Origin of the sequence: Paraburkholderia tropica (assembly GCF_900109265.1) — a bacterium.
Lineage (GTDB): Bacteria > Pseudomonadota > Gammaproteobacteria > Burkholderiales > Burkholderiaceae > Paraburkholderia > Paraburkholderia tropica.
Window position 1 is genome coordinate 286,855 of the sequence record NZ_FNZM01000006.1, and the last position, 100,958, is coordinate 387,812.

General features: G+C 66.8%; 86 protein-coding genes, 1 rRNA gene and 1 pseudogene. 47 read left to right on the forward strand and 41 right to left on the reverse strand.

Annotated features, from left to right (window positions below):
* Window positions 1-202 precede the first annotated feature (202 nt).
* The 7 genes from BMY06_RS11970 (at window position 203) to BMY06_RS12000 (ending at window position 8,089) form a co-directional block, all read left to right on the forward strand.
* A complete protein-coding gene (locus BMY06_RS11970; protein ID WP_074983282.1) occupies window positions 203-1,729 on the forward strand; it encodes a sugar ABC transporter ATP-binding protein in 1,527 nt (508 codons plus the stop codon).
* Window positions 1,726-2,787 carry an ABC transporter permease gene (locus tag BMY06_RS11975; RefSeq protein WP_074983283.1) on the forward strand — a complete coding sequence of 354 codons (1,062 nt, stop codon included), beginning with the start codon at window positions 1,726-1,728 and terminating at the stop codon, window positions 2,785-2,787. Before BMY06_RS11970 ends, BMY06_RS11975 begins: the two co-directional genes overlap by 4 nt.
* A gap of 55 nt (window positions 2,788-2,842) precedes the next feature.
* Window positions 2,843-3,979: a galactofuranose ABC transporter, permease protein YjfF gene (gene yjfF, locus BMY06_RS11980; protein ID WP_065063804.1), complete on the forward strand. Its 1,137-nt coding sequence runs from the start codon at window positions 2,843-2,845 to the stop codon at window positions 3,977-3,979.
* 338 nt (window positions 3,980-4,317) lie between these two features.
* Window positions 4,318-5,472, forward strand: a complete 1,155-nt coding sequence (locus tag BMY06_RS11985) for a sugar ABC transporter substrate-binding protein (RefSeq protein ID WP_074983285.1) — start codon at window positions 4,318-4,320, stop codon at window positions 5,470-5,472.
* Entirely contained in the window at window positions 5,472-6,482 is a 1,011-nt protein-coding gene (locus BMY06_RS11990; RefSeq protein ID WP_074983287.1) for an ABC transporter permease, read from the forward strand. Before BMY06_RS11985 ends, BMY06_RS11990 begins: the two co-directional genes overlap by 1 nt.
* A complete protein-coding gene (locus tag BMY06_RS11995) occupies window positions 6,482-7,303 on the forward strand; it encodes an ATP-binding cassette domain-containing protein (protein WP_074983288.1) in 822 nt (273 codons plus the stop codon). The genes BMY06_RS11990 and BMY06_RS11995 overlap by 1 nt, the downstream gene beginning before the upstream one ends.
* A gap of 60 nt (window positions 7,304-7,363) precedes the next feature.
* Window positions 7,364-8,089: a FadR/GntR family transcriptional regulator gene (locus BMY06_RS12000; RefSeq protein ID WP_074983290.1), complete on the forward strand. Its 726-nt coding sequence runs from the start codon at window positions 7,364-7,366 to the stop codon at window positions 8,087-8,089.
* A 71-nt stretch (window positions 8,090-8,160) separates the two neighbouring features.
* Here BMY06_RS12000 and araH read toward each other — a convergent pair whose 3' ends face one another.
* The 8 genes from araH to BMY06_RS12040 form a co-directional block, all read right to left on the reverse strand.
* Complete coding sequence (gene araH / locus BMY06_RS12005) at window positions 8,161-9,171, reverse strand: L-arabinose ABC transporter permease AraH (RefSeq protein WP_074983291.1); 1,011 nt, start codon at window positions 9,169-9,171, stop codon at window positions 8,161-8,163.
* A gap of 108 nt (window positions 9,172-9,279) precedes the next feature.
* A complete protein-coding gene (araG, locus tag BMY06_RS12010; protein WP_074983293.1) occupies window positions 9,280-10,839 on the reverse strand; it encodes an L-arabinose ABC transporter ATP-binding protein AraG in 1,560 nt (519 codons plus the stop codon).
* A gap of 44 nt (window positions 10,840-10,883) precedes the next feature.
* Window positions 10,884-11,888, reverse strand: a complete 1,005-nt coding sequence (locus BMY06_RS12015) for an arabinose ABC transporter substrate-binding protein (RefSeq protein WP_065064754.1) — start codon at window positions 11,886-11,888, stop codon at window positions 10,884-10,886.
* A 68-nt stretch (window positions 11,889-11,956) separates the two neighbouring features.
* A complete protein-coding gene (locus BMY06_RS12020; protein WP_065064756.1) occupies window positions 11,957-12,886 on the reverse strand; it encodes a Gfo/Idh/MocA family protein in 930 nt (309 codons plus the stop codon).
* Between the two features lie 45 nt (window positions 12,887-12,931).
* Window positions 12,932-13,861, reverse strand: coding sequence for a dihydrodipicolinate synthase family protein (locus BMY06_RS12025; protein ID WP_074983294.1), 930 nt, complete (start codon window positions 13,859-13,861; stop codon window positions 12,932-12,934).
* A 72-nt stretch (window positions 13,862-13,933) separates the two neighbouring features.
* On the reverse strand, window positions 13,934-15,292 hold the full coding sequence (locus BMY06_RS12030; RefSeq protein ID WP_065064761.1) for an MFS transporter: 1,359 nt from the start codon (window positions 15,290-15,292) through the stop codon (window positions 13,934-13,936).
* 56 nt (window positions 15,293-15,348) lie between these two features.
* Window positions 15,349-16,929 (reverse strand): aldehyde dehydrogenase (NADP(+)), encoded by a 1,581-nt coding sequence (locus BMY06_RS12035; protein ID WP_065064763.1) that lies wholly within the window; start codon window positions 16,927-16,929, stop codon window positions 15,349-15,351.
* 32 nt (window positions 16,930-16,961) lie between these two features.
* Entirely contained in the window at window positions 16,962-18,713 is a 1,752-nt protein-coding gene (locus BMY06_RS12040; RefSeq protein ID WP_074983296.1) for an IlvD/Edd family dehydratase, read from the reverse strand.
* A gap of 143 nt (window positions 18,714-18,856) precedes the next feature.
* Here BMY06_RS12040 and BMY06_RS12045 point away from each other — a divergent pair, with 143 nt between their 5' ends.
* From BMY06_RS12045 to BMY06_RS12060, 4 genes are all read left to right on the forward strand, one after another.
* On the forward strand, window positions 18,857-19,840 hold the full coding sequence (locus BMY06_RS12045) for a LysR substrate-binding domain-containing protein (protein WP_065064767.1): 984 nt from the start codon (window positions 18,857-18,859) through the stop codon (window positions 19,838-19,840).
* 71 nt (window positions 19,841-19,911) lie between these two features.
* Window positions 19,912-20,763: a class I SAM-dependent methyltransferase gene (locus tag BMY06_RS12050; RefSeq protein WP_074983297.1), complete on the forward strand. Its 852-nt coding sequence runs from the start codon at window positions 19,912-19,914 to the stop codon at window positions 20,761-20,763.
* 307 nt (window positions 20,764-21,070) lie between these two features.
* Window positions 21,071-21,724 carry an OB-fold-containig protein gene (locus BMY06_RS12055; RefSeq protein ID WP_074983299.1) on the forward strand — a complete coding sequence of 218 codons (654 nt, stop codon included), beginning with the start codon at window positions 21,071-21,073 and terminating at the stop codon, window positions 21,722-21,724.
* Between the two features lie 84 nt (window positions 21,725-21,808).
* On the forward strand, window positions 21,809-23,536 hold the full coding sequence (locus tag BMY06_RS12060; RefSeq protein ID WP_080180245.1) for a flotillin family protein: 1,728 nt from the start codon (window positions 21,809-21,811) through the stop codon (window positions 23,534-23,536).
* 46 nt (window positions 23,537-23,582) lie between these two features.
* Here BMY06_RS12060 and BMY06_RS12065 read toward each other — a convergent pair whose 3' ends face one another.
* Complete coding sequence (locus BMY06_RS12065; protein WP_074983301.1) at window positions 23,583-23,942, reverse strand: glyoxalase superfamily protein; 360 nt, start codon at window positions 23,940-23,942, stop codon at window positions 23,583-23,585.
* Window positions 23,943-24,115: 173 nt separating this feature from the next.
* Here BMY06_RS12065 and BMY06_RS12070 point away from each other — a divergent pair, with 173 nt between their 5' ends.
* Complete coding sequence (locus tag BMY06_RS12070; RefSeq protein WP_074983302.1) at window positions 24,116-25,318, forward strand: tyrosine-type recombinase/integrase; 1,203 nt, start codon at window positions 24,116-24,118, stop codon at window positions 25,316-25,318.
* 12 nt (window positions 25,319-25,330) lie between these two features.
* Here the strand turns inward: BMY06_RS12070 and BMY06_RS12075 are convergent, their stop codons facing one another.
* A complete protein-coding gene (locus BMY06_RS12075) occupies window positions 25,331-26,656 on the reverse strand; it encodes an MFS transporter (RefSeq protein WP_074983304.1) in 1,326 nt (441 codons plus the stop codon).
* 51 nt (window positions 26,657-26,707) lie between these two features.
* Window positions 26,708-27,580, reverse strand: coding sequence for a LysR family transcriptional regulator (locus BMY06_RS12080; RefSeq protein WP_065064776.1), 873 nt, complete (start codon window positions 27,578-27,580; stop codon window positions 26,708-26,710).
* A gap of 155 nt (window positions 27,581-27,735) precedes the next feature.
* Between BMY06_RS12080 and BMY06_RS12085 the strand changes: the two genes are divergently transcribed.
* The gene (locus BMY06_RS12085; protein WP_074983305.1) at window positions 27,736-29,202 is read left to right on the forward strand and encodes an MFS transporter; all 1,467 of its coding nucleotides are present in this window, start codon (window positions 27,736-27,738) and stop codon (window positions 29,200-29,202) included.
* A 27-nt stretch (window positions 29,203-29,229) separates the two neighbouring features.
* Here BMY06_RS12085 and cysS read toward each other — a convergent pair whose 3' ends face one another.
* Together cysS and BMY06_RS12095 are read right to left on the reverse strand one after the other, a co-directional pair.
* Window positions 29,230-30,633, reverse strand: a complete 1,404-nt coding sequence (gene cysS, locus BMY06_RS12090; protein ID WP_074983307.1) for a cysteine--tRNA ligase — start codon at window positions 30,631-30,633, stop codon at window positions 29,230-29,232.
* A 343-nt stretch (window positions 30,634-30,976) separates the two neighbouring features.
* A complete protein-coding gene (locus BMY06_RS12095) occupies window positions 30,977-31,138 on the reverse strand; it encodes a DUF1328 domain-containing protein (RefSeq protein WP_065064883.1) in 162 nt (53 codons plus the stop codon).
* Between the two features lie 387 nt (window positions 31,139-31,525).
* Here BMY06_RS12095 and BMY06_RS12100 point away from each other — a divergent pair, with 387 nt between their 5' ends.
* Window positions 31,526-33,463, forward strand: coding sequence for an AAA family ATPase (locus BMY06_RS12100; RefSeq protein ID WP_074983392.1), 1,938 nt, complete (start codon window positions 31,526-31,528; stop codon window positions 33,461-33,463).
* Between the two features lie 95 nt (window positions 33,464-33,558).
* On the opposite strand, the gene BMY06_RS12105 is transcribed toward BMY06_RS12100, so the two are convergent.
* Genes BMY06_RS12105 through BMY06_RS12115 form a run of 3 tightly spaced genes read right to left on the reverse strand, consistent with a single transcriptional unit; the run spans window position 33,559 to window position 34,942 of the window.
* Entirely contained in the window at window positions 33,559-33,888 is a 330-nt protein-coding gene (locus tag BMY06_RS12105; RefSeq protein ID WP_065064782.1) for a hypothetical protein, read from the reverse strand.
* A gap of 1 nt (window position 33,889) precedes the next feature.
* Window positions 33,890-34,453, reverse strand: coding sequence for an isochorismatase family protein (locus BMY06_RS12110; protein WP_074983309.1), 564 nt, complete (start codon window positions 34,451-34,453; stop codon window positions 33,890-33,892).
* Between the two features lie 27 nt (window positions 34,454-34,480).
* Window positions 34,481-34,942 carry a MarR family winged helix-turn-helix transcriptional regulator gene (locus BMY06_RS12115; RefSeq protein ID WP_074983310.1) on the reverse strand — a complete coding sequence of 154 codons (462 nt, stop codon included), beginning with the start codon at window positions 34,940-34,942 and terminating at the stop codon, window positions 34,481-34,483.
* A 170-nt stretch (window positions 34,943-35,112) separates the two neighbouring features.
* Here BMY06_RS12115 and BMY06_RS12120 point away from each other — a divergent pair, with 170 nt between their 5' ends.
* The 3 genes from BMY06_RS12120 (at window position 35,113) to infA (ending at window position 37,866) form a co-directional block, all read left to right on the forward strand.
* Entirely contained in the window at window positions 35,113-36,696 is a 1,584-nt protein-coding gene (locus tag BMY06_RS12120) for a methyl-accepting chemotaxis protein (protein ID WP_065064789.1), read from the forward strand.
* Window positions 36,697-36,951: 255 nt separating this feature from the next.
* Window positions 36,952-37,155, forward strand: a complete 204-nt coding sequence (locus tag BMY06_RS12125; protein WP_065064791.1) for a cold-shock protein — start codon at window positions 36,952-36,954, stop codon at window positions 37,153-37,155.
* 447 nt (window positions 37,156-37,602) lie between these two features.
* Complete coding sequence (gene infA, locus BMY06_RS12130; RefSeq protein WP_065064888.1) at window positions 37,603-37,866, forward strand: translation initiation factor IF-1; 264 nt, start codon at window positions 37,603-37,605, stop codon at window positions 37,864-37,866.
* A gap of 157 nt (window positions 37,867-38,023) precedes the next feature.
* On the opposite strand, the gene BMY06_RS12135 is transcribed toward infA, so the two are convergent.
* Together BMY06_RS12135 and ptrR are read right to left on the reverse strand one after the other, a co-directional pair.
* On the reverse strand, window positions 38,024-38,491 hold the full coding sequence (locus BMY06_RS12135; RefSeq protein WP_074983312.1) for a YaiI/YqxD family protein: 468 nt from the start codon (window positions 38,489-38,491) through the stop codon (window positions 38,024-38,026).
* A 378-nt stretch (window positions 38,492-38,869) separates the two neighbouring features.
* Window positions 38,870-39,958, reverse strand: a complete 1,089-nt coding sequence (gene ptrR / locus BMY06_RS12140) for a putrescine utilization regulator PtrR (protein ID WP_074983313.1) — start codon at window positions 39,956-39,958, stop codon at window positions 38,870-38,872.
* A 100-nt stretch (window positions 39,959-40,058) separates the two neighbouring features.
* On the opposite strand from ptrR, the gene BMY06_RS12145 reads away from it, so the two are divergent.
* The gene (locus tag BMY06_RS12145; protein WP_074983315.1) at window positions 40,059-41,450 is read left to right on the forward strand and encodes an aldehyde dehydrogenase family protein; all 1,392 of its coding nucleotides are present in this window, start codon (window positions 40,059-40,061) and stop codon (window positions 41,448-41,450) included.
* 361 nt (window positions 41,451-41,811) lie between these two features.
* On the opposite strand, the gene BMY06_RS12150 is transcribed toward BMY06_RS12145, so the two are convergent.
* The 4 genes from BMY06_RS12150 to BMY06_RS38605 form a co-directional block, all read right to left on the reverse strand.
* Window positions 41,812-42,054: a hypothetical protein gene (locus BMY06_RS12150; protein WP_074983317.1), complete on the reverse strand. Its 243-nt coding sequence runs from the start codon at window positions 42,052-42,054 to the stop codon at window positions 41,812-41,814.
* Window positions 42,055-42,241: 187 nt separating this feature from the next.
* Window positions 42,242-44,155 carry an AI-2E family transporter gene (locus BMY06_RS12155; RefSeq protein ID WP_074983394.1) on the reverse strand — a complete coding sequence of 638 codons (1,914 nt, stop codon included), beginning with the start codon at window positions 44,153-44,155 and terminating at the stop codon, window positions 42,242-42,244.
* Window positions 44,156-44,514: 359 nt separating this feature from the next.
* Entirely contained in the window at window positions 44,515-45,150 is a 636-nt protein-coding gene (locus BMY06_RS12160) for an MlaC/ttg2D family ABC transporter substrate-binding protein (protein ID WP_065064803.1), read from the reverse strand.
* A 484-nt stretch (window positions 45,151-45,634) separates the two neighbouring features.
* Window positions 45,635-45,913 carry a hypothetical protein gene (locus BMY06_RS38605; protein WP_124263152.1) on the reverse strand — a complete coding sequence of 93 codons (279 nt, stop codon included), beginning with the start codon at window positions 45,911-45,913 and terminating at the stop codon, window positions 45,635-45,637.
* Window positions 45,914-46,302: 389 nt separating this feature from the next.
* Between BMY06_RS38605 and BMY06_RS12165 the strand changes: the two genes are divergently transcribed.
* From BMY06_RS12165 to BMY06_RS12220, 12 genes are all read left to right on the forward strand, one after another.
* A complete protein-coding gene (locus BMY06_RS12165) occupies window positions 46,303-47,169 on the forward strand; it encodes an STAS domain-containing protein (RefSeq protein ID WP_074983318.1) in 867 nt (288 codons plus the stop codon).
* Between the two features lie 77 nt (window positions 47,170-47,246).
* A complete protein-coding gene (locus BMY06_RS12170) occupies window positions 47,247-47,603 on the forward strand; it encodes an STAS domain-containing protein (RefSeq protein WP_065064807.1) in 357 nt (118 codons plus the stop codon).
* A gap of 19 nt (window positions 47,604-47,622) precedes the next feature.
* On the forward strand, window positions 47,623-48,048 hold the full coding sequence (locus BMY06_RS12175) for an anti-sigma regulatory factor (protein WP_074983395.1): 426 nt from the start codon (window positions 47,623-47,625) through the stop codon (window positions 48,046-48,048).
* Window positions 48,033-49,235: an ATP-binding protein gene (locus tag BMY06_RS12180; protein WP_074983320.1), complete on the forward strand. Its 1,203-nt coding sequence runs from the start codon at window positions 48,033-48,035 to the stop codon at window positions 49,233-49,235. The genes BMY06_RS12175 and BMY06_RS12180 overlap by 16 nt, the downstream gene beginning before the upstream one ends.
* Window positions 49,204-50,664 carry an ATP-binding protein gene (locus BMY06_RS12185; RefSeq protein ID WP_074983322.1) on the forward strand — a complete coding sequence of 487 codons (1,461 nt, stop codon included), beginning with the start codon at window positions 49,204-49,206 and terminating at the stop codon, window positions 50,662-50,664. Before BMY06_RS12180 ends, BMY06_RS12185 begins: the two co-directional genes overlap by 32 nt.
* The gene (locus BMY06_RS12190; RefSeq protein WP_074983323.1) at window positions 50,661-52,184 is read left to right on the forward strand and encodes a response regulator; all 1,524 of its coding nucleotides are present in this window, start codon (window positions 50,661-50,663) and stop codon (window positions 52,182-52,184) included. The genes BMY06_RS12185 and BMY06_RS12190 overlap by 4 nt, the downstream gene beginning before the upstream one ends.
* 93 nt (window positions 52,185-52,277) lie before the next feature.
* Window positions 52,278-53,018, forward strand: coding sequence for a hypothetical protein (locus tag BMY06_RS12195; protein ID WP_065064814.1), 741 nt, complete (start codon window positions 52,278-52,280; stop codon window positions 53,016-53,018).
* 248 nt (window positions 53,019-53,266) lie between these two features.
* Entirely contained in the window at window positions 53,267-54,481 is a 1,215-nt protein-coding gene (locus BMY06_RS12200) for an HPP family protein (RefSeq protein WP_080180244.1), read from the forward strand.
* Window positions 54,482-54,587: 106 nt separating this feature from the next.
* Window positions 54,588-55,001 carry a MarR family winged helix-turn-helix transcriptional regulator gene (locus BMY06_RS12205; protein ID WP_065064818.1) on the forward strand — a complete coding sequence of 138 codons (414 nt, stop codon included), beginning with the start codon at window positions 54,588-54,590 and terminating at the stop codon, window positions 54,999-55,001.
* Window positions 55,002-55,006: 5 nt separating this feature from the next.
* Window positions 55,007-56,821, forward strand: coding sequence for a chloride channel protein (locus BMY06_RS12210; protein WP_074983327.1), 1,815 nt, complete (start codon window positions 55,007-55,009; stop codon window positions 56,819-56,821).
* 422 nt (window positions 56,822-57,243) lie between these two features.
* Window positions 57,244-57,819 (forward strand): ANTAR domain-containing response regulator, encoded by a 576-nt coding sequence (locus tag BMY06_RS12215; protein ID WP_065064822.1) that lies wholly within the window; start codon window positions 57,244-57,246, stop codon window positions 57,817-57,819.
* A 13-nt stretch (window positions 57,820-57,832) separates the two neighbouring features.
* Window positions 57,833-58,957, forward strand: a complete 1,125-nt coding sequence (locus BMY06_RS12220) for a CmpA/NrtA family ABC transporter substrate-binding protein (RefSeq protein ID WP_065064825.1) — start codon at window positions 57,833-57,835, stop codon at window positions 58,955-58,957.
* 73 nt (window positions 58,958-59,030) lie between these two features.
* Here the strand turns inward: BMY06_RS12220 and BMY06_RS12225 are convergent, their stop codons facing one another.
* The 8 genes from BMY06_RS12225 to BMY06_RS12260 form a co-directional block, all read right to left on the reverse strand.
* Window positions 59,031-59,324: an antibiotic biosynthesis monooxygenase family protein gene (locus tag BMY06_RS12225; protein WP_074983329.1), complete on the reverse strand. Its 294-nt coding sequence runs from the start codon at window positions 59,322-59,324 to the stop codon at window positions 59,031-59,033.
* Window positions 59,325-59,401: 77 nt separating this feature from the next.
* Window positions 59,402-60,514 carry an NAD(P)/FAD-dependent oxidoreductase gene (locus BMY06_RS12230; RefSeq protein ID WP_074983331.1) on the reverse strand — a complete coding sequence of 371 codons (1,113 nt, stop codon included), beginning with the start codon at window positions 60,512-60,514 and terminating at the stop codon, window positions 59,402-59,404.
* Window positions 60,515-60,623: 109 nt separating this feature from the next.
* Window positions 60,624-61,067: a Fur family transcriptional regulator gene (locus BMY06_RS12235; protein ID WP_161495538.1), complete on the reverse strand. Its 444-nt coding sequence runs from the start codon at window positions 61,065-61,067 to the stop codon at window positions 60,624-60,626.
* Between the two features lie 34 nt (window positions 61,068-61,101).
* Complete coding sequence (locus tag BMY06_RS12240) at window positions 61,102-61,962, reverse strand: siderophore-interacting protein (protein ID WP_080180242.1); 861 nt, start codon at window positions 61,960-61,962, stop codon at window positions 61,102-61,104.
* A gap of 613 nt (window positions 61,963-62,575) precedes the next feature.
* The gene (locus tag BMY06_RS12245) at window positions 62,576-63,679 is read right to left on the reverse strand and encodes a porin (protein WP_065064830.1); all 1,104 of its coding nucleotides are present in this window, start codon (window positions 63,677-63,679) and stop codon (window positions 62,576-62,578) included.
* A gap of 169 nt (window positions 63,680-63,848) precedes the next feature.
* Window positions 63,849-65,192: an aromatic acid/H+ symport family MFS transporter gene (locus BMY06_RS12250; protein ID WP_074983334.1), complete on the reverse strand. Its 1,344-nt coding sequence runs from the start codon at window positions 65,190-65,192 to the stop codon at window positions 63,849-63,851.
* A 111-nt stretch (window positions 65,193-65,303) separates the two neighbouring features.
* Window positions 65,304-65,663: a protocatechuate 3,4-dioxygenase gene (locus tag BMY06_RS12255; RefSeq protein ID WP_065064834.1), complete on the reverse strand. Its 360-nt coding sequence runs from the start codon at window positions 65,661-65,663 to the stop codon at window positions 65,304-65,306.
* Complete coding sequence (locus BMY06_RS12260) at window positions 65,660-66,529, reverse strand: gallate dioxygenase (protein WP_065064836.1); 870 nt, start codon at window positions 66,527-66,529, stop codon at window positions 65,660-65,662. The genes BMY06_RS12255 and BMY06_RS12260 overlap by 4 nt, the downstream gene beginning before the upstream one ends.
* Window positions 66,530-66,867: 338 nt before the next feature.
* Here BMY06_RS12260 and BMY06_RS12265 point away from each other — a divergent pair, with 338 nt between their 5' ends.
* Window positions 66,868-67,569, forward strand: a complete 702-nt coding sequence (locus BMY06_RS12265; RefSeq protein ID WP_065064838.1) for a GntR family transcriptional regulator — start codon at window positions 66,868-66,870, stop codon at window positions 67,567-67,569.
* A complete protein-coding gene (locus tag BMY06_RS12270) occupies window positions 67,566-68,834 on the forward strand; it encodes a LysR family transcriptional regulator (RefSeq protein WP_074983336.1) in 1,269 nt (422 codons plus the stop codon). The genes BMY06_RS12265 and BMY06_RS12270 overlap by 4 nt, the downstream gene beginning before the upstream one ends.
* Before the next feature lie 24 nt (window positions 68,835-68,858).
* On the opposite strand, the gene BMY06_RS12275 is transcribed toward BMY06_RS12270, so the two are convergent.
* Window positions 68,859-69,743 (reverse strand): NAD(P)-dependent oxidoreductase, encoded by an 885-nt coding sequence (locus BMY06_RS12275; protein ID WP_074983338.1) that lies wholly within the window; start codon window positions 69,741-69,743, stop codon window positions 68,859-68,861.
* A gap of 2 nt (window positions 69,744-69,745) precedes the next feature.
* The gene (locus tag BMY06_RS12280) at window positions 69,746-70,864 is read right to left on the reverse strand and encodes a 4-oxalomesaconate tautomerase (RefSeq protein WP_269453913.1); all 1,119 of its coding nucleotides are present in this window, start codon (window positions 70,862-70,864) and stop codon (window positions 69,746-69,748) included.
* A 645-nt stretch (window positions 70,865-71,509) separates the two neighbouring features.
* Here BMY06_RS12280 and BMY06_RS12285 point away from each other — a divergent pair.
* A complete protein-coding gene (locus BMY06_RS12285) occupies window positions 71,510-73,795 on the forward strand; it encodes a TonB-dependent receptor (protein WP_080180241.1) in 2,286 nt (761 codons plus the stop codon).
* Between the two features lie 115 nt (window positions 73,796-73,910).
* On the opposite strand, the gene BMY06_RS12290 is transcribed toward BMY06_RS12285, so the two are convergent.
* Complete coding sequence (locus BMY06_RS12290; protein WP_065064844.1) at window positions 73,911-74,579, reverse strand: O-methyltransferase; 669 nt, start codon at window positions 74,577-74,579, stop codon at window positions 73,911-73,913.
* Between the two features lie 369 nt (window positions 74,580-74,948).
* On the opposite strand from BMY06_RS12290, the gene BMY06_RS12295 reads away from it, so the two are divergent.
* A complete protein-coding gene (locus BMY06_RS12295; RefSeq protein ID WP_124263153.1) occupies window positions 74,949-75,686 on the forward strand; it encodes a TetR/AcrR family transcriptional regulator in 738 nt (245 codons plus the stop codon).
* 251 nt (window positions 75,687-75,937) lie between these two features.
* Here BMY06_RS12295 and BMY06_RS12300 read toward each other — a convergent pair whose 3' ends face one another.
* A complete protein-coding gene (locus BMY06_RS12300; RefSeq protein ID WP_124263154.1) occupies window positions 75,938-76,120 on the reverse strand; it encodes a hypothetical protein in 183 nt (60 codons plus the stop codon).
* On the opposite strand from BMY06_RS12300, the gene BMY06_RS38610 reads away from it, so the two are divergent.
* From BMY06_RS38610 to bcsR, 10 genes are all read left to right on the forward strand, one after another.
* Window positions 76,106-76,642: a hypothetical protein gene (locus BMY06_RS38610; protein ID WP_124263155.1), complete on the forward strand. Its 537-nt coding sequence runs from the start codon at window positions 76,106-76,108 to the stop codon at window positions 76,640-76,642. The two genes, BMY06_RS12300 and BMY06_RS38610, sit on opposite strands and share 15 nt — an antisense overlap.
* Before the next feature lie 195 nt (window positions 76,643-76,837).
* Window positions 76,838-79,282 (forward strand): cellulose biosynthesis cyclic di-GMP-binding regulatory protein BcsB, encoded by a 2,445-nt coding sequence (bcsB, locus tag BMY06_RS12310; RefSeq protein ID WP_244144348.1) that lies wholly within the window; start codon window positions 76,838-76,840, stop codon window positions 79,280-79,282.
* Window positions 79,283-79,284: 2 nt separating this feature from the next.
* On the forward strand, window positions 79,285-80,619 hold the full coding sequence (gene bcsZ / locus BMY06_RS12315) for a cellulose synthase complex periplasmic endoglucanase BcsZ (RefSeq protein ID WP_390971522.1): 1,335 nt from the start codon (window positions 79,285-79,287) through the stop codon (window positions 80,617-80,619).
* On the forward strand, window positions 80,601-84,635 hold the full coding sequence (locus BMY06_RS12320; RefSeq protein WP_244144347.1) for a cellulose synthase subunit BcsC-related outer membrane protein: 4,035 nt from the start codon (window positions 80,601-80,603) through the stop codon (window positions 84,633-84,635). Before bcsZ ends, BMY06_RS12320 begins: the two co-directional genes overlap by 19 nt.
* A gap of 58 nt (window positions 84,636-84,693) precedes the next feature.
* Window positions 84,694-86,568 carry a cellulose biosynthesis protein BcsE gene (bcsE, locus tag BMY06_RS12325; protein WP_074983343.1) on the forward strand — a complete coding sequence of 625 codons (1,875 nt, stop codon included), beginning with the start codon at window positions 84,694-84,696 and terminating at the stop codon, window positions 86,566-86,568.
* 4 nt (window positions 86,569-86,572) lie between these two features.
* Complete coding sequence (locus BMY06_RS12330) at window positions 86,573-86,875, forward strand: hypothetical protein (RefSeq protein ID WP_074983344.1); 303 nt, start codon at window positions 86,573-86,575, stop codon at window positions 86,873-86,875.
* Window positions 86,872-87,726, forward strand: a complete 855-nt coding sequence (gene bcsQ, locus BMY06_RS12335; RefSeq protein WP_065064856.1) for a cellulose biosynthesis protein BcsQ — start codon at window positions 86,872-86,874, stop codon at window positions 87,724-87,726. The genes BMY06_RS12330 and bcsQ overlap by 4 nt, the downstream gene beginning before the upstream one ends.
* Window positions 87,723-90,350 carry a UDP-forming cellulose synthase catalytic subunit gene (bcsA, locus tag BMY06_RS12340; protein ID WP_074983346.1) on the forward strand — a complete coding sequence of 876 codons (2,628 nt, stop codon included), beginning with the start codon at window positions 87,723-87,725 and terminating at the stop codon, window positions 90,348-90,350. Before bcsQ ends, bcsA begins: the two co-directional genes overlap by 4 nt.
* 90 nt (window positions 90,351-90,440) lie before the next feature.
* Window positions 90,441-92,033 carry a cellulose biosynthesis protein BcsG gene (gene bcsG, locus BMY06_RS12345; protein WP_065064860.1) on the forward strand — a complete coding sequence of 531 codons (1,593 nt, stop codon included), beginning with the start codon at window positions 90,441-90,443 and terminating at the stop codon, window positions 92,031-92,033.
* A complete protein-coding gene (bcsR, locus tag BMY06_RS12350) occupies window positions 92,034-92,279 on the forward strand; it encodes a BcsR/BcsP family cellulose biosynthesis protein (protein WP_074983347.1) in 246 nt (81 codons plus the stop codon).
* Between the two features lie 39 nt (window positions 92,280-92,318).
* Here the strand turns inward: bcsR and BMY06_RS12355 are convergent, their stop codons facing one another.
* The 3 genes and pseudogenes from BMY06_RS12355 to BMY06_RS12365 form a co-directional block, all read right to left on the reverse strand.
* Window positions 92,319-93,197: an SAM-dependent methyltransferase gene (locus BMY06_RS12355; protein WP_074983349.1), complete on the reverse strand. Its 879-nt coding sequence runs from the start codon at window positions 93,195-93,197 to the stop codon at window positions 92,319-92,321.
* Between the two features lie 33 nt (window positions 93,198-93,230).
* The gene (locus tag BMY06_RS12360) at window positions 93,231-93,482 is read right to left on the reverse strand and encodes a hypothetical protein (RefSeq protein ID WP_065064866.1); all 252 of its coding nucleotides are present in this window, start codon (window positions 93,480-93,482) and stop codon (window positions 93,231-93,233) included.
* Window positions 93,483-93,642: 160 nt separating this feature from the next.
* A pseudogene (locus BMY06_RS12365) lies at window positions 93,643-94,569 on the reverse strand (hypothetical protein); the annotation flags it as partial.
* A gap of 81 nt (window positions 94,570-94,650) precedes the next feature.
* Between BMY06_RS12365 and BMY06_RS12370 the strand changes: the two are divergent.
* The 3 genes from BMY06_RS12370 (at window position 94,651) to rpoD (ending at window position 98,260) form a co-directional block, all read left to right on the forward strand.
* On the forward strand, window positions 94,651-94,986 hold the full coding sequence (locus BMY06_RS12370) for a helix-turn-helix domain-containing protein (RefSeq protein WP_065064907.1): 336 nt from the start codon (window positions 94,651-94,653) through the stop codon (window positions 94,984-94,986).
* Between the two features lie 294 nt (window positions 94,987-95,280).
* A complete protein-coding gene (locus BMY06_RS12375) occupies window positions 95,281-95,709 on the forward strand; it encodes a GFA family protein (RefSeq protein ID WP_074983352.1) in 429 nt (142 codons plus the stop codon).
* Between the two features lie 697 nt (window positions 95,710-96,406).
* Window positions 96,407-98,260 (forward strand): RNA polymerase sigma factor RpoD, encoded by a 1,854-nt coding sequence (gene rpoD, locus BMY06_RS12380; RefSeq protein WP_234775142.1) that lies wholly within the window; start codon window positions 96,407-96,409, stop codon window positions 98,258-98,260.
* 126 nt (window positions 98,261-98,386) lie between these two features.
* On the opposite strand, the gene BMY06_RS12385 is transcribed toward rpoD, so the two are convergent.
* From BMY06_RS12385 to rrf, 4 genes are all read right to left on the reverse strand, one after another.
* Complete coding sequence (locus BMY06_RS12385; protein WP_065064875.1) at window positions 98,387-99,052, reverse strand: DUF799 domain-containing protein; 666 nt, start codon at window positions 99,050-99,052, stop codon at window positions 98,387-98,389.
* 14 nt (window positions 99,053-99,066) lie between these two features.
* Window positions 99,067-99,432 (reverse strand): DUF4810 domain-containing protein, encoded by a 366-nt coding sequence (locus BMY06_RS12390; RefSeq protein WP_065064877.1) that lies wholly within the window; start codon window positions 99,430-99,432, stop codon window positions 99,067-99,069.
* Window positions 99,433-99,479: 47 nt separating this feature from the next.
* Window positions 99,480-100,157, reverse strand: coding sequence for a CsgG/HfaB family protein (locus BMY06_RS12395; protein WP_065064879.1), 678 nt, complete (start codon window positions 100,155-100,157; stop codon window positions 99,480-99,482).
* Window positions 100,158-100,781: 624 nt separating this feature from the next.
* A 5S ribosomal RNA gene (gene rrf, locus BMY06_RS12400) occupies window positions 100,782-100,895 on the reverse strand.
* Between the last annotated feature and the right edge of the window lie 63 nt (window positions 100,896-100,958).

Below are 100,958 nucleotides of genomic sequence, written 5' to 3' on the forward strand. Positions count from 1 at the left end.
GAAGCGCAGCAGGCTGTGCCAGGTAGCAAGCGATCATTGAGCGCGGAAGTTACGCGCCCGGCGCGCGTCACGTGCATGGCGTGATGCGCGCCCGGATTTTTTCGGCGCTCGCTGAACACGCAATGCCGCTCGCCGCCCGATTTCAGCATCCGCAGAATTTAATTAGCACTTCGGATCATTCCGGATCATTCCGTTCCTGCCCATGAGCGCCCCGCCCCTACTCGAAACCCTCGGTTTGTCGCGAACTTTCCCCGGCGTGCGTGCGCTCGACCGGGTCGATTTTCGTTTGTTCCCCGGCGAGATTCACACGCTGATGGGCCAGAACGGCGCGGGCAAATCCACGCTGATCAACGTGCTCACCGGCGTGCACGAACCCGAGGCGGGCGAAATCCGTCTCGCGGGCCAGGCCGTGCGTTTCGCCACGCCGCAGGAGGCCGAGGCGGCGGGCATCCAGACGCTCTATCAGGAAGTCAATCTCTGCCCGAATCTCTCGGTCGCCGAGAATATTTTCGCGGGCCGCCAGCCGCGCAAACGCGGCCTGATCGACTGGAAGTCGATCCACCGTCGCGCCGCCGAGGCGCTCGCCGAACTCAATCTCTCGCTCGACGTCACGCAGTCGCTCGACACCTATCCGATCGCGATGCAGCAAATGGTGGCGATCGCGCGCGCGGTGTCGGTGGACGCGCGCATTCTGATTCTCGACGAACCGACGTCGAGCCTCGACGAAGGCGAAGTCGCGCGCCTGTTCGACGTGCTGCGCAAGCTCAAGGCGTCGGGCATCGCGATTCTGTTCGTCACGCATTTTCTGGAGCAGACCTACGCGATCTCCGACCGAATCACGGTGATGCGCAACGGCGAGCGCGAGGGCGAATATCTCGCAGCCGATCTGCCCGTGCAGACGCTCGTCGCGAAGATGGTGGGCCTGAAGGACGCGGGCGAGCGGCTCGTGCATCCCGAACCGCCGCGCGCCGACATGCCAAACGAAGCCGCGCAGGCGCAAGCGCCCTATCTCGCCGCGCAGGGCGTCGCGCGACGCGGCGTGCTCAATCCGCTCGATCTCGAAGTGCAGCCGGGGCAGATCCTGGGGCTCGCGGGCCTGCTCGGTTCGGGGCGCACGGAAACGGCGCGTCTGCTGTTTGGCGCCGACCGCGCCGATGCGGGCGACGTGCGTATCGACGGCAAGACCGTCAAGCTGTCTTCGCCGCGCGACGCGGTGCGCCACGGCATGGCCTATTGCCCGGAGGACCGCAAGAAGGAAGGCATCGTCGCCGATCTGTCGATCCGCGAAAACATCGTGCTCGCGCTACAGGCGCAGCGCGGCTGGTGGCGCATGATCAGCCGCGCGCGTCAGCGCGAACTCGCCAACGACTACATCGAGCAACTGGGCATCAAGGCGCGCGACGCCGAACAGCCCATCGGCCTGCTGTCGGGCGGCAATCAGCAGAAGGTGCTGCTCGCGCGCTGGCTCGCGACCAACCCGCGCCTGCTGATTCTCGACGAACCCACGCGCGGCATCGACGTGGCCGCGAAATTCGAAATCATGGACCGCGTGCGCGCGCTCTGCGCGAAAGGGCTGGGCATCCTGTTCATTTCGTCGGAGATCAGCGAAGTGGTGCGCGTGAGCGACCGCATCGCCGTGCTTCGCGACCGCCGCAAGGTGGCGGAACTCGCGGGCGCGAAGCGCTCGGAACACGAGGTCTACGACCTCATCGCCGGAGATCGCCGATGACCCTGCCGCCCATCGATCCGCCCAAACGCGGCGCGCTGCCCGCGTGGCTCTCGCTGCTGCTCAAGCATCCGCTCTTGTGGCCCGCGCTCACATTGATCGCGCTGTTCGCCGTGGACGTGATCCACCGCGCGAATTTTCTCTCCATCACGCTGCTCGGCGGCCATCTGTTCGGCGCACCCATCGACATTCTGATGCGCGCCGCGCCGCTCGTGGTGGTCTCGCTCGGCATGACGCTCGTGATCGCCACGCGCGGCATCGACATTTCGGTCGGCGCCGTGGTCGCCATCGCGGGCGCGGCGGCCGCCACGGTGCTGGCCGCCGACCCCTCGCGCGTGGGCGTGGCGTTCGGCGCGGCGCTGCTCGTGGGCCTCGCCGCGGGCATGTGGAACGGCCTGCTGGTCGCCTTCGTGGGCATGCAGCCGATCATCGCCACGCTGATCCTGATGGTTGCCGGACGCGGCGTCGCGCAGCTGCTCACGGGCGGCCAGATCATCCCCATCGGCGCGAAGGGCTATCTGTACGCGGGCGGCGGCTATTTCGCGCTCGTGCCCTGCGCCGTGTGGATCGCCATCGCCGTGACGCTGCTGACCGTGCTGATCGTCAACCGCACCGCGCTCGGCCTCTTCATCCGCTCGATCGGCGTGAATCCGGTCGCCGCGCGGCTCGCGGGTCTGTCCTCGCAAGCGGTGGTGTTCGGCGCATATGCGTTCTGCGGCTTGACGGCGTCCATCGCCGGCATCCTGATCAGCTCGAACGTGCGCAGCGCCGACGGCAACAACGCGGGCCTGCTGCTCGAACTCGACGCGATTCTCGCCGTAACGCTCGGCGGCACCTCGCTCGCGGGCGGGCGCTTCAGCCTCGCGGGCACGGTGCTCGGCGCGCTCATCATCCAGACGCTCACCTACACCACCTATTCGATCGGCGTGCCGCCCGAAGCGACGCTCGTCGTCAAGGCGATCGTCGTGCTCTGCGTCTGCGTGATCCAGTCGCCGGCCGCGCGCGGTTTCGCGGCGCTGCAACTCAAGCGTCTCGCCGTGAGCCGCCGGGCGCGCGCCTGACCGGCCTCCACATGAAATACCGCATCAAACAAGGACTATTTCGGGGATGTCAAGCATGAACCGCCCTCCGCAAGCCACCGATTCGAACCCGCTCGCCGCGCTCCGGCGCGGCGTCGCGCGCGTCGTCGATCCGCGCGTGCTGCCCATCGTCGTGACCGTGGTGCTGTTCGCCGCGCTGTTCGGTTTCGGCTCGGTGATGTACACCGGCTTTTTCTCGCTGCAAGTGCTGTTCGGCCTGCTCGTCGATAACGCCTTCCTGCTGATCGTCGCCATCGGCATGACGTTCGTGATCATCTCGGGCGGCATCGATCTGTCGGTGGGCGCGGTCGTCGCGCTCACGACCATTCTGTGCGCCGTCGGCACCGAGAAACTGCACTGGCCCGTCTACGTGGTCGTGCCGCTCGTGCTGCTGTGCGGCGCGCTCTACGGCGCGGCGATGGGCGCGCTGATTCACTTCTTTCGTTTGCAACCGTTCATCATCACGCTCGCGGGCATGTTCCTCGCGCGCGGCGCATGCTTCCTGATCACGACCGAATCCATCCAGATCAACGACCCCGGCTTTCACGCGCTCTCCGAATTCAACATTGCGGTCGGCAGCGGCTCGCTCACAACCGGTTCGCTCACGGCGCTGGCGATGCTGGCCGCGGCCATCGTGATCGCGCATTTCACGCGCTTCGGCCGCAACGTCTACGCGATCGGCGGCAACGAGCGCTCGGCGCTGCTGATGGGTCTGCCGGTCGCGCGCACCAAGATCGGCGTGTATGCGCTCTCCGGTTTCTGCTCGGCGCTCGGCGGCGTGGTGTTCACGCTCTATGTGCTCTCGGGTTACGGCTTGCAGGCGCAAGGGATGGAACTCGACGCCATCGCCGCGACGGTGATCGGCGGCACGCTGCTCACGGGCGGCGTGGGCTACGTGATCGGCTCCGTGTTCGGCGTGGGCATTCTCGGCACGATCCAGACGCTGATCACCTTCGACGGCACGCTCAGTTCGTGGTGGACGCGCATCGTGATCGGCGCCCTGCTCTGCGCGTTCTGTCTGATGCAGCGCGCCACCGAACGCCACGCGGCGCGGCGCAAATCGACCGGCGGCGGACGCAGCGCGCCGCGCACGCGCAACGCGCGCACGCAACCGGCCGCGCCGCTCGATCAGGCGAAGCTGGCCGCCGCGCCGCCGCCGCCGCATCGCGCTTGAAACACACTGGCTTGAACGTCGTGTTGTCCCAGCATGTGATCGCCCCGGCGCGCTGCAAGCCAATAGTCGGACTAGTTAGGGGTATACATGGATTAGGAGGCGCATCAGCGCTGCACTAAGATTTTTTGCGGTACCGCACGGCGCACGACGCATGTTGCCGAACATGCCTGAACGCGACACGCGCCGCTGTCCTGCTCACGATCCTTTCGGTGCTTTCGCCGCGCTTGCGCCGTGAAAGCCGACCGTCTGCGAGTTCCCGGTGCCGTCCAGCATCTGCACGCACGCGATCGACGCACAGTCGACCACATCGACCACGAAGAAGAGAGCCGGAGGAAGACATGGCGCAGCAACGGGATGACGAGCACAGCGGCAAACAAGGCAACAACGACAACGCAGACAATGCAAACAACAGCGCGCCAGGCGGCGTCTTCAGCAGCGCGCGGCGCGGCCTCATGCAAGGCGCGGGACTGGGCGCGGCGCTCTCGCTGCTCGGCGCAGCAAGCGGCGCGGGCGGACTGATTTCGTCGGCGCAAGCGGCGGAAGCGGCGTTTCCCTCGCACAAGAAATGGAAGATCGTGTTCGTGAATCACGTCACGACGAATCCGTTCTTCGTGCCCACGCAGTACGGTATTCAGGATGCCTGCTCATTGCTCGGCATGGATTATCAGTGGACCGGCTCGGCCACCTCCGACGCGGGCGAAATGGTGCGCGCCGTGAACTCGGCGATCGCCGCGAAGGCCGACGCCATCGCCGTGCCGATCGTCGATCCGAGCGCCTTCGACAAGCCCATTCAGGCGGCGCTCGATGCGGGCATTCCGGTGTTCGCCTATAACGCCGACGCACCGCGCGGCAAGACCAATCCGCGTCTCGCGTATATCGGCCAGGATCTGTATCTGTCGGGGTATCAGATGGGCGAGCGCATCGTCAGTCTGATCGACAGCGGCATGGTCGCGCTGTTCATCGCCACGCCGGGTCAGCTCAACATCCAGCCGCGTCTGGACGGCGCGAGCGACGCCATCAAGAAGTCCGGCAAGAAGATCGACATTCAGACCGTCGCCACCGGCGCGACCGTCAACGAAGAACTCTCGAAGATCAAGTCGTTCTATCTGGGCCACCAGGATCTGAAAGGCATGTTCGCCGTCGATGCGGGCAGCACGCAGGGCGTCGCGCAGGTGATGAAGGAATCGAATCTGCCTTCGAAGGGCGTGCACGGCGGCGGCTTCGATCTGCTGCCCACCACGATCCAGCTCATTCACGAAGGCTTCCTCGATTTCACCATCGACCAGCAGCCCTACGTGCAAGGCTTCTACACCGTGATGGAGGCGTTCGTGTTCCTCGCCTCGGGCGGCCTCGTCGGGCCGGCCAACATCAACACGGGTCTGAAGTTCGTGACGAAGGCGACCGTCGAGCCGTACCTGAACACCTCGACGCGTTATGAAGGCAAGACCACCAAGCCGCAAATCGTGCCGATGAGCGGCGCGATCAAGTCGTGATGGATACGGTGAACGAACCTCGCAAGCTGGATACCGCCCGCGCGCCGAAACGCGCGGGGGTTTCGTTCGCATCGCACTGGGCGCCCGAGCTGCGCATCCTGCTCGTGGCCGTGCTGCTGGCCGCCTGGTTCGAATTCGCGAACCACGACTTCCTGTTCACCAACGCGAGCCTCGTCAACCTCTCGCAGTTCATCGCGCCGGTGGCGATCATCGCGTTCGGCGAAATCATGCTGATGATCGGCGGCGACATCGATCTCTCGGCGGGTATGGTGTTCGCGTTCGCGCCGTTCATGATGGTGTTCGCGAACGACGCGGGTGCGCCCATGTGGCTCGCCGTGATCGCCGGGCTCGTGGCCGCCGCCGTGATCGGCTTCGTGAACGGCGCGGTGACGGTGTGGCTGCGCCTGCCCTCTTTCGTCACCACGCTCGGCACGCTGTTCCTCATCAACGGCATCACGCTGACCGTGTCGCGCGGCACGCCCGCCGCCACGCCGGGGTCGCCCGGGTTCGCGAACTTCATGGGCGCGTGGGGCTACAGCGAAATCCTCTGGACGATCGCGCTCGCCTTCGTCATGCACGTGCTGTTGCGGCACACGCGCTGGGGTCTGCATACGCAGGCGGCGGGCGCGAATCCGATCGGCGCGAGCGAGGCCGGCATCCGCGTGAACCGGCTGCGGCTCGGCAACTTCGTGCTGGCCGCCGTGCTCGCGGGCTTCACGGGCATCCTCGAAGGCTTTCGCATCACCTCGATCGATCCGCAGGCGGGCGGCAACCAGATCATGTTCCTCGCCGTGGCGGCGGCCGTGATCGGCGGCACACCGCTCACGGGCGGCTCGGGCACGATCGTGGGCGGCCTGATCGGCGCGGCGGTGCTCGGCATTCTGAACGACGGCTTCACGCTCATCGGCATCAACGCGTTCACGTTCAACATCATCCTCGGCGCCGCGATTCTGGCCGCGATGATCTTCAATATCCACGTGGGCCGCATTCGCCGCCGGGGAGCACGCTGATGGACGAATCGCAGGCATTCAAGGGCAGCGCGGACGTGGCCACGGATGTGGCCAACGCGCCGCTCGCGCTGCGCGGCGACAAGCTCGTGAAGCGCTTCGGCGCGGTGACCGCGCTCGACGGCGTGTCGCTCACGCTCGGCAAGGGCGAAATTCTCGGCGTGCTCGGCGACAACGGCGCGGGCAAATCCACGCTCGTGAAAATCCTCACGGGCTTTCATCAGCAGACCGGCGGCACGCTCTCTATCGACGGCCAGGAAACGCTGCTGCGTTCCGTCGATCACGCACGCTCGCTCGGCATCGAATGCGTTTATCAGGATCTCGCGCTCGCGAATTCGCTGAGCATCTATCACAACATGTTCCTGAATCGCGAGTTGGTGCGGCGCGGTCCGTTCAAGCTGCTCGATCACAAGCAGATGCGCGAGCGCGCGGCGCAATGTCTCGACGATATCGGCGTGCACGTGCCGTCGGTGGATCTGCCGGTGGAACGGCTCTCGGGCGGTCAGCGCCAGGCGATCGCGGTGGCGCGCGCCGTGCACTCGAATGCGAAAATCCTGCTGCTCGACGAACCGCTCGCCGCGATGGGCGCGCGCGAGGCGGGGCTCATCATCGACCTGATCCTTCGTCTGAAGGAAAAAGGCGGGCTATCCATTATCATGATCATGCACAACTATGCGCAGACCCTCGATATCGCGGATCGCGTGATGTTGATGCAGCGTGGCCGTGTAACTTATGAACAAAAGAGCGCGCTCACTTCGGTGGCGGAGCTCATGGACATCGTGCGGCGGGAATATCGGGCCATGCGCGCTACCAGCGCGCCGTAGGCTCTCACAACAGGGGGACGCCTGATCGGAACCCCTCGCCGGGCTTCCGGCAGGACGAATATGGATTACCGCAATCTAGAGAAACGCAAGAGCCAGCACGGGCGCATCGTGCAGGAACTCGGCATGCAGATCGTCGGCGGCACGCTGCTGCCGGGCCAGCGTCTGCCCGCCGAACCCAGCCTGTGCGAAACCTACGGCGTGAGCCGCCCGGTGCTGCGCGAAGCCACGCGCGTGCTCGTGGCCAAGGGTCTCGTGGTGTCGAAGCCGCGCGTGGGCAGCATCGTGCGTCCGCGCGACGAATGGCACATGCTCGATCCCGACGTGCTGTTCTGGACCGTCAACAGCATTCCCGAGGGCGAGTTCTTCCGCGCGCTGCTCACGGTGCGGCAGATCATCGAACCGGCGGCCGCCGCGCTCGCCGCCATCTCCGCGACCGACGAAGAACGCGTGCGCATCGCCAAGGCCTACGCGCGCATGGAGCAGGCCAAAACGGCCACCGATCTGCTCGAACCCGACCTCGAATTCCATCGCGCGATCATGGCCGCGACGCACAACGACATGCTCGCCTACATCGGCAACATGCTGTCGCTCGCACTGACCGAGTCGATCAAGTTCACGAGCCGGCATCCGAACACGCACGCGTTGTCGCTGCCGCGTCACAAGGCGATTCTCACGGCGATCGAGCATCGCGACGCGCTGGCCGCGCGCCAGGCGAGCGTGGTGCAGCTCGACAACGCGCGGCAGGACGCCAATTCCATACTCGGCGGCGCGGCGCTCGAAACCTGAGCGAGCTGAACGACCTGAGCAAGCTGCGCTGCTCAGGTTCGCGTTCATGCGTGCGCCGCCGTGCGTCATGTTCAGACTGCCCGCTTGCTGCGGCGGAACTGGTCGAACAGCACGGCGAGCAGCAGAATGCCGCCGCGAATCAGGTACTGATAGAACGTGGGGACGTTCATGAGGCTCATGGCGTCCTGCACCGCGCCCATGATCAGCACGCCCACCAGCACGCCCGAGATGGTCGCCACGCCGCCCGTGAGCGACACCCCGCCGAGCACGCACGCCGAGATCACGCCCAGTTCGAGGCCGACTGAAGTCTTCGGATCGCCGAGGCTCATGCGCGAGGCCAGCATCACGCCCGCGAAGCCCGTCACGAGACCTTGCAGCACGAACACGGTGATCTTGATGCGCGTGACCGGCAGGCCCGCAAGACGCGCGGCTTCGCCGTTGCCGCCCACCGCGAGCACGTTCTTGCCGAACACGGTTTTCTTCAGCAGAAAGCCGAACACCACGAAGCCGATGATATTGCTCCAGATCGGAAACGAGATGCCGAGGAAGGAGCCGCCGCCGAGGTCGAAGAAGCGCTCTTCCGAGATCATCACGGCGTCGCCGTTCGAGGTCAGGAAGGCGAGACCGCGCACGGCTTCCATCATCGCGAGCGTGGCGATCAGCGAATTGATCTTGAAGCGCGCGATCAGCACGCCGTTGACGAGACCCACGGCGCCGCCCGCGAGCACGCCCGCGACGATGCCGAGGATCACGCTATGCGACTGCGTGATGACGGTGGACGCGACCACGCCCGAGAACGCCACGATGGACGCGACCGAGAGGTCGACCTCGCCCAGCGCGAGCACGAACATCATGGTGACGGCGATCGAGCCGATCAGCGTCACGGAGAGCAAAAGGCCCTGAATATTGCGGGTCGTGAGGAAATCCGGCACCGTCGCGGAAAGCACCGCGAACAGCACCACGAACACCACGACGATGCCCGACTTGTTGATCATGTCCCACACGCGCGCACGCGACGGCGTGATCGGCGCGGCGGCTTCGTTGACGGTAGGCGTGCCCTGTGGCTGCATGGCTTCACTCATCTCTGGTTCATCGTTACGGATCGGACGCGCGCTTCGCCGCGTGTTGCGTAAGGCGGCGTGCGTCCGGAAAACAACGTCAATCAAGGGGTTAATGCGTGTTGGCGCGGTTTAGCGCGGCAACGCCAGCTTGATCAGTTCGTCCGGCGAGGCGTCGGCCTTCATGACGCTGCCCGCGATGCGCCCCTCGCGCATCACGATGATGCGATCGGCCACGCCGATCACTTCGGCCAGGTCGCTCGACACCATGATCACGCTGCGTCCCGCTTCCGCGAGTTCGTACAGCAGGTTGTAGATCTCGGCGCGCGCGCCCACGTCGATGCCGCGCGTGGGTTCGTCCATCAGGAACACTTCGATGCGCTCGGCGAGCCAGCGCGACAGAATCACCTTCTGCTGATTGCCGCCCGAGAGCGTGCCGATCGCGGTGTCGCCATTGCGCGTCTTGATCGCGAGCTTCTTGATGTAGTCGTCGGTCAGCGCGCGTTCGCGCTTCGCGTCGAGCAGGAAGCGCGCGGGGCTGAAATGGCGGCGCGCGCTGATGTTCAGGTTGTCGGCCACCGAGGCGATCGCCACGATGCCTTCCTGCTTGCGGTCCTCGGGACACAGCGCCATGCCCGCCCGCACCGCGTCGCGCGGACTGGCGAAATTCACGCGCTTGCCGTCGAGTTCGACGTGGCCCGCGCTCGGACGCTCGGCGCCGTAGAGCAGCTTCATCAGTTCGGAACGTCCCGCGCCGACGAGCCCGAAGAAGCCGACGATCTCGCCGCGCCGCGCCTGGAACGACACGGGTTCGGCGAGCCCCGGACCCATCAGCCCTTTCGCCTCGATCAGCACCGGACCGGCCTTGCGCGCGCGATAGCCGTAGACGTCCTCGATCGAGCGCCCCACCATCGCCGCGATCAGCCGATTGCGGTCGAGGTCGGCGACCGAATCGAAAGTCTCGATGCGCTTGCCGTCGCGGAACACCGTCACGCGGTCGCACAGCTCGTAGACTTCGTCCATGCGGTGCGTGACGTAGATGATCGCGCGGCCGTCCGCGCGCAGCGCGTTGATGATGCGAAAGAGGTTTTCGGTTTCGCGCGCCGAGAGCGAACTCGTCGGTTCGTCGAAGGCGATCACGCGCGCGTCGCGCATCAACGCCTTGCCGATCTCGATCATCTGGCGCTGGCCGATCGAGAGATTCTTCACCGGCGTGCGCGGATCGATGCGCTCGCCGAGCCGCTGCAGTTCCGCCATCGCGCGCTTGACGAGCGTCTGCTCGTCGAGCACGCCGAAGCGGTTGGGCAACTGCCCGAGCATCAGGTTGTCGGCCACGGTCAGCTCGGGCACGAGATGCAATTCCTGATAGATGATCGCGATGCCCGCGTCGAGCGCGGCGCGCGTGGTCGTGAAGCGCTGCTCCACGCCGTTCAGGCTCAACGTGCCCGCCTGCGGCTGGTTCACGCCCGAGAGCACCTTGAGCAGCGTGGACTTGCCCGCGCCGTTCTCGCCCATCAGGCCGTGCACCTCGCCCGCGCGCACGTCGAGCGCCACGCGGTCGAGCGCCTTCACGCCCGGAAAGCTCACGGTGATGCCGTCGAGCTCCAGATACGCGCGCTTCCCCTGTTGATTCCCCGCCTGGCGCGTACCGGCCGCGTTCGCGGCATCTGCCTGTGTCATGGTTTCAGTCATTGCATCTCTGCCCTTACCGTCGCCTCCGTATCGCTACGGATGCCTTAAATACCCAGTTCGCTGCGCACAGCCGTCCAGTTGTCGCGCGTCATCAGCTTGCCGGTGGTCTGCGTATCGGCGGGCGGCTGCTTGCCGGTGCGGATCCATTCGACGAGGTTCTGCGCGCTGTCCTTGCCGTGGTTCGTCGAGCTGACGGCGATCGTGCCGTAGAAGCCCGTGGGCGCCTTCTTCTGGAACTCGGCGAACGCTTCGCCCGCGCCGTTGATGCCCACGCCGATCACGTCCGACGCCGGCAGATGCAGCTGCTCGGTCGCACGCACGGCGCCCAGCACGCTTTCTTCGTTGAGCGCGAAGATCACCCACTTCTTGATGTTCGGATGTTGCGCGAGCACGGGCGACGCCGCGTTGAAGCCACCTTCGTCGTCGGTGGTCTTTTGCGGCGCGTCGAAGATGTTTTCCTTCTTGAAGCCGCCCGCGATCAGCGAAGCCGTCGCGCCGTCGGTGCGCAGCTTGGCGGTCGGCAGTTCGTAGTCGGTGATGCGCAGCGCGCCCACTTCTTCCGGCTTCCAGCCGCGCTTCTTCATTTCGTCGGCGATCGCCGTGCCGACCTGATTGCCGATCTTGAACGCCGACATGCCGAGGTGCGGCACGTTGCCGAGCGGCTTGCCCGACGAGTCGACGAGCTGATCGTCCACCGTCACGAACTTCATGTTGTAGCGCTTCGCGCGCGCCTGAATCGCCGGTCCGAGACGCACGTCGGGCGCGCAGATCACGAAGCCCTGCGCGCCTTGCGCGCCGAGGTTGTCGATCGCGGCCAGCACCTTCTCGCCGTCCGGCGTGCCGATGTTGACGACCGAGAAGTTCTCCTTCTGGCCGAGCGCCGTGGCGGCCTTCTGCTCGTTGATGAACCACGCCTGTTCGGGCATCTTCACGAGAAAGCCGATCTTGGTGGGCGAGTCGGCGTGCGCCGCCATGTTCATGCCGAGCGGCGCGACGCACAGGGCCGCGAGCACGGCGCGAAGGGTGAAGCGGCGGATGTTGCTGGTCATGCTGATGTCTCCTCTGATAGCGCTGTTGAGTGTGGTGAAGCGGTTTATAGGGCGATTGCGACGATGTCTCAGTGGCCGAAGGCCTCGACTTCGATATGGCGGCCGAGCAGGAACGCATCGGCCACGAGGCGCAGCGGGCGCACGTCCACGTCGTCGGTGCCGTGCGCGATCAACCAGTGAAAACGTTCATAGAGCGCCGAATATTCCCGTTCGGCGCCCAGCTCGACCGGCTCGCCCGCGATCGCGAGACGCTTGCCGCCTTCGGAGATCGAGAGCAGGCCCTCGGTGGTCTCCACGTCGATTTCCCATTGCTCGACCGGACCGTGACGCCAGTCGAATTCGGCGCGCACCGGCACGCCGTCGGTGTCGATGCAATCGAGTTCGGCCGCGATCGGCGTCGAGCAGTCGGACGGCACGTGCAGCGACGCGCTGCGCAGCAGCACCTCGCGCGGCAAGATGCGCGTGACGATCGAGAGCGCGTTGATACCCGGGTCGAACACGCCGAGGCCGCCCGGTTCCCAGATCCATTGCTGACCCGGATGCCAGCGGCGCACGTCTTCCTTCCAGCGCACATGCACGGCGCGGATCGTGCGCTCCGCGAGCCACGCGCGCGCCGGTTCGACCGCGCTCGCGCAGCGCGAATGCCACGTCGCGAACAGCGTGCGCTTGTGCTGCTTCGCGAGTTCGCGCAGCGCTTCCACTTCGCTCACGCTCGCGCCCGGCGGCTTTTCGAGCATCACGTGCTTGCCCGCTTCGAGCGCGGCGCGCGCCTGTTCGTAGCGCACCTGCGGCGGCGCGCACAGCGACACGGCGTCGAGGTCGCGCTCGGCAGCCAGCAGCGCGCCGATATCGGCGTAATTGCGCACGCCGTCCACCTGCGCGTTGCGGCTCGCGGCGGCCACGAGTTCGAAGCCCGCGTTACCCGCGATGGCGGGCAGATGCTGATCGCGCGCGATCTTGCCCACGCCGACGATGCCCAGCTTGTACGACGCATTCATACCGATCTCCCAACCTTGTTTTATTTCGGATCACGAACCGATTATTTACTTGCCCCAGCGCAGCACCAGCGGATCGAGGCGGCGCGCGATATCGACGAGTTCCTTGCGCGTCTCCGGATGCATCGCGGGCAGCGGATGGCGCGGCAGTTCGCAGTCGATCACGCCGCCTTCCTGCATCAGCGCCTTGCAGGCGAGCAACCCCGCCTGACGGTTCTCGTGATTGATGAGCGGCAGCCACTTCTGATAGAGCGTGAAGGCGTCGTCGAGGCGGCCTTCGCGGTGCGCCACGATAATCGGGCGAATGCCGTCCGGGAAACCGCCGCCCGTCATCGCGCCGGTCGCGCCCGCGTGCAGATCGGCCAGCAGCGTGATGCCTTCCTCGCCGTCCCACGGACCTTCGACCGCGTCGCCGCCGAGGCGGATCACTTCGCGCAGCTTGTTCGCCGCGCCCGGCGTTTCGATCTTGAAGTACGAGACCTGCTCGATCTCGCGCGCCATGCGCGCGAGGAACGGCGCGGACAGCACCGTGCCGCTCGCGGGCGCGTCCTGAATCATGATCGGAATGTCGATGGCGTCCGAGACGCGCGCGTAGAACTCGTAGATCTGCTGCTCGGGCACGCGGAAGGTCGCCCCGTGATACGGCGGCATCACCATCACCATCGCCGCGCCGAGGTCCTGCGCGCGCTTGCTGCGCGCCGCGCAGGCGATCGTGCCGTAATGCGTGGTCGTCACGATCACGGGCACGCGGCCGGCGACGTGTTCGAGCACGGTGCGCGTGATCAGCTCGCGCTCGTCGTCGGTGACCGAGAACTGCTCGGAGAAGTTCGCGAGAATGCACAGGCCGTCCGAACCCGCGTCGATCATGAAGTCGACGGCGCGCTTCTGGCTCGCCAGATCCAGTTCGCCGGTGGCGGTGAAGGTGGTCGGCACGACGGGGAAAATGCCCGTGTAACGGGGCGTACGGCTCGTAGTCATGATGTCTGTCCTGCTTTGAAAATGTCGGCGTGCCGCGCGGGCACGCCGGCTGTGTACGTTATCGGGCCACGCTTACGACTCGCGCGCGAGCGCACCCGATGCCGGCGGCTGCGGACGCAGCGCGGCGCGCACCGCGAAGGTCATGAGCACCGCGAACAGCAGCGTCGCCGCGAGAAAATACAGACCGGCGGCGAGACTGCCCGTCGCGTCCTTGATGATGCCGATGCCATACGGGCCGAGATAGCCGCCGAGATTCGCGAGCGAGTTGATCATCGCGATCCCCACGGCCGCGCTCGCGCCGGTCAGAAACTCGCCGGGCAGCGCCCACACCACGGCCTGGATCGAGTAGATCGAGAACGCGGTCAGGCAGATGAAAAAGAGTTGCAGCGCGGGCGTGCGGAACCAGGCGCTCGCGGCCATCGTCAGCGCGGCGAACGCCGAGACCACGACGATGTGGCCGTAACGCTCGCGGCGCTTGTCCGAATGACGCGGCACGATCAGCAGCCCCGCGACCGCGAACAGATAGGGCACCGCCGAAAGCAGCCCCGCCGTCGAATCCGTCACGCCGAACGCCTTGATGATGGTCGGCAGCCACAGCGACAAACCGTAGATGCTCAGCGGAAACGGCAGAAACAACAGCGCGAGCAGCAGCACGCGCCGGTCCTTGAGCGCCGCGAACGGATTGCGATGCGGATCGAGCGCGTAGCTGCGGCGATCGGCGGCCAGCGCGCGTTCGATCCACGCGCGTTCGTGGTCGTCGAGCCAGCGCGCGTGCGCGGGCGATTCGGGCAGCAGGCGCAGCGTCGGAATGCACAGCAGCACGGCGGGCAGGCCGCTCACGACGAACAGCGTCTGCCAGTTCGACAGACCGAAAAAGCCATGCGTTTCCAGCAGCGCGCCCGCGAGCGGACCGGTGACGATGCCCGCGATCGGCTGCGCGAGCACCAGCAGGCCGATCACGCGCGCGCGATGGCGCATCGGGAACCAGTGCGTGAGGAAATACAGAATGCCGGGATAGAGTCCGGCTTCGGCGGCGCCCAGCAGAAAACGCAGCGCATAGAAACTCTTCGGGCCGCTGACGAAGGCCATCGCCATCGTAATCGCGCCCCACGTGAAGAGAATGCGCGCGAACCACACGCGCGCGCCGAAGCGCGAGAGCGCGAGATTGCTCGGCACTTCGCAGAGGAAGTAGCCGACGAAAAACAGACCCGCGCCCATGCCGTACGCGGCATCGCTCAGGCCAATCGCCGCGTTCATGTGCAGCTTGGCGAAACCCACCACGGTGCGGTCGACGTAAGCGACCACGTAGATGAGCGCGAGAAAGGGCACGAGGCGGCGCGCGATATGGCCGACGATGTGCTTTTCTTCCTCGCTCGAGCCACTCGCGTGCGCCCCGGTGTTGCTGGCATTCAGCGCCTGCGAATTCGTCATCCTGTCTCCTTGATTCTTTTTGCGGCGGTGCGCTTCGTGTGACCTTCGGTTGCCGCTCAGGCGACCTCGGGCCTGCCTGCGAAACGCCGCTTCACGTGCAGCGGATTCGCGTCGCGCAACGCGTCGGGCAGCCAGCCGTCGGCGAGATTCTGGTAGCAGACCGGGCGCAGGAAACGCTCGATCGCCGCCGTGCCCACCGAGGTGCTGCGGCCATCCGAGGTGGACGGGAACGGGCCGCCGTGGACCATCGCATCGCACACCTCGACGCCGGTCGGGAAGCCGTTCGCCAGCAGACGGCCCGCCTTGCGCTCGATGAGCGGCAGGAGCGCGCGCACGAGATCGCCGTCGGCGGCGTCCGCGTGCAGCGTGATCGTCAACTGGCCTTCGATATGGCGCAGCACGGCGCGCAGTTCGGCTTCGTCCGCGCATTCGACCAACACGCTGCTCGGGCCGAACACTTCCTCGCCGAGCGAGGCGTCCGCCAGCAGATCGCTCGCGCTCACGCGCAGCAGCGCCGCCTGCGCGCGGCCGGGCGCCGCCGCGCCGCGCGCGAGCGTCGTGACCTTCGGATGCTCGACCAGGCGGCCGATGCCGTGCTCGTAGGCGCGCAGGATGCCCGGCGTGAGCATCACGCCCGCCGCCGCCGCGCTGAATTCGCGCGCGGCGTTCGTGGCGAAGGCGTCGAAGTCCGCGCCCGCGAGGCCGAGCATCAGGCCCGGGTTGGTGCAGAACTGGCCGCAGCCGAGCGTCGTCGATGCCGCGTAGTCGCGCGCCAGCGTCTCGCCGCGCGCGGCGAGCGCGCCCGGCAGCAGCAGGTTCGGATTCACGCTGCTCATTTCGGCGTAGACGGGAATCGGCTCGCTGCGCGCGGCCGCCAGCTTCACGAGCGCGAGACCGCCCGCGCGCGAGCCGGTGAAACCGACCGCACGAATCGCCGGATGCTGCACGAGCGCGCTGCCGACTTCGTGGCCCGCGTCGAACAGCAAAGAGAACACGCCTTCGGGCAGACCCGCCGCCGCAACCGCCTGCTGAATGGCGCGGCCGACGAGTTCCGAGGTGCCCGGATGCGCCGGATGCGCCTTCACGACCACGGGACAGCCCGCGGCCAGCGCCGACGCCGTGTCCCCTCCCGCCACCGAAAACGCCAGCGGGAAATTGCTCGCGCCGAACACCGCGACCGGGCCCACGCCGATGCGCCAGAAGCGCAAGTCGGTGCGCGGCGGCTGGCGTTCGGGCAGCGCGGGTTCGATGCGCACGTCGAGCGCGTCGCCGCTGCGCACGAGCGTGGCGAACATGCGCAGTTGGTTCGCGGTGCGCGCGCGTTCGCCTTCGAGGCGCGCGCGCGGCAGGCCGCTTTCGGCCATCGCGCGTTCGATCAGCGGCTCGCCGAGCGCTTCGATGCGCGCCGCGCAATCGTCGAGGAATTGCGCGCGTTGTTCGGCGGGCAGCGTGCGGTAGGCGTCGAACGCGTCGTCCGCGAGTTCGCAGGCCCGTTCGACATCGCCTTGCCGCGCGCCGTGGAAAACCGGTTGCGCGATGGGCGTGTTGCTCGCGGCGTCGATCGCCTGGAACGCCGCGCCTTCGCCGCGTTTCGCTTGCGCGCCGATCAGCAGCTCGCCGGTTAGAGTCGTCGTCATGATGGCAGTCCTTGCCTATGCGTCAGTGCGCGTCAGTGCGAGTGGCGCGGCACGGCCGAGCCGCGCTTGCCCACGAGGAAGTCGAGGTCGCAGCCTTCGTCGGCTTGCAGAACGTGATCGACATAGAGGCGCGCGTAGCCGCCCTTGCCCAGCTGCTCGGCGACGCCCGGCGCCGCCGCCGGATCGACGTCGCTCAGGCGGCGTTGCAGTTCCTCGTCGCTGATGTCCAGATGCAGACGGCCGATCTCGCAGTCGAGTTCGATCCAGTCGCCGTTGCGCACCGCCGCGAGCGGGCCGCCCGCCGCCGCTTCCGGCGCGACGTGCAGCACCACCGTGCCGTAAGCCGTGCCGCTCATGCGCGCGTCCGAGATGCGCACCATGTCCTTCACGCCCTGGCGCAGCAGCTTGGGCGGCAGGCCCATGTTGCCGACCTCGGCCATGCCCGGATAACCGCGCGGGCCGCAATTCCTCATGACGAGGATCGAGTCCTTGTCGACGTCGAGCGATTCGTCGGCGATGGTCGCCTTGTAGTGATCGAAATTCTCGAACACCACGGCGCGGCCGCGATGCTTGAGCAGCTCGGGCGTGGCCGCCGACGGCTTGAGCACCGCGCCGCGCGGCGCGAGATTGCCGCGCAGGATGCAGATGCCGCCGTCCGCGATCAGCGGATTGTCGATCTGGCGGATCACTTCGTCGTTGTAGTTCGGCGCTTCGCGCACGTTGTCCCAGATCGACTTGCCGTTCACGGTGAGCGCGTCCGGATGCGGCAGCAGGTTCGCTTCGCCCAGACGGCGCAGCACCGCCGGCAGACCGCCCGCGTAATAGAACTCCTCCATCAGGAAGCGGCCCGACGGTTGCAGATCGACGATGGTCGGCGTGTCGCGGCCAACGCGCTGCCAGTCTTCGAGTTCGAGCGGCACGCCGATGCGGCCCGCGATCGCCTTCAGATGGATCACCGCGTTGGTCGAGCCGCCGATCGCCGCATTGGTACGGATCGCGTTCTCGAACGCCTCGCGCGTGAGCACCTTCGAGAGCTTCAGGTCTTCGAGCGCCATCTGCACGATGCGAATGCCCGACATGTGCGCGAGCACGTAGCGGCGCGCGTCCACGGCCGGAATCGCGGCGTTGTGCGGCAGCGAGACGCCCAGCGACTCGGCCATGCAGGCCATCGTCGAGGCCGTGCCCATGGTGTTGCAGGTGCCCGCCGAGCGCGACATGCCCGCTTCGGCCGAGAGGAAATGATGCAGGTCGATCTCGCCCGCCTTGAGCGATTCGTGCAGACGCCACACGGCCGTGCCCGAACCGATGTCCTTGCCTTCGAGCTTGCCGTTGAGCATCGGGCCGCCCGTCACGACGATGGCGGGCACGTCCACGCTCGCCGCGCCCATCAGCAGCGCGGGCGTGGTCTTGTCGCAGCCGCACAGCAGCACGACGGCGTCGATCGGATTGCCGCGGATCGCTTCCTCGACGTCCATCGAGGCGAGATTGCGCGTGAGCATCGCCGAGGGACGCAGGTTCGATTCGCCGTTCGAGAACACCGGGAACTCGACCGGGAAACCGCCCGCCTCGTAGATGCCGCGCTTGACGTGTTCCGCGAGCTTGCGGAAGTGCGCGTTGCAGGGCGTGAGTTCCGACCAGGTATTGCAGATGCCGATGACCGGGCGACCATCGAATTCATGATCGGGAATACCCTGGTTTTTCATCCAGCTCCGATACATGAAGCCGTTTTTATCCGTGGTGCCGAACCACTCTTGGGAGCGAAGTTTGGGTTTCGTTGCCGACATTCTCAGGTTCTGTGAGGGCCAAATGTTCGAGATAGTCTAAGGAGATCTCTGATAACCTTCTAATGAAATAATTGCCTTTTCCGATATCGTTTTCGGCATTGGTATAAACACTTAAAACTATTTGGGAAACGAGGCGAAACACCATGCTGGAGACAAGCCCCTGGTACGTGCGCACGCGCCTGAAAACCCGTCAGTTGCTGCTGGTGGTGGCGCTCGCAGAGGAAGGCAATATTCATCGCGCGGCGGCGGCGTTGAACATGACGCAGCCGGCGGCCTCGAAGCTGCTGCGCGAGCTGGAGGACATGCTCGGCGCGCTGCTGTTCGAGCGCATGCCGCGCGGCATGAAGCCGACGCTTTACGGCGACGCGCTGATCCGCCACGCGCGCGCCGTGCTCGGCAGTCTCGATCAGGCGCAGGCGGAACTCACGGCGCTCAAGGCCGGCCGGCTCGGCCACGTGGCAGTCGGCGCGATCACCTCGCCGGGCGTGAGCGTGCTGCCCGCGGCCGTGGCCGCCGTCAAGCGCACGCACGCGAACATGCGCATCTCGGTGGAGATCGACGCGAGCAACGTGCTGCTCGAACATCTCGCGCAGGACCGGCTCGACATCGTGCTCGGGCGTCTGTCCGCCGAGCACGACAAGCTCGCGCTGCGCTACGAGCCGCTCACGGGCGAGCCGGTCTGCGCGGTCGTGCGGCCGGGGCATCCGCTGCTCGAAACGAACGCCAACGCGCCGGGCGCGCCGCTCACGTCACTCGCGCTCGCGGACGTCGCGCGCGCCACCTGGGTCGTGCCGCCGCTCGCGAGCGTGCTGCGCCATCGCTTCGAACTGATGTTCCAGCGCGCGAGCCTCGCGCCGCCCTCGAACGTGGTGGAAACGCCCGCGCTGCTGTTCATCACGCGCGTGCTGGAGCAGAGCGACATGATCGCCGTGCTCACCGAGGACGTCGCGCGCTACTACGCGGTGCACGGCATGGTCGCGATCCTGCCGCTGCCGATGGATTGCCAGATGGACGATTTCGGCATCATCACGCGCGCCGACAAACTGCTCTCGCCCGCAGCCGGTGTCATGATCGAGGCGTTGCGCGCGGTGAGCGCGGAGATCTACGGGCCGCGCGGCGCGGCGTGATGCACGCGTCGCGCGACGCTGCGACAGTCTCGCTACACTGACACAGCCAGCAGGACCATGAAGGAGACGCCATGCCTCACACCGCCGCCCCCGACAGCACCGCCGTGCGCGTCGCACTCTGGCGCGCGCTGCACGTGCAGGTCGACGCCGCGCCGCACGTGCTCGAAGACGAACTCGGCATGCAACTGGCCGCGCCCGACGTCCACTGGCGCAAGCGGGGCGACATGGATCCCGACGGCACGCGCGGCTATCGCGCGTCGATCGTCGGGCGCGCGCGTTTCATCGAGGATCTCGTGACCGCTCAGGCCAGCGCGGGCGTGACGCAGTACGTGATCCTCGGCGCGGGGCTCGACACCTTCGCGCAGCGCCGGCCCGAGATCGCGTCATGGCTGCACCTGTACGAAGTCGATCAACCGGGCACGCAGGCGTGGAAGCGCGCGCGGCTTATCGAACTCGGCTTTCGCGAGCAGGACTGGCTGCGTTTCGTGCCGGTGGATTTCGAGGCGGGCGAATCGTGGTGGACACAGCTCGTGCAAGCGGGCTTCGATGCGCGGCAGCCCGCCGTGATCGCCTCGACGGGCGTCTCGATGTATCTCACGCGCGAGGCCAATCTCGCCACGCTGCGACAGATTGCGCAACTCGCGCCGGGCTCCACGCTGGCGATGACCTTCACGCTGCCGCTCGATCTCATCGACGAACCCGAGCGCTCGCAGCACGCGGCCGTCTACGAGCGGGCGCGCGCGGCGGGCACGCCGTTCGTCAGCTTCTTTCGCCCCGACGAGATGCTTGCGCTCGCGCGCGAAGCCGGTTTCTCCGAAGTGAGCCACGTGGGCACCGCCGATCTGATCGAACAGTATTTCGCGAAACGCAGCGACGGTTTGAAACCGGCCAAGGGCGAGTCGTTTCTGGTGGCGAAGGTTTAAGCGCGATGATCGGGATGATTACGGCAATCGCCTTAATTGCGATAAGCCGCCACGGATTTTCCGCGCGATCATGCAATATGATCGCGCTCAGCGTTTGCATTTAAATCCACGCAAACGTCATTCGCGCTCACGTAATCTCCGCTAAATTGTCGAACCTTGACAATTCAATCCGCGCAAAGCGATAGACTCATGTACTGCGTCATGCATTGCGCATCACTGCGTTTATCCCTTTATTTAAGGGACATTCGATATGACGCGTGAATTCGATATAGACTCGCAGCGGAATAACACCGAATAGAACAATTTCATGACCTCATTGCTGCAACCGGGATATGCGCCATTCATCATGGCGATCGGCATCATGATCGTCATTGCCATACTCGAAAGCATTACGCTGCTGTTCGGATTTAGCGTCACCACGCATGCGGGTAATCTGCTCGCGCATCAATTCGATATCGACCACGCGGGCGCCAGTGCCGAACCGGGCGTCGTCGGGCAGTTTCTCGGCTGGCTGCACGTGGGCCGCGTGCCGTTTCTCATTCTGCTCGTGCTGTTCCTCACCGGATTCGCCGTTGCCGGCCTGCTGCTGCAAGCGCTTCTGCATGCGCTCGCTCATTTCATGCTGCCGCCCGCCATTGCCGCCTGCGCGGCGTTGCCGCTCGCGCTCGGATTCGTGCGCAAGACCGGCAAACCGATCGGCCGCCTCGTGCCGCAGGAAGAGTCGAGCGCGCTCTCGGAAATCGATTTCATCGGCCGCGCCGTGCGCATCGTGACCGGCGAGGCCACACAGGGCACGCCGGCCGAAGCGCGTTTCGTCGACGAATTCGGTCAGCCGCACTACGTCCGTATCGAGCCGGACGATGCGGATCACCGCTTCGTGCGCGGGCAAACCGTGCTGATCGTCGCGCGGGTGTCCGGCTCGCTCTATCGGGCCATCAAAAGCCCGCGTCACGACGCCTGAGGCCTGCGTTGCGTTTGCCGCGCGCGCGCCGGCTTCGCTGCTTTTTCACCTCGTTTTTCACACCGACAAGAGTCAACCATCGCTATGGATACGATCATTTTCTGGGGTGCCGCCGGTCTGGCGGTCATCGTGGGCCTGTGCCTGATCGGCCTGATTTTCGCGCGCCTGTATGTGCGCGCTTCGGCCGAACGCGCGTTCGTGCGTACGGGTCTCGGCGGCCAGCGCGTCATCATGAGCGGCGGCGCGGTCGTGCTGCCCGTGTTCCACGAGGTCATCCCGATCAACATGAACACGCTGAAGCTCGAAGTCAGCCGCGCCTCGCGCGACAGCCTGATCACGAAGGACCGCATGCGCGTGGACGTGGTGGTGGCGTTCTTCGTGCGCGTCGCGCCCACGGCGGAAGGCGTGTCAACAGCCGCGCAGACGCTCGGCCAGCGCACACTCGCGCCCGAGAATCTGCGCGCGCTCGTCGACGACAAGTTCGTCGACGCGCTGCGCTCAACCGCCGCGCAAATGACGATGCAGGATCTACAGGACGCGCGCGAGAAGTTCGTGCAGGGCGTGCAGAACACCGTCGCCGAAGATCTGACCAAAAACGGTCTCGAACTCGAAAGCGTCTCGCTGACCAACTTCAATCAGACCTCGAAGGAATACTTCGATCCGAATAACGCGTTCGACGCCGAAGGTCTCACGAAGCTCACGCAGGAAACCGAGCGCCGCCGCAAGGAGCGCAACGAGGTCGAGCAGGATACCGAAGTCTCCGTACGCGAGAAGAATCGCGACGCGCTGTCGAAGCGTCTCGAGATCGACCAGCAGGAAGCCTTCATGAAGCTCGAACAGGAGCAGCAGGTCAAGACGCGCACGGCCGAGCAGAACGCGCGCATCACGGCGTTCGAGGCGCAGCGCCATCAGGAGGCCGAGCAGAGCCGCATCGGCGCGGAGCGTCAGGTGCAGGAGTCGGAGATCGAGCGCGAGCAGGCCGTGCGTTCGCGCAAGGTGGAAGCCGACCGCGAAATTCGCGTGAAGGAAATCGAGCAGGCCAAGGTCACTCAGATCGCCGAGCAGGAGCGCGCGATCATCATCGCGCAGAAGTCCGAGGCGCAATCGCAGGCTCAGGCGCGCGCCAACGAATCGCTGGCCGAAGCCGTGAAGGCCGAGCAGCTCGTGGAAACCACGCGCCGCACCGCCGAGGCGGACCGCGCGAAGCAGGTTGCGCTGATCGAAGCCGCGCAGGAAGCCGAAACCAACGCCGTGCACGTCACGACCAAGGCGCGCGCGGAGCGCGAGGCCGCGCAGATGCAGGCCACGGCGATCGTCGAACTGGCCGAGGCCGAGCGCAAGAAGGGGCTCGCCGAAGCCGAGGCGCAGCGCGCGCTGAACGACGCCATCAACACTTTGTCATCGGATCAGACCAGCCTGAAGTTCCGGCTCGCGTTGCTGCAGGCGCTGCCGGCCATCATCGAGCAGACCGTCGAGCCGATGAAGTCGATCGAAGGCATCAAGATCATTCAGGTCGACGGCCTCAACCGCCAGGTCGGCGTGGCCGCCGACGGCGCGGCCACGAATGGCTCGGGACTGGGCGCGGGCGGCAATCTGGCCGAGCAGGCCATGTCGGCGGCGCTGACCTATCGCGCGCATGCGCCGCTCGTCGATTCGCTGCTCAAGGAAATCGGCCTGGCCGGCGGCTCGCTGCCGGCGATGGTGCCGGGGCTCGCGAATCTGGCGAATGGCACGAGCGGCGCGAATGGCGTCGATGCCACGCTGGCCGCGCCGCACGAACCGCGCCTCACCGACGGCCACGCCGCGGCTTAAACGCACTCGCCCGATCCGTTCAGCGCATTCCACACATTCGGCGCATTCAGCTCAACTCGCAGAACCGCAGAATATTGCCGAACGGATCGTGAATCTGCATCTGGCGGCCCCACGGCAGCGTCTCCACGCCGGGCCGCGCATAGGCGTAAGGCTTCGCGGCCAGCTCGCGATGGAACGCCTCGATGTCCTCCACGGGCAGAAACAGCACCGTGCCCGGCGTGCCGTCGCCGTGATGCTCGCTCAGATGCAGCACGAGCGCGTCGCGATGCAGTTGCACGTAGAGCGGCAAATCCGCTTCGAAGCGATGTTCCCAGTCGGGCTTGAAGCCCAGATAGTCGCAATAGAACGCGTAGGCTTTCTCGATCGAAAACATGCGCAGGATGGGAATCGGGGCGAGGAGTTTCATCGCTTGTTTTATCGCGGTTGGCGGCGGTTGGCGGCGGTCGGTAGCGGCTGATTGCCGGTGACGCAAAGTCGATCCGGCGGCCACGATTATGGCGCGACGCGCGTCGCCGTGCGCGATCCGCGTTATAGTCGGCAGCGTCTTTGCCTTTTGCCTCCCGCGCCACCGCTTCACCCATGCACACCGCCCTCCTCGCCCCGCGTCCGCTCGACGCGCTCGAACTGCCCGCCGATCTCGATGGCCGCGACGGCGTGAACCGCGCCAACGGCCGCATGCAGATCGCGGCGGCCAACGATCTCGACGCGATCCGCGCCTGGCTCGCGCGCGTCGCCGACTCGAAGGCGACCTTCGAAACCTATCGCAAGGAAGCCGAGCGTCTGCTGCTGTGGGCCATCGTGCAGCTCGGCAAACCGCTCTCCTCGCTCACGCACGAAGATCTGCTCGCCTATCAGCGTTTTCTCGCCGATCCGCAACCGGCGGCGCGCTGGTGCGCGGGCGGCGGCCGCAAGCACGCGCGCGACGATCCGCGCTGGCGTCCGTTCTACGGCCCGCTGTCCGCCGCCAGCCAGCGTCAGGCGATGGTCATTCTCAACGCGCTGTTTTCGTGGCTCGTGAGCGCCGGTTATCTCGCGGGCAATCCGCTTTCGCTGTCACGCCAGCGCGCGCGCCGCGCGCAGCCGCGCATCACGCGTTATCTCGAACGCGGTCTCTGGGACGAAGTGAAGGCCTATGTCGACGCCCTGCCGCGCGCAAGCGCCCGCGAACGCGAACGCCACAGCCGCGCGCGCTGGCTGCTCACGCTGCTCTATCTCGGCGGCCTGCGCATCTCCGAAGTCGGCATCAACACGATGGGCGATTTCTTCGCGCGCCGCGACGCGTCGGGCGAGGAACGCTGGTGGCTCGACGTGCTCGGCAAGGGCGAGCGTCGCCGTCTCGTGCCCGCGACCGCCGAACTGATGACCGAACTCGCGCGCTATCGCGAGCAGCGCGGCCTGAGCGCCTTGCCCGCGCCGCACGAAGCGACGCCGCTCGTGCTGCCGATCGGCCAGTCGACCAAACCGCTCACGCGCGCGGCGCTGCACACCATCGTCAAGGGGATTTTCGCGGGCGCGGCGCAACGTCTGCGCGACGCGGCGGCGCAGGAAACCGACCCCGCGCGCGCGGCCGGCGGCACGGCGCGCGCGGCGCTGCTGGAGAGCGCGTCGGCGCACTGGCTGCGTCACAGCGCGGGCTCGCATATGGCCGATGGCGACGTCGATCTGCGCATGGTGCGCGACAACCTCGGCCACGCGTCGATCAGCACGACGAGCCTGTATCTGCATAGCGACGACGACCGGCGCCATCGCGAAACCGAAGCGAAACACCGCATCGACTGGTAGCAGCGAAACCGTCTATCGTGGCGCGCGGCGTTCCTTGAAGAGCGCCACCGCGCACAGGCTCACGCAGCACGCGGGCGTCACGTACCAGGCGGCCGCGAGCGGATTGCCGCTCCACTTCACCAGCGCCGTGACGATGAATTGCGCCGTGCCGCCGAACAGCGCCACGCTCAAGGCGTGCGCGAGCGCGAGGCCGCTGGCGCGCACGCGCGCGGGCAGCGCTTCGAGCACGAGCAGCGCGACCGTGCCCGCGCTGAACGCCATCGACACGCTGATCAGGCCCACGCCGGCCAGCATCGCGGGCAGGCTGCGGGCGCTGTCGATCAGCACGAACACGGGCGTGCTCAACAACGTGGTGGCCGCGGCGCCCGCGAGCGCCACCGGCTTGCGGCGCGGCAGGCGGTCAAGCAGACGGCCCACGAACGGCGGCAGCGCGAACAGCAGCAACGCCGACGACGCCGACACCGCGAAGCCCGTGCTCGCGGGCAGATGCATCACGCGAATCACATAGCTGGGCATGAAATAGACGATGGCGTAGACCGGAATCGACTGGCCCATGATCATCAGCATCGCGAGGCCGAGCGTGCGGGCGTGCTCGCGCCGGAGTTCGACGAAGGGCGGCGCGGCGGATGCGCGCGCGGTGTCGTCCCCGTCATGCAGACGGCTGCGCAGATACACGCCGACCGGCAGCACGAGGAGGCCGAACCAGAACGGCACGCGCCAGCCCCACGCGTCGAGCGCCTGCGGCGAAAGCAGATGCGTGAGCACGAGGCCGAACGTGGCGCCGAGCAACGCCGCCGCGCCCTGGCTCGCGACCTGCCAGCTCACGCGCGCGCCGCGCCGCGCGGCGGGTCCCGCCTCCATCAGATACGCCGCCGCCACGCCGATATCGCCGCCGAGCGCGAAGCCTTGCAGCGCGCGCGCCAGCACCACGACGACGGGCGCGGCCACGCCGATCGCCGCATAACCCGGACACACCGCAATGACCGCCGTGCCGAGTCCCGCGAGCCAGACGGTGCGCGTGAGCGCGGCGCGGCGGCCCACGCGGTCCGCATACGCGCCCAGCACGAGCGCGCCCAGCGGCCGCATGAAAGCGCCCACGCCGAAGCTGCCGACGGCGAGCAGCAGCGAGGTCATCGGGTCGCCCGCTGGGAAGAATTTCGCGCCGATCATCGCCGCGAAATAGCCGAACACGGTGAAGTCGAACATCTCGAACGCCGTCACGAGCGAGGCGCTCGCGACGCGTCGGCGGACTTCGCGCGCGGAGGTTTGCGGTGCGTTGGCGCGTGCTTCGGCGTGCGCTTCAGCCGGTTGTTCCAGTGCGTCCTGGCTCGGGAGCATGGTTTCGAAGTTCAGTCGTCAGGGTGCGCGGCGCGTATTTCAGCGCGCTGTTCAGACCAGCAATTGCCGCGATAACACCTCGCGCGCCTGCGCGACCGTCTCGCGTTCGCCGGGCAGCGGCGGCGTGAGCGAAAACACGGCCTCGGGCAGCGCGGGCAAACGGTGACGCGTGCCGAGCTTCATCAGCCCGTCGGTGATCGCCGACGCGCACAGGCAGCCCACGCCCAGCCCCGCCGCGAGCATCGACTGCAGGCCCGCCACGCCGGACGCGCTATGCACCATCACGAAGGGACGGCGGTGTTCTTCGAGCAGGCTCACGGCGATCTGATGCAGCATGCAGTCGCCGGGCAGCAGCACGAGCGGCAGCGGCTCGGGCAGCGCTTCGGCGAGCGTCGGCGACGCCACCCAGTGCAGCGGCTCGCGGCGCAGCACCCAGCGCGGATCGCCCTGCGCGGGCCGCACCGGGCCGATCGACATGTTCATCACCACGCCCAGATCGATCTGTCCGCGCGCGTGCGCGAGTTCGATCTCGGTGCTCTTCATCGTGCTCACGTGCAGGCTCAATTGCGGATAGCACTCGCGCAGCCGCGCGAGCATGCCCGCGACTTCGTGCGTGCGGAAATAGTCGGTGATCGCCACGCGCAGTTCGCCCTTGATCGCCTGGCCGCGCACTTCGTCGAAGGCGGCTTCGTTGAGCGCCACGATGCGCCGCGCGTGCGCGAGCAGGCGCGAACCCGCGGGCGTGGGCTCGACGCCGCGTTTGCTGCGCACGAACAGCGGCACGCCCGCGCGCGCTTCCAGCTTGCGCATCTGGTCGCTGACGGTGGACTGCGAAAGATTCAGCGACGGCGCGGCCGCCGTCAGGCTGCCCGCTTCCGCCACCACGGTGAAGGTGCGCAACTGGTCGAGTTCGAAGCCTCGCATGGCTTGCTCCTATCCATCGAATTACTCGATGAATACTACCGCAAATTCCGGCTTTTCTGGAGGATGCGCCGCGCCTAAGATACCGGTTCGTTCCGGCGTCATCGGCGGCGATCCCGTCGCCATCGATCCGCCCCCGCTTTCGATACAGGTTCATCATGACTGACGACTCGCTCGCCGCCGCGCCGCCGCTCGCGGCCCCGACTTCAGCCGCCGCCGCGCGCAGCCATCACGGCTGGGCGCTGGTCGTGCTGCTGGTCGGCGCCATCCTGCCGCCCATCGATTACTTCATCGTGAATCTCGCGCTGCCCGCCATCCACTCGGGACTGAGCGCCAGCGCCGCGCAATTGCAGATGGTGGTGTCCGCCTACGCCTGCGCCAACGCGGTCGCGCAGATCACGGGCGGGCGTCTCGGCGATCTCTACGGCCGCAAGCGCATGTTCATGATCGGCATGGCGGGCTTCGTGCTCGCCTCGACGCTGTGCGGGCTCGCGACTTCCGGCGCCATGCTGGTGGCCGGGCGGATTCTCCAGGGGCTGTTCGCGGCGGTGCTCGCGCCGCAGGTGCTCGCGACCATCCGCAGCGTGTTCACGCCGCACGAACAGGTGCGCGTGATGGGCTTCTACGGTTTCGTGTTCGGCGTGGCGGCGGTGATCGGCCAGCTCGGCGGCGGCGCGCTGATCAGCCTGCATCCGTTCGGGCTGGGCTGGCGCGCGATCTTTCTCGTCAACCTGCCGATCGGCGTGCTCGCGCTGCTGGGCAGCTGGCGCTTCATTCCAGAGAGCCGTCCGCCGCGCGGCGCACGTATCGACATGCCGGGCACCGTGCTGCTGTCGCTGTTTCTGCTGATGCTGGTCTATCCGCTCACGCGCGGACGCGAGGAAGGCTGGCCCACGTGGATGCTGATCTGCCTCGCCGCCTCGGTGCCGATGCTCGGCGCACTGCTGCGCGTGGAAGCGCGCAGTCTCGCGCGCGGCCACGATCCGCTGCTCGACGTGCGGCTGTTCCGCAATCCCGTGATCGCGCTCGGCCTCGTGCTGGCGTTTCTGTTCTACACGCTCAGCGCGTTCTTCCTGAGCTACGGCATCTATCTGCAAGGCGCGCTGCACTGGACGCCGCTCGCCTCGGGCGTGGCGATCCTGCCGTTCGGGCTGGGCTTTCTGTCGAGTCCGCTGCTGATGCCGCGCCTCGTGTTCCGCCTCGGCAGCTATCGCGTGCTGACGCTCGGCTTCGTGCTGATCGCGCTCGGCCTCGCGGCGGCGGCCTCGCTCGCGAGCGTGAGCGCGCCCGGCGCGGGCTTCTACCTCGGCCTCGGCGCGATGGGCATGGGCCAGGGCCTCGTGCTGCCGTCGGTCGTGCGCATCGTGCTCGCGGAAGTCGACCCGGCGCGCGCGGGTGTGGCCTCGGGCATGGTCACGGCGACCTTGCAGATCGGCGCGGCCGTGGGCGCGGCGACGCTCGGCGGCGTGTTCTTCTCGCACCTCGGCGCGCATCCCGTCGCGCTCGATTACGTGCAGGGCTTTCGCGTTTCGATGTTCGCGCTGGTCGGCATTCTGTGCGTCTGCGTGCTGAGTTCGCTCGCGCTCGGGCCGATGCATCGACGCCTGCATCCGCAGCCGGCGTGATGCACGGCACTCGCGTTCACTGACCGTTCACGGATCGATCGCCGCCGCCTGAGGCGCACGACGCACCGGTTGCGGCCCATGCGCGCCGTCCTCGATACGCCAGCCCTGCGCGTCGAGCGCCGCGCGCAAGGCATCGGCCCGCGCCCAGTCTTTCGATGCGCGCGCCGCCTCGCGCTCGTTCACCAGCGCCTGAACCTCGGCGGGAACCTTGGCTTCGACCAGCCGCCAGTCGCGCAGCCGAAAACCCAGCACCGCATCGAACTGATCGACCGTCGCGCGCAAGGTCGCGCCCGGCAAGCCGCTCCTGACGCAATCCCAAAGCACGGCCAGCGCTTTCGGCAGGTTCAGGTCGTCGTTCGCTTCGGCGTCGAAACGCGCGACGTACGCGGCGTCGGCGACACCGCCTTCGGGCCAGCCCGCATACAGCCGACGCAAGCGATTCAACGCGGTTTGCGCGGCGCGCAGCGCGTCCCAGTTGAACTGCAAGGTACTCCGGTAATGCGCGCTCAGGCACAGATAGCGATACGCAAGCGGCTCCGCCTGCCGATCGCGCAGCGTTTGCAGACGCAGAAAATCGCCGGCCGACTTCGACATCTTCGCGTCGCCCTGCTGCGTCAGAAAGTGGCCGTGCAACCAGAAGTTCGCGAGGCGCGTGCCGTGCGCGGCCTGCGTCTGCGCGATCTCGTTGCTGTGATGCACGGCGATGTGATCCTCGCCGCCGCAATGAATATCGAACCACGTGCCCAGATATTTCGCCGACATCGCCGAGCACTCGATATGCCAGCCCGGAAAGCCGCGCCCCCACGGACTGTCCCATTCCATCTGACGCTGCACGCCGGGCGGGCTGAACTTCCATAGCGCGAAGTCGGTGATGTTGCGCTTCGCCCCGATCGCCACGCGTTTGCCCGCCTGCAAACCGGCGCGGTCGAGACGCGCGAGAAAGCCGTAATCGTCCTGTTTGTCGGTGGCGAAATAGAGACCGTCGTCCGTGCGATAGACGTAGCCCGCGCGCTCGATCTCCGCAATGAAGGCGATCTGCTCGGCGATGTGATCGGTCGCGCGGCACCAGACATCCGGCTCCAGCAGATTCAGCGCGCGCCAGTCGTCGACAAAAGCTTCCGTATAGCGCCGCGCGATGGCCCACGCCGACTCGCCCGTGCGGCGGCTGCCTTTCTCCATCTTGTCCTCGCCTTCGTCGGCATCGGAAGTCAAATGGCCGACGTCGGTGATATTCACGACGTGCCGCACCGTGTAGCCGTTACGCGCGAGCACGCGCCGCAGCACGTCCTCGAACACATAGGTCCGCAGATTGCCGATATGCGCGTGATCGTAGACCGTCGGCCCGCAGCAATACATCCCCACGCGCTCGCTTCGAATGGGCGTAAAAGGACGCAAGGCGCGCGACCAGGTGTCGTAGAGCGCGAGGGGCATCGGGTTTCTCCGGTTAAACGGTGTCGATAAACAGGAAAGAAAAACAAAAAGGCCGCCGGTTTTTCAACGGGCGGCCAGTTGGCATGAATCGACGTGAAGCGCGACGTGTACCGACGCTAGACGCAGCCTGCCCCCGGCATGTGCTGACAACATGCGCGCTGGATGAAAGCGAGGGAGGAAGTGGTGAGATTCATGTAGCCGATGCTAACGTCGAACGGACTAAATGGTCAAGAGCGCGACGTGCACAGGCGAACGGGCGACGCCAGACGACATCAATCGTCTGGCGTCGCCCGCACGATCATGACAAATTACTTCGAACTACTACTAAATCGATGATACACCCTCACCGCCGCACGACACCCATAACGAGCGTGACGAGGAAAATAACGAGGAAGATGAAGAACAGCACCTTCGCGATACTCGCGGCGCCTGCCGCAATGCCGCCGAAGCCCAGGGCCGCCGCAATGATCGCGACGATGAAAAAGACCAGCGCGTAATACAGCATGATGTGACCTCCGTCCGGTGTGGGTTGTGCCGTGCGCCCGACTATGTGCGGGCGGTCCGGAAGCATGCGCAAACGCTGTGCCCGCCATTCGAGATCATTCGACAACGAGCCGCCGCCAATCAAAAGCGCGGATTGAACCCGCTTATTGCGTCATTCCCGGTTTTTGATTACGCGGTAACGCGGGCATAATGCCAATGGAGAAATGCGATTAAAAAGGGTCGTGTTCGCATTGCTAACGATTTATTCATCGGAATTGATTGAATTCCGATTTTTCAATCGGCCTCCTCCCGCCCGATCGCTTGCACGCAAGACGCTCGCGCCACCCGTCCCTCCCGTACGATGTTTTTCGGGCGCCGCGCCAGCGGGCCCGCGCAGGAAGAGTGTTCGATGAAACCGGCAAGGAATTCGCTCTGGTCACGCGTTGGCCGTTATGTGGCGTGCGCAGCGGCCGTGGCCGCGCTCGCGGCAACCGTGGGTTTTCTGCACTGGCGGCATGAGCAGCCGGCCATGCAGTCTCAATCCGAAGCACAGCCGGAAGCGCTCAGCGGCGTGGCGAGCGACATGCGTCACAACGCGTCCGCGTGGACGCATCGCGAGAAAGACGTGTCGGCGATGCTCGGCGATATCCGCGCGCATGACGTGCGTGCGATCGGCGTGAGCCGCGACGCGATTCTCGTTTCGACCCTGCAAGGCGACAAGTATTACGTGGCCGATCACAACGGCGCGTTCTCCAACGCGCTGCTGCTCGGCGACCTGAAGCCGGACGGCGCCGCGCCCTATCAGCTCGTCTGGCTACCCGACGCCAACCTGCGCACTGGTCTCGCGCGCTGGGGCGACACCTTCGACCACATACGCGACGCGCTGAGCCTGCTGCTCTCCGTGCTCATGCTCGGCGGCCTCGCGTGGTTCGTGCGCCGCGAAATGGCGGGCGGCGCGCAACTGCTCGGCAAGCCGCCCGTGCTGCGCTTCGACGACGTGATCGGCGCGGGCGAAGCCAAATCGGCGCTCGCCGACGTGCGCGCCTGGCTCACCGAGCCCGCGCAATTCACCGGCATGGGCGTGCGCGCGCCGTGCGGCATCCTGATGACGGGCGGCCCCGGCGTCGGCAAGACGCGTCTCGCGCAGGCGCTCGCGGGCGAATGCGGCGCGAGCTTCATCGCCATTACCGGCAGCTATTTCAGCGCGAAGTATTACGGCGTCGGCATCCAGAAAGTGAAGCGCCTGTTCGAACTCGCGCGCAAGAACGCGCCCACGGTCATCTTCATCGACGAAGCCGACGGCCTCGGCAAGCGCACCGACACGGGCGGCGGCCCGGTCGAAGCGGAGAGCAACCGCATCATCAATCAGTTGCTCGCGGAAATGGACGGTTTTGCGTCGAACGAAGGCATCATCATCGTGGCCGCGACCAATCATCCGGACAATCTCGACGAAGCGCTGCGCCGTCCCGGCCGCTTCGACCGCACCGTCGCAGTGCGCCTGCCCGACCTCGAAGACCGCGCGGAAATCCTGCGTTTTTACGCGGCCAATCTGAAGACGAAAACCAACGACATCGACTTCGAACAACTCGCGCGGCTCACGACCGGCCTCTCGCCCGCCACGCTGTCGATGATCGTGAATCAGGCGGGCCTCGTCGCGCGCAAGGCCGGCGATCGCCACGTGGGCGCCGCGCATTTTCTCGAAGCGATCAAGATCGCGCGTATCGGCGATATCAACGGCGCGGAGCGCGCGCTGTCCGACGACGAACGCACGCGCATCGCCATTCACGAAGCCGGCCACGGACTCGTGGCCGCGCTGCTCGGCACCGGCGTGCTCGAAGAAGTGACGATCCTGCCGCGCGGCGGCGCGCTCGGCGTGGCGCTCATCACGAAGATGCAGGACAAGTATCTGTATCGCGAAACCGAAATGCGCAACGAGATTCAGGTGCTGCTCGGCGGCCGCAACGCGGAACTGCTGATGTTCGACGAAGCCTCGAGCGGCGCGGCGCAGGATTTGCAGGAAGCGTCGCGCATCGGGCTCGACATGGTGTCGAAGCACGGCTTTAACGCCGACGGCAATCTGTTCAGTCTCGCCGCGTTGCCGCAACAGGTGGCCGGGCTGCAATTGAAAAGCGCGATCGAACACGCGAACGCGCTGCTGCACGAACTCAACGACGCCTGCTTCGCGCTGCTGCGTGCGAACGAACCGGTATTGCGCGCGATCGCCGACCGGCTGCTCGAAGAAGAAACCGTGCCGGGCGAAACGGTGTATCGCCTGATTCGCGAACACGCGGCAAAAAGTGCCGCAATCGCCGAGGCGAACGAGGTGATTGAAATCGCGGCGGCTTGAGTATTGATTCGACGTTTCGTCGACAATAAAAAACGCGCCTCGTCAGTGACGAGGCGCGTTTTTTTATTTGCTTCGAACGCTTCGAACGCTTCGAATCAAGGGTTTTCCGGCGTATTGCCACCATGCAGCGCGCCGAAGTGACGCGCGCCGAACAACCCCATCGCCAGCACGCCGAGGCCGAACGGCACGACATCGGCGTTCGCCTTGATCGCGAAATCGCCCACGTGGCACAGCAGCAAATAGCCCGCGACGAGATTCAGAAAACCCCACAGCACATTCACCGTCGACGACGACAAGCCCTTGCCCGGCGGATTCGCGAACGGCGTCTGAAACGGTTCGCCCATCACGCCGCCCACGAAGTGCGGCACGGCGTTCGACAGCAAGGCGCCACCAAAAAAGTACGCAACAACATGTGACCACACCATTTCAGATGCTCCTCGCGGCGAGTAAATCGATGATGTCCTGCGCAACGCCGGTTTCGCCCAGGCGCGGAAAGACGTGCGCGATGCTGTACGCGTGCGCTTCGGCGCGCGCATCGGTCATGGCGTCGATCGCGAGACTCACGTTGAAGCCCAGTTCGTACGCCTGACGCGCGGTCGATTCGACGCCCGTGCCCGTCGCGACGCCCGTGATCACCACCTGCGTGACGCCCAGCGCCTTCAGGCGCGCGTCGAGCGCGGTGTGGGCGAACGCGCCCCACGTGCGTTTCGTCACGACGATATCGCCGGGCTGCCGGTCGAGTTCGTCGATGAAATCGGTCCAGCCTTCGGGCAGCACGTCGTGACGGCGCGGCCGCTCCGTGCGTCCGGGCGCAACGCCCGCCACGTTGACCAGCACGACGGGCAGACCGCGTGCGCGAAATGCGCGCAGCAACGCGCCGGTCCGCTCGATCACGGGTTCGATGGGATGCACGAAGGGCGCGCCCACGATGCCCTTCTGCAAGTCGACGACGATGAGCGCCGTGTTGGGGTCGAGCGCGGTGTAAGGCATGGCTTTCCGTGGCGTGAGGAAGAACGTTTAGAAGTCGGCGAGACGCTGGAGCAGCTTCACGGCGTCGGCGAGCGCCGCCTGCTCTTTCACCGAGAGCTGCGCCTGCAGCGCCTGCACGAGCCAGTCCTCCTTCGCCGCGCGGCTCGCGTGCAGCTTGCGCCGGAACGTGGATGTCAGACCGATGAGCGTTTTGCGGCCGTCGTCGGGATCGGGCTTGCCTTCGACCACGCCCAGCGCCTCCAGACCGGCCACCGTGATCCGCATCGACTGCGGCTTGACGGCGTCGGCGCGCGCCAGCCCGGAAACCGTCGCCGGACCGCTGCGGTCCAGATGCACGATCACCGACTTCTGCGACGACGTGAAATCGCCGGCCTGCGCCTGACCGCGCACGCGCCGGACCAGTTTGCCGACCGCCACGCGCAGTTCGCCCGCCAGCGCAGGCAGATCGGTCGCGCTATCCGCGGAGGTCGAAAGGGATCGGGTAGTCATGGGCGAAGCCTAGCATATGCACAGTTAAACTGTACATATAAACTGCATAAATTGTCGGCGGCGTCCGGTACATGCCAAGGGTAAACACCCACCGGAGCCGATTAATTTCCGGCGCGAACGTGCCGTTATACTTTCCATACACGGCATGATGTTTCGTATATGGAACAATAATGAGAAGCCTGACTATCAATTTGCGACTCGCGCTGACGGTCGTCACACTCGGGGCACTGGTGGTGGCGATGGGCGTTGTCAGCCTGATCGGCATGGATCTGACCAATCGCGCGCAGCACGATGCGTACGCGGTGCATTTCGCGTCGGCGGTAGCGCTCGGCAAGTCGGGCACGGCCATGTCGCGCGCGCGCTTCGGTCTCGACTGGGCGGTGGCGAATCCGCATTCGCCGCAACTCGGTCCGCAGCTCGACCGCGCGCAAATGCTGCTCGCCGAATCGGACCGCTGGTGGCAGCAATTCCGCGCGCTGCCCAAGACCGCCGAACTCCAGGCGCTCACCGACGACCTCGACGCCAAACGCAGCGCCGTGCGGCGCGACGCGATCGACCGCCTGATCACGGCCATCCGCAGCGGCGACACGAGCTGGATGGACGAGCACCGCGCCGCCGAACTGATCGGCCTCTACACGGCGATGAACACCAGCCAGGGCGCGCTCGAAAACTATCTCGACGAAGCCGCGCGCCGCGCCGACGCGCAATCGAGCGCGCGCTTCCACACGCTCGGCGTGGTGTGCGGCGCGAGCATCGTGCTGGCGCTGCTGATCGCGTTTCTGAGCTGGCGCGGTCTGCGTCGCGCGGTGATGGACCCGCTGCGCGCGGCGATGGCGCATTTCGAGGCGATCGCGGCCGGCGACCTGACGACCCGCGTCACCGCGCATCGCGCCGACGAAATGGGCCTGCTGCTCGACAGCCTCGCCGCCATGCAGACGCGCCTGCGCTCGACGATGGAGCAGGTGCGAAGCGGTGCGAACGCGATGGCGACCGCCACGCAGCAGATCGCCACCGGCAATCTCGATCTTTCGCAGCGCACCGAGGAGCAGGCGTCGTCGCTGGCGCAGACGGCGTCGGCGATGCAGGAGCTGATCGGCACGGTCGAGGCCAACGCGGTCCACGCGCAGCAGGCGCGCGAACTCGCGCTCGGCGCCTCCGACGTGGCCGTGCGCGGGCGCGACGCGGTCACGCGCATGGAGCAGACCATGCACGAGATCCATGCCAGTTCGTCGAAGATGACCGACATCATCGGCACGATCGAGAGCATCGCGTTCCAAACCAATATCCTCGCGCTTAACGCGGCGGTCGAAGCGGCGCGCGCGGGCGAGGAAGGACGCGGCTTCGCGGTGGTCGCGGGCGAGGTGCGCAATCTCGCGCAGCGCGCGTCGGCGGCGGCGCGCGAGATCGGCACGCTGATCGCCGGGTCGACGGGGCGCGTGGCGAGCGGCGCGGAACTCGTCACCGAGGCGAGCGGCGCGATGGCCGAAATCCAGACGTCGACGACGCGCGTCGCCACGTTGATCCACGAAATCGCCGCCGCCTCGCGCGAACAGAGCGACGGCATCGGGCAGGTCGGCCTCGCCGTCACGCAGATGGACGAAGTCACGCAGCAGAACGCGGCGCTGGTCGAGGAAAGCGCGGCGGCGGCTTCGTCGCTCGCCGAGCATGCGAATTCGCTCAATACGCTGATCGCCGGGTTCAAGGTCGAGAGCGGCGTTCTGCCGCACGACGCCCGGATCGCCCGCCCCGCCTGATTCTTCGCCTGATCGATGCCGTTGCTTCCGGCCCTCCACGACACTGCACGAATACGAGATACTTGACCGGACGATCGGATTCGTGTAATGTCGGAAGGTAAATTTTCAGCTGTGTCTGCTCATCTTTTGCCGCTGCCAATCGCTTGTATCAGTGAGAGGTCAAACAGCGGCTCTCGTTGACCTCTCCTGCTTGATACTTTATTCGCCCTTTCCCGGGGCGCATGTGTGTTTATTTGTTTATTCAAGGATTTTCTAGTGGAAACCGGTACCGTCAAGTGGTTTAACGACAGCAAGGGCTTTGGCTTCATCACCCCGGACAAGGGCGGCGACGACCTGTTCGCTCACTTCTCGGAAGTGCGTGGCACGGGCTTCAAGACCCTGGCTGAAGGCCAGAAGGTCAGCTACGAAACCAAGCGTGGTCCGAAGGGCCTCCAGGCTTCGAACATCACGCCGCTGTAAGGTGTTAGCATCGCGTCCGGCCCTGGCTGGACGCGATTGCCCTGTCTCAGACCGTGGCAGTCACATGCCACGCGTATCTTGTGCGTGTTCCCGCGTTTGTGTTCACTGCGCCCGCAGCCCGGACACCTGGTGTGCACACGCGCCCGATGGTCGTACCGGCGGATGAATCTGGCTTCTGGCCAACTCTTCCGCGTTCCCGGTTGGCTCATCACGAGCACTAGTTGCCCACGCATTGGCGGACGCGAGTCGCGGTGCGGGATCGCCTGACTTTTGGCGGCCGTGAGCCTCGCCGTTGCCGGTTTCCGAGCGCTTCTGTACAGTTCGTCCGCGAGCATCGCGGGCGCAGGGCAGCCGGGCCAAGAACCGCAGCGAGCCGACGGCGTTCGCACAGGGCATCTCAGCGCGCTCCGCTCGAGCGCGGCATTGTGTATTTCAGGAGGAATGGATTTGGCGAAGGAAGAACTGCTTGAACTCGACGGCGTCGTCGACGAAGTGCTGCCGGACAGCAAGTATCGCGTCACGCTGGAAAACGGCGTGGTCGTGAACGCTTACGCGTCGGGCCGCATGCGCAAGAACCACATTCGCATCATCGCGGGCGACCGCGTCACGCTCGAATTGTCGGTCTACGACCTGACGAAGGGCCGCATCAACTTCCGCCACAAGGACGCATCGGGCGGTGGCCCGCGTCCGGCGCAAGCTCGCCGCCGCTAAGCAGTTAGCCAGCAGTAGCACACGGCCCTGCCCGGCGCGATTGCCCGGGCGAGGTCGTCGTCAGCGTGTGCCCGCTCACCCGCATACCTTCTGGTATCGCGCGGCGCGGGCACGTTGCGTTTGTGCCGTCAGTATCGGCGGCATTCTTCAGATCGATTCATGACGTCCCGCGCTTCGGCGTGGCGACCGTCGCGAGAAATCGATCCAGCTGGCCCGCAAAGGTCCGGCTGTCACGCAGCGCATACGGCGCCGGACCACCGGTGTCGATCCCGGCGCTGCGCAACTGCTCCATCGCGTCGCGCACCGTCAGCCGCTCGCGAATATTCTCAGCCGTGAACCAGCTACCGCGCGGATCGAGCGCGCGTGCGCCCTTGTCCAGCACCGCCGCCGCGAGCGGAATGTCCGCCGTGATCACCAGATCGCCCGGTTCGGCCATCTCGACGATGCGCTGGTCGGCCACGTCGAAACCGGCAGGCACCTGAATCGAGCGGATAAACGGCGACGGCGGCGTGCGCAGATACTGATTCGCGACCAGCGTCACGTTCATTTCGACACGGCGCGCCGCACGAAACAGGATGTCCTTCACGACGGCGGGACAGGCGTCGGCATCGACGAGAATTTGCATGGGGATTCGATTTCGGGAAGGCAGGCGCTACGGCCAGGAACACGGCGCGGGAACACCACGCGCCGACACTATATCGGATCGGAGCAAGCCGGACCCAGATCGCCCTGCGCGCGCAGATTTTTCAAGCGGGCGCGCAGCGCTTACCGTTTTCGAGCGCGCCGCAGCGTTTGCAATCCGCCGATCCGCCCGGCTGGCCGAAGGTGGCACGTTCTCTGCGGATTCTCGGGGACGATCACCCGCTTCGGGGAGACAGACAATGAGCACGCAAGACTACGAGCACGCCGACGCGCCCCCCACCGATCTGCCCAAACCCATCGGCGACGCCATACCCGCGCCCACCGAGCCGGGTCTCGATCAGCCGCTGCCGCCGAAAGGCGATCAGCCCGCACCCGGCGACACGCCGGACCCAACGCCCGAACCCGCCCCCGCGCAAGACGCGCCGCCCGCCGAGCTGCCGAGGCCGTTCGGCGACGCCGTTCCCGCGCCCACCGAACCGGGGCTTGACCAGCCTTTGCCGCCCAAGCACGGCTGACGTTGACGCCACGCGGCGCATCCGCCCGAGCTTGAAGCCAGCGCGCGTTCCGCCTCCTCGGGCTGCGTGCCCGCCTTGCGCTGCGCCTCCAGCATCTCGATGAGCCGCTGCACGGCCGGCGAGCGCAAATCGCGCCGCCAGACCAGATAGATCTTCACCTTGCGATACGCCGCCGGCAGGCGGTGCGCCTTCACGGCGCTGCGATTCGGCAGGCTCTCCAGCAAGCTCGCGGGCATGAGCGCGAGCCCCGCGCCCGCCGACACGCACGCGAGCATGCCGTGATACGACTCCAATTCGAAGATGCGCCCCGGCGCCGCGCCGTCTTCCTCGAACCAGCGCTCGAAAGTGCGCCGGTACGAGCAGTTCGAGCGGAACGCATAGAGATTCGCGCCGTTCACATCGCGCGCACGTTTGATCGGCGCGCGGTTCGCGGCTGAAATCAGGATCAGTTCGTCGTCGAAAACGGGCACGCCCGTGAGCGCGGGATGCGCGACCGGCCCGTCCACGAACGTCGCCGCCAGTTCGCCCTCAATCACGCGATCGATCAGTTCGCCCGACGGGCCCGTCGAAAGATCGAGCGTCACGTCGGCATAACGGCGGTGAAACGCCGCCAGCACCGGCGGAATATGCACGGCCGCCGTGCTCTCCAGCGAGCCCAGCGGCAACGCCCCGCGCGGCTCGTCGCCGGCCACGGAGAGCTTCGCCTCGTCGACGAGATCGAGAATGCGGCGCGCGTACTCGAGAAACGCCGCGCCCGTCGCGGAGAGCCGCAGCCGCATCTTCTCGCGGATAAACAGTTCGGCGCCCAGTTCCTCTTCGAGCTGGCGCAGCCGCGTGGTGAGGTTCGACGGCACGCGATGCAGGCGCTGCGCGGCGGCCTGCACGCTGCCCGCGTCGGCGATTTCCCTGAAAATCTGCAATTGAGCCAGTTCCATGCATTCGCTCCGAGAGAACAATTTGTTCAATATTATTCACTTTCGCTGAGCATTACCAGCCCGTATCCTTGCAGGCAATCACCCCCTCAAGGAGCCCACCATGACCGCAGCAACCCGCACGGAACACGCCGTCTCGCTCAACCCCGCGACCGGCGAAGTCATCGCCCGCCACGCGTTCGACAACCGCGAGGCCGTCGAGGCGGCGCTCGCGCGCACCGCCGCCGCCGCGCGCGTCTGGCGCGACACGCCCGTGGCACAGCGCGCGAACGTGCTCGTGCAACTCGCCCGCGTGCTGCGCGAGCGCAAGACCGAATTCGCACTGATGATGGCCGACGAAATGGGCAAGCCCGTCGCCCAGGCGCGCGGCGAAGTCGAGAAGTGCGCGGCGCTCTGCGAGTGGTACGCGGAAAACGGCCCGGCCATGCTCGCGCCGACTTCCGTGCCGGTGCTGCAAGGCACGGCGCGTCAGGAATTCCGTCCGCTCGGCCCGATTCTCGCGGTGATGCCGTGGAATTTCCCGATCTGGCAAGTGCTGCGCGGCGCGGTGAGCATGCTGCTCGCGGGCAACACCTACGTCCTCAAGCACGCGCCCAACGTGATGGGCAGCGCCTATTTGCTGCGCGACGCGCTCGCCGCCACCGACCTGCCCGCCGGCGCGTTCGAAGTGCTGAACCTGCCGCCCGAAGACGTCGCGCCCGTGATCGCCGACACGCGCATCGCCGCCGTGGCCGTAACCGGCAGCGTGCGCGCGGGCGCGGCCATCGCCCAGCTCGCGGGCGCGGCGCTCAAGAAGTGCGTGCTGGAACTGGGCGGCTCGGACGCCTTCATCGTGCTCGCCGACGCCGATCTCGACGATGCCGTGCGCTCCGCCGTGCTGGGCCGCTTCGGCAACACGGGGCAGGTCTGCCTCGCGGCCAAGCGTCTGATCGTCGAAGCGCCGGTGGCCGCCGAATTCGAGGCGCGTTTCGTCGCCGCCGTGAAGGCGCTGCGCATGGGTTCGCCGCGCGACGAGGCGAATTTCATCGGTCCGATGGCGCGCTACGATCTGCGCGACGAACTGCACGGCCAGGTCGAGCGCACGCTCGCCGAAGGCGCGCGTCTCGTGCTGGGCGGCCACAAGGTCGAAGGCCCGGGCAACTACTACGAGCCGACGGTGATCGCCGACGTGCAGCCGGGCATGACGTCGTTCCGCGAGGAGCTGTTCGGGCCGGTCGCCTCGATCATCGTCGCGCGCGATGCGCAGCACGCCGTCGAGATGGCGAACGACAGCGAGTTCGGTCTGGGCGGCACGATCTGGACCCGCGATCTCGAGCGCGCGGACGCGATGGCCGCACAGATCGAAACCGGCGCGGTGTTCATCAACGGCGACGTGGCGACGGACCCGCGCGTGACGGTCGGCGGCGTGAAGAAGAGCGGTTTCGGACGCGAGCTGTCGAGCTTCGGCATGCACGAGTTCTGCAATGTGCAGACGGTCTGGACCGACCGCCGCTAAGCGGGAAACGTTCAGCGTTGCAGAATAAATACGGCGCGCCGCGATTCCCTGCACAAGGACGGGTTTGTCCTGATGCACCGAATCGCGGGCTCATCCGTTAATCCGTTCATGGAGCGCGGCGGCGGCTCGACCGACTTGCCGGTCCGGCGCCGCGTGCCATACCCTGTCCCCGTTCATTCAGGGACCATGCAGAGTCGAAGTATTCAGCGCCGCGGGAAATCCGTCGGCGCTTTTTTTTGCGTGCCCGGGTGGTGGCTGCGGGAAGAATCGAGCGCTAACTGAAGCGAAGCAAACCGCAGGGACATTTCGAACGACGAACGAAGTTCGCCGCGTGCTCAATGCATCGATCCGGACATGCGCATCAATGCGCGTCGTAGCTGCCGGACTCTTCGTACGGCGCGAAGCGCGGTTCGGCGCGGCCGAGTGCTTCGAGCAGCGAGCGGCCGGCGGACGTGAGCGACAGACGGCGCATGCCTTCGGCGCGCTGTTCGAGCGCGACGAGCTGACGCTCGAACAGAATATCGAGTTCGTGGCGGTTCATATCGATCTGCTCCGGCGCGTGGCGGATCAGCATCAACGTGGCAAACTCGTGGGGGCTTAGCACTTCTCCTCTCCTTGATCGGCACCGCTGGAATGCAACCAGGGGCGCAGGGCCGCTTATGATCGGGGGAATGTGTGACGCGCGCGTGACTGTCACAATCTTTGTCACAGTCATCGCAACGTTCGCGCCACATTCGTCGCCGCCGTCGATCAGGCCGTCGAGTTCGCCGCCGCGTCGATCCGTGCGCCGCTCAGCCTTGCCGCTGGGCGAGCGCCACGCCGCACGCATCCACCAGATCGCGCAGCGTCGGTGCGAGTTGCGTGCGGGCGTCATCGGCAATGCTCATGCCTTCGTCCCTGCGCACGGCGCGCACACCGACGACGATGGACGCATCGGGCGCACGCTCGCGCAGCCGCCGCACCAGGTTGCGAAGGTACGGCGGCGACTCCGCGGCATCGAGCGACACCACGCAGATCGCTGCCGTCTGCGCATCCACCATGCCCGCGCGCGTGGCGCGCACTTCCTCGTAAGTGGTCGCCGTGCTGGGAATCTTCGCGCGCCCGAGCAACTGGCAGACGACCGCCACCGCGACGTCGTCGAATGCGCCGCGCCCCGGCACGCAGAGCAGCGCGCGGCCGTCGTCGGGAATCTCTGCGCGCAGCTCCGGCGTCAGCTCGGTTGCGTCCTGTTTGCGCCCGCCGTTGCTTCCATGTCCGTTGCCGTTGCCATTGCGCGTATGGCGCGAATCGTCGACGGATTCGAGGTCCTCGACGATATCGAGCAGCGCCTGATTGATGCGCGCGATCTGCTCGGCGGGGAGCACGCCGCGCAGCACGTCGTTGCGCGCAAAGCGCAAGCCCTCGAACACGACCTGCTCGTAATAGTCGATCAGCGGCATCTCGTTGAGCAGCCGGTCGGCCTGCAGCAGCGCTTCGTGCGGATCGTCGGCGAGCAGACGTTGATAGCAGGTCTGCGCGGGCGTCAGCGCGGGCTGATCGCCGAGCAGGATGGTCAAAAAGTTCAAACGATCCACGTAACGGCCGAGCGTGACGATGCACAGCGTCAGCGGCGTCGAGAGCACGAGCCCGATCGGCCCCCACAGCCAGCTCCAGAAAATCGCCGCCACCACCACCGCGAGCGGCGAGAGTCCCGAGCGGCGGCCGTAGAGCATCGGCTCGGCGAACTGGCCCGCCACGACATCGACGACGATGAAGAAAATCAGCGTCCACACCGCCATCGTCCATTGCGGCTGGATGGCGGCCGCGAGCAGCGTGGCGAGCACGGCGGCGATCCAGATGCCGATGTACGGCACGAAACGCAGCAGCGCCGCGAGCGCGCCGAACAGCAGCGCACCCGGCACGCCGATGCCCGCCAGCCCGATCGCCAGCACCGCGCCCACCGAAACGTTCACGCCCAGTTGCGCGACGAAGTAGCGTGACAGGCGCTCGGAGGCGTCGTTGATGGCGGTGGTCGTGCGGTGCAGGTCGTCGGAACCGAACACGCTGATCAGGCGGTCGCGCAGATCCTCGCGCTGCAGCAGGATGAAGATCGTCACCACGAGCACGATGAAGCCGGTCTCCAGCGGCGCGATCACCGGCGAGAACGCGCGCTGCGCGAGTTGCAGCGGCGTCGGCGCGGGCGTGTGCACTTCCACCGGCATCGGCTGCTGCGGCTGGTTGCGCGCGGCGCGCCCGCGCGGCTGCGGCGGCGCGGGCGGCGGCGTGGGCGTCACGCGTTGCAGCGCGACGGCGGCGCGCGTCATCAGCGAATCGGCGCGGCCGACGGTTTTTTCCTGCACCGTCTGCACTTTCTGCTCGATCTCTTCCTGATACTGCGGCAGGTCGGCGGCAAGCTGCACGATCTGCGCGCCGATCAGCGCGCTCACGCCCGCCAGCGCGAGCACCGTGGCGAGCACGGCGATCAGGATCGAGAGGAATTCGGGCAGACGCACGCGCCGCAGCGTGTTGACGAGCGGCGCGAGCAGAAAGCTCAGCAGCACCGAGAGCGTGATCGGAATCAGCACCGCGCGGCCGAAGTACAGTGCGCAGACTACCGCCACGCCGGTAATGACCGAGGCGAGCGTGTGGATGGTGGGCGTGCTCGGCGGGAACACGCGGTTGCGGCGGCCCGCGGCGGAACCGGGATGCGGCACCTGCCAGGGCATGACATACGGACGGCCGGACCCGTCGTCGGACAGGCGCTCGGAGGCGCCGTCGGAACCGGCATGCGGACCGTCGGAAGCGGAATCGGACGGTCGGCGAGACGACGCGTCGGGCGGCTGCGGATAATTCATGGCGATGCGGTCAGCGTTGCGGTAAGGGATCGGGCGGCAGCAGCGCCCGTCTGGTTTTCATCGTAGCCGCGCGGGCTTGGGCGGGTTGGCGCGGGTTGGCGCGGGTTGGCAAATACTTCGCGGTCATCGGGCGCATCCGGGCAGAACGTGCGCCGGGACGTGAGCGTAACGCATGCCGACGACGGCGCGCAGTTCGACACGGCCGCGGCGCGCAAACGCGGTACGCAACATCAGGGCTTGCCCGCCTGCAGTTCCTGATTGCGCGAGCTGAGGAACTGGATCAGCCCGTCCACGCCGCCCTGCTGGATCTTCTCGTTGAACTGCGCGCGATAGGTCTGGATCAGCCACGCGCCCAGCACATTCAGATCGTAGAGCCGCCAGCCCTGCGGCGTCTTGTAGAGCCGGTAATCGATCTCGACGGGCTTGCCGCTCGTCTGCGCGAGCGTGCGCACGACCACGTCGGTGTCGCCGGGCGCATTGCGCATCGGCTGATACTCGATCTGCTGGTCGGGCTTGAGCTGCGCGAGCGCGCCCGCGTACAGGTGAATCAGCAGGAGCTGGAACTGGTCCATCACCTGTTGCTGCTGCGCGGGCGTGGCGGTGCGCCAGTGCGGCCCCATCGCGAGCCGCGTGGTGCGGCGGAAATCGACGTACGGCAGGATGTCGCGATCGACGATGTCGCGAATGCGCGCGATATCGCCCGGAGCGATCGACTGCGAGCGGACTTCGTCGAGCACCTGCTGGGTCGCCGTCTTGATGAGCGCCTGCGGGTCCGACTGGTCGACGCCCTGCGCGGCGCGCGCGGCCGTGGCGAAGCCGCCGAACCCGCAGGCAAACAGCGTGACAAGCAAAAGGAGCTTCTTCATTCGATATCTCGTCCGTCTCGATCGTGGGAAGCGGGCCGGTGCGCGACGCTGCCCGGGGGCGCGCGGCGACCAAACCGCGCGTTGGCGACACGTTGGCGGCGCGTGGGCCGCTGGCGTCCAGTCTAAAGCGTCGCCGCCGGAGCGGCCGCGACGCGGGCAGCGAGCGGGCGCGCGACGGCAGGCAAGCGGGATGAAATCCGCGGTCGACGCGGCGGTGACGAAATCGGCTCAACGCGAACCGGAGCAGCGCGTTGCAGAGCGGAAGTGCGCAAGCGTAACGCAACGCCGCGCGTGATCCGGGGCGCGCTGTTACGTTACGTTACATATGAAGAAAACTTGTTACAGATGTTTCCCCGTGGTGGAAAGCATCTGTCGGCATCTGTCCGGCGTGACCAGAGTCGATAAAAACTGATCGATCGTGGCCGCATGTGACGACCGGCGCGACTGACGCCGCGCCGGCCCTGTTTGCGCGCTTATCGACAACTCAATCGCGCTTCCTCCCCTCACTACCCTGCTCCCGGCCGCCCGGCCAGCCTTGCGCCGTGGGCTCGGCGAAAAACGCCTCGAGCCCGAACAGCCAGGCGACACACCATGACAGGCGTGACAGCACACGTGACAGCACGCCGCCCGAAACACTGTCTTCTCCCTGAACTTCCCCGGATTGCGCGTCCGGCAGTCCCGATGCGGAAAACACGGCCCCTGCCGTTCCGCTCGCAAGACTCCCCGGCGTCGATTCCTGTCGTGAAACGGGATCGATCTTCATGTTGCACCCCTCTCCTCGTTTTTGTGTGTGGCGGGCTATAAGGAGCAATGTCCGTACCAGCCCGAATCGGGTCGCGCGCGAGCCGCCGCGAAGCGCTGAAAAGCGGCTTCGTCCGCCCTGTGTGCGGCACCGCACGGAAGCCGCGCGCCCGCTTCCTCGTCGCCGTTACACCCCGACACTGTAAAAACTACAAGCATGGCGTGAAAAAGCGAAAAACCCCGTGATTACAGCACGCCCGGCGTGTCGCGAAGGTGCGCTGCGGCACGTATCGAGGCGCTTGCGATCGCGAACCTTTTTCCGGATGCGTAATAGCTTCAATCTCGTGGATGGTGTAAGGTGCAGCGGTTCGTCTCGAAAATGAGACCGCCGAAAACGAGAGGAGAGATCGTATGACCACGCCCGATCGGAGCCGCCTCGCGGACGTCCTGAATCAGCATCGCGACGCCCTGCTGGCCGACTGGATCCGCCTGCATCTGCCGATCGCCCTGCGCCGCGGTCTGGCGATGGAAGCCGAAATCCGCGAGCAGTTCTCCGCCTTCCTCAACGTTTTTCTCGACACGCTCTCGCGCGCCGACACGCTCGACGCCTCGCGTCCCGAATGGGAGCCGGTGCGCGCCTTTCTCGCCGACATGTCCGCGCACCGCGCGCGCCAGGGCTACACGCCGGTCGAGACCGCGACCTTCGTGTTCTCGCTCAAGCAACCGGTCTACGCCAGGCTGCGCGAGGCGTTCGCGGGCGAGCCCGCCGAACTCGCCGATCTGAGCTGGTCGGTCAATCTGCTGCTCGACGGCCTCGGCCTCTACACCACCGAAGCCTTCCAGAAGAGCCGCGAGGCGATCATCGCGCGCCAGCAGGAAGAACTGCTCGAACTCTCCACGCCCGTCGTGCAGCTGTGGGAAGGCATTCTCGCGTTGCCGCTGATCGGCACGCTCGATTCGGCGCGCACCCAGGTGGTGATGGAGAGCCTGTTGCAGAAGATCGTCGATACCGGTGCGAGTCTCGCGATCATCGACATCACCGGCGTGCCGACCGTCGACACGCTGGTCGCCCAGCATCTGCTCAAGACCGTCGCCGCCGCGCGCCTGATGGGCGCGGACTGCATCATCAGCGGCATCCGTCCGCAGATTGCGCAGACCATCGTGCATCTGGGCGTCGATCTGAGCAACGTCACCACCAAATCCACGCTCGCCGACGCCTTCACGGTCGCGCTGCAACGCACCGGCTCGACCATCGTCACGCCGAAGGCCGCCGTTTGAATCACGCGAACCGCGTGGGCGCCACGACCGCCGCGAGCGCACGGGCGCGCGCGCACTGATAGATACGAGGACGCGCGATGGACCGCATTCCGATTCTGCGCATGGGCGACTGTCTGATCGTCACGATCCAGGTGGACATGCACGACCGTCTCGCGATGGCGCTGCAGGACGACCTCACGGCGCGCATCGTCAAGGACTCGGCCAAGGGCGTGCTGATCGATATCTCCACGCTCGACGTGGTCGATTCCTTCATCGGCCGCATGATCAGCAACACCGCCGCGATGGCGATGGTGCTCGACGCGCAGACCGTGGTGGTCGGCATGCAGCCGTCGGTGGCGATCACGCTGGTCGAACTGGGGCTCACGCTCGACGGCGTGCGCACCGCCCTGAACGTGGAAAAGGGCATGGCGCTGCTCAAGCAGCGTCGCGTCTAGCATGGCGTTTGCTTTCGACATGAACGGCACCGGCGCGAGCGAACAGACCGTGGCTGAAGTGAGCCTGCGCTCGGACGAGGAAATCGTCCGGCTGCGCCAGATCGTGCGCGATCAGGCGATCGCTCACGGCTTTTCGCTGATCGAACAGACCAAGTTCGTGACGGCGGCCAGCGAGCTCGCGCGCAACACGCTCCAGCACGGCGGCGGCGGCGACGCGCGCGTGGAAGTGCTGACGGCCGGCGTGCGCGTGGGCCTGCGGCTGACGTTCATGGACCGCGGCCCCGGCATCGCCGATATCGACCGCGCGCTGCAGGACGGCTTCACGAGCGGCAACGGCCTCGGCCTGGGACTTGGCGGCTCGCGCCGCCTGTGCGACGAATTCAAAATCGACTCGTCGCCCGGCAACGGCACGACCGTCACCATCACGAAATGGAAAGTACGCTAGACGGCGCCTCCGGCATGGCCGGAGGCACGCATCGCTCCTTTGAGATCGGCGACGCAAGCGGCGTGGCGTTCGCGCGCCGCGGCGCGGCTCAGGCCGCGCAACTCGCCGGCCTCGACGCCACGCGCGCCGGACGGCTCGCGATCGTGCTCACGGAAGCGGCCACCAATATCCTCAAGCACGCGGGTCACGGCGAACTGCTGGTGCGCGCGCTCGACAACGGCGTGGAGCTGATCGCGCTCGACAGCGGCCCCGGCATGAGCGACGTGCGCGCGGCGCTCGCCGACGGCCATTCGACCGCCGGCACGCCGGGCAACGGGCTCGGCGCCATCCAGCGGCTCTCGGACCAGTTCGCGCTGTGGTCGCAGCCGGGCCACGGCACCGTGCTGCGCGCGCTGGTGGCGCAAGGCGCGACGTGCGCCGCGCCGCTCTCCGGTCCCGAGATCGGCGGCGTGTGCGTGCCCTATCCGGGCGAGGAAGTCTGCGGCGACGGCTGGCGCGCGCAAGCCGACCAGCACGGTTTCACGGTCGCGGTCGCCGACGGCCTCGGTCACGGTGCCGAAGCGCACGTGGCCGCCACCGCCGCGCTCGACACGCTGCGCCGCCGCGCCGGCCTCGCGCCCGCCGCGCTGATGGCGCTCGCCGACGCCGCCCTGCGCCCGACGCGCGGCGCGGCGCTCGCGCTCGCGCGCTTCGACCTCGCGCGCTCGATGGTCAGTTTTTGCGGCACCGGCAATATTTCGGCGGCGGCATTCGGCAGCGACAAACCCGTCATGAGCGGCCCCGGCTCGCCGCGCGCATCGGCCAATCCTGCCAGCGCGCCCAGCGCCGGGACGCGCGGCACGGAAACTGCTGTCATGGGCGCCGCCGCCGGATTCGCGAGCGCGGCGCGCGACAGCTATCAGCTCGTCTCGCGCAACGGCATCGTCGGTCATACGATGCGCGGCACCCAGGAATTCGAGTTCGCATGGCGCGCGAGCGGCATGCTGATCCTGCATTCGGACGGCGTGGGCACGCGCTGGGATATGGCCGCGTGGCCGGGCCTCGCGCATCAGCCCGCCGTGGTGATCGCCGCCGTGCTTTATCGCGACTTCTCGCGCCGCAACGACGACGCCACCGTCGTCGTCGTCAAGGCGCAGCCGGGAGTACAGTTGAATCATGAACACGCCACTGTTGCGCATCCGGCTTGAGGCCGCCCAGGACGTCGTCGCCGCGCGCCGGCGCGCGCGCGAGCTTGCGGCCGGCTTCGGCTTTTCGCCGCTCGACCAGACGCGCATCGCGAGCGCCGTCTCGGAGATCGCGCGCAACGCCGTCGACTACGCAGGCGGCGGCGAGGCGCTGTTCGCCTTCGACAGCACGAGCACGCCGCAAGCCTTCGAGATCGTCGTGCGCGATCGCGGCGAAGGCGTGCGCGAAATCGAGTCCGTGCTCGACGGCACCTATCGCTCGCCCGGCGGCACGGGGCTCGGCATCGTCGGCAGCCGCCGCCTGATGGACCGCTTCGAAATCGACTCGACGTCGCGCGGCACGACCGTCACGATGGCGCGCTCCCTGCCGACCGAGCGTCCCGCGCTGCGCGGCGCCGAACTCGAACGCATCGTGCGCGGCGTGAGCGCGGGCGAACCGCAGGCGCTGCAATCCGATTCGCTAGAAGAAATGCGTCAGCAGAACCGCGAACTCGTCGCCACGCTCGACGAACTGCGCGAGCGCCAGGACGAACTCGCGCGTCTCACGCAGGAACTCGAAGCGACCAATCGCGGCGTCGTCGCGCTCTATGCCGAACTCGACGAGCGCGCCGAAGAACTGCGCCGCGCCGACATGATGAAAACGCGCTTTCTCTCCAACATGAGCCACGAACTGCGCACGCCGCTCAGCTCGATCCGCGCGCTCGCCAACCTGCTGCTGAACCGGCTCGACGGCGATCTGAGCGAGGAACAGGATCGCCAGGTCAAGCTGATTCTTTCGTCGGCGGAAACGCTTGGCGAGACCGTCGACGACCTGCTCGACCTCGCCAAGATCGAAGCGGGCAAGACCGTGGTGTCGCCCGCCTGGTTCGATCCCGCCGATCTGTTCGGCGCGCTGCGCACCATGCTCATGCCGCTTCTCACCACGCCGCTCGTCTCGCTCGAATTCGCGTCCACGGCGCAGCTGCCGCGCCTTTACACCGACGAGCCGAAGCTCACGCAGATCCTGCGCAACTTCGTGTCAAACGCACTCAAGTACACCGAACGCGGCCAGATCCGCGTGGGCGGACAGCTCGAAGCGGACGGCGAGCGCATGACGTTTTTCGTCGCCGATACCGGCATCGGCATCGCGCCCGAGCATCATCAGATCGTCTTCGAGGAATTCGGCCAGGTGGAGAACCGCCTGCAGCAACGCGTCAAGGGCACGGGCCTCGGCCTGCCGCTGTGCCGCAAGCTCGCCGCGCTGCTCGGCGGCGAAGTGGGCGTGGAAAGCGAACCGGGCGTCGGCTCGACGTTTTATGTGAGCGTGCCGGTGCAGCTCGATACCGGCGAAGCGGCACACGACGGCGCACCGTCCGCTCCGACCGAAGCTCAAAGCGAAGCTCAAAGCGAAGCGCCCGCCGAGCGCGCCACCTCCGGAGACGGCGCATCATGACGCCCGCCGCCACCTTGATCCTCAACGTCGACGACAACGAAGGCGCGCGCTACGTGAAATCGCGCGTGCTGCGCCACGTGGGTTTCGACGTGATCGAAGCCGCCACCGGCCAGGCCGCGCTCGACGCCGTGCGCGAGCACGAACCCGCGCTCGTGCTGCTCGACGTGAAGCTGCCCGACATCAGCGGCATTGAAGTCTGCCGCCTGATCAAGAGCGATCCGCTCACGAACTCCACGCTCGTGCTGCAAACTTCGGCGGCGGCCGTGCAGGCGCGCGACAAGATTCGCGCGCTCGACGGTGGCGCCGACAGCTATCTGACCGAGCCGGTCGAGCCCGCCGAACTGGTCGCGAACGTGCGCGCGCTGTTGCGCCTGTACGCCGCCGAAAAGGCGCTGCGCGACGCCGACCGCCGCAAGGACCGCTTCCTCGCCACGCTCGCGCACGAACTGCGCAACCCGCTCGCGCCGATCCGCAACGCCATCGAACTGCTCGATCCGCGTCACGGCGCGAGCGACACCGGACGCGCCGACGCGCGTCTGATCGCGAGCCGTCAGGTCGAGCATCTGGGCCGTCTCGTCGACGACCTGCTCGACGTCTCGCGCATTTCGCACGGCAAGATCGCCTTGCAGATGAGCACGCTCGACCTGCGCCAGATCGTGGAAATCGCGGTGGAAACGAGCCGCCCGTTCCTCGATTCGAAGCAGCAGCGGCTCAGCGTCGAGATGACGCCGGGGCCGATTCATATCGTCGGCGACGGCATCCGCGTGGCGCAGATCATCAGCAATCTGCTGTCGAATTCCGCGAAATACACGGCCGAGGGCGGCGAGATCGGCCTGCGGCTCGACGCGGGCGCGCGCGACGTGGCGATCCGCGTACGCGACAATGGCATCGGCATCGCTCCCGACGAACTCCCTTATGTCTTCGAACTCTTCATGCAATCACGCGAAGCACTCAAACGCGCCGACGGCGGCCTCGGCATCGGTCTCGCGCTCGTGCGCGAACTGGCGGAACTGCACGGCGGCTCGGTCGCCGCACATTCCCAGGGCGTCGGCCACGGCTCCGAATTCGAAGTGCGCCTGCCCTTGAGCGTCGCGCCCGACGCCGCACCGCCGGTCGCCATCGCCCCTGCTTCGGATACCGAAACGACGACTTCGAAGCGCCGCGTGCTGATCGCCGACGACAACGTCGATTCCGCCACCTCGCTGCTGATGCTGCTCGAACTCGAAGGCCACGATGTGCGCGTCGCGCATGACGGGCCGACCGCGCTCGCGATCGCGCAAAGCTTCCTGCCGCACGTGGCGATTCTCGACATCGGCTTGCCCGGCATGGACGGCCACGCGCTCGCCAAGGCGCTGCGCGCGCAGCCCGCGACGGCGCACGCGCAACTGATCGCGCTGACCGGCTACGGCCAGGAACGCGACCGCCAGGCGACCACCGAAGCCGGTTTCGACCGCCACCTCGTCAAGCCCGCGCCGTTCGACGAGATCCTGCGCGAGATCGAGGGCAGCAAGGCGCCTTGACGGCGCAGCCCGCGCGCCCTTTCACCCTCAAGACGCCGTTCAAAGTTGCCGTTAACCGGATGAGCTTTCAACCATCCCACACCGGAGCAACGTTTGAACGGCAAAACGCGCGTCCTCACTGCCTTCCCCCCGCTGCGCCGCATGGCCTCGCTCGGCGCGCTCGTGCCATTCGTGCCGCTCGCAGGCGTCCTGCTGCTCAGCGGCTGCTTCACCGACACGCGCGTCGCCGCGACGCCCGCCCGGCCCGTCGCCGTCGTCGCGCCGCCGCCGCCGGTCGTGGCAGCCGCGCCGGTCTACGTGCCGGAGCCGCACGACGCCTACGTGTCGGTCGTGGCCGACCGCGACGTGGTGTACACCGGCGGCGCGACCTATATCTGGTTCGTCGGCTCCGACGGCCATCGTCATCGACACTATTACGGACGCGGCGATCTGCGCGGCGAGGTCATTCACCGCCGCGCGGAACTGCGCAACGTGATGGCGCATCACGACGGCCATCTGCCGATGCAGAACGCGTTCGTGCCGCCACCGCCGCCGCACGGCGAACCGCCCGCGCATCGCGTGCACGTGGAAATGACGCCGCATGGCCGTCCGATGGCGCGTCAGGCGGCGTATCAGCCGCGCCCGCCCGCGCATGCGCCGGCGCCTCAGCACGCCGGGCATCGGCCGACTGCGCCCAATGTGTCCGCAGCGCAAAATCGCAACGCGTCGCATCACGCTCCGGCGCAAAACCGTCAGGCCGGTAATGACCACGGCCACGACCACGGCCACCGTCCGCAGAACGGACGACCGGGCAACCCGCCGCCGATGGCGTCGACGCAACGTCCCGCCGCCTGATCGTCCGCTGATCGGCCTGCACCGCTGCACATAAAAACGCCGGCGCGCTCACTGCGCGTCGGCGTTTTTTTATCGGCCATTTAGTTGGAATTCCTGATCGATTCGCCAGGCAACGCTTTGATCCGATGAATTGCCCTATCAGCACAAGGGGAATAACCGGTCCCCACGATATATATCACGTTGCGATATAATCGCCGACTTCTGAAAGCCTGCGTCCGGCCGGACGCCCGTTCCGCCCCTCGATCGCCATGACGACCGTGTTCCGCTACAGATTGCTCCGCTGGCTGGCGCGCTTCGCGCCCAACCCCAACACGCTGCGCTGGCGCGAGCGCCTGCGCTCGGGCGTCGGCGCGCTGATCGGCATCGGCTTCACGGGCGCGCTGTCGCATCATCTGCTCGGCAACGCATCGAGCATTCCGTATCTGATCGCGCCGATGGGCGCCTCCGCCGTGCTGCTGTTCGGCGTGCCCGCCAGCCCGCTCGCGCAGCCGTGGTCGATCATCGGCGGCAATCTCGTGTCGGCCACGGTGGGCGTGACGGCCGCGCTGCTGATCCCCGATCCGGTGATGGCGGCCGCCGTGGCCGTCGGCGTGGCGATCTGCGCGATGTTCACGCTGCGCTGCGTGCATCCGCCTTCGGGCGCGGTCGCGCTCACGGCCGTGCTCGGCGGCCCCGCCGTGCGCGCGCTCGGCTACGAATTCGTGTTCGAACCGGTCGCGCTGCAATCGGTCATGCTGCTCGCCGCCGCGCTCGTCTATCACGCCGCCACCGGCCACCGCTATCCGCACGCCGCGCCCGCCGCAAAACCGGCGCAGCCCGCCGCGGGCGATGCGGGCGATGCGGGCACCGCGCCGCCCGTGTCCGCTGCCGGCGGCGTCGCGGGCAAGATCTCGCGCGCCGATCTCGAAGCCGTGCTGCGCGAGCGTAACGAACTGCTCGACATCGACACCGACGATCTCGAAGCGCTGCTGCGCGAAACCGAAATCCGCGCCTACGCCCGCAGCTTCGGCGAACTCACGTGCGCCGACGTCATGTCGCGCAACGTGGTGAGCATCACGCCCTCAACGACCGTCGAAGCCGCGCGCACGCTGCTCAAACAGCACGACGTCAAGGCGCTGCCCGTGATCGATGCGCAGCAGCACGTGAAGGGCATCGTCACGCGCGCCGACCTCGCCGACGACGGCGCCGAACTGCATCCGCTGCGCGTGCTGCTCTACGCGATCCTGCCCACGCTGCGCCCGCACGCGAACAGCCTCGAAGTCGCCATGCTGATGTCGACGCACGTGCGCACCGTGGCGGCGACCACGCCGATCGTCGAGCTGCTCGGCCTGTTCGCGGGGCGCGGACACCATCACGTCCCCGTGGTCGACGCCCAGCGAAGGCTCGTCGGCATCGTCACGCAGGCCGACCTGATTTCCGGTCTGCATCGCCAGGCCAGTCCGCTGCAACCAGAAAGCGCCTGACCCCGCGATACGGATGCACGCGAGGCCTTGTTTTATGGCCTCGTTCGATCATAAATATCATGTTGTGATATATTCGCACCACGCAACGTCATCACACGGATACCCGATGAAGCACCGCACCCGCGACCTGGCCAAAACCGATTTCGAACAGCTCTCCGAGTTCCGCTACCAGATGCGGCGCTTCGAGCGCTTCTCGGAACAAGCGGCGCAAAACGAGGGCATCACGCCGCTGCAATATCTGTTGCTGCTGCATATCAAGGGCTATCCGGGCCGCGAATGGGCGACCATCGGCGAGCTGGCCGAACGTTTGCAGGCGCAGCATCACGGCGCGGTGGCGCTGGTGTCGCGCTGCGAGGCGATCGAGCTGGTCGAGCGGCGCGTGAGCGAGCGCGATCGCCGTCAGGTGGAAGTCCATCTGCTGCCCGCGGGCGAGGCGCTGCTCGCGCGCCTCGCCGAACTCCATCGCGCCGAGCTGCGTACGCTCGACGGCCGGTTCACCATTCCGCAAATCGATCTCTGACGACCATGCATTCCGACGACTCCCACAAGCGCGACTTTTCGACGAACGCGCGGCTGCCCGGCATCAGCGCGCTCGCCGCGGTGATCGGCGCGCTGGCCACGCTCGCCGCCTTCGTGCTGCTGAGCCTGATCCACGGGTTCACGAACCTGTTCTTCTTCGGCCAGCTTTCGTTCGCCGACCGCTCGCCCGCGCTCAACACGCTCGGCGCGTGGGTGATCGTCGTGCCGGTGGTGGGCGGGTTGATCGTCGGGATGATGGCGCGCTTCGGCTCCGAGAAGATTCGCGGCCACGGCATTCCCGAAGCCATCGAAGCGATCCTGTTCGGCAAGAGCCGCATGTCGCCGAAAGTGGCCGTGCTCAAGCCGCTGTCGTCGGGCATCGTGATCGGCAGCGGCGGGCCGTTCGGCGCGGAAGGTCCGATCATCATGACGGGCGGCGCGCTCGGTTCGCTCGTCGCGCAATGCGTGCGCGTCACCTCCGCCGAGCGCAAGACGCTGCTCGTGGCGGGGGCGGCCGCGGGCATGACGGCGGTGTTCGGCACGCCGGTCGCCGCCGTGCTGCTCGCGGTCGAGCTGCTGCTGTTCGAATGGCGTCCGCGCAGTTTCCTGCCGGTCGCGCTCGCGTGCGCCGTGGCCGGATTCACGCGCGTCGTGTTCTTCGGCACCGAACCGTTGTTCGCACTCCAGACGAGTCCGCCGCAAGCGGTCGCGCTGTTCTCGTGCGTGATCGCGGGCCTTTTGTCCGGCGCGCTCGCCTCGGGGCTTTCCGCCGCGCTCTACAAGGTCGAGGACCTGTTCGGCCGCCTGCCGCTGCACTGGTCGTGGTGGCCCGCGATCGGCGGTCTCGTCGTGGGCATCGGCGGCTTCATCGAGCCGCGCGCGCTCGGCGTCGGTTACGACGTGATCGGCGATCTGCTGCATCAGCATATCGTCGTGCAAGTGGCCGTGGCGCTGCTGGTCGTCAAGGCGATCATGTGGGTGGTCGCGCTGGGCTCGGGCACCTCGGGCGGCGTGCTCGCGCCGCTGCTGATGCTCGGCGCGGGGCTCGGCACGGTGCTCGGCCACGTGCTGCCTGGCAACGAGCCGGCGCTCTGGCCGCTCGTGTGCATGGCCGCGACGCTGGGCGCGACGCTCGGCGCGCCGCTCACGGCCATCGTGTTCGCCTTCGGCCTCACGCACGACGCCAACGCGCTGCTGCCGCTGCTCGCGGCCACGCTGGTCGCGCACGGTTTCGCGACCGTCGTGATGAAGCGTTCGATCATGACCGAGAAGATCGCGCGGCGCGGCTATCACATCTATCGCGAGTACGGCGTCGATCCGCTTGAACGTCATTACGCCGACGAAGTAATGACTCGCGACGTCGAATCGATCGATGCGAGCCTCAGCGCGCGCGACGCGCTCACGCATTATTTCGGTCCGACGCAGAAGCGCCGCGCGTGGCCCGTGGTCCGCGACGGCGTGGTGCTCGGTGTCGTCGATCGCGCGGCGCTCGACGCATTGCGCGCAGGCGGCGTGGATGGCGCGCTCGATCAAGCGCTCGATCAACCGCTCGGCAAGCTGCTCGCGCAACGCGTGCCCGACGTGGCGCTGCCCGAGGAAACCTGCCGCCAGATCGCGACGCGTCTCGCCGTGCACGGCCTCGAACGGATGCCCGTGGTCAGCGACCGTCAGTCGATGCGGCTCGTCGGCATCGTCTCGCGCAGCGACTTCGTGAAGCTCTCGCTGTCGCACTTCGAAGAGGAGACGAAGAAGGAGCGCTTCCGGCGCATTGCGATCGGCAACCCGAAGCGGCGCTTTCCGCCCGTGCGCAAAGCGGGTTGAGGGCGACTGAATCGCGCGACTGAACCCCGTCGCGCGGATGAAGTGAACGCAAAGAAGCGGCGCAGAGGTTGAGCGCCGCTTTTTTTGTTTTTCGGCGAGCGCAGACATTGGCCCACTAGCCCACACCGCCCCGGCTTGGCTGTTAGTTGCAAATGAGCGAAGCGTGCCGATTCACGTCACTGCGCCACATCTGTGCACCCTCGACGCGCGCACTACCGCGGTGCGCCACCTCATGCACCGTGATCGCGCATTCGCATCGCGCCGCGCTTCATATCCCGCTCTTGTGCACCGCAGCGCAACTGGCACGCACCTTGCTGAAACAGAGGCGAATCCCCACTGACGCGCGAAGCCGCCTCGACGCGGCTTGCCAGACAAGAACCGACAACCGTCGACCCCACCATGCCGACGACCCACGAAACACCATGCTGCGCGTCCTGCTCGTAACCGATACCGACAAGCCGATTGGCGATCTGCGCGACGCGCTCGCGCGGCTCGGCTACGACATGCTGGCCGAACCCGCGACGCCGCAGGCGCTGCATCGCGTGGTCGAGCGCGAACGGCCCGACGTCATCATCATCGATACCGAATCGCCCTCGCGCGACACGCTCGAACAGCTCGCCGTGATGAACGCCACCGCGCCGCGCCCCGTGCTGATGTTCAGCAACGACGCGAATCAGCAGCTGATCCGTTCGGCCGTGCATGCGGGCGTGACCGCGTATCTCGTCGAAGGTCTCGCGGGCGAGCGCATCGCGCCGATCCTCGAAGTCGCGCTCGCGCGCTTCGCGCAGGAAGCGCAGTTGCGCGAACGTCTCACGCAGGCCGAAAACGAACTCGCCGAACGCAAGCTGATCGATCGCGCGAAGCGCCTCCTGATGGAACAACAGAAGCTGACCGAGCCCGCCGCGTACGCGTTGCTGCGCAAGCGGGCGATGAACCAGAGCCTGAAGCTCGCCGAGGTCGCGCGCCAGATCGTGGCCGCCGCCGGGTCGCAGGATTGAAGCGTCGAACGTCATGAACGAATCCACCCGCGCGGCCGCGCCGCCCGAAAAAACCCATCTGAAGATCGGCTTCGTGCCGCTCGCCGACGCCGCGCCCGTGGTCGCCGCCAAGCTGCTCGAATTCGGCCACGCGCACGGGCTCACGCTCGAACTCTCGCGCCAGCCCTCGTGGGCCGCGCTGCGCGACAAGCTGCTCGCCGGCGAGCTCGACGCCGCGCATTCGCTCTACGGCCTCGTCTACGGCGTGCAGCTCGGCATCGGCGGCCCGCAGACCGACATGGCCGCGCTGATGGTGCTCAACCGCAACGGCCAGGCGATCTCGCTGTCGAACCGTCTCGCCGACGCGCTCGCGGAACACGGCACGCTGCCGCGCGCGCTCGCCACGCTCGGGCGCACGCCCGTGTTCGCGCAGACCTTTCCGACCGGCACGCATGCGATGTGGCTGTATTACTGGCTCGCTTCGCAAGGCGTGCATCCGCTCAGGGACATCGAAAGCGTGGTGATTCCGCCGCCGCAAATGGTGGCCGCGCTCGCGGAGGAACGCCTCGACGGTCTGTGCGTCGGCGAGCCCTGGCCGTCGCTCGCGCAGCGTCGCGGCATGGGACGCACGGTGATCCGCAGCGGCGAAATCTGGCCCGATCATCCGGAGAAAGTGCTGGCCTGCCGGCGCGATTTCGTCACGCGTTATCCGAATACCGCGCGCGCGCTCGTCAGCACGATGCTCGAAGCCTGCCGATGGCTCGACGGCGCGGGGCATCGCAAGGAAATCGCGCAATGGCTCGCGCGGCCCGAGATGCTGGGCGTGGATGCCGCGCTGATCGCGGAACGGCTCGAAGGCGAAGGTCTGCCGGATGCCGTGCGTATGAAGTTCTTCTCGGATGGCACGGTGAATATTCCTCTGGAATCCGAAGGAATGTGGTTCTTCACGCAGTTCGAACGCTGGGGGATGATGGCGCGACGCGACGATTATCGGCAGCTTGCCGCGGCGATCAATCAGACGGCGTTGTACCGGCAAGCGGCGGCCGCGATTGGCGTGGCGGTGCCGGAAACATTCGACGCGCCCGTGTTCGTCGACGGGCGCAAGTGGGATAGCGCCGATCCGGCGGGCTATGTGGATGGATTCGAAATCAAGGCTTGAGCCGGTTTCGAACGCGCGGCGAGCTTGAGGGCTTGCCGCGCTAAAGACACATCGGCAAGCGTTACTTCACGAGTTACTTCACGACCACTTCCGTGTGGCCCACGACTGGCGGCTTTTCGAAGAACGGGCCGACCAGACGGCGCCATTCCTGGAAGTCGTCGGACTCGCGAAAGTGCACCATGTGGTCCTCGATGGTTTCCCACTGCACGGCCAGCACATACTGGTTCGGCTCTTCCACGCCGCGCTGAAGCTCGACCGCCCGGCAGCCGCGCGCGCGATGAAAGAGCGGCAGCGCCTGCGCCACGCCTGCTTCGAATTCAGCGTTCTTGCCCGCCTGCACCGTGATGTGCGCCATTTCGTAGACCACGTTTCGCTCCTTACTGTTCGCTTGCTGTTATGAAAGCGCGCGCGCATCAACACATGGCACGCGCGCCCGACACGTTATCACGCCGCTGCGCGTAGCCGTGCGATCACTTCGTCGGCGATGGCGAGCGAGGCGGTCAGTCCCGGCGACTCGATGCCGTACAGATTGACGAGCCCGCTCACGCCATGTTCGTCCGCGCCCTGAATCACGAAGTCGCCGCCGTACGCGCCATCCGCGAGCTTCGGCCGGATGCCCGCATAGCCCGGCTGCAGCGCGCCGTCGGGCAGCGCGGGCCAGTAGGTGCGGATGGCCGCGTAGAAACTCGCGGCGCGGCGCGGATCGACGGTGTAATCGATGCTGTCGATCCATTCGACGTCCGGGCCGAAACGCGCCTGATGACCGAGGTCGATGGTCAGATGCACGCCCAGGCCGCCCGCTTCGGGAATCGGATAGATGAGCCGCGAAAACGGCGCCGCGCCCGCCAGCGAATAGTAATTGCCCTTCGCATAGCGGCCCGCCGGAATCGACTCGCGCGGCACGCCCTCGATGGCCGACGCGACCTGCTGCGCGTAAAGCCCCGCGCAGTTGATCACGCGTTTCGCGAGCAGTTCCATCGGCTCGTCGCCGCCCACTTTGAGCAAAATGGGTTCGCCCGCTTTCGCCACGCCGCCCGCCAGCGGCGAACAGAACGCGAGCATGCCGCCCGCCGCTTCGAAGTCGCCTTGCAGCGCGAGCATCAGCGCGTGACTGTCGACGATGCCCGTCGACGGCGATTCGAGCGCCGCCACGCAATTGAGCGCGGGCTCCTTCGCGAGCGCGGCGTCGCGTTCGAGCCAGCGCAGATCGTCCACGCCGTTGGCGGCGGCTGCCGCGCGGATCGCACGCAGCGCATCGAGTTGCCCGTCATGCGTGGCGACGATGAACTTGCCGCAGCGCTCGTGCGGCACGCCTTTTTCCGCGCAATACGCGTAAAGCTGCTGCTTGCCCTGCACGCAGAGCCGCGCCTTGAGCGAGCCTTGCGGATAATAAATGCCCGCGTGGATCACCTCGCTGTTGCGCGAACTGGTGCCGGTACCGATGGCGTTTTCCGCCTCGACGAGAATGGTCTCCCAGCCCTGCTGCGCGCAGGCGCGCGCGACGGCGAGCCCGACCACGCCCGCACCGATCACGACGCAATCGACCGTGTCAGTCATCGACCTTCCTTCCTTATGACGCGAGATCTCGCGATGGCGCTATTGTGCCGCGTTCGTCACGGTCGAAGGAAGATTTGATACGGAGCGATCGCGCCGCCGCGGTATCGCGTCAAACAGGCTGCACGTATACGTTCAGTTGCAGATCGACGATGCGGTAGCCCTCTTGCGCCACCAGTTCGTCGAGACGCGCGAGCAGCACCTGATCGGCGAGTTCGACGATCTCGCCGCCGTTCACATCGACGATATGAAAATGGCGACCCGTGTTCGCCAGTTCGAAGCGCGCCTTGCCGTTGCCGATCTGCACGCGCTTGATGATGCCGTGCGATTCGAGATCCGCGAGCACGCGATACACGGTGGCGATGCCGATGGCATTGCCGCTGCGCTGAAACTCCAGATACAGCTCGGCGGCGGTGACGTGCGCACGATCGTCCGCGCGGAACGCGCGCAGGATATCCATGCGCGGCAACGTGGGTTTGAGGCCCGCGTTGCGCAACTGCTGCTCCATCGAGCTCGTTTGCGGGTTGGTATTCGTCTGCGTGCGGGTGTCTTTCATGCGCGGCGGGGTCTCCATCGGCGTGAGTGAGCGCTCAATCATCGAGCGTTTCGTGCACGCCGGTCGCGCCGCGCTTCCAGTAGCTCGACGCGCGAATACGCGACTTGTGGATCGCGCGCTCCTCGGCGAGATGCTGACGCACGGCGCGCATCACCGCCGACTCGCCCGCCGCCCACACGTAGCCCTGACCGTCCGGCAGACGCGTCGCGCGCACGGCGTCGAGCAGCGCGTTCTCGCCCTGCTCGTTCGCGTAGCACCATTGCTCCTGCACATTCGCGCGCGTGTCGAAAGCGAAGCGCGCCTGCGCGTCGCGGCCTTCGATCGTCGCGACGACCTGCACGCCCGCGGGCAATTCTTCGAGACGGCGGGCGATGGCGGGCAACGCGCTTTCGTCGCCGATCAGCCAGTACCAGTCGAAACCGTCCGGAATCACGAACGAGCCGCGCGGTCCGCCGACGGCCAGATACTGACCCGGCTGCGCCTGCGATGCCCATTCCGTGGCCGGTCCCGCTTCGTGGATCACGAAGTCGATGGCCAGTTCGCGCGCCTCGGTATCTAAGCGGCGCGGCGTGTAATCGCGCATCGTCGGACGCGGCTCGCCGGGCGCGGGCGGCGTGCCCGGACCGCCTTCGGGCAGCACCGGACGATCCGCGCCGGGCTCGGGAAAGAACACCTTCACGTGGTCGTCGAAACCCGCCGACACGAAGTCGTGCAGATCTTCGCCCGTGAGCGTGATGCGCTTCAGATGCGGCGTGATCATGTCGACGCGCGCCACCTGTAGCAGACGGCGCTTGAGCGCATGGCGCACGCGCTCGGGCGTGCGTTCCGCGGCGACGCTGTTGACGTTGTGGCTGCTGGTGCTGCTGTTGCTGCCCGGATTGCTGTGATCGGTCATCGGAGTTCCTCCGGTTGGGCGGCGCGGCGCACGCGGGGCGCCGCACTCGCGAGGTTCGGGTTGGTGTGCCGGAAGCGCGCGTGTGTGCGCGGTCGTGCTCGCGCGTGCTTGCATGGCGGAGTCGGCGCATAAACAGCGCCCGACCTGAGTCATTCGGCCCGATTTTCTACGCTGGGCGATGTCGCTTTTCGCGACAATATATATCTTAAGATATATATCTTACGATAATCCGTCAAGCTCTATCGTGAGACCTGGCACACGCACACGGCACGCAAGCGGCGTCAAACGCGCAGGCGGACGCGCGGCGACGGTCTGGCCGTGCGTCCGCGTTTCATAGGGACAGGGGAATAAGTTGGTTGTCGCCGAGGATGACGACGGCGGCCACTTCACGCCGATCGACCGCGAAGAAAATGCGGTTGTGCGCGCGATGCCTGCGCCCGATGATTCACGCGAACGTCCGGGTGCGGGAGAAAGACCCGGCCACGCGCAGGGATTGATCGGGCAAGATTCGATCAGGATGCCGAACGATCGACGCCACCCGCCGCGCAACCACAAAAAGCCGCGCCCCCTTCCGGAAGACGCGGCCTTCACACGCGAAAAAACTGCGCTGCGCTTAGAACTTCGTATGCAGACCCACGCGCGCGACAGCCTGGGTCTGGCCGCTCGACGCGCCATCGGAGCTGTTCATGCCGTTGATCTGCGCGTAGCCGCCCGAGCTTGCGCGCTGATACACGCCGAGCACGTACACGCTCGTGCGCTTCGAAAGCGCGTAGTCGACGATCGCCGCGACCTGATGCGCGTGGTTGTTATCCACGACGTCGTTGCCCTTCATGTACATATACGACGCGCCCGCGCTCAGCGCCGGCGTGAAGTAGTAGTGCGCGCCGACCGAGCCTTCGTAGACCGAGCCGCCGTTGTACGAGTTGTGCACCGTCGTGAACAGCGCGTTCGTGATCCAGTTGCCGAAGCGGAAATGGCCGCCGACGCCCCAGTTGCGCACGCTCACATCGCCTTCGCCCGACACGACGTACTTGAGGTTCGTGTACGCGGCATTCACGCCCCAGTTCTTCTGCGCGTAGTTCAGCGCGAAGCTCTGGCCGTTGCCCGTGCCGATCGAACCCGCCACGTTGCCGAAGCTGTACATCGCGCCCGCGCTGAAGCCGTTGTAGACCGCCGACGTGTACTTCACCGAGTTGTTGACCGTTTCACCGGCCATGCGGTCCCAGTCGAACGCGCCGGTCGCGTTGCTCGGCAGCGCGAGCTTCGTGAACGGGCCCGCGCGGAAGTCGTAGAAGTGGCCCGAGAGTTCGGCCGGATCGTCGCCCGAGAAATAGAGCGCATCCGTCATGAAGTCGTACTGGTTACCGAGCGCGAGCTTGCCGAAGCGCTCGTCGCTCAGACCCACGATCGACGTCCGGCTGAACAGGCTCTTGTTCGGCATGAAGCTGCCGTTGTCGACCTGGAACTGGTTGGTCAGCTGGAAGAATGCCTTCAGACCGCCGCCGAGGTCTTCAGTGCCTTGCAAGCCCCAGAGATTCGGGCCGTTCACGCCGTCGTCCATCTTGAGGTTGTGATGGCCGCCCTGGTTGCTCACGTAAGTGATGCCGGTGTCCATCATGCCGTACAGCGTGACGCTGCTCTGTGCGAGCGCCGATCCGGCGCACGCCAGCCCCGCCAGCGCGATCACGATTTTTTTGTACTGCTTATTGTTTGCCATTCTCCAAGCCTCCTGATTGAACGTCGTGTGTTGTTCAGCGTTTATCGATGTTGTATCCGCCAGCCGCCCCGTTTGATGGCCGGTCGGTGGGTGCGGCCTCGCGGCCGCGGTCTTTCTGATTGGTGCGAGAAGCGACGTCTTTGTTGTTATGTGCGGCGAAGCGCGATGCTCAGGCGTCCGCCACCGGCACGCTGATGAAGCGCAGCGCGAGCCGGTTGAGCAGGATCGCGACCGCCGCGATCAGCGCGGGCACGGCGAGCACCGAGAACACCGCCGCAAAGCTGAAGCCGAGCGAGAGCAGCACGCCGCCCACGAACGAGCCCAGAATGCCGCCGAGCCGTCCGAAGCCGAGCATCCAGCTCACGCCGGTGGCGCGGGCGCGGGTCGGGTAGCACGACGGGGCGAGCGCGTTGAGACCGGTCTGCGCGCCGCTCATGAAGAAGCCCGCGCAGGTGACGAGCAGCGTGAGCATGCTCGACTGCAGGCTGCCCATGCCGAGCGCGAAGATGAACACGCCGCCCAGCAGGTACGCCGCGCCGATCACCACGTTGCGGTCCATGCGGTCCATCGCGAAACCGACGACGATCGCGCCCACCGTGCCGCCGAGCTGGAACATGCCGGTGATCGCCGCCGCGCGCTCCACGGGCAGGCCCGCGTCCTTGATCAGCGTGGGCAGCCAGCCGGTCAGCAGATAGATGATGAGCAGACCCATGAAGTAGGTGACCCACAGCATCAGCGTGCTCATGGCGTAGCCGTCCGAGAACAGCATGCGCACGGGCGCTTTCGCGATCACGGCCGGTTCCGGCGAGGTAAAGCGCGTGCCTTGTGCGAAGCGATGGCCGCAGACGCGCGAGAGCGTGGCCGCGATGCGTTCGGCGGAGAAGCGGCGCACCAGCAGGAAGCGCGCCGATTCCGGCAGCAGCAGCATCAGCACGGGCACGAACAGGATCGGCAGCACGCCGCCGAACACGAACACGCCGCGCCAGCCGAAGTGCGGCATCAGCGCGGCCGCGATGAAACCGCCGCCGCCCGAGCCGAAGTTGAAGCCGGTGAACATGATGGTGAGCAGCAGCGAGCGGCTCTTCGACGGCACGTACTCGGAGAGCAGCGTGGTCGAGTTGGGCATCGCGGCGCCGAGACCCAGGCCCGTGAGAAAGCGCAGCGCGACGAGTTCCGTCGGCGTGTGGGCGAAGGCGCACAGCAGGCTGAAGAGGCCGAAGCAGCCGACCGAGCCGATCAGCACTTTCTTGCGGCCGATGCGATCCGCGAACGGGCCCGCGACCAGCGCGCCAATCGCGAGGCCGACCATCGCGGCGCTCATCACCGGCCCGAAGGCGGCGCGCGAGATGCCCCACTCCTTCATGACCACGGGCGCGACGAAGCCCATCACGGCCGTATCGAGGCCGTCGAGCGTCACGATCAGGAAGCAGAGCGCGAGTACGAGCCATTGCCAGCCCGACATGCGCCGTCCGTCGATGAAGCCCTTGATATCCACTGCGTCGGCAGAATTCATGCGTGTCTCCGAGATAAATATTTCCCCGCTCGCGCACTTCGTCGGTACGTGAGTTGTGCTGCGAAGCAGATTCAGCAGCGCGCCGTGGGGGCGGCGCGCGCCATGCGGAGATCAGACGGCGTCCGGCACCTGTCGCGTTTTCAGGAACGCTTCGAGCGTCTCGCCGCGCATGCTCGCGTACATGCCCAGGTTCGTGATCTTCACCACGCGCGCGAACTTCTCCAGCACGAAGAAGCACACGCCGTACTGAATGAGCCCGAGCCAGTCCGTGTTGTCGACGAGCGTGCGTTCCTGCGGCGTCAGCGCCGCCGCGTCATAGGCGGCAGGACGGTCGTTGAGCCACAGTTCGCGCGCCGCGGGCGTGCGCATCATCCAGAAGAAGCGGTTCAGGCGCATCGCCTTCATGCTCTGGCGAATGTCGAACGGGTAGGTGCCCGTCAGTTCCTCGATGCCGATCAGTTGCGGATTCATTGCGCGGCTCCGCTCTTGTCTTCGTCCGACTCGACGTTCTCGTAGATCGTCACGGCCATCGCCGTGCTGGTCGCCAGATAGTAGTTGCGATGCACCTCGCGGATCGTCGGCGCCAGCGCGCCGCGCATCGCGAGCCACATGATCGTCTCGACGCTTTCCGCGCCGCCGAGGCGCACGTAATCGACGTGCTTCATGCGCGCGAGCCGCTCGGGATCGTTCACGATCAGGTCGAGAAACTCCATATCCCACTCGGTGTTGTTGAAGCCGCTGCGCTCGCCGTGCACCTGATGCGAGAGACCGCCCGTGCCGACCACCACCACGTCGAGATCCTGATCGAACGATTCGATCGCGCGGCGAAGCGCCTGGCCGAGCCGGTAGCAGCGGTTCGCCGTGGGCAGCGGATACTGCAGCACGTTGACTTCGAACGGCACCAGCGCCGTGGGCCAGCCGCCGTCGTGCGGCAGCATCAGCGAGAGCGGCGAGTTGCAGCCGTGGTCGAGCGGCTTGTCCTGGAACACCGTGAGGTCGAACTCGTCGTTCACCAGTTGCTCGGCGATATGGATCGCGAGATCGGGATGCCCGGCGATATCGGGCAGCGGACGCTTGCCCGCGCCTTCATCGGCGAATTCGTGCTGCGGCGACACGCCCAGCGCGAAGGTCGGATAGCAGTCGAAGAAGAAGCTGTTGGCGTGATCGTTGTAGAACATCACGAGCGCGTCCGGCTTGCGCTGCGCGAGCCACTCGGCCACGGGTTCGTACCCCTTGAAGAGCGGCGCCCAGGCAGGTTCGTTCTGCTTGCCCTTGTCGTACGCCAAGCCGATCGTCGGTACATGCGAAGTACCGATGCCGCCCACAATCCTTGCCATGCTGTTATTCCTCGATTACCGCAGTTCACGCTCTCGCTTTCGCAAGAGCCCATCAATTGGGATACGAAATTACAGAACGCAGGGTGCGGCGGTAAGTCAGGGTTATCCACTATTTTGATGCCAATACGCATGAAAGCAGGGGTTTTCTGCATTTTCCGCTGCGTGGCGGCGCGCCGAAACCCGCGCGCCATAACGCTTTTTGGTATCCTGAACCGACCTCGGGATACCGTGCCCGACCCACGCGGCGCAAGCCCGCCATAAACGAAACAGATACCAAAAGAACAAACTCGCAAGGCCGGGCCCCAAGCCGGGCGCCCGGCCGCGCGCAAGATAGCGACATGAACGAGACAACCCAGCAAACCATCGTGCAGGCGCTGCGCACGCGCATTCTTTCCGGCGAACTCGCGCCGGGGCAGCGTCTTGTCGAAGCGCAGCTCGCCGAACGGCTCGGCATTTCCCGCACGCCGCTGCGCTACGCGCTGAGCGTGCTCGCCACCGAAGGCCTCGTCGAGCGCTCGGGCGCGCGCGGCTACACCGTGCGCTGTTTCAGCGTGACCGACGTGCTCAACGCCATCGACGTGCGCGGCGTGCTCGAAGGGCTCGCGGCGCGGCGCGTGGCCGAGCGCGGCGTCGACCCGGCGCTCGCGCGCGCGCTGCAGGACTGCCTGCGCGAAGGCGACGACATCTTCCGCCCCGGCGCGCTCGACAACGCCGCGGAAACCCGTTACGCCGACGTCAACGGCCGCTTTCACGCGCTGATCGTGGCCGCCGCCGACAGCCACGCGATCAGCGCGGCGCTCGGCCTGAACGAGAAAATTCCGTTCGTCTCGCCGGGCACGGTGGTGTTCGACGACGCCGCGCGCCAGCAGCAATACATGATGCTCGCCTACGCGCACCGCCAGCATCACGCCATCGTCGGCGCGTTGCTGAACGGCGAGGGCGCGCGCGTCGAGGCGCTCATGAAAGAGCACACGCATATTTCGAAGGAGAGTCTCAATCTCTCGGTCGAGCATCTGCATCTGATCGCGGGGGCCGCATGAACGCGCCCGACCTCCTCAACCTCGCGCATCTGCGCGCGTTCCGCCTGGTCGCCGACACCGGCAGCGCCACGCGCGCCGCCGCCGCGCTCTATCGCGCGCAATCGGCCGTCACGCGCTCCGTGCAGGAACTCGAAACCGCGCTCGGCGAACCGCTGTTCGAGCGCAAACCCTCGGGCATGCTGCCCACGGCCGTCGGGCGCGTGGTGCTCGACCGCTGCGCGCGGATCTTCGGCGAACTCGAAGAACTCGCGCACTGGTGCGCCGCGCGGCAGACGCGCCGCCGCGCGCTCGGCGAAGGCACGCTGCCCGCTTATCTGCTCAACACGCGCCGCCTGCAATTGTTCGTCGCGCTCGCACGGCACCGGCACATGCCGAGTACGGCCGGCGCGTTCGGCATCAGCCAGCCCGCCGTGAGCAGCGCGATGCGCGTGCTCGAAAGCGGCTCGGGCGTCACGCTGTTCCACCGCAGCCCGCGCGGCGTGCAGCTCACGGCCGAGGGCGAAACCTTCCTGCTGCACGTGCGCCGCGCGCTCAACGAACTGCGCCACGTGCCCGACGATATCGCCGCCCTGCACGGCAGCATTCAGGGTTCGGTGACGGTGGGCGCGCTGCCGCTCGGGCGCACGCTGATCCTGCCCGCGGCGATCGCACGCATGAGCGCGCAGCATCCGGGCGTGCGCGTGGTCACGGACGAAAGCGCGTACGAGTTGCTGGTGGCGGGCTTGCGCGCGGGCGATGTCGATTTCGTGCTCGGCGCGCTGCGCGAGAACGACGCCGCGAGCGGTCTCACGAACGAGCGCCTGATGGCCGAAGACATGGTCGTGCTCGCGCGGCGCGGTCATCCGCTCGCGCAGCAGAACGCGCTGAATGTGAGCGATCTGCGCAACGCGCAATGGATTCTGTCGCGCATGCACTCGCCCGCGCGCGGCTTGTTCGAGGCGCAGTTCAAGCGCCTGAAACTGAAGCCGCCGATGCCGACCGTCGAGACCGCCGACCTCGCCGTGATTCGCGGTCTGCTGATGGGCACGGATATGATCGCGGCGCTGTCGGCGCAGCAATTGCACTATGAGATCGAGTCGGGGCAGCTCGTGGTGCTCGACGTGCCGCTGCACAACACGCGGCGCGAAATCGGCCTGACCTTGCGGGCGCAGAGCGCGCCCTCGCCCGCCGCGCGCGCGCTGATCGACGCGATCCGTCTGGCGGTCGCCGACGCTGCGCCGGCCGTGCGGGTGATCGAAGGGAGAATGGCGGCGCAGGCGCGTTAGCGCGCACGCACTACCGCAGACGCACTAAAGCAGGCGGTCGAACAGGGCGCGCCAGTCGAACGGCGCGTCCAGATCGTCATACGCGATGCCGCGCGCCTGCATCGCCTCGACGAAACCGTCCTGCAAGCGCGCGCACGCCTCGCTCATGAACGGCTCCACGCCCGCGTCGCGCAGCGTTTGCGCGACTTCGCGCATCTCGCCCGCGCGGCGGCGGCCATGTTCGGCGACGCGGCTGACGAGATAGCCCGCGAGATCGGCATCGCGCTGCATTTTGGACAATGTTTCGGATAGCGAAGCAAGCACCACGGCTTCCGCGTCGTAGCGGCGCGCCGCGCGCAGACATTCCACGGTCAGCGCTTCGATGCCTTTGATCATGACGCTGCGGCACATCTTCGCCGCCGACGCCACGCCGACGCGCTCCGCCACGGCCTCGGTCCGCCAGCCGCTCGCGTTCAGCCGCGCGCTCACTTGACGCGCCTGCGCGCCGCCCAGCAGCATCGGCACCGCGAGTCCGTACGGCGGCACCGGCGCCATCACCGCGGCCTCCACGTAATGCGCGCCGCCCGCTTCGATGCACGACTGCGCGTGCTGCTTGGTCTGCGGCGAAACCGAATTGATGTCGAGCACGATCTGGCCCGGCGCGAGACGTTCGGCCAACGCGTGCGCGACGTCCATGTCCGACTGCGCCGTCACCGCCGACACGACCAGCTCCACGCCGTTGATGGCGTCCTCCAGCGTGGAAGCGGCCCGCACCTGCGCCGCGCGCGCCTTCTCGCGCAACGCGTCGAGCCGCAGGTCGTGCATCGAGACGCTCACGCCGCGCGCGGCCAGCGCCGCGCCGAGCACACCGCCCGCTTCGCCGAAGCCGACGAAAGCGATGCGTTCGAAGGCGGCGGGCGGCGCGTTCACGATCAGGCGCGCCAGACGGCGGACGGCACGCCCACCACGCCGTCGAACAGCCAGCGCGCCGTGCGCAGCAGCGCCGCGCCCGTCACCTCGGTCGCGCCGTTTTCGTGCGCGAGCGTCAGCTCGACGGTGAATTCGCCGGTCGGATGCTCGACCGCGAGGCGCTTCACGCCGCTCGCGTCGCCGAGTTCGGCGATGCCGTCGCAGACCGTGCCGGGCAGCACGGCCGCCGTCGCCACGCTCACCGCGCCGAGCACGCCGATCGACGCGTGGCAGCGATGCGGAATAAAGCTGCGCGTGCTGATCGCGCCGCCCGCGCGCGGCGGCGCGATCAGGCACATCTTCGGCACCGTGCGCGCGCTGACGTCGCCCAGATTCATGCGCGGACCCACGGCGAGCCGAATCGCTTCGACGCGCGCCTTGAGCGCCGCGTCGGCGTCGAGCTCGTCGCGCGTTTCGTAGCCGGTGCGGTCGAGATCGCGCGCGCGGATCAGCACGAGCGGCATGCCGTTGTCGATGCAGGTCACTTCGACGCCGTCGATCGTGTCCTTGAGATTGCCCGTCGGCAGCAGCGCGCCGCAGGTCGAACCGGCCGTGTCGCGAAACGCGAGCGGAATCGCGGCCGCCGTGCCGGGCACGCCGTCGATGCGCGCGTCGCCGTCGTATTGCACCTGACGACCGGGCGTCGACACGCTCGCCACGGCGATCTGCCCGGTATTGAGCATGTGGATGGCGACGGCGGTCGTGCCGTCGCGTGCGTCGACGAGCCCGCGCTCGATCGCGAACGGGCCCACGCCCGCGAGAATGTTGCCGCAGTTCTGACCGTAGTCGACGCGCGCTTCGTCCACCACGACCTGGGCGAACAGATAGTCGACGTCGGCGTCGGCGCGCGTGGAGGGCGAGACGATCGCCACTTTGCTGGTGAGCGGATCGGCGCCGCCGATGCCGTCGATCTGGCGCGGATCGGGCGAGCCCATCACGGCGAGCAGCACGCGGTCGCGCGCGGCCGGATCGGCGGGCAGGTCGGAGGCGAGAAAGTACGCGCCCTTCGAGGTGCCGCCGCGCATCTGCATGCAGCGGATGCGCGTCTGGCCGACGCCTTCTTGTGCTTGCGCCGTCCTGATTTCCGTCCCGCCTGTCGTGCCTTGTTGCTGACTGCCTGCTGCGCTCGTTGCCACCGCCCCTCCTGGTCTCGTCGATCGTACGGCGCCGCATGACGCGCGGCGCGCTTCGGTTCATTTTAGGGAGCGCGGGCGGGCGCGCACCACCGAAACTGGCGGCGAATGCCATCGAATCTGCTTATGAGCCATGTACGCGACGCGCGTCGCACGCTGGCGAGGACTGCGTCGCGGCCGTTCGTGCGGCGTTCGCGTGCCGCGTTTCAGGCGCTGACGAACGGCGGAAACCGGTCGAACGCGCGGATTGGCCGATCGGCGGCTGGCCGGCGCGCACGCTTCGGGACGCGTCTACCACGTCTTCGCGCTCTATCAAAGAACCGACCCTGATTTGGTTTCTGACATTTTCTTGCCGTCGACCGACTGAAATCCGCCGTCAGTGTTGGGTAAACACCCTATCGGCGCAGGTCCTTTGTAATTTCAAATAACAATCGTTCTCATTAGCATATACAATCTGCATACATTTTGACGGCCACCCGCACGCGTTCCCGCGCGGCGGCGCGCGCTCGCCAGACCAAAGCACCGCCCGGGAGCCACGTCTTCACGCTGGCATCGCGGCGCGGCAATAACGACACACACCGTTTCGATTTTTTTATGTCCGCACCCCGTTTGTCCGTGCCGCGCCCTGCTGCGGCCGATGCACCGAAGTCGCCGTTCCCGCCCGCCGCCTCTGTCTCCCGCCACGCTACACGTCACGCCTCGCGTCACGCCATCCTCGCCGCCATCGCCGTAGCCTTCGCGCTGCCCGCCGCCGCGTTCGCGCAGACGAGCGGCAACGCCGACGCCGGCAACACGGGCAACGACGCCGCCACCGCCGGCAAGAGCAACGCCACGCTGCCCACCGTCAAGGTGCAGGCGGCCAAAGACGCCCTGCCCGGCGACCTCGCGCCGACTTACGGCGGCGGTCAGGTCGCGCGCGGCGGCAATTTCGGCGCGCTCGGCCAGCAGAAGAACATCGACATGCCGTTCAGCATGACGACCTACACGGCCAAGGCGATTCAGGACAAGCAGGCGCGCACCATCGCGGACGTGCTCTCGAACGACCCGGCCGTGCGCACCGCCTACGGCTACGGCAACTTCCAGGAGGTCTACGTCATCCGCGGCTTCCAGCTCGACAGCGACGACGTCTCGCTCAACGGCCTCTACGGCATCACGCCGCGCCAGATGGTGGAAACGCCCGCCATCGAGCGCGTGGACGTGTTCAAGGGCGCGAGCGCGTTCCTGAACGGCGCGTCGCCGAACGGCAGCTCGATCGGCGGCAGCGTGAACCTGCAACTGAAGCGCGCCGACGACAAGCCGCTGACCGAAGTCACGCTCGACGGCAGCGCCTCGGGCGAGTTCGGCACGCACGTCGACGTCGGCCGCCGTTTCGGCGATCAGGACCAGTTCGGCATTCGCGTGAACCAGGCGAACCGCGACGGCGAAACGAGCATCGACGGCGAGCACCGCCGCAACAACCAGACGGCCGTCGCGCTCGACTATCGGGGCGAGAAGCTGCGTCTCGAAGCCGACTTCCTCTATCAGCGCCAGCATGTGTCGGATGGCCGTCCGGTCGCGTACGTCTCCGGCGACTCGATTCCGGCCGTGCCCTCGGCGAGCTACAACTACGGCCAGACGTGGTCCGCCAGCCAGACCGAAGACACGGTCGGCATCCTGCGCGCCGAATACGACTTCCTGCCGGGCTGGACCGCCTACGTGGCGGGCGGCGCGCGGCACAGCACCGAAAGCGGCCAGTATTCGTCGCCCTACTACACCGACCCGACGCTCACGACGGCCTCGCGCATGTACGTGCCGCGCAAGGAAGACGCGACCTCGGCGGAAGTCGGCGTGCGCGGCCACTTCAACACCGGTCCGGTGAGCCATTTCGTGACGGCGGGTGCGTCGATCGTGAGCGTGCACACGGAGTCCGCGTGGAACATGTCGGGCAGCTTCAACACCGACCTCTACGACACGCCGCAAGTGGCGTTTCCGCCGTCGAAGTACTACTCGCAGGGTCTGGACGGCAATCCGCCGCTCACGTCGACGAGCCTGATGCGCAGCGTCGCGGCGTCGGACACGCTCGGCTTCTTCCACGACCGCGTGCTGTTCACGGTGGGCGTGCGTCACCAGGAAATCGTCTCGAACGCGTATTCGTCGTCGACGCTGCTGCAAACCGAGGCGTACAACGATTCGATCACCACGCCGCTGTTCGGCATTGTGTTCAAGCCGACCGAGCACATCGCGATCTACGCGAACCGCAGCGAGTCGCTCGCCGCGGGCAGCCAGGCGCCGGCCACGGCGATGAACGCCAACGCGCTGCTCGCGCCGGAGCGCACCAAGCAATATGAAGTGGGCGCGAAGTACGACAGCGGCAAGTTCGGCGCGCAACTGGCGCTGTATCAGCTCGAAAAGCCGCAGACCTACACCAACTCGTCCGGCTATTTCGTCGCCGACGGCAACGAGCGTCATCGCGGCGTGGAAGCGTCGGTGTTCGGCGAAGTCTACAAGGGCGTGCGGCTGATGGCGGGCGCGACCTACATCAACGCGGTGCAGCTCGACACCGGCACCAACGACGGCAATCGTCCGATCGGCGTGCCGAGCTTCATGTTCAACCTCGGCGCGGAATACGATCTGCCGTGGGTGCAGGGGCTGACGTTCTCGGCGCGCTACACGCACACGGGTCCGCAGTATCTGAATGCGACGAACACGCTGTCGATCAAGGCGTGGGACACGGTGGATCTCGGCGCGCGCTACAAGACCAGCGTGTTCGGCCGTCCGACCACCTTCCGCGCCGACGTCTACAACCTCACGAACAAGGCGTACTGGAGCTCGACGACCGGCGGCTATCTGACGATGGGCGCGCCGCGCACGGTGCTGTTCTCGATGACGACCGACTTCTAAGGCCGCCTCGGGCGCTGTTCGCCCAGGCATGAAAAACGCCGGTGCTGCGGAGGCAGCCCGGCGTTTTTTTATGGCGCGTTACTGATGGCGTGTTGCTGATTGTGCGCGCGCTCCTTCAAGCGCCGACGATCGTGATCGCGAAACCGTCCCAGCCTTTGCTGCCCACCGTCTGCACGGCCGTGGTGTCGAGCCGCTTGTCGGCGCTCACCTCGTCGAAGTAGTCGCGCAAGCCCGTGACGTCGGCGTCGTGATCGTCGGCGTCGGCGATGCGGCCGCGGCGCACCACGTTGTCGGCGACGATCACCGTGCCCGGGCGCGAGAGTTTCAGCACGCGGTCGAGGTAGTTCGCGTTATTGCTTTTGTCCGCGTCGATAAAGACGAAATCGAACGGTGCCGTCTGCTCCGCCAGCATCGCGTCGAGCGAATCGAGCGCGAGTCCCGTGATCACGCTCACGCGGTCCGCGAGATTCGCATGCGCGATGTTCGCACGCGCAACGGCCGCGTTTTCCGGGCTGTATTCGAGCGACACGAGCTGACCGCCGGGCGGCAGCGCACGCGCGAGCCAGATCGCGCTATAGCCCCCCAGCGTGCCGATTTCGAGAATGCGTTTCGCGCCCTGGATGCGCGCGAGCAGATGCAGGAACTTGCCCTGATTCGGCGCGACGTTGATGGACCGAAGCCCCGCTTTCCCGCTCGCGGCGAGCGCGTGGTCGAGGGCGTCGTCGGCGCCGATCAGGCGTTCGGTGAACCAGTCGTCGACGGCTTGCCAGGTTTGCTCGTTCATTGCTGCGCTCCTCGGAATCGTGCAGTGATGTGCATGTGCAATCGGGTGGACGCGGCAAGCTTAGCGCAGTCGTCGCGAGGCGCGCAGGTTCGCGCGCGACCCTAAGCCGCCATTCATGCCGATTCATATTCGCTGTGCGGCGACTCGCTGCGACTCGGTGCTTTTTTCGCGGGATTTCGTGACGGATTAAATCGGCATTCGCTTTCGATTGAGGCAAGGATGAATTGCCGTCATGCGCACACTTATCCTTACATAACCTTTCACAAGGAATTGAAAGACGTTTTCATCCGTTCAATGCAGCATCTTTGATAGTATTCACGCGTTTGTTCTCCAAATGCTTTGGATTTGCAGCCGTGAACCGGCGACGCATTGCGCATCGTCCTGGTGCACGAGCAGGATTCGCTGTGCAGTACGAAGCGTGCGGAGAACCTCGTTCTACCATCAAGGTGCCCCTTGGATACCGATACCACTATGCCCGCCGAAGCTCCTCCTGTCGCACGCGGCAGGGGCCGGCCGGTAACGATCACGCGCGAGGCGCGCCGCGAGCAGATTCTCAAGGCGGCCGAGGGCCTGTTCAAGCTGTCCGGCTACGCCGCGACCAGCATGGCCGATATCGCGCGCGTGTGCGAAACCTCGAAGCGCACGATCTATGAACTCTTCCCCACCAAGGAAGAACTGTTTCGCGCACTGGTGGCCGACGCGGAGTCGTTCCCCGACGTGCAGCACGAAATCGACGACGCGCTTTCGCCGCAAGCCGTGCTCGAAGCCACACTCGCCGAAATGGCGCATTACGTGCTGAGCGAGCGGCATGTGACCGTGAGCCGTCTGGTGATTGCCGAATCGAATGCCTTTCCCGAGATTCGCCAGCACTATTACGATCAGGGCATTCATCGCAGCAAGCAGTTTCTGGAATCGCGCCTCGCATTGCTGATCGAACGCGGACGTATTGCGCCCGTGAATATCGATCGCATGGCCGACATGCTGTTCGGCGCCGTGATCGGCACGCATTTGATTGCCGCTATCAGCTATCGGCAGACGCCGGATATGAATGATGTCGCCGCGCGCGCGCGCGAATCCATCGCCGGGCTGATCAAACCTGTCGATTAATCGACGGATTAAGAACGGCTGAAAAACAAGCGCCAAGGTTCTCGCCAACCTTGGCGCTTTTTTGTGCGCGGCGTATTGCAGAAGCCATTCGCGCTTCGCGCATCGAAAAAAATAATTCGGCAAGCGCGCATTCGCATCCGCAAGCAACGCGCGATTCGTCTGAATGATTTTTCCCGATTCATTGCGGCATTCACGCCAGGACGCCGCCGACGAAACCAGAGCGTGTACTGCGTCGAATTCGATCGCCGGTTTTACGCAATCAAACGAATCGCTTTCCTCGCCATCCAATCAGGATCGCTAATCAATTGAATCTGCATGCTCGAACCGATCGACTCGCGAAGCGAGATTGACGGGTTCGCGATGGTGGGGCGCGGAGTCGGCGTTCGTCGCGCGCCGCGTTCGCGCTTGCCGACCTCGCCGTGTTCGGCGAACACGCGCGGCATGCGTCACGGCTGTCCGGTGATCGCCAGGCGGCGCGGATGCGCTCGAAAGCGGCTCAGGGCGGGCCATGCGGGCCGCGCTTGCGTGTCAATGTACGCAATCGTTTGCGCAATCATGTGCGCTGTTGCGCCGCGTTTCGTCTGGCCGGCTGTGCTCACGATCCCGTCGAACCTGGCGGCGCTCATGCGCTGTGGAAGATCGCGCATCGCCGTCGGTCGGTGAAGCTCGAAGCGCAAGCCAGACTGCCGCGCAATCGTTTGGCACGCTGCATGCGGTCGCCGCAAACGTTCGCGCATGGCATTCATCTGACAAACACATGGCGCATTCGGCAAACTCATACTCGCGCCTTTGCCCCCAATCTGCGCGCGCTTTTTTCATTCGGGTTCGCAATGAAAGCGAACCGCAATGTGCCATCCAGCGCCGTCATACCAGGGATTATCGGTATCGCTTTAAATCGCATGAGTCAATTTCCGTTGCGCGAAAACGACTACCAGGCACGCAATGACGTTGTTTAACAATTCAAGTTGGATAAACAGTGCTCAATCCCATGTCGTTATTGAGCAGACTCAGATAAACTCCGACGAATCTCAAAATAACGCGCTGGCGCTGTTCCCGGATAAGGCGGGTATTTCGAGACCGCCAACATCACTAGACGGCTGACTGTGCGAATCGGGGGCAGTCGTCGCGAATAAGACAAAGGGCCGTTTGCGATGCGAGTTTCCGTTCATGTCCGCCTGGGTGCGTTGATCGCCGGGCTGTTGGTGGGATCGAGTTTGCTCGCAGCCGACAAGCCCGCTCCCGCAACCGCCGCCAGCAAAGCCGCCGCACCAGGCACGCCAAATGCTCAGCCGCCCGGCGGCGCGCCGGCCTCCGCTGCGAATGTGGCGAACGCAACGATCGCCGCGACTGCGGCGAGCCCGTCCGCGCAAGGCGCCGGTCCCGCCGTGATCCAGACCACGCCCGGCACCGTCGCGATGCCCAACGACAACGCCAATCCGGCGCCGCTCGGCCCGCCGCGCACGCATGTGTTTTCGCTGCGCGACATGGGCGTGTACGGGCCGATGGAATTGCGCGGCCTCGATCCGACCGGCTACATGAACGTCGACGTGCGCACCGACGAGGTCGTGACGAGCGCAAAGCTGCGCCTCATGTATACGTACTCGCCGTCGCTGATCTATCCGCTTTCGCATCTGAAAGTCTTCGTCAACGGCGAAGTGGTCGCGACCATTCCGCTTGTGAAGGAAAGCGCCGGCCAGCTCGTGACGAGCGAGATCAATCTCGATCCGCGCCTGTTCACCGACTACAACCGCATCAGCGTGCAGATGATCGCGCACTACACGCTCGATCATTGCGAAGACCCGTACCACACGACGCTGTGGACCGACGTCGCGCCGCAGACCACGCTCACGCTGAACACGGCGGGCATCAATCTGCCCAACAGCCTCGCGCTGCTGCCGGTGCCGTTCTTCGACCGTCACGACAACCGCCTGCTGCGCGTGCCGTTCGTGCTCGCCGCCAACGCGGGCGTGCCGACGCTGCATGCGGCCGGCGTGGTGTCGTCGTGGCTCGGCGCACTCGCGAGCTATCGCGGCGCACGCTTCCCGGTCACGCGCACGGCGCCCGCCGACGCCAACGCCGTCGTGCTCGCGCTGCCGGGTCAGGTGCCGGAAGGCATCTCGTTGCCTGAAATCAAAGGCCCGACGATCAGCGTGATGAACAACCCGGCCGCCGATCCGCAGTCGGGCCGCAAGCTGCTGGTGCTCGCGGGCCGCACGCCCGAGGAACTGGAGAAGGCCGCCGACGCCCTCGTGCTCGGCCAGGCCGGCATGGCGGGCAGCAGCGTGATCGTGCAGTCGGTCGATCTGGGTCCGGCGCGCAAGCCCTACGACGCGCCGAACTGGGTGCCGACCGACCGCCCCGTGCTGATGCGCGAGCTGGTGAGCGATCCTCAGCAGTTGCAGGTGTCGGGCTACAACCCGCCCGCGATCCGCGTGAACATGCGCGTGCCCGCCGACCTCTACGCGTGGGCGCGCACCAATGTGCCGCTCGACATCCGCTATCGCTACACGGCGCCGTCGACCTGGAACGATTCGATCCTCAACGTCAGCATCAACGACCAGCTCGTGCGCTCGCAGCGCCTGAAGCCCGTCACGCGCGCCTCCGACGAAACGCGCATCAGCGTGCCGCTGCTCTCGGGCACCGACGCGCGCGCCGCCAGCAACATCGAAATCCCGGCCTTCCGCGTGGGCTCGAACAACCAGTTCCAGTTCCAGTTCCATATCGATTCGCAGAAGACCGGCCTGTGCACCTCGACGGCCGCCGACGTGGCGCGCGCCGCCATCGACCCCGATTCGGTGATCGATTTCAGCGGCTTCGCGCACTACACGGCGCTGCCGAACCTCGCCTTCTTCGCCAACAGCGGCTATCCGTTCACGCGCATGGCGGACCTCGCGCAAACGGCCATCGTGATTCCCGACACGCCGAACGCGCAGGACCAGGAAGCCGTGCTGACGATGCTCGGCCACATGGGCCAGTGGACCGGTCTGCCCGCGCTGCGCGCGACGCTCGTGCCCGCCAGCAAGATCGACAGCGTGAGCGGCGACGACCTGCTCGTGATCGGCTCGGGCTCGGCCGCCGACCTGCTCGCGAAATGGGGCAAGGACCTGCCGCTGCTGATCGAGCGCGGCAAGACCGAAGTGACGACGCGCGACCAGAAGAGCGGCTGGCCGGGCTGGCTCGGCGGCACCGAGGACGACGACGAGCCGAGGCCCGCGGGCCGCTCGATCGTCACGCTCGGCGGTCCGATGGCGGCGCTGATCGGCTTCGAGTCGCCGCTCAAATCGGGGCGCAGCGTGGTGGCGCTCTCCAGTACGTCGTCGGCGCAGCTCGGCGACGTGCTCGACGCGCTCGACGACAGCGGCAAGGTCGCGGCGATCCACGGCGACCTGACCGTGGTGCGCCAGAACGAAGTGGAAGGGCTGCGCGTGGGCGAGCGTTATTTCGTCGGCGATCTGCCCTGGTACGCGCGCGCCTGGGTGCATATCTCGCGCTATCCGTCGCTGATGGCCGTGGCCGGGATTCTCGCGGGCCTGATCGTCGCGCTGACGGTGTTCTGGGCGCTCGGACGCATGGCTGCCCGCCGCACCGGAGACTGAACGTGCCGACCGGGTTGAGGGCCAAGCCCTGCCTCACACGCTGGCTCGCGGCCAGCGCCTGCGCGCTCGCGCCGCTGCTGCTCGGCGCGCCCGCGTCCGCGCTTGCCGCGACGGCGAACGCGATCGCCAAAACGCCTGCTGCGAAGACGACGTCGGCTGCCGCGCCGCAAGCGCCTGCCTGCGCGTGGTCCGACTGGACCGCGTTCAAGGGCGCGCTGCTGTCCGCCGACGGACGCGTGATCGACGCCAGTTCGCCGCGTCAGGTGACGGTCTCCGAAGGCCAGTCGTACGCGCTCTTCTTCGCGCTCGTCGCGAACGACCGCGCGGCCTTCGACAAGATCCTCGCGTGGACCGAGAACAATCTCGCCCAGGGCGATCTCGCGGCGCATTTGCCCGCGTGGATCTGGGGGCGCACCGACATCGACGAAAACGGCGCGCCGGTCGTGGCTTCGGCTGCGTCGGCCGCGTCGTCCAGCCCCGCTACGCAGACGCAAACCGGCACGTGGGGCGTGATCGACACCAACTCCGCCAGCGACGCCGATCTCTGGATCGCCTACACGCTGCTCGAAGCGGGCCGCCTCTGGAACGTGCGCCGCTACACGGCGATCGGCACGGTGATGGCGCGCAACGTCCTGCGCCGCGAGACGGCCGCGCTGCCCGGCCTCGGCCGCACGGTGCTGCCCGGCCCGGTCGGCTTCACGCTCGACAAGAACACGTGGCGTCTGAACCCGAGCTATGTGCCGCTGCAGGTCATGCGCCGCTTCACGCTCGCGATGCCCGAGAAAGAACGGCCCGAGTGGAAGTCGCTGCTCGGCAGTTCGGCGAAGCTCGTCAACGGCACCGCGCCCAAGGGCTTTTCGCCCGACTGGGTCGTCTACCGCGCGCGGGGCAACAAGGGCGACTTCGGCCCTGACGAACCCACGCACGCCGAAAGCGCCTATAACGCGATCCGCGTCTATCTGTGGGCGGGCATGCTCGCTTACGACGACCCGGCGCGCAGCGCGACGCTCGCGACCTTCGCGCCGCTCTCGGCCTTCGTGGCCGCGCACGGCTTTCCGCCCGAGCGCGTCAACACGCAGACCGGCGAACCCGGCCCGAACGAGGGCAACGGCGGCTTTTCGGCGGCGGTCGCGCCGTATCTGTCGGCACTCGGCCGCACCGATCTGTCCGATGCGCAGGTTCAACGCAGCCGCACGCTCGCGCAAAAATCGCCGCCCGGCTATTACAGCAGCGTGCTGATGCTGTTCGGCCTCGGCTATCTGCAAGGCCTTTATCGCTTCGATGCGCAAGGCCGCGTAATTCCCGCATGGACGGCTCAATGCCCGGCAGCACGATGAACGCCCTCGCGAAAGCGCCGCGCGCCGGCGCCGGCTCGCGCGCGCGTCGGTGCGCGCCGCGGCTGTCGGCCCGCATCGCCTCGATGCTCGCGCTGCTGATCGCCGCATCGCCGCTGGCCGCGCGCGCGCAGAGCGCGCCGATCGTGCAAAACGCCCAGAACACGCGCCAGCCCGCCGCGAACGCCGCCGCACCCGCCGCCCAGGCCGCGCAACTGCTCTCGGCAGCGCGCATGTGGATGGCGAAGAACCGTCCCGACGTCGCGCGCGGTCTCGTGCAGAAGGCGCTGCTGTTCGATCCGCAGCAGCCCGACTCGCTCGCGCTGATGGGCGAGATCGAACTGCGCTCGAACCACACGGCCGAAGCCGCCAAACTGCTCGCGCAACTGAAGAAAGTCGCGCCGAACGCGCCCGCGACCCAGGAGCTGTCCGACGCCTACCGCGTCGCGACCAGCGACAAGAACGAACTCGCGCAGATCCGCCTGCTTTCCAGCGCGGGCAAGTCCGACGAAGCCGCCGCGCGCATGAAGAAGCTGTTCCCGGGCGGTGCGCCGCGCGGCGACCTCGCGCGCGACTATTACCGTATCGTCGCGGGCACGGACGCGGGCCGCGTGCAGGTCATCGACGAACTGCGCGCGCGTCTGAAGCGCAATCCGAACGACACCGACGCCGCGCTGATTCTCGGCGACATGCTGACCGACCGCGCCAGCACGCGCATGGAAGGGCTGAATCTGCTGTACACCGTCTATCAGCGTCAGGACGGCAATCGCGCCGACGCGCTGGAGCGCTGGCGCCGCGCGCTCGGCAGCGCGGGACGCGACGATCCGGCCTATTACGTCTGGTATCTGCGCTATCTGCAGGAAGTCCCCGACGACACCGACGCGCAGCAAACCGTCGCCGACCTCGCGAAGAAGCTCGGGCCGAAGGCCGTCGCGCAGGCCAATGCGGCGGCGGCGAACGGCAAGCCCTACAACGTGGCGTCGAGCGGCACCGGCTCGTCAGGTTCGGCGCGCTCGTCGGCTTCATCGGGTACGTCGCGCGTGCGCGTGGCCGGTCCCGGCGCGCGCGCCCGCAACCAGGGTCTCGCGCAACTGGCGCGCGGCGATCTCAAGGATGCCGAAGCGTCGCTGCAAACCGCCCAGCGCGCGAGCCCGAACGACGGCGAGACGATCGGCGCGCTCGGCCTCGTGCGTCTGCGAGAAGGCCGTCAGGACGAGGCGCGCGCCCTGTTCGCGCGCGCCATCAAGCTCGATCCCGACAACGCCGGCAAGTGGCGCAGTCTCGAACACACGGCGGCCATCTGGGGCACCATCGGCCGCGCCCGCGACGCCAACGCGCAAGGCAAGCCCGAGCAGGGCGAAGCGCTCGCGCGCGAGGCGCTCAAGCTCGATCCGGGCAACGCCACGGCCACGCGCCTGCTCGCCGACTCGCTGATGGCGCAGAAGAAGTGGAGCGAGGCCGAGGCCGTGCTGCGTCCGCTCGTGACGGCGAAGGAGCCCGATCTCGACGCGCTGCGCAGCCTCGTCACCGTGCTGCGCGAAACCCATCGCGACAACGAGATCGGTCCGCTGATCACCGCGACGGCGCCGCGCCTGTCGGGCTCCGAAGCGGAACTGAAACATCTGCACGCCGAACTGCTGGCGATCCAGGCCGACCAGCTGCTCGCCGAAAACCGCAAGAGCCCGGCCATCGCCAAGCTCGAAGACGCCGTGCGCCTCACGCCCGACGACGCCTGGACGCGCTTCACGCTCGCGCGCCAGTATCGCGACCTGAATCTGCCCGCGCTCGGCCGTCAGGTGATGGAGGACGGCCTGAAGGCCTCGCAGGCGTCCGACATGCGTTACGCGACGGCGCTGTATCTGAATTCCGTCGACGACATCGACGCCGCCGCCGCGCAGCTCGACGCCGTGCCGGCCGCCGAACGCAGCGACGGCATGCGCGAGCTGATGGGCAATCTCGCCGCGCAGAAGAAGCTCGCGCAGGCCCGCCAGCTGATCGCGCAAGGCAAGGAAGACGAGGCGCGCGCGCTGCTCGACTCAGCCGCCGCGGACGCCAGTGCGGCCAACGATCCGCAGATGCTCGCCTCGGTGGGCCGCGAGTGGATCGCGCTCGGCGAAACCGACAAGGGGCTCAAGCTCGTGCAGGACTGGCTCGCCGCGCATCCGTCCGACGACGGCGCGAACGGCGCGCGCGTGCGCTACGGCGAACTGCTCGGCGCCGCCAACCGCGACGACGACTGGTCGAAGTTGATCGACGCCACACGCGCGCAGCCGGGCCTGACCGACGAACAGCGCGCCGATCTCGACGACCAGGAACTACGTCTGGCCGTGCGCGCGACCGACCGTCAGATCGACAACGGCGACTTCCGCAGCGCGCAGCGCACGCTCGACGCGGTGCCGTCGCGCCTGAAGTCGAACCGCCGCTGGCTGCTCGAGGAAGCCGATCTGCTCGAAGCGAAGGGCGACTACAAGGGCGCGCTGGCGGCGGCGCAGAAGGTGCTCGCGGCCAATCCGGACGACGCCGACGCGCGCCTGACCGTGGCGCGTCTGTACGAGCGCATGGGCCGCGACCGCGAAGCCACGCAACTGGTGCGCGACGTGCTCGCCGACACGCCCGAGGACGACGTGGACACGCGCCTCGCGATCGCGCGGCGCTTCACGGCGCAAGGGCGCAACCAGGAAGCGCAGGACGTGATCGCTCCGCTGCGCGAGCGCTATCCGGACCGCTCGGACGTGACGATCCAGGCGGGCCGCGTGGCGCAGTCGCGCGGCGATTACAACGATGCCGCCAGCCTCTATCGCAGCTCGCTCGTGCAGGAACAGGCGGAAGGCGAACAGGCCGGTCCGGACGGTCTGACCTCGGGCGCGCGTGCGCTGCAAGGTCTCGACGACCGCCGTCAGGGGCAGATCGCGACCGAGTGGTATCAGTCGAATCTGTCGGGCGACCCGGGCATCTCGGAGCTGCACGCCACCGAAGTGCCGCTCTACGTGCGGATTCCGAACGGTTATTCGGGCCATTATTTCTTCCACGCCGACACGGTCTACCTGAACGCGGGCACGCTGCCCGCGGGCAGCGAAGGCGTGTACGACTACGGCAAGTCGCCCGCGCTCAGCAACGCGAACGTGCCCGCCATCAACGAGACCGCCACCGGCGTGGCGCTCGCGGCGGGCTACGAATTCAGCGGCGCGAATACGAGCTGGCGCGCCGACATCGGCAGCACGCCGATCGGCTTCCCGATCTCGAGCGTGCTGGGCGGCCTGCTGTATCGCTACGACTTCCAGCATGCGTCGGTGTCGGTGGACCTCTCGCGGCGCGCCATGACGAGCAGCCTCGTGTCCTACGCGGGCGGACGCGATCCGATCACCGGCGAAACCTGGGGCGGTGTGGTCCGCAACGGCCTGACCGTGCGCGGCGCGCACGACTTCGGGCCGGGCACGCTGTTCACGAGCCTCGGCTTCGGCCTGCTGACCGGCACCAACGTGCCGACCAACCAGGAATTCAAGGTGCGCAGCGGCTACGACTGGACGGTCTGGCGGCGGCCCGACCAGTCGGTGTCGAGCGGCCTGACGATCAACTACTGGAAGTATTCGAAGAACGAGCACTTCTACACCTTCGGCAACGGTGGCTATTACAGCCCGCAGAGTTATCTGTCGTTCAGCCTGCCGCTCGACTGGACCGGACGCTGGGGCAAGCTTTCGTGGGAAATCGACGGCTCGGTGGGCGTGTCGTTCACCAACGAAGACCGCTCGCCCTATTTCCCGACGCGCCCCGATCTGCAGGCGCTCGCGGGCGATCCGTTCTTCGGCGGCGGCTCGGGCGGCGGCTTCAGCTACACGGCGGAAGCCGCGCTCGAATACCGCGTGACGCCGCACTTCGTGGTGGGCGGCCGTTTCCGGCTTGACCGCTCGCGCGACTACGCGCCGAACGTGGGCCTGGTGTACCTGCGCTATTTCTTCTCGCCGCAGCATGGCCCGGTGCCTTACCCGCCGACGCCTGTCAGGCCATACTCGGAATATTGAGGCATCGTATGAAGACTTCGACCCGAACCGTCATCGCCTCCGCGAACCGGGCGACCCGATGAACGAGCCTATCCGCGCTCCCCAAAGCCCGGCCGCCGATGCGCGCGCGCCGCGCCAATCGCTGCTCGCGCGCCTGTCGCAGCGCGAGCCGCTGGCGATCGACGGCCTGCCGCCCGCGCTCGCCGCGCTCGGCTCGGGCCAGGTGCACATCGTCTATGCGAACGCCTCGCCCGCGCGCGACGCGCTGTTCTGGGAAACCGCCGCCGCCGCGCTCGAAGGTCCGGCCACGGTGCTCTCCACGCGCGACGGCGCGAGCATCGCGGCCATGCTGCGCGAGCGCGGCATCGACATCGACCGGCCCGGCTCGACGCATCACTGGGCCAACGTCTGCTCGCTCGCGCCGCTCGAAGGCCGCGACGGCGCGCAGGTGCTGATCGAGGCGCTCGACGCGCTCGCCAACCAGTGCGCCGCGCCCGCGAGCCAGTTCTATCTCGAAGGCGCCGAAGCCTTCTTCGACTGGCACGACGCCGCGTCGCTCGCGCGCCAGGGCGCGCTGCTCGCGAGCTGGTGCGCGCAGCATCGTTACGGCGTGCTGCTGCTGGCCGAACCGCCGGGTCTCGGCGACGACAACGCGCATCCCGAGCTGACCGCCTTCCAGGCGCGCTTCGCGGGCGCGGCGCAACTGCTGCAAACGCAGGGCCAGTTCCATTGGGAAGTGGCGTTCTGGCGCTCCGAAGACGCCGTGCTCGGCAGCCAGTCGCTGCCGCTGCGTTTTTCGGCGCTCGATCACCGTCTGACCGTGGACGGCGGCACCTTCGCGCAGACGGCGACCGAAGTGGGCCTGCTCGCGCCCGACGAAGGCCGCGTGATCGTTTCGCGCGACGCCGTGATCAACGAGCGCGTGCTGCCGCCCGCCTGGCAGGTCGTCGACGACAACGAAGCGGCGCTCGGCGCCTCGCGCACCGCCGTCGCCGCAACGGTGATCCTCGACTTCGGCACGAGCCGCCAGCTCGAATCGCTCGCGGAACAGGTCCACACGCTTCGGCTGCAATGCGGCAACGCGCTCAAGATCATCGTGCGCGAGGAAGCGGTGGCGATGCGCTACGAGTCGCTCATGCTCAATCTGGGCGCGAACCGCGTGATCGCGCGTCACACCACGCTCTCGCAGGTGGAAGCGATCGTCGACAGTCTGCAGGGGCAGGTGTATTCGCGTCCGGTGCCCGCCGACTATCGCCAGGCGCTCGCGGGCGTCATGCACGGCGAGGAAAGCGGCTACGTGGGCGCGGCGCATTTCGTCGAGCTGGTGCGCGCGGCCGTCGAACGCAGCCGCGTGATCCAGTTGCCGAGCGTGCTGATCCGGCTCGCGCTGATGCCCGAGGTCGCGCACGTCGACGCGCTCAAGGCGTGTCAGTTGCGCCGCGCGGGCGACATCGCGACCGCCGCCGGCGACAGCCTGTACGTGTTCTTCTTCGCCTGCCGCCTCGGCGACGCCGACGCGGTGCTGCAGCGCGTGTTCAAGAATCCGCTCGCGGAGCTGTTCCAGGGCGAGCAGCGCTGCGGCGATCCGAATTCGATCGGCGCGCTGCTCGAAACGCTCGAAGACGAAATCGACGCGCAGACGCCGCCCGATTATTCCGGCTGGCTCGCGATTCACGCGCCGCAAACGCCGCGCGGGGCCGCGTCGGCGCCGAGCGCTGCGGCGGCGGCGGCCGGGACTTCCGCGAACGATGTGACAACCGCAGCGACAACCGCAGCGGCCGCCGCCTCGCCCGCTCCCGCGCCTCAGGCCGTGCAGGACCCCGATCTGCTGCCCGCGCTGCCCGTGCTCGACGACGCGCCGCCCGCCGCCACCGCCGAGGGCGCGCCGCGGGCGAAAGCCACGCGCGCCGAACCGCGCCGCGCCGCGCTGCCGCTCAAAGCCCAGGACCGCTAACGCCATGGATATTTTCTTCGGTTACTTCGTCTGGGGGCTGATCCTCGCCGCACCGCTCTGGTGGCTCGCGTGGCGTCTGCGTCTCGGACGCTTCGTGCCCGACTGGGCCAAACCGGCGCGTCAGCGCCCGCTCGAACTGCCGCCGCAACTGGGTGCGCTCGTGATCCGCGGCAAGCGCCGCAAGGAAGTCGCGATGCGCCGTCCGTCGGCCGTGCCGGCGTCCGCCGCTTCGTCTACCAAGTCTGTCACGCCGGCTGTGTCCACCAGCTCCGGCCCCTCCGCTCCGCTCGCGGAGCCGCGCTCATGAAGACCGTCGCCATCGTTTCCTCCGTCGGCGGCGTGGGCCGCACGACCTTCACCGCCGCGCTCGCGAGCCTGCTCGCGTCGCGCTCGCACCCCGTGCTCGCCGTCGAATGCGATCCGCGCAACGTGCTGGGCCTGCACTTCGGCCTGCGCGAGAGCGCGCGCGAAGGACTCGTCACGCATCTGCACGACGCGAGCGCGTCGGGCGACACGTGGGCGCGCGCCGCGCTGCAAAGCGACGACCAGGTGCTCGTGCTGCCGTGGGGCAGCGCGCCCGATCAGGTCGGCCATGAGGTCGACGAAAGCGCTGCCGACGGCGCGTCGCGTCTCGATGCCGATCCGCAATGGCTGCGCAGACTGCTCGCGCGCGTCGATCTGCCGGGCAACGCGATCGCACTGATCGACTGCGCGCCGTGGCCGTCGGCGCACGCGCGCCAGGCGATCGCCGCCGCCGACCTCGTGCTCGGCGTGATCGCGCCCGACGCCACCGCCTGCGCGACGCTGCCGCGCCTGAGCGCCGCGCTGGTGCGCGCGGGCAAGCGCACCGCCTTCGTCGCCAACGCCGTGGTGCCCGCGCGGCCGCTGCATACCGATCTGATCGCCTTGCTGCGCGCGCGGCTCGGCGCGGCCATGCTGCCGTACATCGTGCACGCCGACACGGGCATTCCCGCCGCGCTCGCAAGCGGCGCGAACTTCTGTCTCGGCTCGCCGGGCTCGCAGGCGGCGCACGATCTGAACGGCGTCGCCTCTTGGCTCTCGCACTGGGCGACCGGCACGCCCATCGACACGCACGGCGGCCTGCCCGAAGGCGCGCGCCCCGCGCCGCCCGACCGCGCGACGGGAGCGGCGCGATGAGTCGCGCGCGCATCGCCGCATTTTTCTCGGCGCGGTGGACCGCGTTCTGGGCCGCGATCTGGTCCACCGTGCGCCGCGTAGGCGCGCCGCAGCTCGACCTCGCCGCCGACGCGCCGCGCGGCCAGTGGCTGCTGCGCCTGTTCTTCCGTCCGCCGCGCCCCGGCAAGCGCGACTGGCCCGCGCTCGTCTTCACGACGCTCGGCAACGACATCGTCGAGCGCCTGAACATGGGCGGCGACCGCAGCGCCGGTGCGTGGATCTGGCGCCTGTTCCTGCGCCCGCGCCGCGCGCGCCGTCGTCTGGCCGCCGATCTGCGCAAGCTGCACAAGCAGCCGCATCCGCACCGCATCGCCTTGCGCGTCTGGCTCGACAAGCGCCTCGAACCGCTCTACCGGCGCGCCGCGCGTGCGAGCGACGCCGTGGCCGCGCGCCTGCCCGCCGTCGACTGGGACGGCATCCGCGCGCGCCTCGAAAAGCTCTCCGAAGCGCTCGACCGCGTGCCGTTCCTGCGCCAGTGCCTGCTTCTGTTCGCCTTCATCGCCGCCGTGGCGGTCTGCACCACGCCGCTGCCGCTCGGCTCGCAGGTGCTGCTGTTCTTCCTCGTGTGGCTCATGGTGATGCTGGCGCGCCGCGTGCCGGGGCGTCTCGCGACCATGCTGATGGTGATGCTCTCGATCCTCATGACGGGCCGCTATGTCTGGTGGCGCAGCACGCAGACGCTGCACCTCACGACGCCCGCCGAAGCGATCGTCGGCTACGTGCTGTTCGCCGCCGAGGTCTACACGTGGGTCGTGCTGATGTTCGGCTATGTGCAGACCGCGTGGCCGCTGCGCCGCAAGCCCGGCGCGCTGCCCGACGATCCCGCCGACTGGCCGACCGTCGACCTGTACATTCCGACCTACAACGAGCCGCTGTCGGTGGTGCGCCCGACCGTGTTCGCCGCGAGCACGATCGACTGGCCGCGCGACAAGCTGCGCATCTATATCCTCGACGACGGCGACCGCGACGAATTCCGCGACTTCGCCGCCGAAGTGGGCGTGGGCTATATCCGCCGCAAGGAGCACAACCACGCGAAGGCCGGCAACATCAACCACGCGCTCAAGCTCACCGACGGCGAGCTGATCGCGATTTTCGACTGCGATCACATTCCGACGCGCTCGTTCCTGCAGACGACCGTGGGCGTGTTCCTCGCCGATCCGAAATGCGCGATGGTGCAGACGCCGCACCACTTCTTCTCGCCCGATCCGTTCGAGCGCAACTTCGACACGTTCCATCGCGTGCCGAACGAAGGCAGCCTGTTCTACGGCCTGATCCAGGACGGCAACGACTTCTGGGACGCAACCTTCTTCTGCGGCTCGTGCGCGATCATCAAGCGCGGCCCGCTCGAGTCGATCGGCGGCCTTGCTGTGGAAACCGTGACCGAGGACGCGCACACCTCGCTGCGCCTGCATCGACACGGCTTCACCTCGGCGTATCTGCGCACGGTGCAGGCGGCGGGCCTCGCGACCGAAAGCCTCGCGAGCCACATCGGTCAGCGCATCCGCTGGGCGCGCGGCATGACGCAGATCTTCCGCATCGACAATCCGTGGCTCGGCAAAGGTCTCTCGTTCTTCCAGCGCATGTGCTACAGCAACGCCATGCTGCACTTCTTCTACGGGATTCCGCGCCTGATCTTCCTCGTGATGCCCTGCGCGTACCTGTATTTCGGACTGCACGTGATCAACACGCCGGCGCCCGTGATCCTCGCCTACGTGCTGCCCTATCTCGTGATTTCGGCGACCGCGAACTCGCGCATTCAGGGACGCTATCGCCATTCGTTCTGGGCCGAAGCCTACGAAAGCGTGCTCGCGTGGTACATCGTGCTGCCGACCACGATCGCGTTCTTCAATCCGAAGCTCGGCAAGTTCAACGTGACGTCCAAGGGCGGCCACATCGAGCACGACTATCTCGACTGGACGATCTCGACGCCGTATCTGGTGCTGCTCGGCATCAACGTGTGCGCCGTGCTGGCCGGGCTCGCGCGGCTGACGATCTGGCAGAGCGAGGAGCCGGCGACCGTGTTCATGAACCTGTTCTGGGCCGGCGTGAATCTCACGGTGCTCGGTCTCGCGGTGGGCGTGGCGAAGGAAGCGCGCCAGGTGCGCGTGGCGCACCGCATTCCGCTGCGCGTGCCCGCCATGCTCACGCTGCCCGACGGCCGCACGCTCGCCTGCAAGACCGAGAACTATTCGATGGGCGGTCTCGGCCTCGTGCTGCCGCCGGACTCGGGCCTCGAAACGCTCGCCGCGGGCGAGCGCGTGAGCGTGTGTCTCGCGCGCGGCGCGGTGGAGCACGACTTTCCGGCGGTGGTCGCGCGGCTCGCGGACCGGCGCCTGGGCGTGCGTTTCGAGGACATGAGCATCGAGCGCGAGCGGCGTCTCGTCGAATGCACGTTCGGCCGCGCCGATGCGTGGCTCGACTGGGAAGACGTGCCGCCCGAGGACGCGCCGCTCAACGGACTCGTCGAGCTGATCATGCTGAGCTGGCAAGGCTATCTGCGTCTGGCCGATGCCTTCTTCGACGCGCTCGAAAACATCTTCACGCGGCGGCGAGCCGGACGGGGCGACCCGGCCGGCCAGCCCTGATACGACCCCGTCGGCCACGATCGACCGTACGAACTCACGACCGACCTCACGACCGACATTACGCCGCGCAACGCGGGAACGCGACACACCATGGGCCTCTGGAATCTCTACTTCGCCGCCAAGCTGTACCTGTACGCACTGGGCACATTCAGCCCGCTGTGGCTGCTGAACATCGTGTTCGCGGCCGCGCTGCTGGTGCCGCTGCATGTGCGCTGGCTGCGCATCACGCGCAACGTGCTCGCGGTGCTCGCGGGCATCGCGCTGTTCTATCACGAGTCGGGCTGGCCGCCGATCAGCCGCGCGATCTCGCAGATCCCCGTGCTGCTGACCTTCACGCCGTCGTACATGCTCGAACTGCTCGGGCGTCTCGTCTCGCTCAAGATGATCGTGAGCACGGTGCTGGCCATCCTGCTCTACTTCCTGATCAACCGCTGGATTCGCGTGACGACGCTGGTGCTGATCGCGCTCGTCGTGGTGCCGATATGGCACGGCGCGGGCACGCTGGTCGCGAACGCCAGCAGCGCGTTCGCGCAAAGCGCTTCGGGCGACAACGCCGATGGCGACAGCCGCAACGCCAACGAGCCGCGCAACGAGCAGGCCGGCACCTACGATCAGCAGCTCGCGGCGTTCCGCGCGAACGAAGCAGGCCGCCACGTGAATTTCACGCCGCTCACGCAGGACGCCAACGCGCAGTTCGACATCATCGTCGTGCATATCTGCTCGCTCTCGTGGGACGACATGGACGTCGTGAAGGCGCGCAACAACCCGCTGTTCTCGCGCTTCGACTACATCTTCCAGAACTTCAGCTCGGGCGCGAGCTATAGCGGCCCGGCCGCGATCCGCGTGCTGCGCGCGACCTGCGGACAGGAAGCGCACAAGGCGCTCTACGATCCGGCGCCGGCCGAATGCCATCTGTTCGCGCAGCTTGCGCAGGCCGGCTACACGCCGCAGGCGCTGCTCAACCACAACGGCCGTTTCGACGACTTCCGCGGCACCGTGCTCAAGGAAATCGGCGTGCCGGGCGTGACGATTCCGTCGAACGACGGCCTGCCCGTGTTCATGAAGGAGTTCGACAACTCGCCGCTGGTCGACGACTACGATGTGCTCGCGCGCTGGTACAAGCAGCGGCTCGCGGCGGGCGGCGGGCCGGTCGCGCTCTACTACAACACGGTGTCGATGCACGACGGCAACCGCCTGCCCAACAGCAAGCTCACGAGCCTGGAGTCGTATCCGATCCGTCTGCAAACCCTGCTCGGCGACGTCGACAAGCTGATCGACCTCGTCGCGCAATCGGGCCGCAAGGCCGTGATCGTGTTCGTGCCCGAGCACGGCGCGGCGCTGCGCGGCGAAGAGAACCAGATCGCGGGCATGCGTGAAATTCCGACGCCGCGCATCGTGCACGTGCCGGTGGGCGTGAAGATCGTCGGCTTGCCGGCGGGCACGGAGCACGCGGGCGGCCCGGTCACGATCGATACGCCGACCAGCTATCTCGCGCTCGCGCAACTGCTCGCGAATCTGGTGGCCAAGAGCCCGTTCGCGCCGGGCGCGGAACCGCTCGCGCAGTACGCGAACGGTCTGCCGCAAACGCGCATGGTGGGCGAGAACGAAGGCACCGTGTCGATGACGACGCCGAATGGCTATGTGATCCACACGCCGGACGGCGTCTGGGTGGAGGGCAAGTAAATGTCGCTGAAACTCTGGCTGAACGGGCAGCGCGCGCGCCGCAATCCGCTGCTGCCGAGCGATATCGACGCGCTCGCGCGGCTCGTCGACGGCGTGGACGCCGATCGCTACTACGACGTGCAGGCGCAGGACGCCTGGCAGGACGCGGCGGCGCGCTGGCCGCTCGTCGCGGCCGTGCTCGAGCTGGAGTCCGCGCCTTTGGCGGCATCTTTGGCCGCATCTTCGCCGGACGCTACGCCGACGTAAGACGGCGGATACGGTGTGCAGCCGGACGCACCGCGTGAGCTACACGCGCTCGGCGAGCACCACGCGCTCCATCGGCATGCAGCCCAGCAGGCGGCCGGTGGGCGCGATATAACGGCGCGCCAGCGCCTCGGGCTCCGGCTGCGCGATCACGCGCCAGCCGTAACCGGCGAGCAAGGCGCGCATCGCCTCGGGATCGATCCCGAATCGCCAGATCGCCCTCGGCGCGACGAATCGCCGGTACACACCCTCCTGCCCCGGCGGCACTTTTCCTTCCAGAAAATCGCGGCTCACGTATGTGAACGCCAGGCGGCTGCCCGCCGCGGCGCGGCCGAGCATCTCGAACGTCGCGTGCACGCTCGCGCTGTCGAGATATTGCGTGACGCCTTCCCAGACGAAAAACGTGCGGCGGCTGCGCGTATAGCCCTGCGCAGCCAATACCGCGTCGAGCGCGAGATGCTCGAAATCGACGGCCACGAGCGTGACGTTCGCGGGCAGCTTGCCGAAGCGCCGCAACAGGCGCTGACGTTTGGCGTCGATATTCGCCGGCTGATCGAGCTCCCAGGCGGGCACGCCCGTGCCGCGCAGCAGGCGGAACGCGCGCGTGTCGAAACCCGCGCCGAGGTTCACGAACGCTTCCATTTGCGGTGACGCGTCGGTGAGCGCTTCCGTCAGCGCGTCGTCGATAAAGCGCTTGCGGCACAGCATGCCGCCCCACAGCCCCGGATAACGACGCTCGGCCAACGCGACGAGCCGAAGCGCGGTGCGCGTGCCCATCAGCGCAATGAGCCAGCGTGCGGGTGTCGGCAGCAGCGCGGCCGCCAGATCGTCGACGACGATGCGGCGCTCGGCCGGCAAGCGCTGCTCGACGGCCACGAGCGCCATCGGACCGATGCCGGTTTGCGCGGCTTCGCGGGTCATCGTTGCTTCACGGCTGATGGGCGTCGAGCGCGATCAGGCGTCCAACGATGCGGGCGCGCGCCGCCGCCCCTGCACGCGCGTGACGGAATCGAACAGCGCCTCGGCGCGTGCGAGTTCGTCGAGCGCGAAGTCCAGACGCGACTGCGCCGCGCCGTGCGAGCGCGCGGGATCGAGGTCGCCGAACGCGGCCTGCTGCGCGGCGCGGAACGCCTGGTCGACGTTGCGGCTCGCCTCAAGAAAGCGTCGGGCGGCTTCGGCCTCGCGCGAATGGGTGGGTATCGCCATGGAAGAGTTCCATTGTTGATTGCGCCGGATCGGCGCCAAACAGCAGATCGCCCTGCGCGACGTCGTGCAGCAGGTCGCCTTGCGCGGGGCCGCGCGAGACCGTGCGCGTGCGCACGCCGCGCAGCAGGTCGTTGCGGGCTGCGCGCGGCGGCCGGGCGGGCGCGCAGTCGGCGGGCAGCAGATCGAAGAGATCGCGCGCGAACAGCTCGCGCGTGACGCCGCGCGGGTTCGGCTGCGCGGCTTCCATACGGCAGCGCGACGTTTCCGCGCCGAGCGTGAATTCAGCTTCGCGCAGCGCGCCGGCTTCGCGCGCCTTCGCGCCGAGATCGAACAGATCGCTCGTCACGCCGCGCGCGGGCTGCGCGGGCGCGCTGCGCAGACGGCGCGTGAGCTCGACCCAGGCGTCGAAGTCGGCGTTGCGCGCGGCGTCGTGCAGCGCGGCCATGTCGCGCGCCTTCACGCGCGTGGGCTGCGCGAGACGCACGAAATACGGCGCTTCCAGTTCCACACCGAATGCGACGGCGTAGGTTTTGGCGGCTTTTCCATCGCCCGCGCCCGCGTTGTTCGCCGCCTTCGCGCCGGAGCGCTCCGCGCGGTCCACGACCACCGTGCCCTGCGACGGCGACGGCGCCTTGCCCGTGCTCACGCTGCGCAGACGCTCGGGCTGCACGCGCAGGCTGCTGCCGAGCGTGAGCTCGGTCGGCGACGCGCACACCAGCGCGTAGTGATGATCGCGCGGCTTGCCGGACGGAAAACGCAGACGGCTCGTGACAAACACATGCGGCGGCAGCGGACGCACCTGCCCGCTCGCATCGACCCAGGCATTCCAGACCAGCGCGCCCTCGCGGCGCAGCTCGGTCATGCGCGGACGGCTGGCCGCCGCCGAAAACAGCGCGAGCAGCGAACCGGTGCGCAACGCCGCAACCTGCGCGCTGTTGCCGAGCGGCTGATTGATGCCCCACAGGAACCGGCCGCCGCCCAGCCTGCGCTCCCACTCCTTGCGCAGGACGATCGTCGGGAGATCTTCTCCCGTCTCCGATCCGATCCTGGACCAGCAAAACGTGGGGGGTAGGTGATTGAGCGCCATCGACATCCTCGGAAATACAGCCAGCCCGCCAGTTTCGGCGAGCAATTCAATAAGCGTTACTGTATAGGTATAATGCATGACATGGAAGCCCCAGACACTCATTTTCCCGTGCAGGAACTGCTGCGCCGGCTGACGGCAGATAGCCGCTCATCCAGCGAGATAGCAAGGCTTTCCGGCGTCAGCCAGCCTACCGTTTCGCGGCTTCGCGCTTCGAACGGGCGCAGGCTGCGCCGTAGCGCGTCATTCAATAAGCTATGCAGTTTCTATGGTGTGAAGGCGGCCGCGCGTCAGGCGGGCGCCTATAACGATCTGCTGCGCAACGCTATCGTCGAGGCGTGGGACGGCTCGGAAGAGCACGGCCGCGCCCTGCTGGTCGTGATCAACGGCTTGAAGGAACTGCGGGAGCGGCCCGGGTGAGCGCGGCGTGCGCTTGAGGTAACCGGATTTGGGAGACGTCACCTGTCGATGGTCCCCTTCGGCGCCAAAATCTGACGGAAAGTACGTTTTTTTCGCGGTCAACAGGGCTTCGGAGGCCTTGTGGCGTCTGGGATGCGCGTCGCAGGGCGTATTTCGGCGCGAAAAGCCCCATAAGCGGTAACCTTTGGGCCACAGCACGTTACCGGGAAACGCGAAACACACGCCTCGCGCGCCGGCTTGCGCTGTTCCGTAACGTTTCGCCGGGTTTGCTCGCCCGACCTGCCAAAGGGTGCCATGAACACGATCGCCCCCTCCAAACCCCACGCCTCGCTGCGCGGGCAGTGCCTGTGCGGCGCGGTGCGCTACCGCGTGAACGACGCATTCGGCTACGCCTTCAACTGCCACTGCTCGCAGTGCCGACGCGCGACCGGCGCGGCGTTCAAGCCGTTTGCGGGCATCGAGCGCGCGCAGCTGCGTCTGGAAGCCGATCAGGCCGACGTGCTCGTCTACGGCGATCCACAGGCCGCGCACGACATCCGCTGCCGCCAGTGCGGCTCGCTGCTCTATTCAGTGGTGCGCGAAGGCGCGTATGTCCACGTGACGATGGGCACGCTCGTCGACGCGCCCACGATCCGGCCGCAAGGTCACCTGTTTGTCGGCTCGAAGGCACCGTGGCACGACATCACCGATACGCTGCCGCAGTACGACACCTTTCCGCCGTAACCGGCGGGCGCAACACGCGTAAAGACGGGCATCAGCGCCCGTCAACGGTTATGAGCACAGCACGTTCTATATAGTGTGGGTTGCGAGCGCCGCGACCGGTTTAACGGGGAACGATTGCGGCGGCTGGCGATTGTGATACGACGTGCAACTATCCGTTTCGCTCATCGATAGAAAAACGGAGAACCGGGAACCCGGATACTTGTCTAATTCACACGCGCAGAGAAACGTCAAACAGGAAAATCCAACGTAGAAAAGCGATGCGGCAACGAAGTCTCCCACGCGGCTTTCATCCATTTCGAATGCGCTTCGACCCCGAAAGGGCGGCGCGGACTATGGCGCGGTGCGCCAACACCACGTTCGGGTTGCTTCGCATGGCGTAACGCACTACCATACGCGATCTTTCTGCATTGCACGAAAATCCAGGACGCCACGCCGTCGTGTGTTGGCGCTCGCTCGGCGGGACCTCGCGCCCCCGCCCATTCCCCTGCAATTTCGTCATCGCCAGGACGCCACGCCGCTGGCGCGTGACCCTTTTTGCCCTCGTGGGGCAATTCCTTTCGAGGAGAATGTATTGACAAGCCATGACCGGGAAGACGCGCCCACGTCTACCCGCACCGCCCGCCGCGGTTCCAAGGACAAGACCGGCGATGCGACTCCGTTGGACGGCGCCTCGCAACTCGAAAAGCGCCAGCATCAGATGCGCGCGCTGATCAAGCTCGGTCGCGAGCGCGGCTATCTGACGCACGCAGACATCAACGACCACCTGCCCGACAACTTCGCGCAGACGGCCGCGCTGGAAACCATCGTCGCGACGTTTAACGACATGGGCGTGCAGGTCTACGAGCAGGCGCCCGACGCCGACACGCTGCTGCTGAACGAAGATTCGCGCGCCGACCGCCAGGCCGACGACGAAGCCGACGAAGAAGTCGAAGTCGCGCTCTCGACGGTCGACTCGGAATTCGGCCGCACGACCGACCCCGTGCGCATGTACATGCGCGAAATGGGTTCGAGCGAGCTGCTCACGCGTGCCGGCGAAATCGAAGTCGCCAAGCGCATCGAAGACGGCCTCCAGGAAATGATCCAGGCGATCGCGGCTTGCCCGTCGATCGTCGCGACCATTCTGGCGGACGCCGATCGCGTCGCGGCCGACGAAATGCGCATCGACGAGCTCGTCGACGGCATCGGCAGCGACGAAGCCGCTGCGGAACCGGCGCCCGCCGCCGAAGCCGACTCGAGCGACGACGTCGAAGCCCAGGCCGGCGACGACGACGACTCGGACGACTCGGACAGCGAAGAAGACGCGGAAGCCGACAACGCCAAGGCGAACGAAGCCCTGCTCGCGCAGCTCAAGGCGGACAGCCTGGCGATCTTCGCGCGCGTGCGCACGCTGTTCGACGCCATGACCTGCACCGGCGACGCCAATGCACGCGCGACGGCCGCCGAAATGCAGATCTGCGCCGACATCCAGAGCGAACTCGCACCGATCCGCTTCACGGCCCGCACGATCGACCGCCTGTGCACGCTGCTGCACGAGCAGGTCGCGGCGATCCGCGCAATCGAGCGCAACGTGCTGGCGATCGTCGTCGACCGCTGCGGCATGCCGCGTGAGACGTTCATCGAACAGTTCCCGGGCAAGGAAACCGACCTCGAATGGGGCGTGCGCGCAGCCGCCGCCTCGACGAAGTACGGTCCCGCGCTCGAGCGCAGCCTGCCGGCCGTTCAGGCCGAACAGCGCAAGCTCGCCGAAATCGAAGCCGCAGCCTCGCTGTCGCTGCAGCAGATCAAGGCGATCAACCGTCGCATGACGGCCGCTGAAGCGAAGATGCGCCAGGCGAAGGGCGAGATGGTCAAGGCCAACCTGCGTCTCGTGATCTCGATCGCGAAGAAGTACGTGAACCGTGGCATGCAGTTCCTCGACCTGATCCAGGAAGGCAACATCGGCCTGATGAAGGCGGTGGACAAGTTCGAATATCGCCGCGGCTGGAAGTTCTCGACGTACGCCACGTGGTGGGTGCGCCAGGCCGTGACGCGTGCGCTCGCCGACCAGGCGCGTACGATCCGCGTGCCGGTGCACATGATCGAAACGATCAACAAGCTGAACCGCATCTCGCGCGAGATCCTGCAGCAGACCGGCATGGAAGCGCATCCGGCCGACCTCGCCGCACGCATGGGCATGACCGAAGAGAAGGTGCGCGGCATCCTCAAGATCGCCAAGCAGCCGGTTTCGCTCGAAAGCCCGGTGGGCGACGACGGCGACGCCACGCTCGGCGACATGATCGAGGACGCAGGTTCGGCATCGCCGGCCGACGCCGCGATCCATGCGAACATGCGCGCTGCGATCGACGAGGCGCTCAAGGCGCTCTCGCCGCGCGAAGCAAAGGTGCTGCGCATGCGCTACGGCATCGACACGACCTCGGACCACACGCTCGAGGAAGTGGGCAAGCAGTTCGACGTCACGCGCGAGCGTATCCGCCAGATCGAAAGCAAGGCAATGCGCAAGCTGATGCACCCGAGCCGCGCCGACAAGCTGCGTCCGTTCCTGGAGCGCTAAGCGCTTTTCCGCCGCGCGGCAGTTGAGCGCGCCGGAATGAAAAAGGCCCGTCACTTCGGTGACGGGCCTTTTTATTTGCGGCTGCGTTATTGCCGCTTTATAGCCGCGTGATTGCGGCGTACGGCTTCAGTCCGTGCCAAACTTCGGCGAATGCGGACCGTACAGCAGGCCCGTCGGCGGACCCGCGTGCAGCAGACGATAGCTCGTCACGCCCGCGATATCGTGGCTCTTGTCGGTCAGCGAATTCGCGACCTGCTTGATGGCCGCCATCACCAGCATGCCGATCAGACCGCCGCCGCTGTTGTTGTTGCCTTCGTTGCTGTTCGCGCTCGCGCTGCCTTGCCAGAGCACGTCGCCGCTCTTCAGATCGACGAGTTTCGCCGATGCCGTGACGACCGTCGCGCTGTCGAGTACGCGATACTTCGTGCCGTATTGCGTGATCGTCGCGTACACGGCCGCGTCCGCGCCGAAAATCTCGCGCAGCTTCTCGGGCGAGGTCTTCTGGATGTCGGCCGGCGTCGTGAGCCCGTTCTGCTTGAACGTCTCCTCCATGACCGCGACCGGGATCACGTAGTAACCGGCTTCGGCGAGCGGAAACGTCATCTGCGAGAGCATGCTGTCCGACGCGGTCACGTCAGTCGTCGAGTTATCGGGCGGCAGCACGAGAATCGTGCGCGGACGCGCGTTCTTGAACGCCGTGTAATCCACGTGTTTGACGGGCTGCGCGCAGGCGGACAGCAGGGCGAGCACGGAGACCGCGAGCCAGAGCTTGAGGGAAAGGATTCGGGACATGTCGGTGCGCTCGCTTATTGTTGCTTCGGTTTCTTCATCAGGAAGTCCATGTAGGTCGTCGACTCGGGAAAGAGATTTTTCTCGGCGTCGAATTCCTGCATAGCCTGGGTGTCGTTGCCGACGTTCGCGTACAGCAAGCCCAGTTGGGCGTGGAAGCCCGGCGGCGTCTTGTTGCCCTTCGCGCGGATTTCCTGCAGCGACTTCTCGAGCGCGTCGATCTGTTCCTGCGGCGACTTCTGACCTTTCAGGTAGTCGTAGACGCCCGGCTGATAGCCGGTCCACTGATAGAGCGGCGGCGTGGCGGGCGCGCAGCCCGCGAGCAGCAGCGTCGCTGCCGTGACAGGCAGACACAATCCCCGAAGCGTGCCGATGTATTTCATGGTTAAACCCCGTATGCGTAGTTGTTTTGATCGGTGGATGCGGATGCTCAGTGCGCGGTGCGCAGCGCGCCCGCGTCGACCTGATCGGCCAGGTGATTGACCGCTTCCTGGATCGCCAGCTCGAGCACCTTGCCGTTGAGCGTCGAGTCGTAGCTCGCGGTGCCGCCGAAGCCGATGATTTCGCGATTCGACAGGCTGTATTCACCCGCGCCTTGCGACGAGGCGACCACTTCCGACGTCGTGGTATCAACGACGTTGATGCTCACCTTCGCGTAGGCGATCTGGTTCTTGCCGCTGCCGAGAATGCCGAACAGCTGGTGGTCGCCGACTTCCTTGCGGCCGAATTCGGTGACGTCGCCCGTGATGACGTAGTTGGCGCCCTTGATCGTCTGGACTTGCTTCGCGAAGCCGGCTTCCTGACGAATCTCGTCGAGATTGTCGCGATCGAGCACGTTGAAACGGCCGCTTTGCTGCAGCGACGTGATCAGAATGGTCTTCGCCTGGCCGCCGAGACGGTCGATGCCATCGGAGAAGATGCCGCGCATATAGGCCGAGCGGTTATCGAATTTGCCGACAGCAATCTTCACCGGCTGGCCGACGGGCGGACGCTGCGCGCTCGCAACGGGAGGAACCGGCAAGGTACGCGACGACTCCGTCGCGCAGCCGCTCAGCGCCGCGATCGCAGCCGCGGCGAGCACCGCGCCGCAGGTCAGGGACAACTTCATGGAGACTCCTTGGGTAATAGAAGGAACTGAAACGACGACGCGCGTGCACAGGACGGCACGCGCGAATAAAGCGACAGGAGATTGGAGTGCAGCTGCGAGATGCGGCGCTGGATGAGATGCTGTGCGGCTACGGCGCGTGTGAACGCGCCGTGTGTCGTTTCGCGGCGAAAATGAATGGCGCAGTACAGTTCTGCGCGCGTGGTCATTCCATCGGCGTTGCATGTTTCGCGCTTCCTGCACGCGAACGCGTGCGCGGAAGCTCCCCGGATTCTTGTCGGTATAACGTGTTATTTTAAGTTCGTAGCAAAAAGCTACCCACGAGTATATATCGACGGAATTTTGCGAAACTTCAACAAATAAGCAATTTGATGCTATTTAAATATTTTAATTCACTGATTCTTAAAGCGATTTAATGTCGTCTTGAAATTGCCTTTAGAAGATAGCGCAATTGCGCACAGGGAGGGCTAAGAATGCAGATGTCGAAGGCAAAACGGCCGTCCCTTGGGACGGCCGTTTTTTTGTTCCTGCTTGAGCGTTCTGGCTACGTGTTTTTCCCACGCCCAAACGCCAGAACCCCGGCTCTCTTTCTGGAGAAGCCGGGGTTCTGGACGTACTGCATAAGAAGCCTGACGATTACCTACTTTCACACGGGCAATCCGCACTATCATCGGCGTAGAGTCGTTTCACGGTCCTGTTCGGGATGGGAAGGGGTGGGACCGACTCGCTATGGTCATCAGGCATGACGGGTTGCTGCGTCGCCTTTGGGGGCGCCACAGCCAATCTGGAAGAAGCGTAAAGAGT

Bases quoted from the DNA above. Each gene is read 5' to 3' on its own strand.
- BMY06_RS11970 (WP_074983282.1), top strand. From the start codon at position 203: ATGAGCGCCCCGCCCCTACTCGAAACCCTCGGTTTGTCGCGAACTTTC.
- BMY06_RS11975 (WP_074983283.1), top strand. From the start codon at position 1,726: ATGACCCTGCCGCCCATCGATCCGCCCAAACGCGGCGCGCTGCCCGCG.
- yjfF (WP_065063804.1), top strand. From the start codon at position 2,843: ATGAACCGCCCTCCGCAAGCCACCGATTCGAACCCGCTCGCCGCGCTC.
- BMY06_RS11985 (WP_074983285.1), top strand. From the start codon at position 4,318: ATGGCGCAGCAACGGGATGACGAGCACAGCGGCAAACAAGGCAACAAC.
- BMY06_RS11990 (WP_074983287.1), top strand. From the start codon at position 5,472: ATGGATACGGTGAACGAACCTCGCAAGCTGGATACCGCCCGCGCGCCG.
- BMY06_RS11995 (WP_074983288.1), top strand. From the start codon at position 6,482: ATGGACGAATCGCAGGCATTCAAGGGCAGCGCGGACGTGGCCACGGAT.
- BMY06_RS12000 (WP_074983290.1), top strand. From the start codon at position 7,364: ATGGATTACCGCAATCTAGAGAAACGCAAGAGCCAGCACGGGCGCATC.
- araH (WP_074983291.1), bottom strand. From the start codon at position 9,171: ATGAGTGAAGCCATGCAGCCACAGGGCACGCCTACCGTCAACGAAGCC.
- araG (WP_074983293.1), bottom strand. From the start codon at position 10,839: ATGACTGAAACCATGACACAGGCAGATGCCGCGAACGCGGCCGGTACG.
- BMY06_RS12015 (WP_065064754.1), bottom strand. From the start codon at position 11,888: ATGACCAGCAACATCCGCCGCTTCACCCTTCGCGCCGTGCTCGCGGCC.
- BMY06_RS12020 (WP_065064756.1), bottom strand. From the start codon at position 12,886: ATGAATGCGTCGTACAAGCTGGGCATCGTCGGCGTGGGCAAGATCGCG.
- BMY06_RS12025 (WP_074983294.1), bottom strand. From the start codon at position 13,861: ATGACTACGAGCCGTACGCCCCGTTACACGGGCATTTTCCCCGTCGTG.
- BMY06_RS12030 (WP_065064761.1), bottom strand. From the start codon at position 15,292: ATGACGAATTCGCAGGCGCTGAATGCCAGCAACACCGGGGCGCACGCG.
- BMY06_RS12035 (WP_065064763.1), bottom strand. From the start codon at position 16,929: ATGACGACGACTCTAACCGGCGAGCTGCTGATCGGCGCGCAAGCGAAA.
- BMY06_RS12040 (WP_074983296.1), bottom strand. From the start codon at position 18,713: ATGTCGGCAACGAAACCCAAACTTCGCTCCCAAGAGTGGTTCGGCACC.
- BMY06_RS12045 (WP_065064767.1), top strand. From the start codon at position 18,857: ATGCTGGAGACAAGCCCCTGGTACGTGCGCACGCGCCTGAAAACCCGT.
- BMY06_RS12050 (WP_074983297.1), top strand. From the start codon at position 19,912: ATGCCTCACACCGCCGCCCCCGACAGCACCGCCGTGCGCGTCGCACTC.
- BMY06_RS12055 (WP_074983299.1), top strand. From the start codon at position 21,071: ATGACCTCATTGCTGCAACCGGGATATGCGCCATTCATCATGGCGATC.
- BMY06_RS12060 (WP_080180245.1), top strand. From the start codon at position 21,809: ATGGATACGATCATTTTCTGGGGTGCCGCCGGTCTGGCGGTCATCGTG.
- BMY06_RS12065 (WP_074983301.1), bottom strand. From the start codon at position 23,942: ATGAAACTCCTCGCCCCGATTCCCATCCTGCGCATGTTTTCGATCGAG.
- BMY06_RS12070 (WP_074983302.1), top strand. From the start codon at position 24,116: ATGCACACCGCCCTCCTCGCCCCGCGTCCGCTCGACGCGCTCGAACTG.
- BMY06_RS12075 (WP_074983304.1), bottom strand. From the start codon at position 26,656: ATGCTCCCGAGCCAGGACGCACTGGAACAACCGGCTGAAGCGCACGCC.
- BMY06_RS12080 (WP_065064776.1), bottom strand. From the start codon at position 27,580: ATGCGAGGCTTCGAACTCGACCAGTTGCGCACCTTCACCGTGGTGGCG.
- BMY06_RS12085 (WP_074983305.1), top strand. From the start codon at position 27,736: ATGACTGACGACTCGCTCGCCGCCGCGCCGCCGCTCGCGGCCCCGACT.
- cysS (WP_074983307.1), bottom strand. From the start codon at position 30,633: ATGCCCCTCGCGCTCTACGACACCTGGTCGCGCGCCTTGCGTCCTTTT.
- BMY06_RS12095 (WP_065064883.1), bottom strand. From the start codon at position 31,138: ATGCTGTATTACGCGCTGGTCTTTTTCATCGTCGCGATCATTGCGGCG.
- BMY06_RS12100 (WP_074983392.1), top strand. From the start codon at position 31,526: ATGAAACCGGCAAGGAATTCGCTCTGGTCACGCGTTGGCCGTTATGTG.
- BMY06_RS12105 (WP_065064782.1), bottom strand. From the start codon at position 33,888: ATGGTGTGGTCACATGTTGTTGCGTACTTTTTTGGTGGCGCCTTGCTG.
- BMY06_RS12110 (WP_074983309.1), bottom strand. From the start codon at position 34,453: ATGCCTTACACCGCGCTCGACCCCAACACGGCGCTCATCGTCGTCGAC.
- BMY06_RS12115 (WP_074983310.1), bottom strand. From the start codon at position 34,942: ATGACTACCCGATCCCTTTCGACCTCCGCGGATAGCGCGACCGATCTG.
- BMY06_RS12120 (WP_065064789.1), top strand. From the start codon at position 35,113: ATGAGAAGCCTGACTATCAATTTGCGACTCGCGCTGACGGTCGTCACA.
- BMY06_RS12135 (WP_074983312.1), bottom strand. From the start codon at position 38,491: ATGCAAATTCTCGTCGATGCCGACGCCTGTCCCGCCGTCGTGAAGGAC.
- ptrR (WP_074983313.1), bottom strand. From the start codon at position 39,958: ATGGAACTGGCTCAATTGCAGATTTTCAGGGAAATCGCCGACGCGGGC.
- BMY06_RS12145 (WP_074983315.1), top strand. From the start codon at position 40,059: ATGACCGCAGCAACCCGCACGGAACACGCCGTCTCGCTCAACCCCGCG.
- BMY06_RS12155 (WP_074983394.1), bottom strand. From the start codon at position 44,155: ATGCCCTGGCAGGTGCCGCATCCCGGTTCCGCCGCGGGCCGCCGCAAC.
- BMY06_RS12160 (WP_065064803.1), bottom strand. From the start codon at position 45,150: ATGAAGAAGCTCCTTTTGCTTGTCACGCTGTTTGCCTGCGGGTTCGGC.
- BMY06_RS38605 (WP_124263152.1), bottom strand. From the start codon at position 45,913: ATGAAGATCGATCCCGTTTCACGACAGGAATCGACGCCGGGGAGTCTT.
- BMY06_RS12165 (WP_074983318.1), top strand. From the start codon at position 46,303: ATGACCACGCCCGATCGGAGCCGCCTCGCGGACGTCCTGAATCAGCAT.
- BMY06_RS12170 (WP_065064807.1), top strand. From the start codon at position 47,247: ATGGACCGCATTCCGATTCTGCGCATGGGCGACTGTCTGATCGTCACG.
- BMY06_RS12175 (WP_074983395.1), top strand. From the start codon at position 47,623: ATGAACGGCACCGGCGCGAGCGAACAGACCGTGGCTGAAGTGAGCCTG.
- BMY06_RS12180 (WP_074983320.1), top strand. From the start codon at position 48,033: ATGGAAAGTACGCTAGACGGCGCCTCCGGCATGGCCGGAGGCACGCAT.
- BMY06_RS12185 (WP_074983322.1), top strand. From the start codon at position 49,204: ATGAACACGCCACTGTTGCGCATCCGGCTTGAGGCCGCCCAGGACGTC.
- BMY06_RS12190 (WP_074983323.1), top strand. From the start codon at position 50,661: ATGACGCCCGCCGCCACCTTGATCCTCAACGTCGACGACAACGAAGGC.
- BMY06_RS12200 (WP_080180244.1), top strand. From the start codon at position 53,267: ATGACGACCGTGTTCCGCTACAGATTGCTCCGCTGGCTGGCGCGCTTC.
- BMY06_RS12205 (WP_065064818.1), top strand. From the start codon at position 54,588: ATGAAGCACCGCACCCGCGACCTGGCCAAAACCGATTTCGAACAGCTC.
- BMY06_RS12210 (WP_074983327.1), top strand. From the start codon at position 55,007: ATGCATTCCGACGACTCCCACAAGCGCGACTTTTCGACGAACGCGCGG.
- BMY06_RS12215 (WP_065064822.1), top strand. From the start codon at position 57,244: ATGCTGCGCGTCCTGCTCGTAACCGATACCGACAAGCCGATTGGCGAT.
- BMY06_RS12220 (WP_065064825.1), top strand. From the start codon at position 57,833: ATGAACGAATCCACCCGCGCGGCCGCGCCGCCCGAAAAAACCCATCTG.
- BMY06_RS12230 (WP_074983331.1), bottom strand. From the start codon at position 60,514: ATGACTGACACGGTCGATTGCGTCGTGATCGGTGCGGGCGTGGTCGGG.
- BMY06_RS12235 (WP_161495538.1), bottom strand. From the start codon at position 61,067: ATGAAAGACACCCGCACGCAGACGAATACCAACCCGCAAACGAGCTCG.
- BMY06_RS12240 (WP_080180242.1), bottom strand. From the start codon at position 61,962: ATGACCGATCACAGCAATCCGGGCAGCAACAGCAGCACCAGCAGCCAC.
- BMY06_RS12245 (WP_065064830.1), bottom strand. From the start codon at position 63,679: ATGGCAAACAATAAGCAGTACAAAAAAATCGTGATCGCGCTGGCGGGG.
- BMY06_RS12250 (WP_074983334.1), bottom strand. From the start codon at position 65,192: ATGAATTCTGCCGACGCAGTGGATATCAAGGGCTTCATCGACGGACGG.
- BMY06_RS12255 (WP_065064834.1), bottom strand. From the start codon at position 65,663: ATGAATCCGCAACTGATCGGCATCGAGGAACTGACGGGCACCTACCCG.
- BMY06_RS12260 (WP_065064836.1), bottom strand. From the start codon at position 66,529: ATGGCAAGGATTGTGGGCGGCATCGGTACTTCGCATGTACCGACGATC.
- BMY06_RS12265 (WP_065064838.1), top strand. From the start codon at position 66,868: ATGAACGAGACAACCCAGCAAACCATCGTGCAGGCGCTGCGCACGCGC.
- BMY06_RS12270 (WP_074983336.1), top strand. From the start codon at position 67,566: ATGAACGCGCCCGACCTCCTCAACCTCGCGCATCTGCGCGCGTTCCGC.
- BMY06_RS12285 (WP_080180241.1), top strand. From the start codon at position 71,510: ATGTCCGCACCCCGTTTGTCCGTGCCGCGCCCTGCTGCGGCCGATGCA.
- BMY06_RS12290 (WP_065064844.1), bottom strand. From the start codon at position 74,579: ATGAACGAGCAAACCTGGCAAGCCGTCGACGACTGGTTCACCGAACGC.
- bcsB (WP_244144348.1), top strand. From the start codon at position 76,838: ATGCGAGTTTCCGTTCATGTCCGCCTGGGTGCGTTGATCGCCGGGCTG.
- BMY06_RS12320 (WP_244144347.1), top strand. From the start codon at position 80,601: ATGCCCGGCAGCACGATGAACGCCCTCGCGAAAGCGCCGCGCGCCGGC.
- bcsE (WP_074983343.1), top strand. From the start codon at position 84,694: ATGAACGAGCCTATCCGCGCTCCCCAAAGCCCGGCCGCCGATGCGCGC.
- BMY06_RS12330 (WP_074983344.1), top strand. From the start codon at position 86,573: ATGGATATTTTCTTCGGTTACTTCGTCTGGGGGCTGATCCTCGCCGCA.
- bcsQ (WP_065064856.1), top strand. From the start codon at position 86,872: ATGAAGACCGTCGCCATCGTTTCCTCCGTCGGCGGCGTGGGCCGCACG.
- bcsA (WP_074983346.1), top strand. From the start codon at position 87,723: ATGAGTCGCGCGCGCATCGCCGCATTTTTCTCGGCGCGGTGGACCGCG.
- bcsG (WP_065064860.1), top strand. From the start codon at position 90,441: ATGGGCCTCTGGAATCTCTACTTCGCCGCCAAGCTGTACCTGTACGCA.
- bcsR (WP_074983347.1), top strand. From the start codon at position 92,034: ATGTCGCTGAAACTCTGGCTGAACGGGCAGCGCGCGCGCCGCAATCCG.
- BMY06_RS12355 (WP_074983349.1), bottom strand. From the start codon at position 93,197: ATGACCCGCGAAGCCGCGCAAACCGGCATCGGTCCGATGGCGCTCGTG.
- BMY06_RS12360 (WP_065064866.1), bottom strand. From the start codon at position 93,482: ATGGCGATACCCACCCATTCGCGCGAGGCCGAAGCCGCCCGACGCTTT.
- BMY06_RS12370 (WP_065064907.1), top strand. From the start codon at position 94,651: ATGGAAGCCCCAGACACTCATTTTCCCGTGCAGGAACTGCTGCGCCGG.
- BMY06_RS12375 (WP_074983352.1), top strand. From the start codon at position 95,281: ATGAACACGATCGCCCCCTCCAAACCCCACGCCTCGCTGCGCGGGCAG.
- rpoD (WP_234775142.1), top strand. From the start codon at position 96,407: ATGCGCGCGCTGATCAAGCTCGGTCGCGAGCGCGGCTATCTGACGCAC.
- BMY06_RS12385 (WP_065064875.1), bottom strand. From the start codon at position 99,052: ATGTCCCGAATCCTTTCCCTCAAGCTCTGGCTCGCGGTCTCCGTGCTC.
- BMY06_RS12390 (WP_065064877.1), bottom strand. From the start codon at position 99,432: ATGAAATACATCGGCACGCTTCGGGGATTGTGTCTGCCTGTCACGGCA.
- BMY06_RS12395 (WP_065064879.1), bottom strand. From the start codon at position 100,157: ATGAAGTTGTCCCTGACCTGCGGCGCGGTGCTCGCCGCGGCTGCGATC.